Annotated in this window: 103 protein-coding genes and 1 tRNA gene (1 of these 104 running past the window's edge); 61 read left to right on the top strand and 43 right to left on the bottom strand. The window is 55.2% G+C overall.

Going from position 1 to position 115343, the window contains the following annotated elements; genetic code table 11:
* The 6 genes in view from nudF to CUN67_RS17255 are tightly spaced (at most 55 nt apart) and all read left to right on the top strand, a layout consistent with a single transcriptional unit that may run on beyond the window.
* Nucleotides 1–631, top strand: partial view of an ADP-ribose diphosphatase gene (gene nudF, locus CUN67_RS17280; protein WP_084876856.1) — the 3' portion only. 5 nt of this gene lie to the left of the window's left edge; the window shows 631 of its 636 coding nt (coding positions 6–636); the start codon falls outside the window, past its left edge; the stop codon is at nucleotides 629–631.
* The gene (locus CUN67_RS17275; protein ID WP_208716517.1) at nucleotides 628–1053 is read left to right on the top strand and encodes a DUF1249 family protein; all 426 of its coding nucleotides are present in this window, start codon (nucleotides 628–630) and stop codon (nucleotides 1051–1053) included. Before nudF ends, CUN67_RS17275 begins: the two co-directional genes overlap by 4 nt.
* A gap of 43 nt (nucleotides 1054–1096) precedes the next feature.
* Nucleotides 1097–1924, top strand: a complete 828-nt coding sequence (gene cpdA / locus CUN67_RS17270; RefSeq protein ID WP_208716516.1) for a 3',5'-cyclic-AMP phosphodiesterase — start codon at nucleotides 1097–1099, stop codon at nucleotides 1922–1924.
* A gap of 3 nt (nucleotides 1925–1927) precedes the next feature.
* On the top strand, nucleotides 1928–2509 hold the full coding sequence (gene yqiA, locus CUN67_RS17265) for an esterase YqiA (protein WP_208716515.1): 582 nt from the start codon (nucleotides 1928–1930) through the stop codon (nucleotides 2507–2509).
* Between the two features lie 47 nt (nucleotides 2510–2556).
* Nucleotides 2557–4452: a DNA topoisomerase IV subunit B gene (gene parE, locus CUN67_RS17260; RefSeq protein ID WP_084876852.1), complete on the top strand. Its 1896-nt coding sequence runs from the start codon at nucleotides 2557–2559 to the stop codon at nucleotides 4450–4452.
* 55 nt (nucleotides 4453–4507) lie between these two features.
* Nucleotides 4508–5407: a LysR substrate-binding domain-containing protein gene (locus CUN67_RS17255; RefSeq protein WP_208716514.1), complete on the top strand. Its 900-nt coding sequence runs from the start codon at nucleotides 4508–4510 to the stop codon at nucleotides 5405–5407.
* A gap of 102 nt (nucleotides 5408–5509) precedes the next feature.
* Here CUN67_RS17255 and CUN67_RS17250 read toward each other — a convergent pair whose 3' ends face one another.
* Nucleotides 5510–5818, bottom strand: coding sequence for a putative quinol monooxygenase (locus tag CUN67_RS17250; protein ID WP_208716513.1), 309 nt, complete (start codon nucleotides 5816–5818; stop codon nucleotides 5510–5512).
* 31 nt (nucleotides 5819–5849) lie between these two features.
* A complete protein-coding gene (locus CUN67_RS17245; RefSeq protein ID WP_208716512.1) occupies nucleotides 5850–6431 on the bottom strand; it encodes an NAD(P)H-dependent oxidoreductase in 582 nt (193 codons plus the stop codon).
* A 152-nt stretch (nucleotides 6432–6583) separates the two neighbouring features.
* Here CUN67_RS17245 and CUN67_RS17240 point away from each other — a divergent pair, with 152 nt between their 5' ends.
* Complete coding sequence (locus CUN67_RS17240; RefSeq protein WP_208716511.1) at nucleotides 6584–7351, top strand: transporter substrate-binding domain-containing protein; 768 nt, start codon at nucleotides 6584–6586, stop codon at nucleotides 7349–7351.
* A 94-nt stretch (nucleotides 7352–7445) separates the two neighbouring features.
* Here the strand turns inward: CUN67_RS17240 and CUN67_RS17235 are convergent, their stop codons facing one another.
* The 6 genes from CUN67_RS17235 to CUN67_RS17210 form a co-directional block, all read right to left on the bottom strand.
* Nucleotides 7446–8309 (bottom strand): ketose-bisphosphate aldolase, encoded by an 864-nt coding sequence (locus CUN67_RS17235; protein WP_208716510.1) that lies wholly within the window; start codon nucleotides 8307–8309, stop codon nucleotides 7446–7448.
* Between the two features lie 109 nt (nucleotides 8310–8418).
* Nucleotides 8419–9270: a class II fructose-bisphosphate aldolase gene (locus CUN67_RS17230; RefSeq protein ID WP_208716509.1), complete on the bottom strand. Its 852-nt coding sequence runs from the start codon at nucleotides 9268–9270 to the stop codon at nucleotides 8419–8421.
* A gap of 9 nt (nucleotides 9271–9279) precedes the next feature.
* The gene (locus CUN67_RS17225; RefSeq protein ID WP_208716508.1) at nucleotides 9280–10371 is read right to left on the bottom strand and encodes a PTS fructose transporter subunit IIC; all 1092 of its coding nucleotides are present in this window, start codon (nucleotides 10369–10371) and stop codon (nucleotides 9280–9282) included.
* Between the two features lie 11 nt (nucleotides 10372–10382).
* Nucleotides 10383–10697 carry a PTS fructose transporter subunit IIB gene (locus tag CUN67_RS17220; protein WP_013510517.1) on the bottom strand — a complete coding sequence of 105 codons (315 nt, stop codon included), beginning with the start codon at nucleotides 10695–10697 and terminating at the stop codon, nucleotides 10383–10385.
* Between the two features lie 22 nt (nucleotides 10698–10719).
* On the bottom strand, nucleotides 10720–11190 hold the full coding sequence (locus tag CUN67_RS17215) for a PTS sugar transporter subunit IIA (protein WP_208716507.1): 471 nt from the start codon (nucleotides 11188–11190) through the stop codon (nucleotides 10720–10722).
* Nucleotides 11191–11208: 18 nt separating this feature from the next.
* Nucleotides 11209–12768: a BglG family transcription antiterminator gene (locus tag CUN67_RS17210; RefSeq protein WP_208716506.1), complete on the bottom strand. Its 1560-nt coding sequence runs from the start codon at nucleotides 12766–12768 to the stop codon at nucleotides 11209–11211.
* 416 nt (nucleotides 12769–13184) lie between these two features.
* Here CUN67_RS17210 and parC point away from each other — a divergent pair, with 416 nt between their 5' ends.
* The 3 genes from parC to ftsP all read left to right on the top strand — a co-directional run bounded on the left by parC (nucleotide 13185) and on the right by ftsP (nucleotide 17798).
* A complete protein-coding gene (gene parC, locus CUN67_RS17205; protein ID WP_208716505.1) occupies nucleotides 13185–15455 on the top strand; it encodes a DNA topoisomerase IV subunit A in 2271 nt (756 codons plus the stop codon).
* A gap of 48 nt (nucleotides 15456–15503) precedes the next feature.
* Nucleotides 15504–16241 (top strand): 1-acylglycerol-3-phosphate O-acyltransferase, encoded by a 738-nt coding sequence (locus CUN67_RS17200; protein WP_208716504.1) that lies wholly within the window; start codon nucleotides 15504–15506, stop codon nucleotides 16239–16241.
* A gap of 129 nt (nucleotides 16242–16370) precedes the next feature.
* Nucleotides 16371–17798 (top strand): cell division protein FtsP, encoded by a 1428-nt coding sequence (ftsP, locus tag CUN67_RS17195; RefSeq protein ID WP_208716503.1) that lies wholly within the window; start codon nucleotides 16371–16373, stop codon nucleotides 17796–17798.
* 83 nt (nucleotides 17799–17881) lie between these two features.
* Here ftsP and dkgA read toward each other — a convergent pair whose 3' ends face one another.
* Nucleotides 17882–18706, bottom strand: coding sequence for a 2,5-didehydrogluconate reductase DkgA (gene dkgA / locus CUN67_RS17190; RefSeq protein ID WP_208716502.1), 825 nt, complete (start codon nucleotides 18704–18706; stop codon nucleotides 17882–17884).
* Nucleotides 18707–18910: 204 nt separating this feature from the next.
* Here dkgA and CUN67_RS17185 point away from each other — a divergent pair, with 204 nt between their 5' ends.
* Complete coding sequence (locus tag CUN67_RS17185; RefSeq protein WP_208716501.1) at nucleotides 18911–19837, top strand: AraC family transcriptional regulator; 927 nt, start codon at nucleotides 18911–18913, stop codon at nucleotides 19835–19837.
* Here the strand turns inward: CUN67_RS17185 and CUN67_RS17180 are convergent.
* The 5 genes from CUN67_RS17180 to CUN67_RS17160 form a co-directional block, all read right to left on the bottom strand.
* Entirely contained in the window at nucleotides 19832–20494 is a 663-nt protein-coding gene (locus tag CUN67_RS17180; RefSeq protein WP_208716500.1) for a DedA family protein, read from the bottom strand. The genes CUN67_RS17185 and CUN67_RS17180 overlap by 6 nt on opposite strands.
* A 105-nt stretch (nucleotides 20495–20599) precedes the next feature.
* Nucleotides 20600–21790: a cystathionine beta-lyase gene (gene metC / locus CUN67_RS17175; protein WP_208716499.1), complete on the bottom strand. Its 1191-nt coding sequence runs from the start codon at nucleotides 21788–21790 to the stop codon at nucleotides 20600–20602.
* A 135-nt stretch (nucleotides 21791–21925) separates the two neighbouring features.
* Entirely contained in the window at nucleotides 21926–23212 is a 1287-nt protein-coding gene (locus CUN67_RS17170; protein WP_208716498.1) for a TRAP transporter large permease, read from the bottom strand.
* A 15-nt stretch (nucleotides 23213–23227) separates the two neighbouring features.
* Entirely contained in the window at nucleotides 23228–23734 is a 507-nt protein-coding gene (locus tag CUN67_RS17165; protein ID WP_208716497.1) for a TRAP transporter small permease, read from the bottom strand.
* A gap of 48 nt (nucleotides 23735–23782) precedes the next feature.
* Entirely contained in the window at nucleotides 23783–24760 is a 978-nt protein-coding gene (locus CUN67_RS17160) for a TRAP transporter substrate-binding protein (protein ID WP_208716496.1), read from the bottom strand.
* A gap of 355 nt (nucleotides 24761–25115) precedes the next feature.
* Between CUN67_RS17160 and exbB the strand changes: the two genes are divergently transcribed.
* The 3 genes from exbB to CUN67_RS17145 all read left to right on the top strand — a co-directional run bounded on the left by exbB (nucleotide 25116) and on the right by CUN67_RS17145 (nucleotide 27825).
* The gene (gene exbB, locus CUN67_RS17155; RefSeq protein ID WP_208717249.1) at nucleotides 25116–25838 is read left to right on the top strand and encodes a tol-pal system-associated acyl-CoA thioesterase; all 723 of its coding nucleotides are present in this window, start codon (nucleotides 25116–25118) and stop codon (nucleotides 25836–25838) included.
* A 5-nt stretch (nucleotides 25839–25843) separates the two neighbouring features.
* Entirely contained in the window at nucleotides 25844–26266 is a 423-nt protein-coding gene (gene exbD / locus CUN67_RS17150; protein WP_084876831.1) for a TonB system transport protein ExbD, read from the top strand.
* Nucleotides 26267–26508: 242 nt separating this feature from the next.
* The gene (locus CUN67_RS17145; protein WP_208716495.1) at nucleotides 26509–27825 is read left to right on the top strand and encodes an MFS transporter; all 1317 of its coding nucleotides are present in this window, start codon (nucleotides 26509–26511) and stop codon (nucleotides 27823–27825) included.
* A gap of 33 nt (nucleotides 27826–27858) precedes the next feature.
* Here CUN67_RS17145 and CUN67_RS17140 read toward each other — a convergent pair whose 3' ends face one another.
* The 5 genes from CUN67_RS17140 to CUN67_RS17120 are packed head-to-tail and all read right to left on the bottom strand — an operon-like array spanning nucleotide 27859 to nucleotide 33091.
* Nucleotides 27859–28836 (bottom strand): Csu type fimbrial protein, encoded by a 978-nt coding sequence (locus CUN67_RS17140; protein ID WP_208716494.1) that lies wholly within the window; start codon nucleotides 28834–28836, stop codon nucleotides 27859–27861.
* Nucleotides 28833–31268 (bottom strand): fimbria/pilus outer membrane usher protein, encoded by a 2436-nt coding sequence (locus CUN67_RS17135; protein WP_254711362.1) that lies wholly within the window; start codon nucleotides 31266–31268, stop codon nucleotides 28833–28835. Before CUN67_RS17135 ends, CUN67_RS17140 begins: the two co-directional genes overlap by 4 nt.
* On the bottom strand, nucleotides 31268–31957 hold the full coding sequence (locus CUN67_RS17130) for a fimbrial biogenesis chaperone (RefSeq protein WP_208716492.1): 690 nt from the start codon (nucleotides 31955–31957) through the stop codon (nucleotides 31268–31270). Before CUN67_RS17130 ends, CUN67_RS17135 begins: the two co-directional genes overlap by 1 nt.
* A gap of 25 nt (nucleotides 31958–31982) precedes the next feature.
* Nucleotides 31983–32492, bottom strand: a complete 510-nt coding sequence (locus tag CUN67_RS17125) for a Csu type fimbrial protein (RefSeq protein ID WP_208716491.1) — start codon at nucleotides 32490–32492, stop codon at nucleotides 31983–31985.
* Nucleotides 32493–32521: 29 nt separating this feature from the next.
* Nucleotides 32522–33091, bottom strand: a complete 570-nt coding sequence (locus tag CUN67_RS17120) for a spore coat protein U domain-containing protein (protein ID WP_084876825.1) — start codon at nucleotides 33089–33091, stop codon at nucleotides 32522–32524.
* Between the two features lie 531 nt (nucleotides 33092–33622).
* Between CUN67_RS17120 and CUN67_RS17115 the strand changes: the two genes are divergently transcribed.
* From CUN67_RS17115 to CUN67_RS17105, 3 genes are all read left to right on the top strand, one after another.
* Nucleotides 33623–35722 (top strand): putative bifunctional diguanylate cyclase/phosphodiesterase, encoded by a 2100-nt coding sequence (locus tag CUN67_RS17115; RefSeq protein ID WP_208716490.1) that lies wholly within the window; start codon nucleotides 33623–33625, stop codon nucleotides 35720–35722.
* Between the two features lie 157 nt (nucleotides 35723–35879).
* Nucleotides 35880–37970 (top strand): putative bifunctional diguanylate cyclase/phosphodiesterase, encoded by a 2091-nt coding sequence (locus tag CUN67_RS17110; protein ID WP_208716489.1) that lies wholly within the window; start codon nucleotides 35880–35882, stop codon nucleotides 37968–37970.
* Nucleotides 37971–38002: 32 nt separating this feature from the next.
* On the top strand, nucleotides 38003–39415 hold the full coding sequence (locus CUN67_RS17105; RefSeq protein WP_208716488.1) for a PLP-dependent aminotransferase family protein: 1413 nt from the start codon (nucleotides 38003–38005) through the stop codon (nucleotides 39413–39415).
* Between the two features lie 81 nt (nucleotides 39416–39496).
* Here the strand turns inward: CUN67_RS17105 and CUN67_RS17100 are convergent, their stop codons facing one another.
* Nucleotides 39497–39979: a YlaC family protein gene (locus CUN67_RS17100; protein WP_208716487.1), complete on the bottom strand. Its 483-nt coding sequence runs from the start codon at nucleotides 39977–39979 to the stop codon at nucleotides 39497–39499.
* 262 nt (nucleotides 39980–40241) lie between these two features.
* On the opposite strand from CUN67_RS17100, the gene CUN67_RS17095 reads away from it, so the two are divergent.
* From CUN67_RS17095 to CUN67_RS17040, 12 genes are all read left to right on the top strand, one after another.
* Nucleotides 40242–40856: a cupin domain-containing protein gene (locus CUN67_RS17095; RefSeq protein ID WP_208716486.1), complete on the top strand. Its 615-nt coding sequence runs from the start codon at nucleotides 40242–40244 to the stop codon at nucleotides 40854–40856.
* A gap of 124 nt (nucleotides 40857–40980) precedes the next feature.
* A complete protein-coding gene (locus CUN67_RS17090; protein ID WP_208716485.1) occupies nucleotides 40981–42420 on the top strand; it encodes a circularly permuted type 2 ATP-grasp protein in 1440 nt (479 codons plus the stop codon).
* Nucleotides 42414–43343: an alpha-E domain-containing protein gene (locus CUN67_RS17085; protein WP_208716484.1), complete on the top strand. Its 930-nt coding sequence runs from the start codon at nucleotides 42414–42416 to the stop codon at nucleotides 43341–43343. The genes CUN67_RS17090 and CUN67_RS17085 overlap by 7 nt, the downstream gene beginning before the upstream one ends.
* The gene (locus CUN67_RS17080; protein ID WP_208716483.1) at nucleotides 43340–44140 is read left to right on the top strand and encodes a transglutaminase family protein; all 801 of its coding nucleotides are present in this window, start codon (nucleotides 43340–43342) and stop codon (nucleotides 44138–44140) included. Before CUN67_RS17085 ends, CUN67_RS17080 begins: the two co-directional genes overlap by 4 nt.
* Before the next feature lie 20 nt (nucleotides 44141–44160).
* On the top strand, nucleotides 44161–44865 hold the full coding sequence (locus CUN67_RS17075) for a proteasome-type protease (protein ID WP_208716482.1): 705 nt from the start codon (nucleotides 44161–44163) through the stop codon (nucleotides 44863–44865).
* A gap of 175 nt (nucleotides 44866–45040) precedes the next feature.
* On the top strand, nucleotides 45041–46762 hold the full coding sequence (locus tag CUN67_RS17070; RefSeq protein ID WP_208716481.1) for a lysophospholipid acyltransferase family protein: 1722 nt from the start codon (nucleotides 45041–45043) through the stop codon (nucleotides 46760–46762).
* Between the two features lie 133 nt (nucleotides 46763–46895).
* Nucleotides 46896–47597 carry a hypothetical protein gene (locus CUN67_RS17065; RefSeq protein ID WP_208716480.1) on the top strand — a complete coding sequence of 234 codons (702 nt, stop codon included), beginning with the start codon at nucleotides 46896–46898 and terminating at the stop codon, nucleotides 47595–47597.
* A complete protein-coding gene (locus CUN67_RS17060; RefSeq protein ID WP_208716479.1) occupies nucleotides 47594–48016 on the top strand; it encodes a hypothetical protein in 423 nt (140 codons plus the stop codon). Before CUN67_RS17065 ends, CUN67_RS17060 begins: the two co-directional genes overlap by 4 nt.
* Before the next feature lie 80 nt (nucleotides 48017–48096).
* Nucleotides 48097–49164, top strand: a complete 1068-nt coding sequence (locus tag CUN67_RS17055) for an ABC transporter ATP-binding protein (RefSeq protein WP_208716478.1) — start codon at nucleotides 48097–48099, stop codon at nucleotides 49162–49164.
* A 6-nt stretch (nucleotides 49165–49170) separates the two neighbouring features.
* Complete coding sequence (locus CUN67_RS17050) at nucleotides 49171–50172, top strand: ABC transporter substrate-binding protein (protein WP_208716477.1); 1002 nt, start codon at nucleotides 49171–49173, stop codon at nucleotides 50170–50172.
* A 2-nt stretch (nucleotides 50173–50174) separates the two neighbouring features.
* Nucleotides 50175–51917 carry an ABC transporter permease gene (locus CUN67_RS17045; protein ID WP_208717248.1) on the top strand — a complete coding sequence of 581 codons (1743 nt, stop codon included), beginning with the start codon at nucleotides 50175–50177 and terminating at the stop codon, nucleotides 51915–51917.
* Between the two features lie 237 nt (nucleotides 51918–52154).
* Nucleotides 52155–55004, top strand: coding sequence for a bifunctional diguanylate cyclase/phosphodiesterase (locus CUN67_RS17040; RefSeq protein ID WP_208716476.1), 2850 nt, complete (start codon nucleotides 52155–52157; stop codon nucleotides 55002–55004).
* Nucleotides 55005–55062: 58 nt separating this feature from the next.
* Here the strand turns inward: CUN67_RS17040 and ftnA are convergent, their stop codons facing one another.
* On the bottom strand, nucleotides 55063–55569 hold the full coding sequence (gene ftnA / locus CUN67_RS17035; RefSeq protein WP_208716475.1) for a non-heme ferritin: 507 nt from the start codon (nucleotides 55567–55569) through the stop codon (nucleotides 55063–55065).
* Nucleotides 55570–56036: 467 nt separating this feature from the next.
* On the opposite strand from ftnA, the gene CUN67_RS17030 reads away from it, so the two are divergent.
* The 3 genes from CUN67_RS17030 to CUN67_RS17020 are packed head-to-tail and all read left to right on the top strand — an operon-like array spanning nucleotide 56037 to nucleotide 58282.
* Nucleotides 56037–56705: a nucleoside recognition domain-containing protein gene (locus CUN67_RS17030; RefSeq protein ID WP_084876807.1), complete on the top strand. Its 669-nt coding sequence runs from the start codon at nucleotides 56037–56039 to the stop codon at nucleotides 56703–56705.
* Nucleotides 56695–57168 carry a YjiG family protein gene (locus tag CUN67_RS17025; RefSeq protein WP_084876806.1) on the top strand — a complete coding sequence of 158 codons (474 nt, stop codon included), beginning with the start codon at nucleotides 56695–56697 and terminating at the stop codon, nucleotides 57166–57168. The genes CUN67_RS17030 and CUN67_RS17025 overlap by 11 nt, the downstream gene beginning before the upstream one ends.
* Before the next feature lie 10 nt (nucleotides 57169–57178).
* The gene (locus CUN67_RS17020; protein ID WP_208716474.1) at nucleotides 57179–58282 is read left to right on the top strand and encodes a M20 peptidase aminoacylase family protein; all 1104 of its coding nucleotides are present in this window, start codon (nucleotides 57179–57181) and stop codon (nucleotides 58280–58282) included.
* Between the two features lie 21 nt (nucleotides 58283–58303).
* Here the strand turns inward: CUN67_RS17020 and CUN67_RS17015 are convergent, their stop codons facing one another.
* From CUN67_RS17015 to CUN67_RS17005, 3 genes are read right to left on the bottom strand one after another with little or no spacing between them, the layout of a single operon-like run.
* Nucleotides 58304–59809 (bottom strand): hypothetical protein, encoded by a 1506-nt coding sequence (locus tag CUN67_RS17015; RefSeq protein WP_208716473.1) that lies wholly within the window; start codon nucleotides 59807–59809, stop codon nucleotides 58304–58306.
* Nucleotides 59809–61392 carry a hypothetical protein gene (locus tag CUN67_RS17010; protein ID WP_208716472.1) on the bottom strand — a complete coding sequence of 528 codons (1584 nt, stop codon included), beginning with the start codon at nucleotides 61390–61392 and terminating at the stop codon, nucleotides 59809–59811. The genes CUN67_RS17015 and CUN67_RS17010 overlap by 1 nt, the downstream gene beginning before the upstream one ends.
* A 34-nt stretch (nucleotides 61393–61426) precedes the next feature.
* Nucleotides 61427–63004, bottom strand: coding sequence for a hypothetical protein (locus CUN67_RS17005; protein ID WP_208716471.1), 1578 nt, complete (start codon nucleotides 63002–63004; stop codon nucleotides 61427–61429).
* A 282-nt stretch (nucleotides 63005–63286) separates the two neighbouring features.
* On the opposite strand from CUN67_RS17005, the gene prfC reads away from it, so the two are divergent.
* The 10 genes from prfC to mrdA all read left to right on the top strand — a co-directional run bounded on the left by prfC (nucleotide 63287) and on the right by mrdA (nucleotide 74501).
* Nucleotides 63287–64876, top strand: coding sequence for a peptide chain release factor 3 (gene prfC, locus CUN67_RS17000; RefSeq protein ID WP_208716470.1), 1590 nt, complete (start codon nucleotides 63287–63289; stop codon nucleotides 64874–64876).
* A 259-nt stretch (nucleotides 64877–65135) separates the two neighbouring features.
* A complete protein-coding gene (gene osmY / locus CUN67_RS16995) occupies nucleotides 65136–65750 on the top strand; it encodes a molecular chaperone OsmY (RefSeq protein ID WP_208716469.1) in 615 nt (204 codons plus the stop codon).
* Nucleotides 65751–65815: 65 nt separating this feature from the next.
* Complete coding sequence (locus CUN67_RS16990) at nucleotides 65816–65977, top strand: DUF1328 domain-containing protein (RefSeq protein ID WP_013510475.1); 162 nt, start codon at nucleotides 65816–65818, stop codon at nucleotides 65975–65977.
* Nucleotides 65978–66122: 145 nt separating this feature from the next.
* A complete protein-coding gene (locus CUN67_RS16985; protein WP_208716468.1) occupies nucleotides 66123–67175 on the top strand; it encodes a patatin-like phospholipase family protein in 1053 nt (350 codons plus the stop codon).
* A complete protein-coding gene (locus CUN67_RS16980; RefSeq protein WP_208716467.1) occupies nucleotides 67172–67948 on the top strand; it encodes a TatD family hydrolase in 777 nt (258 codons plus the stop codon). Before CUN67_RS16985 ends, CUN67_RS16980 begins: the two co-directional genes overlap by 4 nt.
* Nucleotides 67949–68218: 270 nt before the next feature.
* A complete protein-coding gene (gene deoC, locus CUN67_RS16975) occupies nucleotides 68219–68998 on the top strand; it encodes a deoxyribose-phosphate aldolase (protein ID WP_208716466.1) in 780 nt (259 codons plus the stop codon).
* A 64-nt stretch (nucleotides 68999–69062) separates the two neighbouring features.
* Nucleotides 69063–70385, top strand: coding sequence for a thymidine phosphorylase (deoA, locus tag CUN67_RS16970; RefSeq protein ID WP_208716465.1), 1323 nt, complete (start codon nucleotides 69063–69065; stop codon nucleotides 70383–70385).
* A gap of 95 nt (nucleotides 70386–70480) precedes the next feature.
* A complete protein-coding gene (gene deoB, locus CUN67_RS16965) occupies nucleotides 70481–71704 on the top strand; it encodes a phosphopentomutase (protein ID WP_208716464.1) in 1224 nt (407 codons plus the stop codon).
* Between the two features lie 32 nt (nucleotides 71705–71736).
* Nucleotides 71737–72450, top strand: a complete 714-nt coding sequence (gene deoD, locus CUN67_RS16960; protein WP_139810955.1) for a purine-nucleoside phosphorylase — start codon at nucleotides 71737–71739, stop codon at nucleotides 72448–72450.
* Between the two features lie 158 nt (nucleotides 72451–72608).
* Nucleotides 72609–74501, top strand: coding sequence for a penicillin-binding protein 2 (mrdA, locus tag CUN67_RS16955; RefSeq protein WP_208716463.1), 1893 nt, complete (start codon nucleotides 72609–72611; stop codon nucleotides 74499–74501).
* Here the strand turns inward: mrdA and CUN67_RS16950 are convergent.
* From CUN67_RS16950 to CUN67_RS16935, 4 genes are read right to left on the bottom strand one after another with little or no spacing between them, the layout of a single operon-like run.
* Nucleotides 74498–75208, bottom strand: coding sequence for a GGDEF domain-containing protein (locus CUN67_RS16950; protein WP_254711361.1), 711 nt, complete (start codon nucleotides 75206–75208; stop codon nucleotides 74498–74500). The genes mrdA and CUN67_RS16950 overlap by 4 nt on opposite strands.
* Nucleotides 75205–75591, bottom strand: coding sequence for a DUF1987 domain-containing protein (locus tag CUN67_RS16945; RefSeq protein ID WP_208716462.1), 387 nt, complete (start codon nucleotides 75589–75591; stop codon nucleotides 75205–75207). Before CUN67_RS16945 ends, CUN67_RS16950 begins: the two co-directional genes overlap by 4 nt.
* Nucleotides 75592–75598: 7 nt before the next feature.
* Nucleotides 75599–76150, bottom strand: coding sequence for a SiaB family protein kinase (locus CUN67_RS16940; protein WP_208716461.1), 552 nt, complete (start codon nucleotides 76148–76150; stop codon nucleotides 75599–75601).
* 16 nt (nucleotides 76151–76166) lie between these two features.
* Nucleotides 76167–77390, bottom strand: a complete 1224-nt coding sequence (locus CUN67_RS16935) for a SpoIIE family protein phosphatase (RefSeq protein ID WP_208716460.1) — start codon at nucleotides 77388–77390, stop codon at nucleotides 76167–76169.
* A gap of 223 nt (nucleotides 77391–77613) precedes the next feature.
* Here CUN67_RS16935 and CUN67_RS16930 point away from each other — a divergent pair.
* A tRNA-Phe gene (locus CUN67_RS16930) sits at nucleotides 77614–77689 on the top strand.
* A 57-nt stretch (nucleotides 77690–77746) separates the two neighbouring features.
* Here CUN67_RS16930 and CUN67_RS16925 read toward each other — a convergent pair.
* On the bottom strand, nucleotides 77747–78622 hold the full coding sequence (locus CUN67_RS16925) for an MBL fold metallo-hydrolase (protein WP_208716459.1): 876 nt from the start codon (nucleotides 78620–78622) through the stop codon (nucleotides 77747–77749).
* 24 nt (nucleotides 78623–78646) lie between these two features.
* Entirely contained in the window at nucleotides 78647–79936 is a 1290-nt protein-coding gene (locus tag CUN67_RS16920; RefSeq protein WP_254711360.1) for a glycoside hydrolase family 28 protein, read from the bottom strand.
* Between the two features lie 271 nt (nucleotides 79937–80207).
* Between CUN67_RS16920 and CUN67_RS16915 the strand changes: the two genes are divergently transcribed.
* On the top strand, nucleotides 80208–81551 hold the full coding sequence (locus tag CUN67_RS16915; protein WP_208716457.1) for an NTP/NDP exchange transporter: 1344 nt from the start codon (nucleotides 80208–80210) through the stop codon (nucleotides 81549–81551).
* A 70-nt stretch (nucleotides 81552–81621) separates the two neighbouring features.
* On the opposite strand, the gene CUN67_RS16910 is transcribed toward CUN67_RS16915, so the two are convergent.
* Nucleotides 81622–81834 (bottom strand): hypothetical protein, encoded by a 213-nt coding sequence (locus CUN67_RS16910; protein ID WP_208716456.1) that lies wholly within the window; start codon nucleotides 81832–81834, stop codon nucleotides 81622–81624.
* A 255-nt stretch (nucleotides 81835–82089) separates the two neighbouring features.
* Nucleotides 82090–85602, bottom strand: a complete 3513-nt coding sequence (locus CUN67_RS16905) for a hypothetical protein (protein ID WP_208716455.1) — start codon at nucleotides 85600–85602, stop codon at nucleotides 82090–82092.
* A gap of 430 nt (nucleotides 85603–86032) precedes the next feature.
* Here CUN67_RS16905 and CUN67_RS16900 point away from each other — a divergent pair, with 430 nt between their 5' ends.
* The 11 genes from CUN67_RS16900 to CUN67_RS16850 all read left to right on the top strand — a co-directional run bounded on the left by CUN67_RS16900 (nucleotide 86033) and on the right by CUN67_RS16850 (nucleotide 95237).
* Complete coding sequence (locus tag CUN67_RS16900) at nucleotides 86033–86608, top strand: YfiR family protein (protein WP_208716454.1); 576 nt, start codon at nucleotides 86033–86035, stop codon at nucleotides 86606–86608.
* 1 nt (nucleotide 86609) lies between these two features.
* Nucleotides 86610–87824, top strand: coding sequence for a diguanylate cyclase domain-containing protein (locus tag CUN67_RS16895; protein WP_208716453.1), 1215 nt, complete (start codon nucleotides 86610–86612; stop codon nucleotides 87822–87824).
* Nucleotides 87821–88294: an OmpA family protein gene (locus CUN67_RS16890; RefSeq protein WP_208716452.1), complete on the top strand. Its 474-nt coding sequence runs from the start codon at nucleotides 87821–87823 to the stop codon at nucleotides 88292–88294. The genes CUN67_RS16895 and CUN67_RS16890 overlap by 4 nt, the downstream gene beginning before the upstream one ends.
* 81 nt (nucleotides 88295–88375) lie before the next feature.
* Nucleotides 88376–89329, top strand: coding sequence for a LysR family transcriptional regulator (locus CUN67_RS16885; protein WP_208716451.1), 954 nt, complete (start codon nucleotides 88376–88378; stop codon nucleotides 89327–89329).
* 232 nt (nucleotides 89330–89561) lie between these two features.
* Nucleotides 89562–91022: an NAD(P)-binding domain-containing protein gene (locus CUN67_RS16880; RefSeq protein ID WP_208716450.1), complete on the top strand. Its 1461-nt coding sequence runs from the start codon at nucleotides 89562–89564 to the stop codon at nucleotides 91020–91022.
* A complete protein-coding gene (locus tag CUN67_RS16875; RefSeq protein ID WP_208716449.1) occupies nucleotides 91019–91501 on the top strand; it encodes a CMD domain-containing protein in 483 nt (160 codons plus the stop codon). Before CUN67_RS16880 ends, CUN67_RS16875 begins: the two co-directional genes overlap by 4 nt.
* Nucleotides 91498–92064 carry a peroxidase-related enzyme gene (locus tag CUN67_RS16870; protein WP_208716448.1) on the top strand — a complete coding sequence of 189 codons (567 nt, stop codon included), beginning with the start codon at nucleotides 91498–91500 and terminating at the stop codon, nucleotides 92062–92064. Before CUN67_RS16875 ends, CUN67_RS16870 begins: the two co-directional genes overlap by 4 nt.
* Before the next feature lie 31 nt (nucleotides 92065–92095).
* Nucleotides 92096–92833 carry an amino acid ABC transporter ATP-binding protein gene (locus CUN67_RS16865; protein ID WP_208716447.1) on the top strand — a complete coding sequence of 246 codons (738 nt, stop codon included), beginning with the start codon at nucleotides 92096–92098 and terminating at the stop codon, nucleotides 92831–92833.
* Between the two features lie 20 nt (nucleotides 92834–92853).
* Nucleotides 92854–93672, top strand: a complete 819-nt coding sequence (locus CUN67_RS16860; RefSeq protein ID WP_208716446.1) for a transporter substrate-binding domain-containing protein — start codon at nucleotides 92854–92856, stop codon at nucleotides 93670–93672.
* Between the two features lie 160 nt (nucleotides 93673–93832).
* Complete coding sequence (locus CUN67_RS16855) at nucleotides 93833–94525, top strand: amino acid ABC transporter permease (RefSeq protein ID WP_217621308.1); 693 nt, start codon at nucleotides 93833–93835, stop codon at nucleotides 94523–94525.
* A gap of 19 nt (nucleotides 94526–94544) precedes the next feature.
* The gene (locus CUN67_RS16850; RefSeq protein ID WP_208716444.1) at nucleotides 94545–95237 is read left to right on the top strand and encodes an amino acid ABC transporter permease; all 693 of its coding nucleotides are present in this window, start codon (nucleotides 94545–94547) and stop codon (nucleotides 95235–95237) included.
* 72 nt (nucleotides 95238–95309) lie between these two features.
* On the opposite strand, the gene CUN67_RS16845 is transcribed toward CUN67_RS16850, so the two are convergent.
* The 3 genes from CUN67_RS16845 to uxuA all read right to left on the bottom strand — a co-directional run bounded on the left by CUN67_RS16845 (nucleotide 95310) and on the right by uxuA (nucleotide 98915).
* Entirely contained in the window at nucleotides 95310–96554 is a 1245-nt protein-coding gene (locus CUN67_RS16845) for an LVIVD repeat-containing protein (protein ID WP_208716443.1), read from the bottom strand.
* Between the two features lie 8 nt (nucleotides 96555–96562).
* Nucleotides 96563–97621: a sugar ABC transporter substrate-binding protein gene (locus CUN67_RS16840; RefSeq protein ID WP_208716442.1), complete on the bottom strand. Its 1059-nt coding sequence runs from the start codon at nucleotides 97619–97621 to the stop codon at nucleotides 96563–96565.
* A gap of 229 nt (nucleotides 97622–97850) precedes the next feature.
* On the bottom strand, nucleotides 97851–98915 hold the full coding sequence (uxuA, locus tag CUN67_RS16835) for a mannonate dehydratase (RefSeq protein ID WP_208716441.1): 1065 nt from the start codon (nucleotides 98913–98915) through the stop codon (nucleotides 97851–97853).
* 367 nt (nucleotides 98916–99282) lie between these two features.
* Between uxuA and CUN67_RS16830 the strand changes: the two genes are divergently transcribed.
* Together CUN67_RS16830 and CUN67_RS16825 are read left to right on the top strand one after the other, a co-directional pair.
* Nucleotides 99283–100230, top strand: a complete 948-nt coding sequence (locus CUN67_RS16830) for a GGDEF domain-containing protein (RefSeq protein ID WP_208716440.1) — start codon at nucleotides 99283–99285, stop codon at nucleotides 100228–100230.
* A gap of 235 nt (nucleotides 100231–100465) precedes the next feature.
* Complete coding sequence (locus CUN67_RS16825) at nucleotides 100466–102199, top strand: hypothetical protein (protein ID WP_208716439.1); 1734 nt, start codon at nucleotides 100466–100468, stop codon at nucleotides 102197–102199.
* A gap of 59 nt (nucleotides 102200–102258) precedes the next feature.
* On the opposite strand, the gene CUN67_RS16820 is transcribed toward CUN67_RS16825, so the two are convergent.
* Together CUN67_RS16820 and CUN67_RS16815 are read right to left on the bottom strand one after the other, a co-directional pair.
* Nucleotides 102259–104127 (bottom strand): amidohydrolase, encoded by a 1869-nt coding sequence (locus tag CUN67_RS16820; protein ID WP_208716438.1) that lies wholly within the window; start codon nucleotides 104125–104127, stop codon nucleotides 102259–102261.
* Nucleotides 104128–104145: 18 nt separating this feature from the next.
* Nucleotides 104146–104706: an antibiotic biosynthesis monooxygenase gene (locus tag CUN67_RS16815; protein ID WP_208716437.1), complete on the bottom strand. Its 561-nt coding sequence runs from the start codon at nucleotides 104704–104706 to the stop codon at nucleotides 104146–104148.
* A gap of 133 nt (nucleotides 104707–104839) precedes the next feature.
* Between CUN67_RS16815 and CUN67_RS16810 the strand changes: the two genes are divergently transcribed.
* A complete protein-coding gene (locus CUN67_RS16810) occupies nucleotides 104840–105748 on the top strand; it encodes a LysR family transcriptional regulator (RefSeq protein WP_208716436.1) in 909 nt (302 codons plus the stop codon).
* Nucleotides 105749–105750: 2 nt separating this feature from the next.
* Here CUN67_RS16810 and CUN67_RS16805 read toward each other — a convergent pair whose 3' ends face one another.
* Entirely contained in the window at nucleotides 105751–107337 is a 1587-nt protein-coding gene (locus CUN67_RS16805; protein WP_208716435.1) for an MFS transporter, read from the bottom strand.
* 217 nt (nucleotides 107338–107554) lie between these two features.
* On the opposite strand from CUN67_RS16805, the gene CUN67_RS16800 reads away from it, so the two are divergent.
* Entirely contained in the window at nucleotides 107555–108376 is an 822-nt protein-coding gene (locus tag CUN67_RS16800; protein ID WP_208716434.1) for an alpha/beta fold hydrolase, read from the top strand.
* Nucleotides 108377–108429: 53 nt separating this feature from the next.
* On the opposite strand, the gene treF is transcribed toward CUN67_RS16800, so the two are convergent.
* The 4 genes from treF to CUN67_RS16780 form a co-directional block, all read right to left on the bottom strand.
* Entirely contained in the window at nucleotides 108430–110088 is a 1659-nt protein-coding gene (treF, locus tag CUN67_RS16795; protein ID WP_208717246.1) for an alpha,alpha-trehalase TreF, read from the bottom strand.
* A 311-nt stretch (nucleotides 110089–110399) separates the two neighbouring features.
* Nucleotides 110400–111503, bottom strand: coding sequence for an NADH:flavin oxidoreductase/NADH oxidase (locus tag CUN67_RS16790; RefSeq protein ID WP_084876644.1), 1104 nt, complete (start codon nucleotides 111501–111503; stop codon nucleotides 110400–110402).
* Nucleotides 111504–111520: 17 nt separating this feature from the next.
* Nucleotides 111521–112471 carry a zinc-binding dehydrogenase gene (locus CUN67_RS16785; protein WP_208716433.1) on the bottom strand — a complete coding sequence of 317 codons (951 nt, stop codon included), beginning with the start codon at nucleotides 112469–112471 and terminating at the stop codon, nucleotides 111521–111523.
* Entirely contained in the window at nucleotides 112464–112964 is a 501-nt protein-coding gene (locus CUN67_RS16780) for a lactoylglutathione lyase family protein (RefSeq protein WP_208716432.1), read from the bottom strand. The genes CUN67_RS16785 and CUN67_RS16780 overlap by 8 nt, the downstream gene beginning before the upstream one ends.
* 94 nt (nucleotides 112965–113058) lie before the next feature.
* Between CUN67_RS16780 and CUN67_RS16775 the strand changes: the two genes are divergently transcribed.
* On the top strand, nucleotides 113059–113925 hold the full coding sequence (locus tag CUN67_RS16775; RefSeq protein WP_208716431.1) for a LysR family transcriptional regulator: 867 nt from the start codon (nucleotides 113059–113061) through the stop codon (nucleotides 113923–113925).
* 79 nt (nucleotides 113926–114004) lie between these two features.
* On the opposite strand, the gene CUN67_RS16770 is transcribed toward CUN67_RS16775, so the two are convergent.
* A complete protein-coding gene (locus CUN67_RS16770) occupies nucleotides 114005–114859 on the bottom strand; it encodes an SDR family oxidoreductase (RefSeq protein ID WP_208716430.1) in 855 nt (284 codons plus the stop codon).
* 101 nt (nucleotides 114860–114960) lie between these two features.
* Here CUN67_RS16770 and CUN67_RS16765 point away from each other — a divergent pair, with 101 nt between their 5' ends.
* The gene (locus CUN67_RS16765) at nucleotides 114961–115332 is read left to right on the top strand and encodes a winged helix-turn-helix transcriptional regulator (protein WP_208716429.1); all 372 of its coding nucleotides are present in this window, start codon (nucleotides 114961–114963) and stop codon (nucleotides 115330–115332) included.
* Nucleotides 115333–115343: the final 11 nt, after the last annotated feature.

Here is a 115343-nt window from a genome sequence, read left to right as displayed (position 1 = left end):
CGATGAAAAAAAATCCCCTGTGACTTTCACAAAAAACGATGTAGAAATTATTGCACGCGAAACACTTTACGACGGTTTTTTTTCTATTGTTCGTTATCGTTTTCGCCATCGTCTATTTAATGGTGAAATGAGCGGTGAAGTGCAGCGCGAAGTTTTTGAGCGCGGCCACGCTGCTGTCCTGCTACCCTATGATCCCCTGCGTGATGAAGTTGTGCTGATCGAACAGATCCGCATCCCGGCACTCGACTCCAGTGCAACGCCCTGGCTGCTGGAAATGGTGGCCGGGATCATTGAGCCGGGTGAGACAATCGAACAGGTGGCGCGTCGTGAAGCGGTGGAAGAAGCGGGCCTCAAGGTTGGACGCACCAAACCGATAGTGAGTTACCTTGCCAGTCCAGGCGGCACCTCAGAGCGCCTGTCAATTCTGGTGGGGGAAGTGGATGCCAGCCAGGCAGAGGGAAATCACGGGCTGGAGGAAGAGAATGAGGATATTCTTGTCCATGTGGTGAGCCGCGAACAGGCTTATCGCTGGGTGGAAGAGGGGATAATCGATAACGCCGCGTCTGTCATCGCCTTGCAATGGCTGGCGTTGCACCATGAGAAACTAAGAGAAGAGTGGAAGCCAACATGAGACAGCGCTATACCCCTGACTTTCCCGAAATGATGCGCCTGTGCGAGACCAATTTCGCCCAGTTACGCCGCCTGCTGCCCAAGGGCGACGAAGCAGGTGCTTCGGTGACCTATCAGGTGAACGGCGCCAGTTATCAGCTGACCATTCAGGAATCAACGCGTTACACTACGCTGGTGGAAATCCGCCAGGTAGCCCCCGCGGTGAGCTACTGGAGCCTGCCGTCGATGTCGGTACGGCTCTACCATGATGCGATGGTCGCTGAAGTGTGTTCCACACAGCAGATCTATCGTTTTAAAGCGCGCTATGATTATCCTAATAAAAAATTGCATCAGCGCGATGAAAAACATCAGATAAACCAGTTCCTTGCGGATTGGTTACGCTATTGCCTGGCACACGGTGCCGTGGCATTGCCAGTCTGCTGATAGCGTATAATGCGCGCAATAGCGTGGAGATTAAGGAAACGCTTTGGATAGCCTGCTAACTCTTCCTGCGGCGAGTGGGGCCGATATCAGGATTTTACAAATCACGGATACCCATCTTTTCGCAGGAAAACACCAATCGCTGCTTGGGGTGAATACCTGGTCAAGTTTTGATGCAGTGCTGGACGCCATTGAGGCGCAGCAGCGCGATTACGACCTGATTATCGCCACGGGTGATCTTGCACAGGATCATTCTGTCGAAGCGTATCAGCATTTCGTGACCGGTATTGCACGCCTGCCTAAATCCTGCGTCTGGTTGCCCGGCAACCACGATTTTCAGCCCGCTATGGTCAATACGCTGGCCGAAGCGGGTATCGCGGCAGATAAGCATGTACTGCTGGGAGAGCACTGGCAGCTGGTGCTGCTGGATAGCCAGGTCTTTGGCGTTCCGCACGGGATGCTGAGCGAATATCAGCTGGAATGGCTGGAAAAGACACTGGCTAAATTTCCGGAGCGCCACACGCTGGTGTTACTGCATCACCACCCGCTGGCGTCCGGTTGTACCTGGCTGGATCAGCACAGTCTGCGCAATCCGCATCAGCTGGAAGCGGTGCTGCAAAACTTCCCGCGGGCGCGCAATCTGGTGTGTGGTCATATCCATCAGGAACTGGATCTCGACTGGCATGGCCGTCGCGTGCTGGCGACGCCATCAACCTGTGTGCAGTTCAAACCGCACTGCACCAACTTCACCATTGATACGGTGGCGCCAGGCTGGCGCTGGTTTACGCTTAAGCCAGACGGCATGCTGCAAACTGAAGTGAATCGTCTGCAAACTGACGCATTCCGACCTGATCTTGACTCCGAGGGTTACTAAACGATGGCGGCGCTGATTTATCTGCACGGATTCAACAGCTCACCGCAATCGGCGAAAGCCATGCAGCTACAACAGTGGATGCAGCAACAGCATCCTGCAGTCCAGGTGATTGTGCCGCAACTGCCGCCGTTTCCTGCCGAAGCGGCCATGGTACTGGAGGATCTGGTGCTACAGCATGCGGGTGAAACCCTGGGGTTAGTGGGATCGTCGCTTGGCGGCTATCTCGCGACCTGGCTGTCACAATGCTTTATGCTGCCTGCGGTGGTGGTCAATCCCGCCGTACGGCCCTTTGAACTGCTGGTGGATTATCTCGGTGAGAACCAGAATCCCTACACCGGTCAGCAATATGTGTTAGAGTCACGCCACATTTACGATCTGAAAGTAATGCAGATTGACCCCCTGGAAGCACCCGATCTAATCTGGCTGTTGCAACAGACTGGCGATGAAGTTCTCGACTACCGTCAGGCGCTGGATTATTACAGCGCATGTCGTCAGACGGTCGAAGAGGGCGGCAATCATGCTTTTATCGGATTCGAACGCCATTTTACGCAGATTGTTGATTTTCTCGGGTTGAACCACCCCTGACAACTGTGTAGTGTGCCAATTTTCATATTGCTAATCAGACAGTTACGATGAGCCAATCAAGTTATAATGCCGATGCCATTGAGGTCCTGACCGGCCTTGAACCTGTACGTCGTCGTCCTGGCATGTACACCGACACCACACGTCCTAACCATTTGGGTCAGGAAGTGATCGATAACAGCGTCGATGAAGCGCTGGCCGGTCACGCCAAACGGGTTGAAGTGATTCTGCACGCCGACCAGTCACTGGAAGTCATTGATGACGGCCGTGGCATGCCGGTTGATATCCACCCTGAAGAGGGGGTGCCGGCGGTTGAGCTGATCCTTTGCCGTCTTCACGCGGGCGGTAAATTCTCGAACAAAAACTACCAGTTCTCCGGCGGCCTGCACGGCGTGGGCATCTCGGTGGTCAACGCCCTGTCGAAACGTGTTGAAGTCACGGTGCGCCGTAATGGCGAGGTTTACAACATCGCGTTTGAGAACGGCGACAAGGTGCAGGATCTGCACGTTACCGGTACGGTAGCGAAGCGCAACACCGGTACCAGCGTCCACTTCTGGCCGGATGAGAGTTTCTTCGACAGTCCACGTTTCTCCGTTTCCCGCCTGAGCCACCTGCTGAAAGCCAAAGCGGTGCTGTGTCCGGGGGTGGAAATTGTTTTTAAAGACCAGGTCAACAATACCGAGCAGAGCTGGTGTTACCTGGACGGTCTGACTGACTATCTGTGCGAAGCGGTTAACGGGCTGCCGACGCTGCCGGAAAAACCCTTTGTTGGCAGCTTTGCCGGTGAAGTGGAAGCGGTTGACTGGGCGCTGCTGTGGCTGCCGGAAGGCGGCGAACTGCTGACGGAAAGCTACGTCAACCTGATCCCTACGATGCAGGGCGGTACGCACGTTAACGGCTTACGTCAGGGGCTGCTGGATGCGATGCGCGAATTCTGCGAATTCCGCAATATCCTGCCGCGTGGAGTGAAACTCTCGGCGGAAGATATCTGGGATCGTTGCGCGTATGTGCTGTCGGTGAAAATGCAGGATCCACAATTCGCCGGGCAGACCAAAGAGCGTCTGTCATCACGTCAGTGCGCTGCCTTTGTTTCGGCGGTGGTGAAAGATGCCTTCAGCCTGTGGCTGAACCAGAACGTGCAGGCCGCAGAACAACTGGCGGAGCTGGCGATCTCCAGCGCACAGCGTCGTATGCGCGCCGCGAAAAAAGTGGTGCGTAAAAAACTCACCAGCGGACCGGCATTGCCGGGCAAACTGGCCGATTGCACCGCGCAGGATCTGAATAAAACTGAGTTGTTCCTCGTGGAGGGTGACTCCGCAGGCGGATCGGCCAAACAGGCGCGCGATCGTGAATATCAGGCGATCATGCCGCTGAAGGGCAAGATCCTGAATACCTGGGAAGTCTCCTCAGATGAAGTGCTGGCCTCGCAGGAAGTGCATGATATCTCGGTCGCGATCGGTATCGATCCTGACAGCGACGATCTCAGCCAGCTGCGTTACGGCAAGATCTGTATCCTGGCGGATGCGGACTCCGATGGTCTGCACATTGCCACACTGCTGTGCGCGTTGTTTGTGAAGCATTTCCGTTCGCTGGTGAAAAATGGCCATGTTTATGTGGCGATGCCGCCGCTTTATCGTATCGATCTCGGCAAAGAAGTATACTACGCACTGGATGAAGACGAGAAAGAGGGCGTGCTGGAGCAGCTGAAGCGTAAGAAAGGCAAGCCGAACGTGCAGCGCTTTAAAGGTCTGGGTGAAATGAACCCGTTACAGCTGCGCGAAACCACACTCGATCCCAACACCCGCCGCCTGGTGCAGCTCACCGTCAGTGATGACGATGTGGAGCAGACGCTGCGCGTGATGGATATGTTGCTGGCGAAGAAACGATCCGAAGACCGCCGTAACTGGTTGCAGGAAAAAGGCGATTTAGCCGACATCGAAGTTTAAGAAATCAGGGCGCTGCGGCGCCCTTTTTTATCGGCACCGCTATAGGAAGCAAACAGTGAAGATCACGCTGGAAGAGTTACGCGCCTGGGTGACGGTGGTGGATACCGGTTCGATCACCAGCGCCGCCGAGCAGCTGGAACAAACCAGTTCTGGCATCAGCAGGGCGCTCACCCGTCTTGAGAGCAAACTCGCTACCACGCTGCTGCATCGCACCACACGTCGCCTGGCGCTGACAGAGGAAGGGCAGATCTTCCTCGAACACGCCCGCCAGATTCTGGCATCAGTGGAACTGGCTGAAGAACAGATTGCCCAGCGGCGTGACATTCCTGCCGGGCGTTTACGCGTCAACGCCGCGACTCCCTTTATGTTGCATGTGATTGTGCCGCTGGTGGACGAGTTCCGGCAGCGTTTCCCGCAAATCCAGCTGGAGCTGAACACCGACGATATCGTGATTGATCTGCTGGAGCAGCAAACCGACATTGCGATCCGCGTGGGTGAGCTGCGTGATTCCTCGCTGCGTGCCAGGGGGCTGGGCAGCAGCGTCATCCGGCTGCTGGCCAGCCCGGCTTATCTGGCGAAGCATGGCGAGCCGGAGACGGTAGCCAATTTGCAGGATCATCAACTGCTGGGGTTTAGTCAGCTGGATGCCCATAACGTCTGGCCGGTCTGGCAGCAAGAGGGGGTATTTTTGCGGGTCAGGCCAACGCTGGCGGCATCGAGTGGCGAAACCCTGCGTCAGCTGGCGCTGGCGGGTCAGGGCATTGTGCGTCTGTCCGATTTTGTCAGCCGCGAGGATCGCGCCAATGGCAGGCTGGTACAGGTACTGGAAGCAGAAACCCGCGAGCTACGTTTGCCGATTCACGCGGTGTATTACCGCAATCAATCGCTGGCGTCACGCATTCGCTGTTTTCTGGATTTTTTGCGGGAAAAAATCGAGGTAAATGGTCTGCTCTGAACACCCGCAGCGGCGCGATGTCCGGCTCAAAGGGCGCGCAATAAATTGCGCCGCTACGTTCTGGTGCGTTGTGGTCCGGTAGCGGCGCGATTTATCGCGCAATTATTTAGCCGCTTCCAGCACCAGAATCTTCACATCCACCACATCATCTTTAATGATGGCGCGGTGCGCATCCATATGCGGCATCTGCTGATGCTGCTCCAGATGGCGCAGCGATTCCCATTGCTCCAGCATAAAAATCGAGTCCGGGGAGTTATGTTTCCACGGCACCTGCGCCTGGTGGTCCACCAGCGCATCGTATTGATGGCAACCTTCTTCCTGCAACACGGTGGGGATCAGGCGGTTAATCGCCTCCAGCACCACCGCACGGCGTCCCGGTTTGATACAGATTTCAGCAACCACAGTCAGCATGAGATGTCCTTTTTTACCGTTGTGCTTACAGTTAAGCAAAAATTTGGCTGAGATGAGTCCGATAACGTTCGATATCGCGGGGCACGTCCGGTTGTTTAATCACATCATTACAAATAAAGGTCGGCAACCCGCTCATACCGAGGAATTGGTTGGCTTTGTGGAAATGCAAATACAGGCCGTCCACACCCACACCTTCAAAGAATTGATCAGGATCGGTGAAGGCCTCCAGTGGTGCATTCCAGGTCAGTGACAGCATATATTTTTTGCCCTGAATCAGGCCACCGGAACCGTATTTTTTGCCGGCGTCAGAACGACTACGGCCATCGCTGGCATAGAGTGCGCCATGGCCTTCAGTAAATACGTCATCAATATATTTCTTCACCGTCCATGGCTCGCCCATCCACCAGCCAGGCATCTGATAAATCACCACGTCGCTGGCGAGATATTTTTGTACTTCGTCGGCCACCACATAGTCGCTATCCGCGACGGTGACGTTAACGTCATGGCCCAAATCGCGCAGCAGGCTGGCTGCCACCTCGGTTAGCGTATGGTTCAGCTCGCCTTTCGAATGGGCGAAGGTTTTACCACCATCAATAATTAAAATTTTGCTCATGCCAGATGCGCTCCATGTGAGAAATTGATGCTCACTCTACGCGCGCGCCCAACGGGAAAAAATGTGTTTTGGATCACAAGACTTTTGCTTTTAACGCAATAATGCGTCAGCGTGTGGAACAATCTGAAAGCAAACACCAACAGAGAAGAAAAATGAAAACCATGTTATTCAGTGCGTTACTTCTGGTCAGCGGCGTCGTTCAGGCGCAATCCCACCTTGATCAGGTGCGCGTTAGCAAAACCCTGAAAGTCTGCACCACCGGGGATTACAAGCCTTACAGTTATCTGCGCAGCGACGGGCAGTATGAAGGGCTGGACATCAGCATGGCAGAATCACTGGCCGAGAGCCTCGGTGCCAAAGTGCAGTGGGTGCCAACCACCTGGAAAACCCTGAGCGATGATTTTGTCGCCCAACATTGCGACATCGCACTGGGTGGTGTGTCGGTCACGCTGAAACGTCAGCAAATTGCCTGGTTCGCGCAGCCGCTGGGTGTGGATGGCAAAATCCCGCTGGTACGCTGTGCCGACAAAGCGAAGTATCAAACCATCGAACAAATTAACCAGCCGCAGGTGCGAGTGATTGAACCGGCGGGGGGCACCAATGAAGCCTTTGTTCACAGCCATCTGCCCAATGCTTCGCTGACGTTGTTCCACGATAACGTCACCATTTTCCAGCAGCTGGTGGATAAAAAAGCGGATGTGATGATTACTGATGCATCGGAAGCGCTGTTCCAGCAGAAGCACTATCCACAGCTGTGTGCGCTGAACCCGGAGCAACCGATGCAGTACGGTGAGAAGGCGTATATGATCCCGCGCGATGATATGAGCTGGAAACAATATGTCGACCAGTGGCTGCATCTCAGTACCGCCACCGGAGATTATGCCCGCATCGCCGAGCAGTGGCTGGGTGTGATCAAATAACCCAATTGCACGGGTCGTAGCGGCGCAATGCATTGCGCGTCTTTTCAAAAACCGCGCGATAAATCGCGCCGCTACGCCGAACGGCATCCCGCAATTAACGATACAAACTGGCTTTGCCCAGCCCGCCAAACAGGTTCATTTTGTAGCGAATTACCCCTTTCGCCGCAGCGATGGCTTCCGGGTAGATGACGTTCGGATCCCACCAGGTTTCCCGCGCCAGAATCTCGCGCACTTTCTGGAAATAGGCGAACTTCATATCGCTGGAGATATTAATTTTCCCGACTCCCAGCGTCACCGCCTCGGCAATCTCGGCATCCGGGTTAGCGGAGCCGCCATGTAACACCAAAGGAATGGTCACACGCTGTGAAATGTCCTTAAGAATATGCATCTGTAATTCCGGCTTCATATTTTTCGGATAGATGCCGTGTGCCGTGCCAATCGCCACCGCCAGAGTATCCACGCCGGTACGCTGGATAAAATCCTCCGCCTGCGCCGGTTCGGTGTAAATCACTTTACTGACGCCGCCTTCCACCGTGTTGCCGGTATCGCCGATGGTGCCCAATTCACCTTCAACCGACACGCCCACCGCATGTGCCAGCTTCACCACTTCTTTGGTCAGTGCGACGTTCTCTTCATAGGGCAGCAGCGAGCCGTCAATCATCACTGAGGTAAAGCCGCACTGGATGGCGCGCAGCACCTGAGCGATGGAGGCACCGTGGTCAAGGTGGATGGTGAAAGGGACTTTGCTTTTCAGCGTCCGCTCCCGCACGTAGCCAAAGAACTCATCAGTAACAAACTCCAGTTCACTGGGGTGGATCGAGATGATGGCTGGCGTGTTTGTCGCCTCAGCTTCCTCCACCACGGCGCGAATAAAACAACTATCCGCGACGTTAAAAGCGCCGATGGCAAAACGGTGTTCACGGGTAGGTTCCAACATCTCTTTCATAGAAATCAACATGTTATGTTTTCCTTCAGGTGATGTTTAGTCAGGGCCGACGGCAACGCCGACCCGTGATTAATAAAACGGGAGAAAATCTGTCGTAGCGGCGCGATTTATCGCGCGGGTATCAGGCCTGGCCCGCCGAACCCGACCAGCTCAGATACTCGGCCACCACTTCGCGGCAGGCGGATTCCATCAGCCCGAGTAAATCCGCCAGCTCGGCGTGTGGATGCTGCTTCATCGCCTGTTGCAACGCGTTCTTACCGGCATCAAACACCGCGGCACCGACATTAATCTTGGCGACGCCAAACTGGCTGACGCGGCGCAGATCCTCGGCGGGTGTCCCCGAGCCGCCATGCAGCGCCAGCGGGAGGGGGGAGACGGCGTGCAGTTCCTGCAAGCGCTGGAAATCAATTTTCGGCTGCACGCCAGCCGGATACAGCCCATGTGCGGTACCCACTGACACCGCCAGCAGATCGATGTGCGTTTGTTCAACGAACGGCAGCACATCCGCCACCTGGGTCATCTTCACGGCGGCATCGGCCAGTTGGTAGGTCGGGGCATCGGCGATATGGCCCAGCTCGCCCTCGACGCATACGCCAGCGGTATGCGCCATTTTCACCACCTGCGCGGTTTGACGAATGTTCTCCGCCAGCGGCTCGGATGAAGAATCGATCATCAGGCCGGTGAAACCGGCGCGAAATGCCTGACCAATCAGCGGAAAGGCTTTGCCGTGGTCGAGGGCCAGCGCCACCGGCACCGTGGCATCTGCTGCCAGCGCCTGCACCAGCGGCACCGCCACGGGTGGCGGGAAATGTGCGCTATGCCCCTGATAAACATTGAGGATCAGCGGGGCGCGTTGTTGTTCGGCGGCCTGAATGGCGGCGCGCGTAGTCTCAAGGTTAAAGCAGTTGATCGCCAGCACCGCGTACTGCTGCTGTGCCGCTGCCTGAATCAGGTCATTCATCATGGCAAACATGGTGGCTCCTTATTCCAGAGTGAATTTGATCTCTTCATCGCGGACGCCTGGGGCCTCCACATCGTCGAACTCTTCATCCGCCTGGGTAACGGTTTTCTTCATCAGCGACAGCATCACGCCACACACCACGGTGCCGATGCCAAGCGCCAGGCAGAACAGCCAGGGTTTGGTGAACAACGGCACCACAAACATGCCGCCATGTGGTACGGGGGCTTCCACGCCCCACACCATGATCAGTCCACCGGCAATCGCCGAGGCCACCACGCAGCTGGCGACTACGCGCAGCAGGTCACGCGCGGCTATCGGAATCACGCCTTCGGTGATCATGCAGATCCCCATTGGGAAGGCGGCTTTCAGCGCCTCTTTTTCTGCTTTGGTGTACTTGTGACGCGTCAGCAGGAAGGAGAGGGTGATGCCGAAAGGCGGAATCATCGAACCGACAAACTTCACCGCCTCCGGCCCGTAGATGCCATCGACCAGCATGCCATCGGCAAACAGCGACATGGTTTTATTGATTGGCCCGCCAAAGTCGAAGGTGGCCATGGCGCCGAGAATTGCCCCCATCACAAACTTCGAGCCGCCCTGCATCGATTCCAGCAGATGAATCAGCGTCTTCTGCAACCAGACAATCGGCTGGCCGATAAAGGTCATCATCAGTAGCCCGGCGATGATGGTGCTGAGCAGCGGCAGCACCATGATCGGCATCAGGCCCTGCATCGACTGCGGCAATTTGATGGTGCGGCGCAGCAGCAGCACGGTGTAGCCGACGAGGAAACCGCCAAGAATACCGCCGATAAAGCCGGTGCCAATCTGGCCGCAGATAAAGCCAACGATCAAGCCCGGGGCAAAGCCGGGGCGATCGGCGATCGAGTAAGCGATCGCCGCGCTGATCAGCGGCACGATCAACCCCATGCCCCAGCCGCCGATCTGATTGAGCATCCAGGCGATCGTGCCGGTGTGTTTACCGACATCCGGCCCGCCAATCACCTGGCCGAGGGCGATGCAGATCCCGGCGGCGACGATCAGCGGGATCATCCAGGAGATGCCGGTAAGCAGATGCCCTTTGATCTCCTGGCCATACTGGCGTTTGTTGTCATTCATGATGGATCTCCTCAGGCGCGCGCCAGTGAATCCGCCACTTTTTCGAGGAATTTCACCGGTGACTTGATCACCACTTCGGTTTTCACCCTCACGATAGGTTTGCCCTGGAAGCGCTCTTCGCCTTTGATCTTCACGTCAACCGCGAGGATCACCACATCCGCAGCGGCGATCGCCTCGCGGGTGAGTTCCGTCTCGGTGCCGATAGTGCCCTGCGTTTCGACATGGATGGTGTGGCCCAGTGCATGGGCGCCCTTGATCAGTTTTTCCCGCGCGATGTAGGTATGCGCGATGCCTGCCGTGCAGGCCGCTACACAGACAATGTTCATGTGTCACCTCAGAAGAGTAGGGTTAACAGAGGTCGGTTTCGGCGTACTGACTAAACAGCCGGATGATATTGCCGGGGTCGTTCTCCGCCAGCAGTTGGGCAATCACCTCATCATCGGCCAGCGCGCTGGCCACCTGCGACAACAGGCGAATGTGGGTGGTGTTCTGATCTTCCAGTCGTACTGCGAACAGGATGATGCAGCGCACCTGGCTGCCATCAAGCGTTTCCCAGGGGATATCCTGCTGGGTACGTCCAATGGCTAAGGTGGTTTGCCGCACGGCCGCCGACTTGCCGTGTGGAATGGCGATATGGTTTTCAAAGCCAGTGGAGCCTTCCGCTTCACGCAGCCAGACGTCGGCGATAAAGGCGTCGCGATCGCTGATGGCACCGTCCTGATAAAGCAACTCGGTGAGTTCGTTAATCACTTCTTCTTTGCTGGTGGCAGTCAGGGCCAGATTGACGCGGCGCGGCGTCAGAATGCGGGAAATATCCATCAGTCAGTCCTCATTCAATTAATGTTCAGCCAGAGCGTCATTCGCCCGGTGCGGCAGCTGGCTGCCAATCATGGCGTCGGTCACCCGCCGGATGTCGTCATCGTTAAAAAATGCGCTGACATACACGCTGGGAATGGCGCCGTTGGCGAGATGAATGGTGGTAATCACCAAATCCACCGCTTCACGCTGGCAAAAGGCGGCGTGATTACTGGCCGACACCACTCCGGCGATTTCCCAATCCGGGAAGGCGCGCAGAATGCGGCTTTTCAGCAGATGTGAAGTGCCGACTCCGCTGGAGCACACCACCAGAATGCGTTTGTGGGCAATCTGCCGTTCGAGCGCCGCCTGAAAATGGACGCAAAGGTAACCAATTTCATCATCTGCAACCGGTGAAAGATCGTAAGCGCTCGCCGTAAGTTGCATCGCCTGTTGCGTCAGGAAAAATATTTCTTTCATTTCCTGCTGAATATCGTCCAGCAGCGGATTACGAATATGGATGTGATATTTAAGACGATTTAATAACGGCTTAATATGCACCAGTAGTCCGTCGAATAATAAACGGTCCTGAGATAAATCCTGCTGAATTAATGCCGAAAATCGATCGATTAATTCACAGGTTATTTTGACCGATTCCGCCGTGGAAAATTGATTATGCAGCGGCGCATGATCGCCACGTTCTTCCACCACAATTCCGGACGAGACAATATATTGATAAATAAATCCTACCTCATCCGCCGGGAGTGCACAGCCGATGCGTGCTTCAATCTGGTTCACCATCTGCTGCGCAATGGTCAGGATGCGTTTATCCAGGTCCTGCGCGGCAAGCGTGGTCTGCAAGGCCAGCACGTTACCCTGCGCCATGCGATGCATCATGATCAAAACGTGGGTGCAGAGATTGAGATACCAGGCATCACCCAGCGGATAACTCAGTTGCTGCTCCATCTGTAACAGCAGCGCCTGCACAAAAGCCACGTCCTCATCACCGAAGTAATGCACCAGCGCCTGCTGGCTACCAGGGTCGAGCCGTGGCAGCAGCGGCGTACCCGCCACATTTTGCTGCATCACATCATTAATCAGCGACACCATCGCCTGGCGCAGCGACTGTTCATTACCTTCAATGTGCGTGCCGCCTGGGCCGCGTGCCAGCATCAATCCCAGCGGTTGCAGCCACTCTTCAATCACTTTCAGGTCATTCACGATCGAGGCATGGCTGATAAAGTAACGTTCCGACAGCTTGCTAATGGACGTTTCGCGTGGCGCGTCGCTCAGCAGCTGGGAAGCAATTTTTACCCGGCGGCTGTTGTGGCTCAGGGCATCGCTGTTGTCATCCCCGTTCAGTTGCTGCTCCAGCTGCAGACGCTGCTGGATATCATCAACACGCAGTCGCACGCCGCGTCCTGGGGTTTTCTCCAGCACCATCGCCCAGTTGCCGAGCCAGGCTTCCAGCCATTGCAGGTCACGGTAGATGGTTTTTTCTGAGACGCCGAGCTGTTGTGCCAGCTGTTTTAACGGCTGGGGTGCGGCCTGTTGCAGCAGCAGTTTTACTAATCGGTGTTGTCGCGAAGTCAGTATTTGCATTCGGTCACCCTTTATTTTGGCAAAACAGTGTCCTGCTATGGTGTTTTTTATATTTTCCAGATGCCAGAAATCAGGAGCGCAAAAAATATCTGTCTTATGGAGTATGAATTTAGAAAAGGAAGAGAAAAGCAACAATACTAAATGTTGTCCTCTTGCGCGGACAGGATTAATACGAAAAGGTGTGGGTGAAAATTAATTGAGATCAGGCTCACAGAATGTCGGGAATATTCATTGTGATCATGATCTCATTCTATTTTATTTTTTTAACCGACCTCACATTAATTTTCTGATAAAGATTCCTGTTGCCAGAGATGTCTTCCCCCCTGTGACTAAGGCACGCGAATAAGGTACTATCCTCGCCAAATGACCGCCGGATGTCCCGCCACTGTGGGCCACGAAGTGAGGATACGAGCTTAATGAGCGAATTGACGCAGGATGGTGCAGAGCGTCTTGCCCTGCACAAATTTACAGAAAACGCGTACCTGAATTACTCCATGTACGTGATTATGGACCGCGCGCTGCCGTATATCGGTGACGGCCTCAAGCCAGTACAGCGCCGCATCGTCTATGCGATGTCCGAGCTGGGCCTCAATGCCAGCGCCAAATTTAAGAAATCGGCGCGTACCGTGGGTGACGTGCTGGGTAAATACCATCCGCATGGCGACAGCGCCTGTTATGAAGCGATGGTGCTGATGGCGCAGCCGTTCTCGTACCGCTACCCGCTGGTGGATGGTCAGGGCAACTGGGGGGCACCGGATGATCCGAAATCCTTTGCCGCGATGCGTTATACCGAATCGCGCCTGTCGAAATATGCCGAAATTCTGCTGAGCGAGCTGGGTCAGGGGACGGTGGATTACACCCCCAACTTTGACGGCACGTTGCAGGAACCGAAAATGTTACCGGCGCGTCTGCCGAATATCCTGCTGAACGGCACCACCGGCATCGCCGTCGGTATGGCGACCGATATTCCTCCGCACAACGTGCGTGAAGTGGCGCAGGCGGCGATCACCTTGATCGAAAAGCCGAACACCACGCTGGATGAGTTGCTGGATATTGTCCACGGGCCAGATTTCCCCACCGAAGCGGAGATCATCACCCCGCGTGATGAGATCCGTAAGATTTACCAGAACGGTCGCGGTTCCATCCGCCAGCGCGCGATATGGAAAAAAGAAGACGGTGAAGCGGTGATCACCGCGCTGCCGCATCAGGTATCCGGTGCGCGTGTGCTGGAACAGATCGCCACGCAGATGCGCAATAAAAAGCTGCCGATGGTGGAGGACTTACGTGATGAATCCGATCACGAAAACCCCACCCGTCTGGTGATTGTGCCGCGTTCTAATCGTGTCGATCTGGATCAGGTGATGAATCATCTGTTTGCCACCACCGACCTGGAAAAAAGTTATCGCGTTAACCTCAACATGATCGGTCTGGATAACCGTCCGGCGGTGAAAAACCTGCTGGAAATTATCTCGGAATGGCTGATCTATCGCCGCGATACCGTGACGCGTCGTCTCAATTACCGTCTGGATCGCGTGCTGCGTCGCCTGCATATCCTTGAAGGTTTGCTGGTGGCGTTCCTCAATATTGATGAAGTGATTCACATCATCCGCACCGAGGATGAGCCGAAAGCGGTACTGATGTCGCGTTTTGACATCAGTGAAACCCAGGCTGAAGCGATTCTGGAATTAAAACTGCGTCACCTCGCTAAACTCGAAGAGATGAAAATTCGCGGTGAGCAGGCAGAGCTGGAAAAAGAGCGCGACCAGTTGCAGGCGATTCTTGCCTCCGAGCGCAAAATGAGCAACCTGCTGAAGAAAGAATTGCAGGCGGATAGCCAGACCTACGGTGATGACCGCCGTTCGCCGTTGCGTGAGCGCGAAGAAGCCAAAGCGCTGAGCGAGAATGACCTGGTGAGCGCTGAGCCGGTCACTATCGTTCTGTCGCAGATGGGTTGGGTACGTAGCGCCAAAGGGCACGATATCGATCCATCAGGACTCAGCTACAAGGCGGGGGACAGTTATCTGGCCGCCGCACGCGGTAAGAGCAACCAGCCGGTGGCCTTTATCGACTCCACCGGACGCAGCTATACCCTCGATCCTACCTCACTGCCATCGGCGCGTGGTCAGGGCGAGCCGCTTACCGGTAAGCTGACGCCACCGCCTGGTGCGGTGATGGAACAGGTGCTGATGGAGCCGGATGAGCAGAAACTGCTGATGGCGTCTGATGCGGGTTATGGCTTTATCTGTACCTTTGCTGACCTGGTATCGCGTAACCGCTCTGGTAAGGCGCTGCTGACGTTGCCGGAAAACGCCAAAGTGATGACGCCAATGGCGGTCAATCATGAAGATGACATGCTGCTGGCGATTACCCAGGCGGGTCGTATGCTGATGTTCCCGGTTGGCGAACTGCCGCAAATGTCGAAAGGCAAGGGTAACAAGATCATCTCGATTCCTTCCGCAGAAGCCGCAGCAGGTGCGGATAAACTGGTATGGCTGCTGATCCTGCCGTCGGGCAGTGCCATCACCCTGCATGTCGGCAAACGTAAGATGGTGCTGCGTAGCGAAGAATTGCAGAAGTTCCGCGCTGACCGTGGTCGTCGCGGTACCTTGCTGCCGCGTGGCCTGCAACGTATCGACCGTGTCGAGCTGGATGCCCCAACGCGTCAAAGCGGTGAGAGTGAAGAGTAACCCTGCAAAAAATAACGCAGGCAAGGGTATGCCACTATTGAGGAAGCTATGTTACTAATTTTACGGGCTATTTTTGTTGTCATTTACTCGATTCTGGTCTGTGTGTTTGGTTGCATCTGGTGCCTGTTTTCACCACGTAATCCACGCCATGTGGCCACGTTTGGCCATATGTTTGGTCGCTTATCGACGGTGTTTGGCGTCAAGGTGGAACTGCGTAAACCGGCGGATGCGGAGAGTTATGGCAATGCCATCTATATCGCTAACCACCAGAACAACTACGATATGATCACCGCCGCCAATATTGTGCAGCCCACCACGGTAACCGTTGGCAAAAAAAGCCTGCTGTGGGTACCGTTTTTTGGTGTGCTGTACTGGCTGGCAGGGAATCTGTTGATTGACCGGGACAACCGTGCCAAAGCGCATGGCACCATTGGTGAGCTGGTCGATCAGTTTAAAAAGAAGCGTATCTCGTTCTGGATGTTTCCGGAAGGAACGCGCAGTCGTGGACGTGGCCTGCTGCCGTTTAAAACCGGTGCCTTCCATGCCGCAATGGCCGCAGGTGTGCCGATTATCCCGGTGGTGGTGTCCAACACCCATGACAAAATCAAACTCAACCGTCTCAAAAACGGTCTGGTGATTGTCGAGATGCTGCCGCCAGTGGATACCAGCGAGTTCGCCAACAGTTCGGTGCGTAAGCTGGCGACCCATTGCCGTGAATTAATGTCGGCTAAGCTGGAAGAATTAAACGCTGAAGTCGCCGAGCGCGAAAAAAACGGTAAAATCTGACCGGCACCACGGGGCAGGCAATCTGCCCCGTAAGCAATCGACCCTCTCCGGGTGCAGCACAGCAATAAAATAGCAATTAGAAAAAAATGGACGGCGTCCTCACGCCACGCTCAAAAGGTCTGAAGTTTTATGTCTTGCAGCAGACGTCAGTTTATTCAGCTTTCTGCCGGTGTCGCACTTGCCACCAGCGTAACCAGCACTGCGCGTGCCGCTTCCGCGCCTGTCGGCGATACGCCGCTTCCCGTTCCGCCGTTGATTGAATCACGTCGCGGCCAGCCGCTATTTCTTACGCTCCAGCGCAGCCACTGGTCATTCAGCGGCAACAGCAACAAAGTGCCGGTGTGGGGCATTAACGGCTTGTATCTCGGCCCGACAGTGCGGGTCTACAGCGGCGACGACGTGAAGCTGATTTACAGCAATCGTCTGAATGAACCCGTCGCCATGACCGTCAGCGGTCTGCAGGTGCCGGGTGCTCTGATGGGTGGCGCACCGCGATTGATGTCGGCAGGCGTTGACTGGGCGCCGGTATTGCCGATTCGTCAGGGGGCGGCAACCTTGTGGTATCACGCCAATACGCCCAATCGTATGGCACCCCATGTCTATAACGGCCTGGCGGGAATGTGGTTGATTGAGGATGACGTCAGCAAAGCGCTACCGCTGCCGAAACATTACGGCGTGGATGATTTCCCGCTGGTGATTCAGGACAAGCGCCTCGATAACTTTGCCACCCCGGTCTACGACCCGCCGCAGGATGGCGGCTTCCTCGGTGATACGTTGCTGGTCAACGGCGTGCAGAACCCGTATGTGGATGTTTCGCGTGGCTGGGTCCGCCTGCGCCTGCTGAACGCCTCTAACTCACGCCGTTACGATCTCTCCTTCTCCGATAATCGGCCCTTTACGGTGATTGCCAGCGATCAGGGCTTCTTACCGTCTCCGGTGGCAGTTCAGCGTTTGTCGCTGGCCCCAGGCGAACGGCGTGAAGTGCTGGTGGATATGTCGCAGGGTGATGAGGTGTCGATCACGGCAGGTACCGCAGCGGGATTGATGGATCGACTACGCGGCCTGTTTGAACCGTCATCGATCCTTGCCAACACGCTGGTGCTGTCGCTGCGTCCGACGGGCCTGCTGCCGCTGGTCACCGACAATCTGCCGATGCGGCTGCTGGCGGATCAGATCCTGGATGGCGTGGCGGTGCGCACTCGCGAATTCCGCATCGGCGACAGTATGCCGGGCATCAATGGTGCAATGTGGAATATGGGACGTATCGACACCACGGTACAGCAGGGCACTTTTGAACGCTGGATCCTGCACGCCGACCGCCCACAGGCGCTGCATATTCAGGGGGTGATGTTCCTGATTAAAAGTGTCAACGGGGCACAGCCGATGGGCGAAGATCGCGGCTGGAAAGACACGGTGTGGGTTGATGGGGATGTCGAATTGCTGGTGAGTTTCCCGCAGAATTCGTCGGAACATTTCCCGTTTGTGTATTACAGCCAGACGCTGGAACTGGCCGATCGCGGTACCGCAGGACAGCTGCTGGTGAATCCCACCACCTGATAGTTCTGCAATCCGTAGCGGCACGATTTATCGTGCTGTTTTTAACAGACGCGCGATAAATCGCGCCGCTACGTATACGGTGATTAATTAAAGCTCTCTGGATCTGGTCCCAGACGATTGCCAATATCCAGCGCGGTAATATCGCTGATCTCGGTTTTTTCCAGCCGGAAATCAAACACCTTGATGTTTTCTTCAATGCGCGACGGGGTGACTGATTTCGGAATCACTACCAGGCCGCTATCCAGATGCCAGCGAATCACGATCTGCGCCGGGGTTTTGCCGTATTTCTTCGCCAGTTCTTTGATCACTTCCTGATCGAATACTCCTTTACCGCCCTGGGCCAGCGGACTCCAGGATTCAGTCTGGATCTGGTGCAGCGCGTTCCAGGCATGGAGGGTGCGCTGCTGTAGCATCGGATGCAGCTCAATCTGGTTCACCACCGGTGATACACCCGTTTCATCCATCAGGCGTTTCAGGTGCGCTTCATTGAAATTACACACGCCAATGCTTTTGGTCAGACCCTGTTGCTGCAATTCAATCATCTGCTGCCAGGCACCGACATACAGATCTTTCGCCGGGCAGGGCCAGTGCATCAGATAAAGATCGACCTGATCCAGCTTGAGTTTTTCCAGGCTGGTTTCCAGCGCCTGCTGGGCATTTTTCTGATCGTCATTCCACAGCTTGGTGGTGACAAAAATGCTGTCGCGCGCTACGTCGGTTTCCTGTAGCGCCTGACCAATCGCTTCCTCATTCTTATAAGCGGCAGCCGTATCGATGGAGCGATAGCCGACCTCCAGCGCTTTTAATACCGCTTTGCGTGCATCTTCAATACTCGCCTGCCAGACACCCAGTCCGAGCTGCGGCATCATATTGCCGTCGTGCAGTTTAATTAGTGGTTGGTCTGCCATAGTTGCTCCTTATTTGTCGCAGTGACTCACCGAAAACACTGAGGTTAATTCTAGTCAACAAACCTTAGCGCCGGGATCATTGTGGCAATTCTGCGGCGCTTTTGTGCTGTCTGTTTCTGCTGGATTCTTGCCTGATTCTCCAGCTGACTGGAGCTTTCGCCTGTGGTGCGGCAAACTTACTTTTTTGCTGCGAGAGAATTTGCCATGCCCCATGACACCCTTTGCCGCCAGCTGGCCCAGCAGGTCATTGCGTTAATGAAGCCTGGCAGCCAACCCTTTTGTCAGCTGGAAAACGTGCGCTTAATCTATGCCGATGAACCGCTGCCGCGCACACCGATGATGTATCAACCCGGCATCGTCATCCTGTTCCAGGGGCGTAAAACCGGTTATCTCGGCAGCACGGTGTTTCATTACGATGCCACCAAGTACCTGATGCTCACCGTGCCGCTGCCGGTGGAGTGTGAAACGGAGGCTACGCCAGAGGAGCCTCTGGCGGGGATTTGCCTGACTGTGGACAATGCCAGCCTGCAGGATCTGCTGATGGAGATTGGTGACGATGAGGATTTCCAGCCGCAGCCGCAAACCTCGGGGATCCATTCTGCCTTTCTCAGTGAAGAGATGTTATGTGCCGCCGAACGTCTGCTGGATGTGCTGCGCAAGCCGCGTGATGCGCGGGTACTGGGGCCGCAAATCGTGCGCGAAATTATCTACTATGTGCTGATCGGGCCGTGCGGTGGGGCGCTGCTGTCGATGATCAGTCGTCAGACGCAGTTCAGCCAGATCGCCCGTGCCCTGCGTCGTATCGAAAGCCATTTCAGTGAAAACCTCAGCGTGGAAACGCTGGCGGCGGAAGTGAATATGAGCGTGTCGGCCTTTCATCACAACTTTAAAGCGGTAACGCAAACCTCGCCGTTACAGTATCTGAAGCGTTTTCGTCTGCATCAGGCGCGTCTGATGATGCTACAGGATGGCATGCGAGCCAGCGTTGCGGCGGTGCGCGTCGGTTATGAAAGCCCCTCACAGTTCTCCCGCGAGTTTAAACGCTATTTTGGCGTGACGCCGGGAGAAGAGGTCAGCCGCGTGCGTCAGACGATATTTGAATCACCCGCTGACGCCGTGCCGCTGCTATGACGCCTTAGGGCGTCTTTTTTTCCAGATCACCAGGATACTGCCTGCCAGGCCGACAAACAGCAGCACGACAGGCAGCAACATCAGTATCGCCATCACCTGATCTTCATGGCGTTTAATGAAGGGCACCTGGCTGATGCCGTAGCCAAATGTCACCACGATGCACACCCACAGCAGCCCGCTCAGCCAGTTAAACAGCTGAAAGCGACCATTCTGCAAACCAGAAATGCCCGCCATGGTTGGCAGCAGCGTGCGCACAAATGCGAGGAAACGACCGACCAGCAGCGCCATCAGCCCGTGGCGATTAAACAGCTGCCAGGCACGCTGATGATATTGCGCCGGCAGGTGCATCAGCCAGCTTTTCACCATTTTGGTGTTGCCCAGCCAGCGCCCCTGCAAATAACTCAGCCAGCAGCCGAGGCTGGCAGCAGTGGTTAGAATCACCATGGTCGGGACAAAGTCCATCACCCCTTTGGCAACCATCGCGCCAGCCAGCAGCAGCAGGCTATCACCCGGCAGAAAGGAGGCCGGTAACAAACCGTTTTCCAGAAACAGCGTCACAAACATCACGCCATAGACAATCCACACCACATCCGGATTGGCCAGCGCGGCAAAATCCTGATGCCAGAGTGCGTGGACAATCTCATGTAAAACACCCATCTGCTATTCCATCAAGTCACAAGGAAATTATTTTAACGGCCCGCGTAGCAGCAAACGTTGATCTTTGCCACGCGAATCCGGCCTGTTGAGCTTCTGTTGAAGATTTTAGCGTTTCAGGCGGTCAAATCCGGCCTGCAGGTCTTCAATCAGGTCGGCAACGTGTTCCAGACCAATGTGCACCCGCACCAGCGTCCCGGTAAAATCGACACCCCCTGCCGGGCGAATCGCCGCCAGTTCTTCTGGCTGATTTGCCAGAATCAGCGACTCATAACCCCCCCAGGAGTACGCCATGCTGAAGTGGTGAAAACCGTCGAGGTACGTCGCCAGCTGCTCGCTGCTCAGTTTCTCGTGCAGAATGAACGAGAACAGGCCACTGCTGCCGGTAAAATCGCGTTGCCAGAATTGATGGCCTTTGCACTGCGCCAGTGCCGGATGATTGACGCGCGCCACTTCCGGCCGTGCGGCCAGCCATCCCGCCACCTCTAATCCGCTCTCTTCATGCTGACGCAGGCGGGTGCCCAGCGTGCGCAGGCCACGGCTCGCCATATAAGCGGTATCGGCATCTACCATCTGACCCATCAGGTAGGAATTTTCACGCAGCTGATCCCAGCAGCGTGCGTTCGCCACGGCGGTGCCAATCATCGCATCGCTGTGGCCAATCAGATATTTGGTGCCCGCCTGAATAGAAATATCGACGCCATGCTCCAGAGCGTTAAACAACACCCCCGCCGCCCAGGTATTATCAAGCATAATGATGGCGTCAGGTGCTTTCGCGCGTACCGCAGCGACAATGGCTGGAATGTCCTGCACTTCCATGGTGATCGACGCGGGCGACTCAAGAAACACCACGCGGGTATTTGGCTGCACCAGCGTGATGATTTCGCTGCCGATGCAGTGATCGAAGAAGGTGGTGGTGACCTGGAGTTTGCTGAGGATTTTGGTACAAAAATCCTGGGTTGGTTCGTAAACCGCACCGCTCATCAGCAGATGATCACCCGCTTCGACGAAAGACAGGATGGCGTTGGCAACCGCAGCGGCACCACAGGGATAAAGCACGCAACCGGCACCGCCTTCCAGTTCCGTCATCGCGTCCTGAAGCGAGAAGTGCGTCAGCGTGCCGCGACGTCCGTAAAACAACTCGCCTTTCGCTCGTCCGGCGGTGGCGCGTTTTTTATCGGCCACGGTATCGAAAACCAGCGATGAGGCGCGCTGAATAACACTGTTCACTGAACCCTGAGTGTAACGTTTGCTGCGTCCCGCGCTTACCAGCGTGGTGTCTATTTTTTTCGTTGCCATCACTGCCTTTCCTGCCGCATTCCACAAAGCAACCACGTTACCACGAATCACACCTGCGCGTTGACCCTGATTGCGGAATATCAGACAGCCACCCTGGAATAAGGGGATCGCTGTGCCGCGTCCCTGCGGCCCGCGTTACATCACCCCCATAATATGCGGCAGCCACAGTGACAACGCCGGGATATAGGTGATAAGCATCAGTACCAGGAACAACATGCAGTAGAACGGCAGCATCGCGCCCACCACCTGTTCAATTTTCTGTTTACTGACCGCACTGGCGACAAACAACACCGTCCCGACCGGCGGGGTGATCAGACCGATACCGAGGTTGGTCATCATGATCATGCCGAAATGCACCGGATCGACGCCCAGCGAAGTCGCCACCGGCAGCAGTACCGGCGTCAGAATCAGGATGATCGGGGCCATATCCATCAGCGTACCGATCACCAGCAGCAGCACGTTGATGCACATCAGTATCACGTACTTATTATCCGACAGGCTGGTAAAGGCCGCGGTAATGGCAGTGGGCAGCTGCATAAAGGTCATCACCGCACCAAAACCGGCGGCGAAGGCGATCAGCACCATCACAATGGTGACGGTTTTGATGGTGCGAAACAGCAGAATGTGTAGCTGGTTCCACTTAAAGTCACGATAGATAAACATGGTGACGAAGAACGCCCACAGGCAGGCAATGGCGGCGGATTCTGAGGCGGTAAAAATCCCGGACAGGATGCCGCCCAGAATGATGACGATGGTAAACAGCCCCCAGAAGGCATCAAAGAAGATCTTCAGCGCCTGACGAAACGGGATAGCTTCCCCTTTGGGATAACCACGTTTGCGTGCGAAGCCGAGACACATCACCATCAGGCATGCGCCCAGCAGCAGGCCGGGGAAAATACCGGCGACAAACAATGATGAGATGGTCACCACACCGCCGGTTGCCAGCGAGTAGATCACCGAGTTATGGCTGGGGGGCGTGAGCACCGCCTGCACCGAACCACTGGCGGTCACGGCGGCAGCAAAATCGCGTGGATAACCTTTCTCCTCCATCTGCGGGATCATCACCGAACCAATCGAGGCGGTATCCGCCACCGATGAACCGGAAATGGCACCGAAAAAGGTGGAGGCGACAATATTCACCAGCGATAACCCGCCACGAATAAAGCCGACAAAGATGTAGGCAAAGTTCACCAGTCGCCGCGCAATGCCGCCCTCAGCCATAATCGCCCCGGCCAGAATAAAAAACGGGATGGTGAGTAATGAAAATTTGTTGATACCGTTGGTGACCTGTATCACCACCGCTTCCAGCGGCAGGTCGATCCACCAGGCACCGATAAAGGCGCTAAACCCGACGGCGAAGGCCACGGGAAAGCCGACCAACAGCAACAGGATCAGACTGCCAATCAGGATGAATGCGTCCATCACGATGCTCCGAAGTTAGTGTGTGCCGCCAAGGGTGACGATTGAGCGCTGGCTCTGGTCACCGTTCAGCAGGCGCTCCAGGGCAAACAGCAGGGTAAAAAAGGTGCCAATGGGGATCGGTAAATACATCTCGCCATAGGTAACATTGGGCAGCGAGGCCAGTGGCTGAATCCACATCGCTGCGCACAGGCTGTAGCTGGCGCGAAACAGAATCAGACACAGGGCGATCAACAGCAGATTGCACAGCAGCAGCGCCCATTTTTGCCCGGCTGGCGACAGACGATCGGTGACCATCGACACGCAGATATGGGTGCCTGCGCGTAGCCCTACCGGTGCGCCAATAAAGGTAAAGATGATCATGCAGATAATCGCCACCGGCTCCGGCCACGAGAGCGCGCTGTTCATTACGTAACGCGCAAAGATGCCAATCGGAATCACCGTGACCATGATCATCAGCGCCGCCGCGGCAACCCACATGCACAGCAGGTACAACCCATCCATCCAGCGGGAATATGCGTTCATTGTTCGCATCCTGAGTGAGACGCCACGCGGCTGCATGGCGCAAAAGGGTTATTTCACCTCGGCGATCTGCGTCATCAGATCCTGATATTTACCGCCAAACTGATCGCGCACCGGCTGGGTGGCTTTGACAAAGTAGTCACGATCGGTCTGCTGGAAGGTGACGCCGCTGGCTTTCATCTTCTCCACCGACTGCTGGGTGTAGCTGGCCCACAGCTGACGTTCTTCATCCTGAGCTTCTTTACCCAGCTTTTTCAGCAGCGCCTGATCCTCTGCGGAGAGTCGATTCCACGAGGTTTTGGAAAACAGGATCATCTCCGGCTGAATAAAGTGGCCGGTCAGGGTGTAGTACTTCGCCACCGGCAAATAGTTGTGGGCAACAAAGGTCGGCGGATTGTTTTCCGTGCCGTCAACCACGCCAGTTTGCATGGCACTAAATACCTCGCTGACCCCCATCGCCACCGGGTTGGCACCCATTGCTTTCAGCGTGGCAAGGGAAATGGCGCTGTTTTGCACGCGAATCTTCATGCCCTGCAAATCTTCAGGTTTGGTCAGCGGTTGTTTGGTGATCATGTTGCGCGTACCGGCATCGGTCCAGCCGAGGAACACCATGCGGGTGTTGGGGTCCTGATCGAATTTAGTGACGATCTGCTCGCCTACGCTACCATCCAGCACTTTGTGCATATGATCTTCATCGCGGAAGATAAACGGCAGGGTGAGCACGCTGGTTTCCGGGGCGATGGTGGTGACCGGTGCCAGCGACACGCGGATCATATCGATCGCGCCCAGCTGTACCTGTTGCAGGGTCTGATCTTCATCGCCCAGCACGCCACCGGCATAGACTTTCATCTCCAGACGGCCATTGGTAGCCTGTTTGAGTTTGTCACCCATATGCTCCAGCGCCACCACCGTGGGATAACCGGCGGGCTGCACTTCCGCCACCTTGAGCACTTTGGCCTCGGTGTTAAAGGCCAGCAGGGCGAATATGGAGGACAACGAAACTGCGAGTAGTCGTTTTTTCAGCGTCATTTTTTACTCCAGCATTGAGATATCGAAATCGCGCGGTGCAAAAACACCACGAATGGGCAGGGCTGGCTCAGAATAGTGAAAAACAGGTGGCGAAAAACCGGGCAGATGTTGATTGAATGAATTGCATCACATTTTGAAACGTTGTTTTAATAATTTTACATGCTGCATCACATTTATAAAACTGGCGCGCATCCGGAGACACATTCAACAGAAACTGTGGAGAAAAAGCGCACCTTTCGTTTGTAAATAGTAATGAGAACTACTATCAATTCGACCCGGTAATTTGTTATGATCCGCGCTCGATCGTGAACTGTGCAATTGAAGTTGGAGACGCAGCGTGGTAGCCAGTGATTTGATGCAGACGGATCTCTCCGTCTGGGGCATGTATCATCATGCCGATATCGTGGTAAAGGTGGTAATGATTGGCCTGTTACTGGCCTCCGTGGTGACCTGGGCACTCTTCTTCGGCAAGTTTGCCGAGCTGAGTTCAGCGAAACGTCGCCTGAAACGTGAACATATCGCATTGAGTGAAGCGCGCTCGTTAGATGAAGCTTCACGTACCGCTGCCAGCTTCAAAGGCCATAGCCACAGTGCCGTGCTGCTGAATGATGCGCAGAACGAGCTGGAACTCTCCGCAGGCACGGAAGACACCGACGGCATTAAAGAACGTACCAGTTTCCGCCTTGAGCGTCGTGTCGGGGCCTTTAGCCGTCACGCGGGTCGTGGCAATGGCTTCCTCGCCACTATCGGTTCGGTTGCCCCCTTTATCGGCCTGTTCGGCACCGTCTGGGGCATTATGAACAGCTTTATCGGTATCGCCCAAACCCAAACCACTAACCTCGCCGTTGTCGCGCCGGGTATCGCCGAAGCGCTGCTGGCGACCGCGATTGGTCTGGTGGCGGCTATCCCGGCTGTGGTCATCTACAACGTGTTTGCCCGTATGATTGCCGGTTACAAAGCCTCGCTGGGCGACGTCGCGGCGCAGGTGCTGCTGTTGCAGAGCCGCGATTTGGACCTGGGAAAAGTGAATAACGAAGTGGCTCGTCCGTCTGCCGCACAGAAACTGCGCTTAGGGTAATTACGATGGCGATGCGTTTAAACGACGATCTGGAAAGCGATGGCGAAATGCATGAAATCAACGTGACGCCGTTTATCGACGTGATGTTGGTTCTGCTGATCATCTTCATGGTGGCCGCACCGCTGGCAACGGTGGATGTGCGCGTTAACCTGCCTGCTTCCACCAGTGCGCCGCAACCGCGTCCGGAAAAACCGGTCTATCTGTCGATTAAAGAAGATAATCAGGTCTATATCGGCAATGATCAGGTAACGAAAGAGACGCTGGTCAATGCGTTAACCGCACAGACCGAAGGAAATAAAGACACCACGATCTTCTTCCAGGCAGATAAGTCGGTGAGTTATGAAACCCTGATGTCAGTAATGGATCAGCTGCGTGAGGCCGGATATTTGAAAATTGGCCTGATGGGTATGGAAACGGTGAAAAAGTAGTTTCACCCAGGGTTATGAGGGCGTCCAGATGGACGCCCTTTTTGTTATGAGTCCTGGCTGAGTAAAACAGGAAATCACGAATCGATGCCATAAATGGGCAATTATTCTGTGGATCGTTTTTGTTAATACTTCGTTACTTATAACCCTGCTTTTGTAAAGTGCAATGGTGAAGGTGATCACATTCATCCGCTAACGGCCACGCTAAAAGAAAGCCTTATGCATGGAAGAAACCTGGAAAACCTATGAGCTCACCTTCGTCTTTACAAAAATCATCGCAGGGCGGTGCCAAAACCATCTTTAGCGTAACCAGCGGCAATTTCCTTGAAATGTATGATTTCATGGTCTTTGGTTACTACGCGACCGCCATTGCCAAAACCTTTTTCCCCGGAGATGACCCGTTTGCGTCGCTGATGCTGACGCTGATGACCTTTGGCGCGGGTTTTCTGATGCGTCCGCTCGGCGCGATTATTCTCGGTGCCTATATTGACCATCATGGTCGTCGTAAAGGGCTGCTGGTGACGCTTGGCATTATGGCGCTCGGTACCCTGACCATCGCCGTGGTGCCGGGTTATGCCACGCTGGGAGCGGCTGCGCCGATATTGATTCTGATTGGTCGCCTGTTGCAGGGTTTTTCAGCCGGTGTCGAACTGGGTGGGGTGTCGGTTTATCTGGCCGAGGTTGCGCCGAAGGGACGTAAGGGCTTTTACGTCAGCTGGCAATCCGGTAGCCAGCAGGTGGCGGTGATCTTTGCCGCGCTGCTGGGCCTGGGGCTGAACCATCTGCTGGAAAAAGACGCGGTTACCGACTGGGGCTGGCGTATTCCGTTTGTTATCGGCTGTATGATTGTGCCGTTCCTGTTCTGGATTCGTCGCATGCTGGAGGAAACTGAAGCCTTCAGCCAGCGCAAACATCATCCGACCATGCGCCAGATTATGCGTTCGGTGGGGCAGAACTGGGCGCTGGTATTGGCCGGTATGCTGATGGTGGTGACCACCACGGTGATGTTCTACATGATCACCGCCTTTACCCCCACCTTCGGCAAAACGGTGCTGATGATGAGCGAGAAAGAGAGCTTTCTGGTGACGCTGTTTGTCGGTCTCTCCAACCTGTTCTGGCTGCCTGTGATGGGAGCGCTGTCAGACCGTGTCGGGCGTCGTCCGTTGCTGATTTTCTTCACCATCCTGATGATCCTCACCGCCTGGCCGGTGCTGAAATGGCTGGTGGGTGCGCCAACCTTCTCTCATCTGGTGATCGCCGAGCTGTGGCTGTCGTTCCTTTACGCCAGCTACAACGGCGCGATGGTGGTGTATCTGGCCGAGATTATGCCTGCGGAAGTGCGGGCCTCAGGCTTCTCACTGGCTTACAGCCTGGCGACGGCGCTGTTTGGCGGCTTCACTCCGGCGGTATCCAGTTATCTGATCCACGCGACCGGCGATAAAGCGATGCCCGGCGTTTGGTTGTCATTCGCGGCGGTGTGCGGCTTGATTGGTACGCTGCTGATTGGCCGCATGGTGAAGCAATATCGAACGCGGCACAGCGCGACAACCGTGAATGCCTGATCTGTAGCGGCGCGATTTATCGCGCAATAAATTTCAAAACGACAAATCCACCACCACGTTATCGGTGTAATTCCCCGCCGCCGGGGTGTTCTGCGTCGTCAGAATCTGTGCGGTGTAGGTATAGCCGCGCGTCAGGCCATCGGCGCTGACGGTGGTTGAGGCACTGCTGCTCCAGCGGTCCGTGCCGGTCGGTCCCCAACGCGTGGTGGTGGTGGTTCCCTGGTAGATGTCATAACTTAACCGGTTGGTGCCACTCGCCATATTGCGCACGCCATTCGCTGCATAGCTGCCGTTACTCAATCCCACCGTATATGTGCTGCCTTTGCTGCACACCACGCTAATGGACTGCTGCACCGTGGAAAAACTGCTGACCAGCGGCGCGCTGCCAAAGCTGACGTTGGGCGCGGTGATGGTGGTGCAATCATTTGAGATCACCACCGTCACCGTAATCGGAATGGTGCCGGTGCCGGTCTGCGGTGTCAGGCAAAGATTACCAACGCCGAGGCTGGTACAGATATTGTAGGTGACATACAAATTGAACGTCCCGGTATAGGTTCCCGCCGCCACCGTTTGTCCGGTGACGGATTTCAGGTACACCGGCAAGGCAAAGTTCAGGCTGCCAAACAGGCCAGCAAGATTCGCCAGCACCGCCTGAGAAAAGGTATAAGTCGATCCCCCCACAGTCAGCTCGGTGGCGCAGGCACTGTCCATGCACAGGCGCACCGGAATATTATCGCTGCCGGTATCACCGCTGCGCTTCAGGGTACCGCGCGTACCATTAACGTTTGAGGCGCTGGCCAGCTGAAAGGTGATGGTATTATTGCCTAATAATGTTAACGCCGATCCCGCGCCACAGTTGACGTTAGCGGTGGTTGAGGTGGAGCTGATGGTTGAATTGACCACAAAGGTGGTGACCGAGCCAAAGCTGGCGGTTGACGCGGGCAGGCTACAGGCGGCCCGTGCCAGACCCGGCAGCAGCAACAATGTCAGCACTAGCAGAATTCTTTTCATGGAGTGATGCCTGAAGTTGAGTTTTCCGTATTCGGCTGCGCGGCACCGGGTGGCGGCGGGGGTAACGCGCAGGTGAGCGGGCCATAGGTCTTCAGCGCCTGTGGCTGGCCGTTGGCAATATTGAGTTCGGTGCGACAGGTGCGGCCATCTGGCGTGGTGACCTGAATCGGGTTACTGGCGTCGAGGTTTTCCATCCAGGTGATGCCGTCCCAGCCGACATACTCGGTTGCCTGCCCGGCGCGCAGGACCTGGCTGGAGACGGGCAGCGGCTGACCGTTGCTGTCATGCAGAATCACGCTGGCTGAGCGCAGTTTTTCCACCGGGAAATTCAACAGATAGCCGCTCTGGCGTTTCACCGCAAAACGCTGCTCAACACGCGGTGAGGTCATATCGGCGGGCAGGTCCAGCGTGTCGATATCGTATTTCGCTGCGTAATAGCTACTGATTGAGGGCACCAGCAGATAGCCCTCGTCATCGGTACGCCCCATCGACTGGTTTTCATAGCGGATGTTGACGTCGGGATAATTGGTTTTCACCAGCACAAAGGCGTCGTTGATCTGGTTGGCAACGAACAGACGGTTATCCATCAACACCAGCGCACCACTGAAATCGGCCCACTGGGTGGTGTTATCGTCGTCGCCATAAAAGCCCGCCGAGGTATCCACTTTATTGTTGCGGTAGCGCAGGCTGCCCTGACGATAATCGCCGCTGTTGCCGCCCTGATTGGCCCAGGAGGCATCCCACGAGTAGCCGCCGTCACTGGGCATGGCGCGCGACAGATACACCCGCTGGTTGTTTTCTCCCTGCTGATCGCGTTCCATGCTGACCGAGGCGCTGCCCTGTTCGCCGAACGGGATCACCAGCGAAATCGCGCCGCTCCATTCCCCCTGCTGCTGGTCACGGCTGGCGGAGATATACAGGCTGCTGTTGCCCCAAATGTTTTTACTCCACGACAGGTTCCACAGCCTGGTGCGTTCGCCATCGCCGCTGTTGATATCGAGATACGCCAGTCCGAGGCTGCCGTATTGATTCATCGAGACACTGGCGGTGTACTGCGCACTGCGGCGTGCCAGCGAGTATGAGGTATCGTCCGAGTCGCTGCGATTGCCCACCAGTGCCAGATTGCCAAAATCCGCCGTGCGTAACGTATGCTGCGTGCCGAGGCTCAGCCAGCTGTTGTTGTACTGATAACCCCAGCTGTATTGCGTGCCCGGTTTTCCGCTCATCTGGCTCTGCGCCAGCGCACCGTTGAGCACGCCCCAGCTGCCGAGTTTGAGCATGCCACCCGCACCGCCCATCGCCACGTCATCGCTGCCTTCGGCGTGGGTTTCCAGCGTCAGCCAGTTGGTCACCCCGTAGCGATACGAGCCGCTGGCGGCGGCTGCGCCATAGTCGAAGTTCCTGATGCCGTAGTTTTCACGCATGGCCCCAGCCGAGAAGGAGTAGTCAGACAAACCTTGCTTCAGCAGGCTGCTGGAAACGTAAAAGGGCAGGGTGGTGGTGATCTGGCGACCGACCGCATCGGTGGTGGTGATAACCGCATCACCCGCACCATTGACGAAAGGGACGTTAGTCAGTGACCACGGACCGGGCTGCACATTGGCCTGGCTGGAACGATAGCCGTTAATAAACAAATCCACCGTGGAAGGCACGGCCGCCTGGCCGGAAAACTGCGGCAGCGGATAGGTGATCAGGTCAGGACGAATGCTGAAATCACGGCCAATCTGCAACCCGCCAAGGCGCACGCTGTTGGTCCAGGAAAGCGCATCGGTGACCAGATCCCCGGCGCGCCAGCTTAGTACCGCGTTCTCGTCCTCATTGCTCCACCAGGTATCGTAACGGATATAGCCATTCTGCTGCTGGGGAGCATCGCCCTCCAGTTGCTGCTGCCATACGCCGTTGCTGGAGAACTGTCCGGCGGCACCGAACACGCGCAGCTCATTCCAGGTGGCGAGGCGCGAGCCGGTATGATCGGTGCGGGTGGCGTAGAAGTCATAGTTCAGCAGCGCACCGGTGCTGGCGCGGCCGGGGTAGCGTGGGCCATTGTGCGCCTGGCCAATCACCTGGCCCGGCAACCAGTCGGGGGGAACGGTCAGCAGCAGGCGCTGACGTTGATTGTCATAGTTCACCTTGACGCCGCTTAACTGATTCACGTTAATCTGCTGCCCCTGCAACTTATCTGCGGGGATACCGGCACGTTCCAGATCGCCGCGTCGCAGCCAGAAATCGCCGTTCTTCTGTTCGACCGGCACGATATTGCCCTGCTCACCCTGATTGATGACCAGTTCCAGCATGTATTGCTGCCCTGCGGCATTGTTTTGCAACGCAGGGGGAGGCGGTAGCTCGGAGAAAGTCTCGGCGCTACTGATCAGCGGTAAACAACATATGACGCTGGTTACGGCCAGCGCGCAGGGATGGGGCGAAAGGCGCATCAACGCACAGCTGCGCTCTGCCAGTGGCCTTTATTCATTTCGGCCTTCAGGTCTCCACTGACGTCGCGACTTAGCAGCCAGCGGTTGCTGCTGTTTGCCAGCACGTAACCAAACAGACCATTGCCGATGGGGCGTCCGCCGATGGTAACATTACTCAGGCGCGCATGACCGTCGCCATTATTGGTCAGCATCAGCCAGCGTCTGCCCTCGCTGTTTTCAACCTGCCAGCTGAGATGGGGTTTGGCGCTGTCGGCCGTTAAGCCACTGCCATAGACAAACAGCGGCACGGAGTAGCGCATCTGAAAGGTCAATCCGGCCTGATTGGCACCTGGGGTGCGTGGGGTGGGGATCTCATCCAGCACCACGCGGTAGGCCATCTCCTTGCCCGCATCCGGCGGGACTTGCTTAATTAAGCGCACCAGCTGCTTCTGCCCTGGTTCAATGCGCACCAGCGGCGGGCTGGCGAGAATCTGCTGCTGCGTCTGATATTGCTCCCGCTGGTTGACCTGCTGCCAGGCGAAAATCCTCACCTGCATCAGCGTGGTGGCGTTGCCGCGGTTTTCCAGCCACAGCTCGCTGGCTTTATCGTCGGGATTGATGGTGGGATCAATCGGCCAGATCATCAGCGAGTTGGCGGCATGGCCGACGGCACTGAACGTGAACAGCGAGACCAGCAGCAGGTTTTTCATCTGTCATTCCTTCTTCGTTATTCCCTCACCAACTCAGGGTGACGGTTAAGGTATCGGTATAAACTCCGGCGCGTGTTGGGCCGGGCAGCTGCAACAAGCCATAAATCGGCAGCGTGATGTTGTTGGCGTTGCTGTAGCTGAGCGTGATGGGCGAATTCACCCCAATCGCGGCGGTGTGGCTGGCGTTGCTGTACAGGCTGTAGGCTACGGTATTGGTGAAGCTGGCCAGTTTCAGGTTGCGGGTGGTGGTGTAGTTGCTGCCGCCGTTGATCGACATGCTGACGGTGGTGCCTGGCGTGCAGGCGAGGCTAATGGAGGAACTCTGGACAAAACTGGCGCTGACACTGCTGCTGGCGACACCGGACTGGGTGCCAAAATCAAGCGTGCCAAACACACCGGGATTGGAACCGGAGACCACGCAGCCAGCCACTACTGAGGCAGAGACCTGGAAGGTTGCGGTGGGCAACCCCCAGACATTGACACTCCCTATCAGCAGGGTCAGGCCGCCAGAAATACGCGCCCACCCATTTGTCACTCTCACCCGATTTAACCGAAACGCGCGCCTTAGTAATTAACCGCAACGTTAATGGTATCGGTGTAAGTACCCGCCGGAATCAATGGGTTGAAGCCGCCACCGACCACACGACCATAAATGGCGTAGTTGGTACCCAGGGTCGGGTCAGTGGTGCCGCTGGGCGCGATATTGGTGTTATTGGCGATGGCCGTGGTGAAGGCGGCATCGCTGTAAAGGGTGTAAGCGATGCCCTGCGTGTTGTTGGAGCCGAGAATCAGGTAACGCGGTTGCCCGCTGACGGTGCCGTAAATGGTTGCTGGCGCGGCGTTACTGCTGGTGACCTGCACGTTGAAAGTCTGGCCGGTGGTGCAGCGGACGTAGATCCCGTTACCGGAAGCCCCCACCAGAGTGGCATTCAGCGTATCAAAGGTCGCAGCACTGCTACCGAAGTTTAACGTACCAAAATTAACCCCGGTAGTGGCCGACTGACCGTTCACCAGACAGCCGGTGGTCAGGGTTAATGTGGCATTGATGGTTCCCGTTGTGGTCGCAGCGAAAACAACAGAGTACGGAAGTGAGACGCTCAGGCTGGCAGCCAAAAGAAAAAGCTTGAGTTTCATAATCATTCCTTACTGATTATCCAGGGTCAGTGCTTTTTCACCTGATGATGCATTTATGAAATCAACCGAAAAATAACAAGGAGCCAGATTTGGCTGCACAGTAAAAACCCCTGTCGGCTAAGAAAGTTCTTATAAGACAGGGAAATGATTTATATCAGTTTTCTTTACTATAGTTCAGCAAAGCGAAGCCTGTCAGGTCCACCAATAATTTTTCCCTAATCAATTTGCCCTGATAGCCGATAATTCAGTGATAGCAAGGGATGTAGGCAGGTTAAAAAAACTAAACGCGGAGTTATTCCAGCTACTACCGCGGCGCAGGGTTCAGTGTTATGTTCATACATTAATCAGACATAATAACGATTCTCCACTTAGCGAATAAAAATCCTGGTGTGTTAGTCGCCAGTCTGGCTGGCACGAGTCACGGCTGAATCGCTTTTGAAGAGATAACAGACCTTTTATGCATGCTTTTTAATCCTTGTTCCGATTCGACGATTCAGCACCTGCTCGCTAGCGGGTTAGTGGGGAGCGCTCATGTTGCTGGTTACCTGGGATAGCGTTCTGGTGACGGTTTCCTTAATCGTCGCTTTTATCGCCTCATTTACGGCGCTGGATACCGCCGGACGTGTCGCCGTATCGCGCGGCTGGCTGGCCCGTGTGTGGCTGGTCGCGGGTGGAACCGCGATGGGCATTGGCGTTTGGGCCATGCACTTTATTGGCATGCTGGCGATGATGCTGCCGATGACGATGCGCTACGATGTGACGCTCACCGCGCTGTCACTGGCAGTGGCCATATTGACCTCCATTCTCTCTTTCGTGCAGGTGGTGCGTGGCAGCCATCTGACGTTTCGTCGTCTGGTGCGCGGCACCCTGATTCTCGGCTTTGGGGTGGTGGCGATGCACTATCTCGGTATGTACTCGCTGATGATTGAACCCGCCATTCAATGGAATATGGAACTGGTCACCCTGTCGGTGCTGATTGCCTTCAGCGCGGCGGGTGTCGCGCTGTGGCTGGCGTTTCACTTGCGTCAGGGGGATGGCCTGCTTGTCATGCGCGCGTATTCTGCCCTGGTGATGGGCATCGCCATTGCCGGCATGCACTATGTCGGTATGGCCGCCGCCCGGTTCAACAATACCAGCAGCATGATGGAACATGGCGTAAGCGATCAGGGGCTGGCGGTGTGGGTCACCATCATTACGCTCAGTATTCTTGGCGTCACTTTGTTGATTTCGATGCTGGATGCCCAGCTGCGTGCCGCGCGTCTGGCGGCCAAATTAAAAAGCGCCAACAACGAGCTGCATCAGTTAGCGATGCACGATACGCTCACCACCTTACCGAACCGGGTGCTGCTGGAGCAGCAACTCGATGCCGCCGTGAAGCACGCGACCCTCAACGATGAAACTTTCGCGTTGATGTTTATGGATCTCGACGGCTTTAAGGCGGTCAACGATACCTGGGGACATCACGTTGGTGACCGCTTACTTATCGCTGTTGCCACGCGCCTGCGCAACCAACTGCGCAAAGATGCCATGCTGGCGCGTCTGGGCGGCGATGAATTCGTGCTGTTAAGCCCGGGCTGCGATGGCCTGCAGGCTGCCGCGCAGGCACAGCGGCTGGTAAACACCGTTGACGCCCCGTTCGAACTGGAACGTTACTCGCTGCGCGTCTCGCTCAGCGTGGGCATCGTCATCTTCCCTCTGCATGGCCGCAGTAAGCAGGAGATGATGTTCAACGCCGATTCGGCGATGTATCACACCAAACATAGCGGACGTAACGGCTGGTGCCTGTACGAACCGGCCATGAGTGCGGTGGCGCAATATCAGCTGGCACTGGCCAATGATTTGTGGAGTGCGCTGGAGCATCAGGAAATGCGCCTGTTCTATCAACCGAAGTTCCGCGCGGGCGGCACCTTGTTGATGGGCTTTGAAGCGTTGTTGCGCTGGCAACATCCGCGCCGTGGATTGCTGATGCCAGATATGTTTCTGCCGCGTGCCGAGAAAACCGGGCAGATTATCGCGCTGGGTAATTGGGTGATTAACGAAGCCTGTCGCCAGTTGCGGCAGTGGCATGATGAAGGGAACAGCAGCTGGAGCGTCTCGGTTAACCTCTCGGCGTTGCAATTTCATCAGCGCGATCTGATCGACAGCCTGAGGGAGATTCTGCAACGGCATGGCTTGCCGGAAGGCATGCTGATGCTGGAAATCACGGAAACCATTGCCATGCGCGATCCACAGTTTAGCCAGCAACGCATCGCGGAGCTGCATCAGTTGGGTGTCCGGGTCGCGATTGATAATTTTGGTATCGGTTATGCTAACTTGCTGCATCTGAAACATCTGGAGGCGACTGAGCTGAAGATTGATCGTAGTTTCATCAACAGCCTGCGCGCCGACAGTGAAGATGCCACGGTGGTCAGCGCGATGATCACCCTGGCGCAGAGCCTGAATCTGCGTATGGTGGCTGAAGGTGTGGAAACGGAAGAACAGCAACGCTTATTGACCGGGCTGGGTTTTGATATGTTGCAAGGTTATTTACTGGGTAAACCCACACCGGCAGAACGCATCAGTGAATTCACCGTGGCGGCAGCTGCGCCACTGGCCATCCCCGAAAACATCGCACCGCTGGCGGGTGCCTGACGAGTATTTTTAATTTTCTGAATCGCAATCTTTCATCGTTCAAAGACTCCTTACACGGCAGCTCGACTGCCGATAAACTATACAATAATATTTATGTATTTTACTTTTTGTTAACAACACCACAGCTGCTAACCCGGCTTTGCATTGGGAACTCACTATGTTAGTGACTTCGTATGATTGGTTTACCGTGATCGTCTCCGTTCTGGTGGCGATGCTGGCCTCATTTACTGCGCTGGATATGGCGGGACGGGTGGCCACCTCCACCGGCAAGGCGGCGCTGGTGTGGCTGCTTGGCGGTGGCTTCGCTATGGGCATTGGCATCTGGGCGATGCACTTCATCGGCATGCTGTCGATGAGCCTTGATATGGTGATGAGCTATAACCCTCTGCTGACGGCCACGTCGATGGTGATTGCCGTACTGGCGTCGATCTTTGCCCTGTGGCTGGTTTGTTCGGGGGACCTGCCCTGGCCGCGCCTGTGCGGCGGAGCGGTGGTGCTCGGCAGTGGCGTGGTGGCGATGCACTACACCGGCATGGCCGCGTTAATGTTTGCGCCAGGCATTGTCTGGAACTGGTATTGGGTTGCCGCGTCAGTGGTCATCGCGCTGGTCGCCTCTGGCGCAGCGTTGTGGCTGGCGTTCAACCTGCGTGAAGGGACTGGCCGCGTCACTCTGCTGCGTCTTGGGGCCTCGGTAGTGATGGGCTGCGCCATCGCGGGCATGCACTACACCGGTATGGTGGCGGCAGATTTTCCCATGCAAAGCCACGCGACGCATATGGGCGTCAACAGCAACTGGCTGGCGATGCTGGTGACCGTGGTGACGCTATCAATCCTCGGCATTACCTTGCTGGTATCCATGCTGGATGCGCGTATGCAGGCGCGTACCTCCATCCTCGCGCGTTCACTGGCTGAGGCCAACCGCGAACTGGCTCAGCTGGCATTGCACGATAATCTGACACGTTTGCCGAACCGTATTTTGCTGGAAGATCGCCTCGACCAGGCCATTAACAAAGCGGACCGCGAACACTCGCATTTCGCGCTGATGTTTATGGATCTCGATGGTTTCAAAGCGGTTAACGATGCCTTTGGCCACCATGTCGGGGACAATCTGCTGATTGCCGTGACCGAACGCATGACCGGGCAGATGAAGGGACATTACACGCTGGCGCGTATGGGCGGTGATGAGTTCGTGTTGCTGATTGAAATCGATGATCCTAACGATGCAGCCGCGGCGGCGGATGCGCTGGTGAAGGCGATTGAGAAGCCGTTCAGCATCTCACGTTATGAGTTAATGGTGTCGCTGAGCATCGGCATTGCCGTGTATCCCGGTGATGGTGTTGACGAGCGCGAGCTGATGTTTAACGCGGATGCCGCGATGTATCACACCAAAAACAACGGGCGCAACGGCTACAACTTCTTCCAGCCCTCGATGAATACCCTGGCGCAGAGCCAGCTGCAGCTGAACAACGACCTGTGGCAGGCGATGGATAACAACGAGCTGCGGCTGTTCTATCAACCTAAATATTGCGCACCGAGCGGGCCAATCATTGGTTTTGAGGCATTGCTGCGCTGGCAGCACCCAACGCGCGGATTACTGTCACCGGACAAATTCCTGCCGATGGCGGAGAAGACCGGGATGATCATCAATATCGGTAACTGGGTGATCAATGAAGCCTGCCGCCAGCTGCACACCTGGCATTTGCAGGGCCATCCGCACTGGTCAGTGGCGGTAAACCTGTCGGCGTTGCAGTTTGAACAAAGCAATCTGGTCGAAACCGTCACGCTGGCGTTGTCGCAGCATCAGATTCCGGCCGAGTTACTCACGCTGGAGGTGACCGAAACCACCGCGATGCGCGACCCCGAGGAGAGCGTCCGTATCCTGACTGAGCTGACCAACATGGGGGTGAAAGCCTCGATTGATGATTTCGGCACCGGTTACTCCAGCCTGTTATATCTCAAGCGGTTACCGGCCAGTGAACTGAAAATCGACCGCGCCTTCGTTAATGAGCTACAGGCAAAATCAGAAGATGCTACCATCGTCTCGGCGATCGTGGCGCTGGCGCAATCGCTGGATTTGAAAGTGGTGGCCGAAGGGGTAGAAACCGAGGGACAACAGGCGTTTCTGACCGGATTGGGTTGTAATACGCTGCAGGGATATCTGTTGGGCAAGCCGGTACCACCAGAACGCATTGGCGAACTACCCGAGTTTGTTACCCCGGCAGCGGAACTGGAAGCAACCGCGAAGTAAGTTTTTATGAATATGTAGCGACGGAGATTCGGGTGGCGAAATATCAGCAGCTGGTTGATCAACTGCGGGAACAAATTGAAGCCAACATCTGGCAGCCGGGGGAAAAACTACCGTCGTTGCGTCAGCAGGCCGATCAATCCGGCCTCAGCCTGATGACGGTGATGCACGCTTACGAAGTGCTGGAAAGCCAGGGCTGGATTCTGTCGAAACCGCAGTCCGGCTACTATATCGCGCCACGTGCGGCGGCTCCGCGCCCGCGTCTGCCCACGCAAACCGTGGCCCGTCCGGAGCAGACCGACACCAACAGTTTCGTGTTTGATGTGCTACAAGCCACGCGCGATCCGGCCATTATGCCGTTTGGCTCTGCCTTTCCCGATCCTGAGCTGTTTCCGCAACGTCAGCTGATGCGTTCGCTGGTTAAAGTCTCGCATAACCTGAAACCGACCGATGCCCTCAACAACCTGCCGCCGGGTAACGCTGATTTGCGCAAAATCCTTGCCCAGCGCTATGCGCAGCAGGGCATAACCATCTCGCCGGATGATATCGTGATCACCAACGGCGCGATGGAGGCGCTCAACCTGAGCTTACAGGCGGTGACCGAGCCTGGCGACTGGGTGGTGATTGAGAACCCCTCGTTCTATGGCGCGTTGCAGGCGATTGAGCGCCTGAAACTGAATGCGATTGCCGTCGCCAGCGACGTAGAGCAGGGGATTGATTTTGGTGAGCTGGAACAGGCGCTACAGCGCTGGCCGGTAAAAGCCTGCTGGCTGATGACCAACCGGCAAAATCCACTCGGGTTTACCTTAAGTCATGCGCGCAAGGAGCAGCTGGTCACGCTGCTGGAGCGCTATGGCGTGGCGCTGATTGAAGATGATGTGTACAGCGAACTGTGGATTGGTGACGAAAAGCCGCTACCGGCGAAAGCCTTTGATCGTAACGGCGACGTGCTGCATTGCGGCAGCTTTTCCAAAAATCTGGTGGCGGGTTTTCGCATTGGCTGGGTGGCGGCGGGAAGACATGCCCAGCGTGTCCAGCGTATCCAGCTGATGAGTACGCTTTCCACCAGCGCACCGATGCAGCTGGCACTGGCGGATTTCCTCTCCACCCGCAGCTACGACAGCCATCTGAAGCGACTGCGGCAGACGCTGGCGAAACGCAAACAGCTGGCGCGCGCGGCGCTACAGCAGGTGCTGCCTGCCGAGGCCAGCATCAGCGATACCCCAGGAGGTTACTTTTTATGGGTCGCCTTACCTGCCGGGATCAATACCACGCAGCTGTATCATCTGGCGTTAAAAGAAGGGATCAGCATCGCGCCGGGGCAGTTGTTTTCCAGCAGTGAAGATTTTCGCCACTGCTTCCGCTTCAATACCGCCTGGCCGTGGGATGCGCGCGCAGAAGCGGCGGTGGAGAAATTAGGACAATTAATCAAAATGTTACACCCGTAGCGGCGCGATTTATCGCGCAATTATGTGCCCGGTGCAGGAAAAACCCGCGCGATAAATCGCGCCGCTACATGGGTGTGGGATTTACACCTGGGCGGCTTGCTGGTGTCCCCAGGTCAGGTAATACACGTCGTAAAAATCGACCTCACCTTTTTGCTGCATCAGGCGATGAATGCCGCTGCGCACCCGATCCGGTGTGCCGGGGTTATCCAGAATCTTCGAGATACCCTGCTGCGAGACCGGCTGAATGTAATACCACTCACCGTTGTAACAAACGCGCAGATCCAGCGCATCAATATCCTCGAAACGATACTTTGGATTGATATCCAGCAGCATCAGAAAGCTCATCACCAGCACAAACGCGGTGGCGAACCAGAAGGCCGGCCAGCCGAGCATCTCGGTGGAAAAAATCAATGCGACGCACAGCGCGTAGCACAGGTACATCACTCCCCATAGCCCCGGATGGGTTTTCAGAAACGAAAAGCTAAAACGCGGCCGATTATCGCGGCGTTCTTCACGGTTCAGGGTAGCGATTTCATCAATCAGGATTTGTTTTATGGCGTCCATTGTTCACCTCTCTTTCACTGCCTGCCAGTAAAGCATGTAACAGTGAAGAGTTGCAGACACAGATCAGTGCAGTTTTTTTATAACAGTTGCGTGGAAAATCGCCCTTCACCCGCGGTTGCACTCAAAATGTTAAAGAGGTTAATCATTAATTTGGCTTTAGTTAGCAAAATCATGCTTTTATGTGAATTTTGCGGGCCTGAGCACATTGTATTGTCATGCGATTTTGCCACACTTATAGCATGTGGCTAACCGGAGAAAGAGTATGACTGTCTACCCATCCAGCCTGCTGTTACTGATGTCTTTCGCCGCTGGCACCTTTTCCGCAGGGGCTTCCAGTAACCCGCAGCATCTGATGTTATCGATCCCGTCCGGCGGTGTGCCGAACAACCCACTGCCGCTGATCATCTGGCCGGGCATCGCACCCGATGATGACGACGATGAAAATCAGGATACCGCCGCCTGGTTTGAAAAAACCTTTACCGATAACGGCTGGCCCGCCGCCTGGCGTTATCCGATCTTCCCTTATACCCATTACCACCCGAACACCCATGAAGTGCTGGGTATCGCGGCGGGTTGGGCGGAAGTGTTATTTGGCGGTGACAGTGGCCGTATGGTGACGCTACGCGAAGGCGATGCGGTGCTGGTTCCGGCGGGTGTCGGCCATAAACAGGTCCACGCCAGTGAGGATTTTATGGTGGTTGGCGCCTATCCTGAAGGTATGTCGCCGGAAACGCTGCGCGATGAACCGCGCTTTTTGCGGACTTCTCAGGCGCAGATTCAGCGCGTACCGATGCCACAGCGCGATCCTTTCACCGGCAGAGAGGGGGCAATGACAGATATCTGGTTACCGGTCGCGCAACAGTTTTTGCACCAATAAGGTGCGTTGCACCGCTATCCGGCGTTAACTCACTGATAAGGTGCGCATGCGGCAAAGGGCGCGTGCGCCTGGCACAGTTTGTGCAGCAGTGGAATCAGGTCCTCTGATAAGCGCCGGGTAAATCATGAAAGAAAGCTACCAGATAGCATCACACTTCTATGATGAGATGTTGCTGAGCGACGGCCAACACCGCGCTCACTATCAGCACTACTGGGAATGGTTGCAAGCGGCGGACAAAGAGGCAGTGGCGCGTAAACGCGAGGAAGCGGAACTTTTGTTTCATCGCGTTGGCATCACTTTCAATGTCTATGGCGAAGACGGCGGCGCAGAGCGCCTGATTCCGTTCGATAGCGTGCCGCGTATTATTCCTGCCAGCGAATGGGCGATGCTCGATCGCGGTATCCGACAACGTGTACAAGCCCTCAATGCCTTCCTGCATGATATCTACCACCAACAGCACATCCTGAAAGCGGGCATCATTCCGGCCGAGCAGGTACTGGTCAACGATCAATACCAACCCTGCATGCAGGGCGTTGATCTGCATCGCAATATCTATGCGCATATCGTCGGCGTGGATATGGTACGTAACAATGATGGCGAGTATTACGTGCTGGAGGATAACCTGCGCACCCCGTCTGGCGTTTCCTATATGCTGGAGAACCGTAAGATGATGATGCGTCTCTACCCGGAGTTGTTTGCTGAGCAGCATGTGGCACCGGTGGAGCGTTATCCGTCGCACCTGTTGCAGACGCTGCGCGAAAGCTCGCCGGTGAACGATCCGGTGGTGGTGGTGCTGACGCCAGGCCGCTTTAACAGCGCCTATTTTGAACACAGTTTCCTCGCGCAGCAGATGGGTGTGGAGCTGGTGGAAAGCGCGGACCTGTTCGTTAAAGATGGCGCAGTGATGATGCGCACCACCGCCGGACCCTGCAAGGTGGATGTGATCTATCGCCGCGTTGATGATGCCTTCCTCGATCCGCTGGCGTTCCGCCCGGATTCGATGCTCGGCGTACCCGGCCTGCTGTCGGTGTATCGTGCCGGGAATGTGGTGCTGGCGAATGCCATCGGCACCGGGGTAGCCGATGACAAATCGATCTACCCTTATGTGCCGGATATGATCCGCTTTTACCTCGATGAAGATCCGATCCTCAACAACGTTCCTACCTGGCAGTGTCGCAACCCGAAAGATCTCACCTACGTGCTGGCGAACCTCGACAAGATGGTGGTGAAGGAAGTGCACGGTGCGGGGGGCTACGGCATGTTGATTGGCCCGGTTGCCAGCCAGCAGGAACTGAACGATTTCCGCGATCGTTTACAGGCACGGCCAGATAACTACATCGCGCAAAACACCCTGTCGCTCTCCACCTGTCCGACTTTTATCGATAACGGTCTCGCGCCGCGTCATATCGACCTGCGTCCGTTTGCTCTGTGCGGGGCGGACATTCGTCTGGTGCCGGGTGGCCTGACCCGCGTGGCGCTGACGGAAGGCTCACTGGTGGTGAACTCGTCGCAGGGCGGCGGTACTAAGGACACCTGGGTTCTGGAGGATGATGAATCATGCTAAGCCGCACGGCCAGTGGCCTCTATTGGATGGCGCGCTATCTGGAGCGCGCGGAACAACTTGCCCGGGTGCTGGATGTGACCAACCGGCTGTCGCTGATGCCGGTGCGCAACAGCCACGGTGATGAGCTGCTGTTACCGCTCAACCTCACCGGCACGCGTCAGCTGTTTGAAACCCTGAACGGGCGTTTCACCATGCCCCAGCTGTTCAACTTCTTTGCCCTCGACGATCGCAATCCCAGCAGCATTTTCAGCTGCTGGCAGTCGGCGTGGAACAATGCCCACGCGGTGCGCGGCAGCCTCTCTTCGGAAGTGTGGGAGAGCATCAACTCCACCTGGATTGAGATGCGCAAAATGCGCCGTCGCGGCATTACCAGCGCCAATGCCGACAGCTTTTTCGACTGGGTCAAGGAGCGCTGCCACCTGTTTCGCGGCGCGATGTTTGGCACCCTGCTGCGCGGCGACGCCATGAGTTTTATCCGCCTCGGCACCCTGATGGAACGTGCCGACGGCAGTGCTCGTCTGCTGAGTGTCAATCAGCAATTGCTGGAGCAGCACCCCGATTCGGTGCGTGAATATTACTGTCTCGACACCCTGCTGCGTGCGGTGTCCGCGCGCGAGGCCTACAACGCGATCTTCAAACAACAGCTGATGCCGGATCTGGTCAACGAGATGCTGATCCTGCGCAGTGAAAGCCCGCGATCGTTGCATTCCTGCATCGAAGAGATCGCCAACCAACTGGAGCAGATCGGCAGCAGCGGTGAGGATCGTCCGCGCTACCTCGCCACCGTGCTGCTGGCTGAGATGCGCTTCAGTACCTGGGAGAGCCTGACGCGCTGCGGCCTTAACACCTGGCTGAATCATTTCCTGGAAGACATTAATCAATTGGCTGACAGCATCAATCAAACCTATCTGGAGGCGAAATGAGACTGAACATCGAGCATAAAACCTGGTATGCCTGGGAGCATCAGGTCAAACTCAGCACCGAGTATCTGCGCCTGACACCGCAAAACTCGGTGCATCAGCAAATTCTGTCGTGGGAACTGGCGCTGCCATGCGAAGCCACGCGCACCGTTGATGCTTACGGCAACGTGATGCACGTCCTGACGCTGGATACCCCGCATCAGATGCTGGAGATCACCGCGCGCGGGGTGGTGGATATCCTCGATGATGGGGAGATGGCTGCCGATCCTGAATCCAGCCTGTCGCCGCTGATTTTCCTGCGCGGCACGCCGCTGACCCAGCCCGACAGCGCGATTCGCGATTTTGCCCTGCGTTACTGGCGACCGGAAGCGCCACTTGCCAGCCTGGAAAAACTGATGGGCGAACTGCTGCTGAAAATGCCTTACCGCCCCGGCAGCACCCAGGTGAGTGATACCGCCGCGAAAGTATTTGCCGCCGGCTCCGGCGTTTGCCAGGATCACAGCCATGTGTTTCTTGCCTGCTGTCGCAGTCTGGGGATTCCGGCGCGTTATGTCAGCGGTTATCTCTATACTGACAATGTCGAACACGTTGCCACTCATGCCTGGGTTGAAGCCTGGCTGGATGGCAGTTGGCACAGCTTTGATATCACCAACAATACCCGCAGTACGCGGCAGCATTTGCGGCTGGCGGTGGGCGTGGATTATCTCGATGCCTGTCCGGTACGCGGTATGCGGCTGGGTGGTGGGGGTGAAGATATGCTGGCGGTGGCCGCGGTGCAACAGGTGCACTCGCAGCAGTAATTTTCTTTGCAGGCGTGACTATGACTTATTGTGTGGCAATGCGTTTATCATCAGGGATGATTTTTGTTTCCGACTCCCGCACCAATGCGGGTGTTGACCATATTTCGTCGTTTCGTAAGTTGCATGTGTTTCAGGTGGATGATGAACGCACGCTGGTGCTGCAAAGCGCTGGCAACCTCGCCACCACGCAAAGCGTGATGAGCCTGCTACGACGCGGTTGTGATGACAACGACCAGCCCAATTTGCTGAACGGGAAATCGCTGTATGACATTGCGCTGCTGGTGGGGGAAATGCTGCGCGACGTGATCAAGCGCGATGGTGAAGAGTTTGGCGGCACGTTGCTGCTCGGCGGCCAGATCCGCGGTGAGGAGCCGCGGTTGTTCCAGATCTATCCGCAGGGCAATTTTATTGAGGCCAGCGTCGATACGCCGTATTTCCAGATTGGCGAAAGCAAATATGGCAAACCGATTATTGACCGCGTGCTGCGTTATGAAACCCCGCTCAGCCAGGCGATGCAGTGCGCGCTGATTTCGATGGATTCTACGCTGGCGAGTAATATCTCGGTGGGGCTGCCGCTGGACGTGATGATTTATCACAGCGACAGTTTTAGCGATAACGAGCAATACCATATCACCGATCAGCACCCGTATTTTTCCCAGATCCGTCAGCTGTGGAGTAAAGGGCTGCTGAGCGTCTTCTCCCAGTTACCGCCCCTGAAATTGTAATTCCTCCCTGGTGCGCATGAATGCGCACCCTACGTCATTGATAAATTGCAATATTTGTAGGGTCGGCATTTATGCCGACCTGGCCTGAATCCGCACCGCTCCCTCTTGGTCATAAATCTGAAAACAACCCGTTTTACCTTCGGGGCGATAACCGCCCCCGATAAGAAGGTGAACGATGTTTTCTGTTGATCAGGTTCTCAATACTTACTGGCCGGCATACCAGGCAGCAGGCTGGCAAAAACGCCTGCTGAAATGGGCGCTGCGTGAAAACGAATTTCAGCAATTCGCTGCCCGCTATCGCCACCTGCAAGGGGTGGATATGGTGGAGCAGGTGCTGGAGCACCTGGATGTACGTTGTGACCTCAGCGAGCGCGATCTGGAGCAGATCCCCACCCACGGACCGGTGGTGATCATGGCCAACCATCCGCTCGGCGCGCTGGATGGCCTGGCGCTGCTGGCAGCGGTTTCACAGGTGCGGCGCGACGTGAAAATCGTCGCCAACCGTATGCTGATGATGCTGGAGCCGCTGAATAATCTGATGTTGCCGGTGGATAACATGGGCAACCGCACCAACCGTGAGCAGCTGACACGCATGCAGCAGCATCTCGACAACCAGGGGGCGTTGATTATCTTCCCGGCAGGCGAAGTATCACGCATGACCAGTGGTGGCGTGCGCGATCGTCGCTGGCATCATAGCTTCCTGCGTCTCGCTGCGCGTGCACGTGCGCCACTGGTGCCGGTGCACGTAGTGGGGCGCAACAGCATGGCATTTTATGCGGCCACCCATATTGCCCCGCCGCTGGCGTTGCTGATGCTGGTGCGTGAAATGTTCCGCCAGCGCGGATCGCGCATCAAGCTGCATATTGGCGAACAAATCCCCTTTGCTCACTGGCACGATGGCCATACGCCAGGCAAAGAGCTGGCGAAGCGGCTGCGCAAGCATCTGTATCGTATTGGTCAGGGCCGACGTGGTTTATTCCAGACTGAAGCGGCGATTGCGCGCCCGGAAGATCGCGCCGAGTTGAAAAAAGCGTTGCTGGAGAGTGAACAGCTGGGCACTTTACCGGATGGCAAGCAGATCTACCTGTGGCGGCGTAATGGTGCCAGCTGGGTGCCGTTGCTGCGCGAGTTGGGGCGTCTGCGTGAAATTGCTTTCCGCGCCGTAGGTGAGGGCAGTGGCAGACGTCGCGATCTGGATAAGTACGATGATGATTATTACCACCTGATTCTGTGGGATGACGCACAGCTGGAGATTGTTGGCGCGTACCGTTTTATCCCGGGTGCGGAGCAACTGGAACGACGCGGTCTGGAAGGGATCTACAGCGATAGCCTGTTCCATTATGACGAACGGATGCTGCCGATTATCCGCCAGGGGCTGGAGTTGGGACGCAGCTTTATCCAACCGGCTTACTGGGGCAAACGCGGACTGGATTACCTGTGGATGGGCATTGGTGCCTATATCGCCCGTTACCCGGAAACCCGTTATCTGTTTGGCCCGGTGTCGATCTCCGGCGGTATGCCGCTGGCCGCTCGCGATCTGCTGGTGGCGTTTTATCGCCTCTATTTCCCCACCGAGCTACCGCTGGCAACGTCACGTCGCCCTTATCCGGCTTCGCTACCGGAAGTGCTGGCGCAGTTCACCGGCGACAATTATCAGGAAGATTTACGCCGTCTGAAGCATTTGCTCGCCAACCTCGGTTCAGCCATCCCGACCCTGTACAAACAATATTCCGAGCTGTGTGAACCGGGTGGAGTGCAGTTTATTGATTTTGGTAGCGATCCCGATTTCAACAACTGTATCGATGGGCTGGTGCTGGTGGACCTGACGCGCGTCAAAGCTGCCCGTTACGAGCGATATATCGCGATGCATCTGGCAGAGGCCGGCACAGAAACGTAAGGCGGGTGTGACGTCGTTATCAGGTTGATGCGATTGGGCTGGCACTTGTCTTGTGGCAGCCCTAATATGCATCTGAGTTGGTTGTTATTTGACCGAAAGTGGATGTGTTTATCGTATCAAAGGAGATTCATGGATGAGTAAACGGAGCGATATTGTCGATGGTCGTCAAGCCTCAGGATTGAAGTACGGACTTATTTACACGGATGTTCTTGGTTGGGTTGATCTCGGCCATGCGCAGGGTACTGATATCAAGATTTTGATGAATGAAATAAACTATGGAGAATCCTGTAGTCAGGATTATTACAACATCACCTATTCGCAATCGATGGTAGACCCGTTAAAAAAAATTAAAACTGGTCAGTACATCAAGTGGCGTATCAAGCGCGGCCGACCATATCATGAACGTCAGAGTATCGCTCTTGCAATGATGATGACCGTAGCGCAGAAATTTGAAGCCTTTCAACAGGCATTTCCTTTTAACTTACTGACGGATAGCGGATTTAGTGGTGAGGATTTGGTATCTGATTTATTAGGTTTTTATCGGGCAATATCTGTATCAAATCCTTACCCGTTGTTGCATCCAGTGAGTAAAGAAGAAGCGCTCAGACGATGGGATTTCTATGGTCCCATTGGTAAGTATAAGAATGAGACGTTTTTGCCAATTCTTTTCCCTGACCCTCTCATGTTTCCCAATGCCAAGCCGTATAAAAGCCAATTGCCGAGTTTTATGAAGACTGTCACGCCTTATAATGATTTCCAATCTGGAAACGTTGCTATTTTCTGTCGGGATGGTTCCTTCATTGATGCAGCAAAAAGTGGAAACTCAGGATTATGAAAAAAAAAGTGCAGCTCCTTTGTGGAAGCGTAGCTGTTTTGACGTTGGTCCTTGTTATCTGCTGGCCAATAATAAAGTTAGAGTTTGCCGGTAGCGCACAATATACCCAACAGGACGAGAGAGCTTATGAATTTTATACCCCCGATATACTGAAAAAAATGCCACGCATTACCAACCGCTATGATTTTAATTTCGCGAATATTACTGGTCAGGCATCGCATGTGTATGCAGTGCACTTTTATGATATTCAGGATACCAGCAAAATTGATGCGTATTTGATAGAGAATCAATATCAGCGGCAGGAGAGTTGTGACATTGATGCCGTTTGCTGGCGCGGGAAGAACCCGAATGAAGTTATTACGGTTGGACTGCTCTCACACCCAGAAAGCGTAACCGTACAACTTGTTAAAACTTTCTAAAGATCACGTCGTGATGTCACGGGGCTGTCATCTGATTGTCGTAGGGTCTACGGCGTATTGTCAGAGAAAGGCCAGAATTGATGGCGGCGATAACCCTTCGCGGGCTGTGCAAATCCTTTGCTGCACAGCCTGTCCTGCAAGATATCTCCATGCATATTGCGCAGGGAGAATTTATTGCCGTGCTTGGCCCTTCCGGCTGCGGCAAAACCACCTTATTACGTTTGCTCGCGGGTTTTGAAACCGCTGATGCGGGTGAGATCCATGTGGGCGATCGCTGCTTTGCGGCTCCCGGCCTGCATCTGCCGCCCGAAGATCGTCAGCTGGGCGTGGTGTTCCAGAGCTATGCGCTGTGGCCGCATATGACAGTGGCGGAAAACGTGGCCTACAGCCTGAAAGTCAACGGTGTGGCGCGGGCGGAACGCGAACAGCGCACCGGCCAGGCACTGGCGCTGGTTGGCTTGCAACCCTTCGCTGATCGTCGTCCGGCTGACCTCTCCGGTGGTCAGCGGCAGCGCGTGGCGCTGGCACGCTGTCTGGTGGCGCAGCCCACCCTGGTGCTGCTGGATGAACCGCTCGCCAACCTTGATGTTCATCTGCGCGCCACCATGGAAGACGAGTTTCGCCGCTTCCATCATCACAGCCATGCCACCCTGCTGTATATCACCCACGATCAACATGAAGCGATGGCGCTGGCCGATCGTATCGTGGTGATGGATGGCGGTCGGGTGATGCAGTTCGCCACGCCACAAACCCTGTGGCGTGAACCGGCCAATGCGATGGTCGCCACCTTTATCGACGATGGCAAAGTGCTGGCGGTGAGCGACATCGAGCCGCTCGGTGACGGGCGGGCGTTCGCCACGCTCTGCGGCCAGCGCGTGTCGCTGCGCTGTGCACCCCAGCAGCAACCGTGCCCGCAGGGCAAAGCCAGTTTTCATGCTGCGGATTTTCGCCTTGCCCAGCCGGGCGAGCCCCAGTTTGCCGCACGCGTACAGCGTGTGATTTATCGTGGCGGCCACCACCAGCTCAACCTGATGCCTCTGGATATGCCCGAGAGCAGCCTGACGCTGATGCTGGCGGATGGCCCGGTACCCGTTGCTGATGCCACGATCGGCGTGGCATTGCGTGACGGCTGGATTCTTCCTTCATAACAACTCATGGAAAAGGCTATGCGCACTTCGTTGAATGTTTTGCTGTTATCCAGTGGATTACTGCTTTCCGCCGTCAGCCATGCCGATGCAACGCCGTCGGGCAAGCTGGTGGTGTATACCTCACAAGCGCCGGAAATTGCGCAACAAACCATTGATGCCTTCAAAGCGGCTTATCCCAACATTGAGGTGGAGTGGACACGTAACGGCACCACGCAACTGATGAATGTGCTGCGCACGGAAATGATGAGCGGCGAGGCGAAGCCGGATGTCCTGCTGATCGCCGATGCCATCAACCTCGGGGCGCTGAAAAAAGAGAACCAGCTTTACAGCTACCAGGATGCGCCGGTCAGCCATATCAATCCTTCGTTCTACGACAAAGACAAAACCTTCTTTGGCACCAAAATTATCTCCACGGTGATCGCCTATAACACCCAGCATGCCAAACCGATCGACAGCTGGAATGCGCTGGCCGTGGAAGCCAATAAAGGCCAGATCGCCATGCCCAGCCCGCTCTATTCCGGCGCGGCGTTATATAAGCTGCATACCGACATCAACACGCCGGATATCGGCTGGAACTTCTACAAAAAACTGGCAGCGATAGGCGTTGCACCGCAAGGTGGTAATGGTCCGGCACTGAAAGCCGTTGCCAGTGGTCTGGATAAATACGGGGTGATCACCGATGCCGACGTGATCCTGGCGAAGAAGAAAGGATCACCGGTTGATCTGGTCTATCCGAAAGAGGGCGTTTCTTACGTCACCGAGCCAGTGGCGATCATGAAGACGGTACACAACCTGCCCGCGGCTAAGGCTTTTGTGAACTTTATCCTGTCGGAGCAGGGGCAGAAGTTAGTGGTGGAGCAGGGGAACCGCCCGGTTGACGATCGCGTGTCGGCCCCGGCAGGCTTTACGCCGATCAGCCAGATCAAGCTACTGACACCCGACGTGGCGAAAGCCATTAACGACGATGCTGAGGTGCGCGACCAGTTCACCCAGCTGTTCGGCGGCTGATGATGAGCGTGCTGAGCAACGAATGGCTCAGCCGCGCACGCAGCAGCCAGCGCTGGCGGCTGCGTAGCGAAGGGGTGATTCTGGCGCTGATGGTGCTGCTGATTGCGTCATTGTCGGTGGCTCCGTTGCTGCGCCTGGTGTGGACCGCCATCGCGCCGCAGGGGGTGCCGGATATGGCGCGACTGCTGCGTTTGCTCGCCAGCGAACGCGTGCTGATCGCCACCGGCAACACCCTGCTGATTGCCCTCAGCTCAACCGCCATTTCCCTGTTGCTCGGCACTTTTGCCGCCTGGCTGGTGGCACTGACCGATTTGCGGGCGAAAACCGCCTGGGTCTTTGCCTTTATCCTGCCGCTGATGATCCCGCCGCAGGTCACGGCGCTGGCGTGGTTGCAGGCGTTAGCGCCCTCCAGCCCGCTGGCGCTATTGTTTGCCCGGCTGGGATTACCGTGGTTTGCGCCTGGCGAGCAGCCGCTCTATTCCATGACGGGTATTGTGTTGCTGCTCGGTATGCACAATGCGCCGCTGGTGTTTCTGACCGTGCGCGCCGGGTTGCGTCGGTTGCCAGCCGATTTGGTTGAAGCGGCACAGGTCAGCGGAGCATCGCGCTGGCGGGTGCTTTTCACCATTATTCTGCCGTTAGCGCGCCCGGCAATTTTTGCCGGTGCGGCGCTCACCTTTGTGGCGGCGGCCGGTAATTTCGGTATCCAGGCGATGTTGGGTATACCGGCCCGCGTGCCCACCCTGATTACTCTGGTGTACCAGCAGTTGAACGGCATCGGCCCGACTGCACTGCCCAATACCGCCGTGTATGCGCTGCTGATCGCCCTGATCACCCTGGCAGGAATGGGGGTCAGCGCCTGGCTTGGTGGTCGTCATGATGTGCGTGTCAGCGGTGCGCCGCGCCTGTGGCAGCAATCCCTGGGCCGCGCGCGCGCGCTGGCGGCGGCGCTGGCCTGGCTGTGGATGGCGCTGACATTATTACTTCCGGTTAGTGCGTTGCTGATAACCGCGCTGACCCACGGTTATGGCCAGGCATTGACCTGGCAAACCCTGACGCTGGAAAACTTCCGCGCTGCCTTGTGGGGCTATCCGGCGGTGCGTCAGGCATTTCTGACCAGCCTCGGCCTCACCACCTTGTCCGCCATCATCCTGACGCTGACCGCGCTGTTTCTGGCTTATTTCCTTAGCTGGCGGCGCACGCGACTGGTGCGGGGGTTGTGGCTGGCGAGTGAACTGACCTATGCATTGCCGGGCATTGTCACGGGGGTGGCGGCGTTGTTGTTTTTCCTGCGTCCGCTGCCACTGGTCAATGTGTCGCTGTATGGCACGGTGTGGATCATCCTCGCCGCTTATCTGGCCAATTTTCTCGCCCTGGTGCTACGCCCGACGCTGGCTGGTTTCGCCCAGCTGGAACCGGCGCTGGATGAAGCGGCGCGGCTGTGCGGTGCCGGTTTTCTGCGCCGCATGCGCGACATTTTATTGCCGCTGGCGGCTCCGTCGGCGCTGGCGGGGACGGTGCTGGTGTTCCTCACCGCGCTGAATGAAATCCAGGTATCGGTGCTGCTGGTGACGTCCCAGACGCAAACCATCGGCCCCACCATCGTCTTTCTCGATGAAGGGGGATCGGCCTCGCTGGCAGCGGCAGTCGGCTGTCTGATGATTGTGGTGGTTTGTCTGCTGATGGCGCTGGCCACCCGGCTGACGCGGCGTCTGCCGCAGGGGGTATTACCGTGGCAAACGTGACGGCAACAGACTTCACTGCCGTCACCCCGCGCTTTTTATTGATCATCGTCAACGAAGCATAATTCATTAAGTATCCCACTGAACGTTTTCTCGCCACAGCCGATAACCAAAGCACCAACTTTTGCCTGTTAGCTGATAGCGCTTGTCAACGCTGCGTATTTGCTATTAAGTCTTCAGAGCAATTAAGAATTTTCCTGGGATGCCAGGTGACACCAGGCCAGCAATAGGCAAATAACAATGGATAATAATTCTGACGGCATGTATCGGCTGCTTGTGCAGAGCGTGCTTGATTACGCAATTTTAATGCTCAAACCCGATGGTACGGTGGCGAGCTGGAACGCCGGTGCGCAACGCGCCAAAAACTACACCGCTGAAGAAATCATCGGCAAGAATTTCGCGCTATTTTACAGCGAGGATGACCGCAAAAACGGCGCACCGCATCGTGCTTTAGCCACCGCCACGGCCACCGGGCGTTTCGAGACTGAAGGCTGGCGCTACCGCAAAGATGGCAGCGCTTTCTGGGCGCATGTGATTATTGATGCCGTGCGCGATGAATATGGTGAGCTGCTCGGTTTTGCCAAAATTACCCGGGATTGCACCCGGCAGCAGACATTACAGCGTAAACAGCGTGAGCAGGAAGAACGTTTCCGCCTGCTGGTTGAAGGCGTTACTGATTACGCCATCTATATGCTCGATCTGGACGGTAACGTCGAAAACTGGAATGCCGGGGCGCAACGTGCCAAGGGGTATGTCGCTGAAGAGATCGTCGGCCAGAATTTTTCCCGTTTCTACAGCGCCCAGGATCGCCTCAACCACATCCCGGAAAAGAACCTGGGTATTGCCTTTAAAACCGGTCGTTTTGAGGACGAAGGCTGGCGTTATCGCAAAGACGGCAGTGCGTTTTGGGCGCATGTCATTATTGATGCGATACGTGATGATGCCGGGAAGCTGATTGGCTACGCCAAAATTACCCGTGACTGTACCGAGCAGCAGGCACTGCTGCGCGCGCAGCGTGAGCAGGAAAAAACCTTCCGTCTGCTGGTGGAAGGGGTGCGGGATTACGCCATTTATATGCTTGATGTGCATGGGATGGTGGTGAACTGGAATGCCGGTGCGCAACGGGCCAAAGGCTATCGTTCTGAAGAGATTGTCGGCCAGCATTTTTCCGTGTTCTACGGCGCTCAGGAGCGCCAGGCGAAAGCGCCTGATGCCAATCTGGGCATCGCACTGAAAACCGGTCGCTTTGAAGACGAAGGCTGGCGCTACCGTAAAGACGGCTCGGCATTCTGGGCGCATGTGATCATCGATGCCATCCACAATGAAGAAGGGCGTCTGATTGGTTTCGCTAAAATTACCCGCGATATCACCGAACGCCGCGAACACGAGCAGCAACTGCTGCGCGCCCGGGATCTGGCAGAAGCGCAAAGTACCAAAGCCTCTGAGATATCAAAATTCCTCGATAACATCATTAGCAATATTCCGTCCTGCGTGATTGTCGAAGATGCCATCAGCCGCGAGATTCTGATGGTGAATGATAAAGCCGAGCAGCTGTTTGGTATCAATAAGATGCTGATCATGCATAAGCGGCCACATGAATGTATGTCGGCAGAACTGAGCGACTACTTCAACAGCCTGGCGGATATTGCGTTACGCAGCGAAGGCATGCATACCCGGGAACAGCTGCTGCTGACCGCAAGTGGCGAGCGCATTCTGCATACCCGCGCCGCCACCATCGCTGGCAAAGATTTACGTCAGAATTTTGTCATGCTGATTGTGGAGGATGTGACCGATCAGCGTGAAGCCGATGCCCGTATCCACCATATGGCGCATCACGATAACCTGACCAGCCTGCCGAACCGTATTCTGTTCCGCCAGAAACTCAGCGAGGCGTTACGCGCTGAACAGCCTGGCGGCCAGGTCATCGCCACGCTGTGCCTCGATCTGGATAACTTCAAAAACGTCAATGATGCGCTGGGACACCAGATTGGTGACGACCTGTTGCGTACCGTGGCGAAGCGCCTGCGTAATGTCCTGCGCGACCGCGATACCCTGGCCCGTATCGGTGGTGATGAGTTTGCCATCGTGCTACCCAGCGTGCGTAATGCTGACGAAGCCGCGGTGGTGGCGCAGCGTTTGATTGAAGCCATCCGCCCTCCGGTGAATCTGGAAGGACATAATTTGTCGGTGGGTCTGAGCGTGGGTATCGCGCTGAGTTCACCGGCCATCAACACGCCGGAACAGTTGTTGCGTTGTGCCGATATGGCGCTGTACGAAGCCAAGCGCAATGGCCGCAATCGCTGTGAACACTTTACGCTGGAGATGGACGATCTGGCGCGCAGCCGTCGGGTGATCGAAAACGATCTGCGTGAAGCAATCAGTGGCCGTCAGATGAGGCTGTACTATCAACCGATCACCGATGGTGATGAGAAAGGGATCATTGGCTATGAAGCGCTGATGCGCTGGCATCACCCGATCAAAGGATTGATCATGCCGAATGATTTTATTCCGATCGCCGAAGAAACCGGGTTGATTCATCTGCTGGGAGCCTATGCGCTGTATGAAGCCTGCCGCGAAGCGACGAGCTGGGAAGGTGAGCAGTCGGTGTCGGTTAACCTGTCGCCGTTGCAGTTTAAGAACAGCTCGCTGGTGTCAGTGGTGGAAGGGGCGTTACGTGAGTCAGGACTGGCACCGCATCGCCTCGAAGTTGAGATTACCGAATCGGTATTGCTGGATGACACGCTCGGCAATATCCGCATCCTGCAAAGCCTGAAGGCACTGGGGGTGCAGATTGCGCTGGATGACTTCGGGACTGGCTATTCGTCGCTAAGTTATCTGCGATCCTTCCCGTTCGATAAGATCAAAATCGACAAATCGTTTATCAACGATATGGGGGATAGCCGTGAAGCGTTGGCGATTATCCGCGCCATCACCGGCATGAGCCGTAGTCTGGATATTCAGATCACCGCCGAAGGGGTGGAGAGCAGCGAGCAGTTTGCTAAATTGCGCGAGGAAGGTTGTACGCTGTTCCAGGGGTATCTGTTTGGTCGCCCGCAACCTTCGGAACTGCGTCTGAAAACGCTGGATTGATGTGTGCCGTTGTCGGCCCATATAAAAATACGGCCCGCTAATGCGGGCCGCTGCAAACTTATGCACCGTGGCTTTCGGTGTTCATCCGTCCCAGATCTTTGTCGATCAGGAACAGGCCTTCGCCTTTGTTGCCTACCAGCGCCAGTTTATCCAGCACGGTTTTGAACAGTTTCTCTTCTTCATGCTGCTCGGCTACGTACCACTGCAGGAAGTTGAAAGTGGAGTAGTCCTGGGTCGTCATTGCAGCATGCGCCAGCTCATTAATTTTGCTGGTGATCAGTTTTTCATGCTTCAGAGTTTCTTCGAACAGCTCAGCCAGTGAGTTCCAGCTGATCGGCGGTGCCGCGATGCTGCCCAGTACCGGCAGGGCACCGGTGTCGCTCAGGTAATCGAACAGGCGCTGCATATGTTCCATTTCTTCGCGTGAGTGCATCTTCAGGAAGGACGCTGCGCCCTCGTAGCCTTTGTCGCTGCACCAGGCGCTCATTTGCAGATACAGGTTGGCAGAGAAGAATTCCAGATTCAGTTGGTCGTTCAGACGTGCGGTCATTTCAGCGGTTAACATGGCTGATTCCTTTTTAAATTTTTCAGGTGAGTGCGGTGAATTATGCATCAATGTTCACTTTTTTGTGAAGTGATTTTGACAAAAAAAGTGAATTTATCTTATTGATTATAAATGGAATTATTCAGGTTTTTGAATGCGACCGATTATCATTTTTGTCTTCCTTCCAGTGAAGTGTAATGCACTGAATTGGTGCAATAACCTTGCCTTATGGTTGTGCATCCGGGCGGTGATTGATTTTATTTTCAGCAATCTGCTTTCCGCCTGAAAATATTCATTGGCGTAAATAAACAACACGCCGTTTATTTTATGGCGGCGGAAGGATTGATATTCCGTCAGTTTCATTGTTACTGAACATAATTGGCGCTTTCGCAATTAAAGAAAATGCCAGCTGGCATAAATCCTGCTTAGAACTCAGTTCCATATATTGCAACTTGCCGGGTCGAAAATAACGCCAGCAGGAGGGTTTTATGTCAGAAGAAAAAATCATCGCCGCACCTGACCGCGTGACGGCAGGTATTGGCAGTTATATTGCACTGGTGCTGGCCATTCTGTTCTTTTCCGGCCTGTTTTATAAGGTGGACGGCTTCAGCTGGCTGGGCGCGTTTGATTTCACCACCCTGGGCGGCAGCTTCGGCACCATGAAGGAGTCCAGCAATACTTTCCTCGGTTCAGGTGGGCTGAGCGCCAAAGCGGGCTTCCTGTTCGCGCTGTCGCTGGCTCCGACGGTGATGCTGGCGTTGGGTGTGCTGGAAATCTTCACCCATTACGGCGCGATTCGTGCCGCGCATAAGCTGCTGACGCCACTGCTCAAGCCGTTAATGGGGCTGCCGGGACGTTGTGGTCTGGCGTTAATTACCGACCTGCAAAGTACCGATGCCGGCGCGGCGTTAACCAAAGAAATGTATGACCAGCAACAGGTCAGCAAAAAAGATGTGGTGGTGATGAGTGCCTGGCAATATTCCGGGGCCGGTTTGATCAATAACTATTTCGCTATCGGCTCTGCCTTGTTTGCTTCCATGACGGTGCCGATCATTATTCCGCTGGTGTTAATGTTTGTTCTCAAATTCGTCGGTGCGGCCTTTGTCCGTTTCATGTTAAATAGTATTTACAAAAAGGATTTTGCTGATGTCAAATAACGTACAGGCGAAGGTCAATAATAATCCGTTCGATGTTTTTATTGTTGGCGCACGCAAAGGTTTTCATATTGCCATCCACAACCTGATGCCCAATGTGGTGATGGCTTATGTGCTGGCGGAAGTGCTGAATCTGCTCGGCATCATGCAATTTCTTGGGCATGTTTTCGCCCCGGTGATGGGGCTGTTTGGCCTGCCGGGCGAAGCGATTACCGTGTTGCTGACGGCCTGGCTCTCCTCCTCGGCGGGAGTGGGGGTGGCCGTGAGCCTGCTGACCAAAGGCCTGTTAAGCGGCACCGATATCTCTATCCTCGCCCCGGCCATATTCCTGATGGGGGCGCAGTTGCAGTACATGGGGCGTTTGCTGGGTGTGGCCGACGTACCGAAAAAATACTGGCCGCTGCTGATGCTGACCAGCATTATCAATGCAGTGATCGCCATGATTGTAATGCGTTTTTTTGTTTAGGAGCTAACAAGTGTCCAGGGTCTTAGAGCATTACCATTTTTTGCATGAAATCCCGGAACTGGGTTTTCAGGAATTCAAAACCTCGGCCTACATTGCTGATCAGCTGGAACAGGCGGGTATCAACGTCACGCGGGGCATCAACAATACCACCGGTATCGTGGCGGAAATCGATAGCGGTGTACCAGGGCCGGTGCTGGCCTTGCGTGCCGATATGGATGCGCTGGGACATGTGATCGATGGCGTGGCTTGTGCACGTCATACCTGCGGCCACGACGGTCACTCTTCAGTGGTACTGACGGCGGTGCAGGAGCTGTTGCAGGAAGGGGCGATTAAGAAAGGGCGTCTGAAAATCCTGTTCCAGCCAGCCGAAGAACTGGGGGCGGGCGCGCTATCGATGATTGAAGGCGGAGCTATGGATGATGTGGAGATGATCCTCGGCTTCCACGTCCGCCCGCTGGAGGAGTGCCAGGTCGGCCAGGCGACACCTGCGGTGATCTATTCCGCCTGTAGCACGCTGGAAGCGACCATCAAAGGTGTGCCCGCTCACGCGGCGCGCCCACATCTCGGGGTGAATGCGCTGGATGCTGCGGTACAGGCCGTGCAGGCGGTGAACAGCATCCACCTGTCGCCGGGACTGAACTGGAGCGTAAAAGCGACGCGTTTCCTGTGCGATGCCGGTGTCACCAACTCGGTACCGGATGAAGCGCGCGTCGTCTGGGATTTGCGTTCGCAGGAGAACGCACCGATGGATATTCTGAAAGAGAAGGTCACGCAGGCGGTGCTCAACAGCGTGGCGGCACTTGGCGCGACTGCCAGCGTGGTGGTGCTGAAAGAGATGCCTGCGGCGGAGATTCACGAGGAAGCCACTGACATCATCCGCGCGGCGATTGTTGATGTGCTGGGCGAAGAGGGCCTGCTGGGCGCGAAAACCACGCCGGGCAGTGAAGATTTCTTCTATTACCCGGTGAAGTGCCCAACGGTGAAAGCCGGTTTCTGGGGGCTGGGCACTAACCTGGTTCCGGGACTGCACCACCCGGAGATGCGGTTTGAACTTAGCTCGCTGGAAATCGGCGTGAAGATTTTCAAAGCGGCGGTCACGCGCGTACTGGGCTAACGAATGCGTACCCGTCTCTCTTTAAAGAGGGGCGGGTCGTTGCTCCTCCATATCCAGTACCATCTCAACCAGACTGTCGTCGTTATCAATGATAACGACAGGAGCGGGTTGCTGCCTGACAATACGTAAGGCGGTGAGGATGGTGCCGACCGAGACATCTCTGCCGACTTCCCACAGCAGGCGCAGCAGCTTTGAAGCCGTTATCGGCTTCGGGCATCCTTCATGGCGCAGCAGGGCAATGATTTTATTGCGTTCTGTTTCTCTCTGGGGGATCCGATGATGGACCGTTCTGATCCATGCCAGTTCGTCCGGTTTGATCCGCGTTCTGAAGGCCGCCAGCGCGTGATCCATGGTCGCGTCACTGACCTCTTCGCCCACATCTTTTAAGGCCAGATGAATTTGCTCCCAGGTGATGCCGCTATTTTCCAGCTGGCACAGCAGCACCCACAGACGTTTCACCAGCGTTATCTTTCCCCCAGCACCAATCTGGTGCCAGCGCTCGGCTACCCGCGCCCTGTGAGCCGTTGGCTGGGCCAGCGTCAGCGTCAGAGCTTTACGCACCATTGATACACCGATATTGATGTCGGCACCATGCAGCAGCCGCCACAACTCGGGAGTGGTCATTGCCGGTCGTCCGGGACGCTCCAGCAACATCTCCAGCCACTGGCTTCTGGTGTTCATCTGCATATGCACCTCGGGCCAGTTGACGGCAAACCAATCCTTCTGCGCCTGCGAAGGCTGCGTTTTGAACAAGGCCCGTGACTGCCGTACCGTCTGGATACTGACCTTAATGCCTGCATTCTTCAGGGCATTGCGCAGGATGAGTGGGGTCTTCTGCTGATAGCCAGGGAGATCCTGAAGCCTGACCAGCATTGCTGTGATGCTGTCATGATCGCTGATGTGGTGCAGGTTAGCAGCAATCCACGCTGTCTCCTGCGCCACGACCCGCTCCCTGAAAGCGCTCCGGGCCTGGTTGATCAGCGCGATGTCGACGTCTTCGCCGATATTCCACAGGGCGCGTCGGAGCTGAGAAAGCGATAAATCCAGCGGCAGCATGCGTTGCAACCGTTTACAGACATCAGGTTGCCACGGGGGTTGCTGCCACAGCGTTTTGACCAACGCCTGTTTTGTTGCTGGCACCGGTGTTCTGGCGATGGTTAAGGCATTCTCAACCGTCGACATGCCGACCTGCACCTGATTACTGCGCAGGATGGTATGTAGCAATTTGACGGTGAAGCCTTCAATATCCGGCGGGGGAAACAGCAACAGCAATATCTCCACCCGGGAGACCATGCAGCCGATCTTTGGCACTTTGTTCCACCAGACGGCAAAGTCTGCTTGCAAGGCAGCTATGCAGCGATTCACGGGTCGTGGTGGTTTTTTCTTTCTGCTGCGATGCAGGGTGGGGCGTTGCTGGCTTTGTTTGACCGAGGAAATCTTTGCGGCCAGCGGCTTTTGCGGATCAGTGCGCAACACCACCAACGGAGGAACCCCGGAGAGGGTCACGCGGTTCGGAGCAAGGGGCATCAGCATCCCTCCTGCTGGCGTTCAGAACCGGGGTGATAGTCCTGGGCCATATCCAGCGCCATCTCCAGTACCGCTTCTAACTGTGTATCCTTTTCCTGATCATGGGATGCAGACAGCGTAGTGCCTGCGGGATGTCTTCCGGCGGCGCGCAGGATGTGGCTCAGGGTGGAAATACAGACGTCAACGTCCACCTCCCACAGTAAACGTTGCAGCTTTGATTGCGTGAGGTCGGACGGGCATTCCGGCTGGCTGAGTAGCATGATCAGACGCCCCTGAACGCTAATCTGAGGGGGGTGGGAAAGCCCTGCCCAGCGGGTTTTAAACCAGGTCACTTCAGCCTGAGTTAACGTCGTATTGACTGCCGCCATAGCCAGCCCCATCGCTACGTGGCTTGCCGATATCCCTGCACTGCGCAGGGCAAGTTTTAGCTCCCCCGGTGCAATACCTTCAAGTAATAGCGTTCCCAGCCTTCTGACCTGGGTCATGCTACCTGTAGCAGCAAGCGCCTGCCAGCGCTCAACGATCGACTGTATTTGTTGCCGGTTGAGTGTCGCATTGTGGACCGTCCGGTCAGCTGACATTGCATGGCGCACAGCCGAAAAACTCACTTTAACGTTGGCATTTACCAGCAACAGCCACAGCTGTGGTGGCGTTATGATCGGTCGGCCTGCTTTATGCAACAGATTTTCCAGTATATCTCCCCAGGTATCGCCAAAAGTTGTTGACCAGTGAGCATCAAACCATGCCTGTTGTTGTGATGTGACCTGCGTCCTGGCGATGGCCTGGGCGCTTCGAATCATATCGTCACTGATGGCAATCTCGGCCAGCGCCAGCGCCATCTTCAGTTCGACTGATGTCATCGGCAGGCGCTGAAAATCGAGCAGCAGGATCAGCGTGATCAGCTGGTCCATTTTGTGGCGATTACCATCAGCAACCTGTTGCCAGAGCGTTTTGACTCTGTCCACCTGTTCTGTTGTCACCGAAGTGTGCAACAGTGCAAGGGCATGGCATAGCGTGGCAATACAAATATCCTCACCGATATTCAGCAAGGCGCGCCGCATTTCTGACGGTGTCATTTCCGGGCAGCCTTCCTCGCGCAACACCTCCACCAACTGCGCCAGCGCCAGTTTGGTCTCACCGATTTTATGCGAGACTTTTAGCCAGTGGTCATTGAACCATTGCTGATTTTGCGGTGAAACCTCTGCCCGCAGGGTAGCAAGGGCGGTGATGACGGTGGTGATTTTTATATTTATTTTGCATTGATGCAGGGCGGACAGCAGTTGTTTGGCGGTGATGTTTTTAATATCCAATACCTGCAAATCGACCAGCCGAAACAGCAACTTCTCGATCTGGCTCACCTTGCTGCCTTTGCGCGGGAGCGAAGGCCAGTAAGCCAGAATTTGCGCCTGGAGCGCTTGCAGGTCAGCATTACCGCTGTGTGGATAGCGTTTTCTCACCCGGGCCAGGGAAGGACGCAGGGCGCTTTGCTGTACCTGGGCAGTGCTTGCTGTCAGCAGGCTCGATCTGTTCGCGACAGGATTTGATACTGATACGTTCGCAGTGGTCGTTGATGTGATCTGCATAGGCGCTCCGCTGGAGGGGATAGGGGTAAGCGAATTATAGAACCCCGATCCAGCGGTTATCGTCGGGGGTGACATGCTGGTGTCCGGTAAGGGTGTCGTTCATTTCTAACGCCATATCAAGGATGTCATCTAACTCCTTATCTTCCGCGACAAGGAGGGGCTGCCGGGGGGAAGCATCGGGTCGGCTAAAGCCGATGCCATTGAGGGCGTTGATACAGGTTTTGATACAGATATCTTCACCTGCTTCCCACATGATGCGTTGGACTTTTGCCGGGGTTATCTCTTGTAGCACCCGGTTTAGAGCCAGCAAATCACGGATGCGAAACTCCATCATTTTTTCATGATTGATACTGGCCCAGGCTGGCTTGATCCAGCTGAGTTCTTCCGTTGAGGGGGAGGCTTTGACGGCGGCCAGCGCCAGCCCGAGTGCGACATTGCTGACGGAGATATCGGCTCTGTTTAGCGCCTGTTTCACATGTACTGAAGTAATCCCCAGATGTCCATGCTCCAGCAGGATCGTTCCCAGCAGCTTCACCAGGCTCATATTACTTTGGCATAGCCGATTCCAGGCAGCGATAATCACCCGTTCCTGATCCGCCGTCACAATCACATTGGTAGCAGCCCTGGCCCCCCTCATTGCCTGGCGCACCATGGCAAAACTGACCTGTACACCGGCATTACGCAGCATGTTCCATAGCTGTGCTGGCATCATTGGAGGATGCTTACTGTGGCGCAGCAGGTTTTCTATTTTATCCCCGAGGGTGTAACCGGTGAACATTGCGCGGTGGGTATCAAACCACGCCTGTTGTGGTACGGTGATTTTGCTTCTGAAGGCGGCTCTGGCGCTGATCATCATTTCGCGACTCACTTTTACCCCGGCTTTTCCCAGCACGATTTGTAGCTGCCTCACCGTCACGGCCATCTGCTGATATTCGGGCAGGCGCAATAGCATCACCAGCTTGCTCATCAGACAATCTTCTTCAGCGAAGCCATCCCACCAGGTCCTAATCAGCGTCTCGTGCCGGGCGGAGACTTTCACTTTGGCAGCCACTGCCATATCACTCAGCATGCTGGTCGAGACGTTTACGCCAATGTTCAGCAGTGCGCGCCGCATCACGGAAGGTTTCAGATCAGGGCACCCTTCGATGTCCAGCAGGCTTTTAAGCCAGGCCTGCGAACCGGGCTTGTGGCAGGTGTTGTTCCAGTGAGCGTTGATCCACTGCTGTTCCTGCGCTGGCACTTCCACTCTGGCTGTGGCCAGTGCGCTGCTGGCGGTGGTGGTGTTTACCCTGACATTATTTTCCTGCAACACCTCCCGCAGCTCGCGCGCAGTGATCCCCATCAGATCCTGCTGTTCAAACTGAAACAGCAATGCCTCCACCCGGCTGACGATGCTGCCTTGCGCCGGTACTTTTGCCCAGTAAAGCGCAAACCGGGTTTTTAACGCATCCAGACAGGCGTTGCCGTGAATCCTTGTCCGGGTTCTTAACTGAGACATAAACAGACGCTGATGGCTTTGTTTCACCTCGGCCAGGGTTGAGGTCAGCGATGTTTGAGCGGCAGTTCCGGAAATACCGAAGCTGAATGGGGATGTCGTGTCGGTGATAAGCATGGCGATTCCGTTGCAGGGGGATAAAGGATAATTATAGAACCCCGCTTCGTTTCGCTGTGGATAGCGCTCAGTTTCCCCACTCCGCCGAAATATTGTATGCTATGCGGCCTTAATGCTGACTGGATAACCGGAACTGTCGCCAATGTAAAACGTGCGTATCCTGCCGCGATTTGATGCCTTTGCGTCACCGTGGGTTCCGTTTATCCGCCGGAGTTGCTACCGGCCACCCTGATTTATTCGCAGCGCGCGTTTCGTGCGTTGCCCTTTGAGAAGATTTCACTCATGTCTAATGCTCCCTTTTTACAAGAGGTGGCGCGCCGCCGTACCTTCGCGATCATTTCGCACCCGGACGCCGGTAAAACCACTATTACCGAGAAAGTTCTGTTATTCGGACAGGCGATCCAGACTGCGGGTACGGTAAAAGGCCGTGGCTCCAATCAACACGCCAAATCCGACTGGATGGAGATGGAAAAGCAGCGTGGTATCTCCATCACCACCTCGGTGATGCAGTTCCCTTATCGTGACAGCCTGGTTAACCTGCTGGACACCCCCGGCCACGAAGACTTCTCGGAAGATACCTACCGTACCCTGACGGCGGTGGACTGCTGTCTGATGGTGATCGATGCCGCCAAAGGTGTTGAAGATCGTACCCGCAAGTTGATGGAAGTGACCCGTCTGCGCGATACGCCGATCATCACCTTTATGAACAAACTTGACCGTGATATCCGCGATCCGATGGAGCTGCTGGATGAAGTCGAGAACGAGCTGAAGATCGCCTGTGCACCGATCACCTGGCCTATCGGCTGCGGCAAGCTGTTTAAAGGCGTTTATCATCTGTACAACGATGAAACCTACCTGTATCAAACCGGTCAGGGGCACACCATTCAGGAAGTGCGCATCGTCAAAGGGCTGAATAACCCGGATCTCGACAAAGCCGTCGGTGAAGACCTGGCGCAGCAGCTGCGTGATGAGCTGGAGCTGGTGCAGGGCGCATCCAACGAATTTGACCAGGAGCTGTTCCTGGGCGGCGAAATTACCCCGGTATTCTTCGGTACCGCACTGGGTAACTTTGGCGTGGATCATATGCTTGATGGCCTGGTCTCCTGGGCACCGGCACCGATGCCGCGTCAGACCGATACCCGTATCGTCGAAGCCAAAGAAGAGAAGTTCAGCGGCTTTGTATTTAAAATTCAGGCCAATATGGACCCGAAACACCGCGACCGCGTGGCCTTTTTGCGTGTGGTGTCCGGCAAGTATGAAAAGGGCATGAAGCTGCGTCAGGTACGCATCGGTAAAGATGTGGTGATTTCCGACGCGCTGACCTTTATGGCAGGCGACCGTTCGCACGTGGAAGAAGCCTACCCTGGCGATATCATCGGCCTGCATAACCATGGCACCATCCAGATCGGCGACACCTTTACCCAGGGTGAGAACATGAAGTTCACCGGTATCCCGAACTTCGCCCCGGAACTGTTCCGTCGCATTCGCCTGCGCGATCCCCTGAAGCAGAAACAGCTGCTGAAAGGGCTGGTGCAGCTATCGGAAGAAGGTGCAGTGCAGGTATTCCGACCGGTACATAACAACGATCTGATCGTGGGTGCGGTGGGTGTGCTGCAGTTTGATGTGGTGGTGGCACGCCTGAAAAGCGAATACAACGTTGAGGCGATTTACGAATCGGTCAACGTGTCGACCGCGCGTTGGGTTGAGTGCAACGATGTGAAGAAATTCGATGAATTTCAACGCAAAAACGAGATCAACCTTGCGCTGGATGGCGGTGACAACCTCACCTATATCGCCCCGACCATGGTTAACCTCAATATCACTCAGGAACGCTATCCTGACGTGACTTTCCGTAAAACGCGCGAGCATTAATCGTCGTTTTTCCCCAGGGTCTGTGGTTTGCACTGGCCCTGTTTTTCCCTTCCAGACTCCTCTTAAAAACGCTGCTTTTATCGCTTTTTGGCGAGATATCAACCACAAAAACCGGCAAACCCCCTAATCCCGTCTATCATTATCCTGTCGGACGAGAAAAGAGACCCCAGGTTTCATTACGTCCATTAACGCAGCAACGCCGTTTGTTGCTGGCGCATTCGCGGTTGCGAATGGGTTAACTGATAGAAGGATGATATCGATGATTAAGACTAAGATGACCAAAACCCTGGTTGCTGCGCTGGTGGGTTCCGCCCTGATGAGTGGCGCAGCGCTGGCCGATGAATCCCTGGCGCAGAAAGCGCAGGCAACGGCCGACAGCACAGGTGCGAAAATCGATAGTTCTATGAAAAAAGTCGGTGGGTATATGGACGACAGCGGCATCACCGCCAAAGCGAAAGCCGCACTGGTGGATGATGAAGCAATAAAAAGCACGGATATCTCAGTCAAAACGCATCAGGGCGTGGTGACGCTTAGCGGTTTTGTTACCTCGCAGGACCAGGCGGAAAAAGCCGTGGCCGTGGTGCAGAAAATAGAAGGGGTTAAATCCGTCAGTGACAAGCTGCACGTTAAAGACAGCAAAACCGCTTCGCTGAAAGGTTATGCCGGTGATGCGGCAACCACCAGTGAAATCAAAGCTAAACTTTTAGCGGATGACATCGTGCCATCACGTAACGTGAAAGTGGAAACCACTGATGGGGTGGTGCAGTTGTCCGGTACTGTCGCGAATCAGGCACAGTCAGATCGTGCCGAGCAAATCGCGAAAGCCATTGAAGGCGTGAAAAGTGTGAAGAATGACCTGACAGTCAAATCTTAACGCGCCTGCAGCGGGAAGTATGAAGGTATAAGCAGTTCGATTTTCACTATGGTAAGGAGAGGCTTATGTTTCGTTGGGGTATTATCTTTCTGGTGATCGCTTTGATTGCTGCGGCATTAGGATTCGGCGGTCTGGCGGGTACGGCAGCATGGGCAGCTAAAATTGTCTTTATTGTCGGTATTATTCTGTTCCTCATCAGCCTGTTTACCGGGCGTAAACGACCCTGACACTTCGTGTCAACTTTCGCTCTCCCGGCAATATTCTGAAGCGGAGGCCAGTCAGGGCAAAATAATGACTGGTTCTCCGGGTTGCTGGCGGTGGCGATTCTGCGCTTAAGCACCCCTCAGAGAAAGAACCGCTGAGGGACACATCTTGGGTATACGCATCCCCGTCACGTTGGGAACCATCGAGCCGTTAGCGCTCACGCCTTTCAAAGCGAACAAAATTGCCCTGGTCTGCGAAGGTGGCGGACAGCGCGGTATCTTTACCGCCGGTGTGCTGGATGAATTTCAGCGCGCGAACTTCAATCCTTTTCATCTGATGCTGGGCACCTCGGCGGGTGCGCAAAATTTGTCGGCGTTTGTCTGCGCGCAGCCGGGTTATGCACGGCGGGTGATTACCCGTTATACCACCAGCAAACTGTTCTTCGATCCGGTGCGTTTTGTGCGCGGCGGACATTTGATCGACCTCGACTGGCTGGTGGATATCACCAGTCAGGAGTTTCCGCTGGCGATGCATACGGCCGAGGGATTGTTCGCCCAGGGGAACGAGTTTTATATGTGTGCCTGTCGCAGCGACGATTACAGCGCACATTATTTTAATCCCACCCGTTCCAACTGGCTCGATATCATCAAAGCTTCCAGCGCCATTCCGGGTTTTTATCGTAGCGGCGTGGAGATGGAAGGGATCAGTTATCTTGATGGCGGGATCAGTGATGCGATCCCGGTGCGTGAAGCGGCCAGAAGAGGGGCGGATACCGTGGTGGTGATCCGCACGGTGCCGTCACAGATGTCGTACACACCAAAGTGGATCAAGCGTATGGAACGCTGGCTCAGCGACAGCGCCTTGCAACCGATGATCAATATTCTTCATCAGCATGAAGAGAGCTATCGCGACATCCAGCAGTTTATCGAACAGCCGCCCGGCGATTTGCGCATTATTGAAATCTTCCCGCCGAAACCGCTGGCGAGTAATGCGCTGGGTAGCCGGATTGCCTCACTGAATCAGGACTATCATCTGGGGCGGCGATGTGGCCGTTATTTCCTCGCCACACTCGGCCAGTGGCTGAGTGATGCCGAGCCATTTGTGCGGCATACTACCGTGACGCCCCCTGCTGCGGTGGCGAATGCGCCGGATAACCGCGAGGTCAGTACGCCTCCGCTGGCCGGTAATGATGCGGATTATGATGCAGGCTCTCTGGCATGAGATTTATCGATACCCACTGTCATTTCGACTTCCCGCCATTCGTGGATGATGCGCACGCCAGTATCCAGCGCGCTGCGCAGGCAGGGGTAGAACGGATTATTGTGCCGAGCGTGGATGCCAGCCGATTCGCACTTGTCAGCCAGCTGGCGCAGCAGCATGCGGCGCTGTATGCCGCGCTGGGACTGCATCCGATCCAGATCGCCGTGCATCAGGAGGCGCATGTTGATCAACTGGCTGAATGCTTGCGCCAGCCGGATGCAAAACGCGTTGCGCTGGGGGAGATCGGCCTCGATCTGTATATGGCCGATCCGCAGTTCGACAAACAAACCCGTTTGCTGGATGGGCAACTGAAGCTGGCAAAGCAGTATGATCTGCCGGTGATCCTGCATTCGCGTCGTACCCACGATCAGCTGGCGCTGCATCTGCGTCGCCACGATCTGCCGCGGCGTGGCGTGGTGCATGGTTTTGCCGGTAGCCTGCAACAGGCGCAGCGTTTTATTCAACTGGGGTATGCCATTGGCGTTGGCGGCACCATAACTTACGAGCGCGCCAGCAAAACCCGCAACACCATCGCCCAATTGCCTCTCGATTCCCTGCTGCTGGAAACCGATGCGCCCGATATGCCGCTCAGCGGTTATCAGGGGGAACCCAATCGCCCTGAACGTGCGCGTCTGGTCTTTGATGTGCTGTGCCAGTTACGTCACGAACCTGCCGATGTTATCGCCAGCGCGTTGTGGCAGAACAGCCTGCGCGTCTTCCGACTTCCTGACTGAGAGCCTGCGTGTTGGTCTGAATTGACTACATTAATAGGGCGACACTGACACATTTTTCCGGATAAATGTGATAATAGTCACAACGCCTTCTCTGCGCAGTTTTGCGCTGAGGCTGGGTTATTTTGTGATTTTTGTCACTAAATAAATGTATTATCTGCGCAGTTTTCTTTTTTCATGTGACCTGTGATCGAATCTGTTGTCACATGAGTTGTTAGAATTATCACATTCTCTGGCGGGCGTAATCCGTCAGGCTGTTCATTGGAGAGTACCATGACTGATATCACCGCTGCGGCGCAGCGCGCGCTGCAACTGATGGATTTGACCACGCTGAATGATGACGACACCGACGAGAAAGTTATTGCCCTGTGTCATCAGGCGAAATCGCCCGCAGGTAACACCGCCGCGATCTGTATCTATCCCCGTTTTATCCCGGTGGCGCGTAAAGCGTTGCGTGAGCAGGGCACGCCGGAAATCCGTATCGCCACGGTGACCAACTTCCCGCATGGCAACGACGATGTGGATATCGCAGTGGCGGAAACCTGTGCTGCGATAGCTTACGGTGCTGATGAGGTGGACGTGGTGTTCCCGTATCGCGCGCTGATGGCGGGTAACCGTCAGATCGGTTTCGATCTGGTGAAAGCCTGTAAAGAGGTTTGCAAGGTATCCGGTGCGCTGCTGAAAGTGATCATTGAGAGTGGCGAGCTGAAGGATCCTGCGTTGATCCGTACCGCGTCTGAAATTGCTATCGATGCCGGTGCCGACTTTATCAAAACGTCCACCGGTAAGGTGCCGGTTAATGCGACGCCAGAAACCGCAGCGATCATGCTAAGCGTGATCCGCGATAAAGGTATGCAGCAACAGGTGGGCTTTAAACCGGCGGGTGGCGTGCGTAGCGCCGAAGACGCAGCACATTATCTGCAACTGGCCGACGATATTCTTGGGCCGGGCTGGGCTGATGCGCGCCATTTCCGCTTTGGTGCCTCCAGCCTGCTGGCGAGCCTGCTCAACACGCTGGGCCATGCCACTACGGCGAGTAAAGCCGGGTACTGATTATTCATTTCTGCGATTCGTAGCGGCGCGATTTATCGCGCGCTTTTCTGCCGGGGAGGCGACCTTGTTCCTGCCACAAGAAATTATCCGCAAAAAACGCGACGGCCACGAGTTGAGTGAGGCGGAGATTCGCTTCTTTATCAACGGGGTGCGCGATAACAGCGTTTCAGAAGGGCAAATCGCCGCGCTGGCGATGACCATCTGGTTCCACGACATGACGCTGACCGAACGCGTCGCGCTGACCATGGCGATGCGTGATTCCGGTACGGTGCTGAACTGGCAGGCGCTTAACCTGAACGGGCCAATTGTTGATAAACACTCCACCGGCGGCGTGGGTGACGTTACCTCGCTGATGCTGGGTCCGATGATCGCGGCCTGTGGCGGTTACGTGCCGATGATCTCCGGGCGTGGCCTCGGCCACACTGGCGGCACGCTGGATAAACTGGAGGCGATCCCCGGTTTTGACATCTTCCCGAGCGACGATCGTTTTCGCGAGATCATCAAACAAAACGGGGTGGCGATCATCGGCCAGACCAACTCACTGGCACCGGCGGACAAACGTTTTTACGCCACGCGCGATATCACCGCCACTGTTGATTCGATCCCGCTGATCACCGCCTCGATCCTGGCGAAAAAGCTGGCGGAAGGGCTGGATGCGCTGGTGATGGACGTCAAAGTCGGCAGCGGGGCCTTTATGCCTACCTTCGAGGCCTCAGAACAACTGGCGCAGGCGATTGTCGGCGTTGCCAATGGCGCGGGCTGCAAAACCACCGCGCTACTCACCGATATGAATCAGGTGCTGGCTTCCACTGCCGGCAATGCGCTGGAAGTGCGTGAGGCGGTGCAGTTCCTCACTGGCGAAGCCCGCAATCCACGCCTGCTGGAAGTGACGCTGGCGCTATGCAGTGACATGTTGCTCTCCGGTGGACTGGCGGCGAACGATGCCGAAGCCCGGCAACAGCTGCTGCGGGTGCTGGATAACGGCCAGGCGGCAGAGGTCTTTGGTCGCATGGTGGCGGCACAGAAAGGCCCGACCGATTTTATCGCGCGCATCGATAGCTATCTGCCTGCGGCGATGCTGAGCAAAGCGGTGTATGCCGATCATCCGGGGATTGTCAGCGCCATAGATACCCGCGCCCTCGGTATGGCGGTGGTGACGCTCGGCGGCGGTCGTCAGCGCGCCAGTGACAGCATTGATTACAGCGTCGGTCTGAGCGAGATGGCTACCCTCGGTGCGCATGTCGATGTCCAGCGTCCGCTGGCGGTGATCCATGCAGCCTCGGAAGCACAATGGCAGCAGGCGGCGCAGGCGGTGAAAGCGGCCATCACCCTGGGCGATAGCGTCCCGCCGGAAACGCCGGTGGTATATCGCCGCATCAGCGAATAGTTACGCCCGGTGCGTGCCACGCCAGAGCCATTCGGGTATACTGATCTGATCGCTTTTTTTTGACTTGTCATCGCGCAGTTGCGCAGGAGACTTGCATGAAACGTGCTTTTATTATGGTTCTCGACTCCTTCGGGATCGGTTCCAGCAAAGACGCCGCTAAGTTCGGCGATGAAGGATCGGATACGCTCGGCCATATCGCCGAAGCGTGCTTCGAAGGCCGGGCCAATGAAGGCCGCACAGGGCCACTGCACTTACCAAACCTCACCGCGCTGGGGCTGGGCAAAGCCGCTGAACTCTCAACCGGGCGTTTCCCGCCGGGGCTGGATGCCAGCGCGGAAATCATCGGTGCTTATGCCTACGCCAGTGAACTCTCATCAGGTAAAGATACGCCGTCGGGCCACTGGGAAATTGCCGGTGTGCCAGTGTTGTTTGACTGGGGTTACTTCACCGATAAAGAGAACAGCTTTCCGCAGGAACTGCTGGATAAACTGGTACAGCGTGCGGATCTGCCGGGTTATCTCGGCAACTGTCACTCGTCCGGTACGGTGATTCTTGACAAGCTCGGTGAGGAGCATATGAAAACCGGCAAGCCGATTTTCTATACCTCGGCGGATTCGGTGTTCCAGATTGCCTGTCATGAAGAGACTTTCGGTCTCGACCGGCTGTACGCGTTGTGTGAAATCGCCCGGGAAGAACTGACCGAAGGCGGCTACAACATTGGCCGCGTGATTGCGCGTCCGTTTGTGGGTGACAAAGCCGGTCATTTTGAACGTACCGGGAACCGTCACGATCTCGCCGTGGAGCCACCGTCAGCGACCATGCTGAAAAAGCTGGTGGACGAGAAGGGCGGTGAAGTGATTTCCGTCGGTAAAATCGCGGATATCTACGCACAGCAGGGCATTACGCAAAAAGTGAAAGCCACCGGGCTGGATGCGCTATTTGATGCCACCATCGAGCAGATGAAAAAAGCGCCGGACCAGTCGATTGTGTTCACCAACTTCGTCGATTTTGACTCCACCTGGGGCCATCGTCGTGATATCGCCGGTTACGCTGGTGGGCTGGAGCTGTTCGATCGTCGTTTGCCGGAGCTGATGGCGCAGGTGAAAGAGGGTGATATTCTGATCCTCACCGCCGACCACGGCTGTGACCCAAGCTGGCAGGGCACCGAACATACGCGTGAGCACATTCCGGTGCTGATTTATGGACCGAAGGTCAAACCTGGCTCCCTCGGCTATCGCGACACTTTTGCCGATATCGGCCAGACAATCGCGCATTATTTCGGCCTGTCCAGCATGGACTACGGCAAAAGCATGCTGTAAAACAGCGACCAATTTTAATAAGGAAAATAACGATGGCAACGCCTCATATTAATGCAGAAATGGGTGATTTCGCGGACGTGGTTCTGATGCCGGGCGATCCGTTGCGTGCGAAGCACATTGCAGAAACCTTCCTCGAAAATGCGGTTGAAGTGAATAACGTGCGCGGCATGCTGGGCTACACCGGAACCTACAAGGGTCGCAAAATTTCGGTGATGGGCCACGGTATGGGTATCCCATCCTGTTCGATCTACACCAAAGAACTGATCACCGATTTTGGCGTGAAGAAAATCATCCGTGTTGGCTCCTGCGGCGCGGTGCGTGCTGACGTGAAACTGCGTGATGTGGTGATTGGTATGGGTGCCTGCACCGATTCCAAAGTGAACCGTATGCGTTTCAAAGATCACGATTTCGCGGCGATTGCCGATTTCGATATGGTACGTAACGCGGTTGATGCGGCCAAAGCGCTGGGTGTGGACGCACGCGTGGGTAACATCTTCTCTGCTGACCTGTTCTACACGCCGGACCCGCAAATGTTCGACGTGATGGAAAAGTACGGCATCCTCGGTGTTGAGATGGAAGCTGCCGGTATCTACGGCGTGGCCGCGGAGTTTGGTGCTAAAGCGCTGGCGATCTGTACCGTGTCGGATCATATCCGTACTCATGAGCAGACCACCGCGGCTGAGCGCCAGACCACCTTCAACGATATGATCAAGATCGCGCTGGAATCGGTGCTGCTGGGAGATTAATTTCCCGCACGACATCGCTTATACCGTAACGGCGTGATTTTTCGCGCCGTTACGGAAAACATCTGACACACTTTTACCCAGGCTTGTGCATCTTCCTGCTGGCTCTGACGCTATCTCTCCCTATCATTAGCGGGATAACGAAGAGACTAAGCCCCCTGATGAATTTCCGTAATTTCGAAGCCGAAGAGAAACTGTTTATTCGCCGCGCGATCGTGGCTTTTACCCTGGTGGTGATTTGTTTCACTATTCTTGGCGTCAACCTCTACCGTATCCAGGTTGAGCAGCATAGCTATTACCAGACGCGATCCAACGAAAACGATATCAAAATGATCCCCATCGCGCCGACGCGTGGCCTGATCTACGATCGTAACGGTATTCCGCTGGTGCGTAATGTCACCTGGTACGACATCCTGTTAACACCTTACAAAATCGACGACATGAAGGCGACCATCGCCGAACTGACGCCGATCGTTGATTTAACACCGGAAGAGATCGATGCCTTCTGGAAAAACCTCAAACAAAACAGCCGTTACAAACCGGTGGTGCTGAAGGAAGAACTCACCGATGAGCAGGTCGCCCGCTTCTCGGTCAATCAGTTCAAATTCACCGGCGTCAGCATTGATACCTACCAGGATCGCGAGTACCCCTATGGGGCCGATCTGGCGCACGTGGTGGGCTACGTGTCGAAAATCAACGACAGCGACTACAAACGCCTGAACGAAGAGGGTGTGGGCGAGAACTACGCGGCAGACCACAATATCGGTAAGCAAGGCATCGAGGGTTATTACGAATCGGTGCTGCATGGCAAAACCGGTTATCAGGAAGTGGAAGTCGATAACCACGGCCGCATCGTGCGGGTACTGAAAGAAGTGCCACCGGTGGCCGGAAAAAATATCTATCTCACCCTCGATTTGCATCTGCAACAGTACGTTGAAAGCCAGCTGGTAGGGCAACGTGCGGCGGTGCTGATTGAAGATCCGCACGATGGTAGCGTGCTGGCGATGGTTTCCAGCCCCAGCTATGATCCCAACCCGTTTGTGAAAGGCATCAGCTATCAGGCGTATAAAACCTTGTTGCAGGATAAAAACCTGCCGCTGATCAACCGCGTGACCCAGGGACTGTATCCGCCAGCCTCGACGGTAAAACCCTATATGGCGATGTCGGCGCTGCTGACCGGGGTGATCACGCCGCAAACCACCTTCTTTGGGGCACCGACCTGGACGCTGCCCGGCACCGATCGCAAATACCGTGACTGGAAAAAAAGTGGTCACGGCATGCTGGATGTGACGCGCGCGATTGAGGAATCAGCCGACACCTTCTTCTATCAGGTGGCGTTTATGATGGGCATTGACCGTATCCATCATATGCTCAGCCAGTTTGGCTACGGCAAGCCGACCGGCATCGATTTGAATGAAGAGTACGCCGGGTTGCTACCCAGCCGCGAATGGAAACAAAAGGTGCACAAAAAGGGCTGGTATCAGGGTGATACGGTCTCGGTGGGGATTGGTCAGGGCTACTGGATTGCCACGCCGATTCAGATGGTGAAAGCGCTGGTGGCGTTGATCAACAACGGACGGGTGATCAATCCACATCTGCTGGAGAAAGTGCAGCTCGGCACTATGCAACAACCGTATCAGCCAAAAGAACCGCAGCCGCAAATTGGCGACCCTAAATCACCGTACTGGTCGCTGGTGCGTCATGCGATGTTTGGCATGGCGAATGCGCCAAACGGCACCGGCTACAAATACTTCCACACCGCACCGTACGGCATTGCGGCGAAAAGTGGGACTTCACAGGTGTTTAGCCTCAAGCAGAACCAGACTTACAACGCGAAAATGATTCCAATCCGTCTGCGCGACCATATCTTCTATACCGCCTTTGCGCCGTTTAATGACCCTAAAGTGGCGGTGGCGTTGATTCTGGAAAACGGGGGTAATGAAGGGATTACCGCCGCACCTGTGATGCGCAACATTCTCGACCATATCTTCCTGCCGCCGCCAGCCGTGCCACTGGAGACGGCCAGTAACGCCAACGCGTCAGCGGCGCACTAACGAAAAAACACCCGGTTACGACCGTGGTGTTTGGCGTCATACAGAGCGGCGTCGGCGTTGTTGTAGAGGGTTTCGAAATCAGAACCCGGCATGCCATAACTGACGCCGAGGCTGGCGGTCACCAGCTGGCCAGGCAGCACCGCCAGCGGCGAGGCATTGAGAGAAGCGTGAATCGCGCCTGCGACAATGACGGCATCGGACAGGCGGAAATGTGGCAGCAGCACGGTGAACTCTTCGCCACCGATACGGCCAATGCTGGCTTCTGCCGGGCAGTGGGCCTGCACACGCGAGACCAGCTCGCAAATCACTTTGTCACCCATCGGGTGACCGAACTCATCGTTGATCTTCTTGAAGTGATCGATATCGAGGATGATCAGGGCTGCCGGGCCAGTGGTCAGCGTATGGGTAATGCGTTGAATAATGGCGCTGCGATTCCACACCGCGGTCAATGGGTCATGGCTGGCTTTATATTCCAGCTCCTGCGCCAGCCGGTTAAGCTGTTCGTTGACGCGGTTCAGCTCACGTTCAGCGCGGTCACTGCGCGAAATCAAGCGGTAGGTTTCGCGCATCAGACGTTGATAATGGCGATTAAGCCTCAGCAGCGCGTCGCGATAATCCTCGGCGCTGAGTGAGGTCTGAGCCGCCACATCCTGTGAGCGATTAAGCACCTCGCTCTCTTCGCGGAACAGCTCATTGAGGTCCATCATGAGGGCATTTCCGCCTGCAATTTCACTTGCAGATCGGTGAAGTCCAGCGCCAGTTCCTGACCAAACTCCTCAGAAACATCATCTTCCGCATCATAGAACCAGTTCAGTGCCACCGTCTGCCCATGCTGCGCCAGCTGGTTGAACAGATCGAACAGGCTGAACAGCATCTTGGTGCTGGAGCTATTGAAGTAGCGCAGGGCGATATTGACGGTAAGCAGGCGCTGATCCTCCGGGGCCCAGCCCTCCAGCGCATCCAGCAGCGGGCGATAAAAGGCGGCGGCATTCTCCGGCCAGGATTCACCGCGCAGGGAAAACAGGCGATCGGCAAAATTAAAGTCAACGTCGGGGGTGCTGTCTGTCGCTGCGATAACAAGGTTTTGCATAACAAAATCAATCCTGGTGAATGGTGGCTTTCAGCCAAAACGTCGCGAAATCGCTGGTTTCCAGCGGACGCAATTCATACTCCAGCGGTTCGCTGACATCGCGTGCCAGCGTCAATAAACCAATATTTGCCCCTTTGCTGGTGGCAGGGCTTTCACTGCGCAGACCAACCCGATACGCCTGTTTGATCTCTTCGTTACTCATGGCACGCAGCATGTCGAGCCAGTAACGCAACTGGTCGCAGGCGGCCTGATCGACCAGGTTGCTGCTCTCCAGCACGTAGTTGTCTCCATCTACGCGCAGACAAACGGTGCCAAAGCGAAAATCCTGCTCTTCGTGGCTGAGGGCGCGGCTGTCCTGCGAGTAACGCAAAATGTTCTGCACAATCTCGACAAAGCTGGAAAACAGGCGGCGACGTACCTTCACTGGGGCCTGCTGGTTTTCGAGAAAGACTTTAATTACCTCGCCCATCGCCGTGATGTTCTGTGGCGAAAAAAAACCGGTGTAATGCAGTGCCACCTGGTCCGGTGATGCGACGCTGGCGTGCGACTCGTGATTCATGATGTTTACGGCTCGGTTAATAACGGAAGCCAAACCAGGTGACGTCATCGCGTCGTGGCTGGTTGCCTTGCCAGTGGAGAAAATCCTGCTGAAATGCCAAAGAAAATTCGCTCATCGGCAGAGCCTGATAGCGGCTCACCAGGGCCTGAATACGTTTTTTGCCAAACATAATCTGTCGTTCACCGCCGGGCTGATCGGTGACGCCATCGGTCATCACCAGCAGCATGTCGCCCTGCATCAGCGGGCGCTGATGTTCTGTCCAGACGTAATCCAGCGGGGTATCGGTATAGCCCACGCCAGTGCGGTCAGCAGCCAGCGTTTCGGCAGCCTCGGTAGCGGGTTGTAATAAGGCGTGCATACGTGCACTGGCCCAGCTGAGCTGATGCTGCTGCGTATCCAGCCGCAGCGCGATGGCATCGCAACCATCATTCGAATGGGAAGTTTGCTGCGAGGCGTTGAGTTGACCCAGGGTCTGCTTGATATGCCGGTTTAGCGCCTGCAATAGCTCCGACGGGGAACGACGGTTTTGTTGCAGGGCATTTTCCAGCGCCGATTGCACAATGACCGTCATAAAGGCACCGGGAATGCCGTGGCCGGTGCAATCAGCAATCAATGCCAGCCAGCCCTGCTCATCCTGATGAAAAGCATAATAGTCGCCACCGACGCCATCACGCGGCTGCCAGTGCAGACACCAGTCATGCAGCTGCGAGGCCATTTGCTGGGTGGAGTGTTCGAGCATGGCATCCTGAATCACGCGGGCGTAATCGATGCTTTGCAAAATCTGCTGATGCTGCTGTGCCTGTAAATCCGATACGGTGCGAATCAAATCAATACCGAGACCAATGCCGATATAGTTGCCTGCTTCGGTCAGGATAAAACCATCGGTCACCGACTTATCACCACTTGCCACCACCTGTTGTGCCACCTGATCGAGTGGGGTATCAGCATCGATCACCAGCGGATTTTTATCCATAAAGGCGATACAGCTTTTACGGTCATACAGCTCGCGGAAGAAAGGGCGCGTCATTTGCGACAGGAAGATGTGACGGTTGATCATGCCGAAGGGCCGACCCTCTTCGACTACCGGCAGGCCAATCAGATCTTTGTGTTCGGTGAACAGCGTCATCACGGCGAGGTTATCGCTGGCAGGGGTGACGAATGGCACCGCAATGCAAAGCGAACGTGCACGGTAACGGCTCGACAGTGCGGCAAGGCCTGCGCGTAAATCGGGCAGCTGCATAGCGGGAGTCTGACATGAATTAAGATTAATCTTAGGGTACGCGAGCGCTGTGACACTTTTATGTCAGCCCGGTGACGGGGTAGGTTTGGCGTAGTAAATGCACGGCAGTAAATGAACGAAATGCACGATTTTTTACCCGATTGCTGTAAAAGACGGCAGTCAGTCGCATTTCACCGAAAAGCGTTTGACGGTGCGGGCTGGTTAGGGTTTAATGCGCCCCGTTGCCCGAATAGCTCAGTCGGTAGAGCAGGGGATTGAAAATCCCCGTGTCCCTGGTTCGATTCCGGGTTCGGGCACCAAAATTCAGAAAACCCAGCCTTATGGCTGGGTTTTTGCGTTTGGGGCGGCTAGTGTTTTCACAGCACCGGTGACCACAAATCGTAATTCAGCGCAAAACCATTCCCTTCCCGGATCACCTTACCGGTGGTGGGCAGGTTGAAGTGCATGCCGCTGACGGCGAGATTATCGCTGGCTACACGATCCAGCAGTCTGGCGCGGATTTGCGCCGCTGCCACCGGGTCGCTGTCGAAGGCGATGGTCACTTCCGGCTGTGTGACCTGGATATGTGGGAAATGCACGATGTCACCCCAGATCAGCAGCGAGTCATGTTCGTCTCCCAGCAGATAGCCGGTATGACCGGGGGTATGACCGAATAACGGCACCGCCTGGATACCCGGCAGAATGGCTTCTTCCCGGAACGGCACCAGCTGCTGGCCGTAGGCGTTAAAGGCGTTTTTAGCCAGCTCAAAGTAGGGACGGAAGCTATCGGGTGCGCTGGTCGCAATAGTTTCATCGCGCCAGAATGCCAGTTCCTTCTCATGAATAAAAAGCTGCTGCACGTTGCGGAACAATGGCGTCTGCAACGGACCGGCCAGCCCGCCGATATGATCGGGGTGGCAGTGGGTCAGCAAAATGGTGTCGATTTGCAACGGGTCAATGCCTGCTGCCGCCAGTGCCACCGGTAACCGTCCACCCCAGCCCTTAATTCCCCCGGCACCGCTGTCGATCAGAATGGTGCGATGCGGCGTCTGAATCACGTAGACGTTGATGTTTATGCGCGGTGCCACCGGTGCGCCGCGGCGCTGCAACAAGGCTTCGGCGCGCGAACCGTCGATGCCTGACAGCAGCTCAAACGAAACATCCAGAAAGCCATCGCTCAGCATTGTGACGGTCATGTCACCGATTTTTTTACGATTGATGGCGGGTGCCTGCCAACGGGGTTGAAAAGTCATATCCTGCTCCCTTTACGATAATATTCACCGGGTTACCCACTGAGTATCCGGTCCGGATAACTGAGATTGACCGCGCGTGGTATGAATGTCCACCTGCTTTTGCGTGCCTGACAGGTAACGGCTTTGCAGACCAGTCACCGCAGCGATATGGATTGAGGCCAGGTGGATATTTTTCAGCGGCGCTTCCGGTAATCCACTGATTATCCCGGCATTGTGTGCGCCGCTGGCTTGCAGATTGTCAATCGTCACATCGTGAATTCTGGGCGTGGTTGCGGTCAGCGGTTGTGCGGCAATCGGGCTGGTGCTGTCAGCCGGGTAACCGCCGTTGCCACCATAACTGTCGGTAATCACCAGCGGTGTTTTGACATTTTGCATGGTGACATCGCGCATCGTAATCGGGCCGATATTCGCGCCGCGATCGCGTCCGGATTTAATTCTCACGCCATTTTCGGTGCCGTTGAAATTCAGATCATGCAGGGTGACCTTACCAATACCGTTGATAGTTTCACTGCCAATTGAGATGCCGTGTCCATCTTCAGACTGAATATGGTCAATGGTGATATCGCTGCTGGCTGCATTATCGGTGCGTTTTGCCAGCCCGGATTTAATCGATATATCGTCGTCACCGGTGGAGATATTCAGCTGACGCAGCCTGACCGCGTGCGAGGAAATAACATCGACGCCGTCAGTATTGGGGGAGTCGGGCGGATTGGTGATGGTGCTATTGGCGACATCAATATTTTTACTGTCACGTATCACCAGATTCCACATCGGTGAATTTTCAATGCCAAGGTTGGCGATGCGGCCCTGTGTCACATGGGAGAATTCAATCAGCCACGGGCGGGGCATACCATTGGCTGGGGGGATGCCCGGATAATGCCGGGTAAACCACGCCGTATCCCCTTGTTTTAGATGGTTGCGCGCGGTGGTAGCCAGTGACCATTGTTGCTCTCCCTGGCCGTCAACCACGCCAGGCCCGCTAATGGCCACGTTGTGGGCATCCTTCGCCAGAATAAAGGCTTCACCATAGCGTGCGGGTTGCGAAATAAAACCCGGTCTGAACAAATTGCCCTGATAACTGGCAGCTAACCGGCTGCCTGCTGCCAGAGATAGCTCCACATTATCCTTCAATAATAACGGACCGCTGTGCCATACCCCGGCTGAAAGCACCACTTTGCCGCCACCCGCCTGCGAACAATGATCAATTGCCTGCTGAATGGCCTGGGTGGCGTTGTCAGCATGCTGAGGCTGGCAGAGTCGCACCGAAGCCTCAGTACCAAATGAGAACAGAAGGGTGCTTAAACATACTGGCATAACGGATAATTTTATTTTCATGGCTACGCTGTTGAGTGAGTCAGGGAAATATCAGGAAGGAAATAACATAGAACGTTGAATATTTTCAAAAAGTTATTCTTCGCAAATAAATGTTCAGATCATCTTTTTATCCCGCCTTCCTTTGTCTACCTTCGAATGTGAAGTCGATCACATTATCTTGACAGTGCAATCTCACTTACCCAGGTTATCTATGTAAGTTGCCAGCATTCGCATTTGCCGCCACGGAACGATTAAAACGTCGGGAGCATTTATGGGCAGTCAACAGACGGACCATCAGCATCAGCCAGCGGTGCCTTTCTGGCTCCGTCTGACACCTGTCAGGCCGGAAGAGGTGCAGGCGTTAATCTGGTGCATGATCTACATTTTTTGTGTTCTTTCAGCCTATTACGTCCTGCGACCAATTCGCGATACCTTCGGTATCGATGGGGGGCTGCATAATTTGCAGTGGCTGTTTAGTGCCACACTTATTGCCATCCTGGCCCTCAATCTGCCCTTTGCGGCGCTGTCGCGTGCGTTGCCACGCAAGCGCTTTATCCCGCTGGTGTATCGGTTTTTTATCAGCCAGCTCATCATCTTTGCCGTGCTGAAGTTTGCCCTGCCATCGTCGATGCAGGTCTGGTTAGGGCGGGTATTTTTTGTCTGGCTCTCGGTGTTCAACCTCTACGTTGTCTCAGTGTTCTGGTCGCTGGTGGCCGATATCTTCTCGCGCGAACGCGCCAGCCGCCTATTTGCCATGATGGCCGCCGGGGCCACGCTGGGCGCTATCCTCGGATCGGCGATAACTGCACTGCTGGTGCACCGTCTCAATACCGTCGGGTTATTCGTACTGGCCGCGCTGCTGCTGGAGTGCGCGGTCGCCTGCGTGAAGCGCCTGAGTACCTTTACCCATCTGGCGGAAGGAGAAGCGGCCGCGCAGCAGACGCAGCCCCTCGGCGGTGGCGTCTTTTCTGGCATTGCGCGCATTTTCCAGTCCCCCTATTTGCTGAATATCTGCCTGTATATGTTGCTGTATTCAGTCACCTCAACCCTGATCTATTTCCGCCAGGCTGAGCTGGTCCACCATCTGTTCCAGCATGACAGCGATCGCACGGCTTTCTTTGCCACCCTCGATTTGGTGGTCAATGTACTGACCCTGGTCACCCAGCTATTCGTCACCAGCCGCCTGATGTCCCGCTATGGCACGACGCTGGTGTTAGGGTTGCTGCCGCTGATCACTTTGCTGGGTTTTGCCAGCATGGCTCTGTGGCCGGTGGCCGCGTCGATTGTGGCCTTCTCGGTATTAAGACGCGGGGCCAATTTCGCCTTTGCCCGGCCCGCGCGTGAGGTGCTGTTCACGGTGCTGAAGCGGGAGGATAAATACAAAGCCAAGAACGTCATCGATACCGCCGTCTATCGTGCGGGTGACCAGGTCGGTGCCTGGAGCTGGGCGGCGATGGGTGCAGCCGGGCTGAGTGGCGGCATGCTGATCTGGCTGGCGCTGCCGTTGTCATTAATCTGGCTGGTCAACAGCCAGTGGCTGGGCCGCAGACAGGTACGGCTGGAAGCGAAACCCTTTCCTCCTCTCAACGAGAAATTGCATGAAAACAGCCCCTGATGGCCTGCTCCCCATTAGGCAGCGAAGCGCTTCGCTGCTCTGTAAATAGCGCCGGGCGGGTTCTGGGAGTTCAGTCAGCGGGTCTATTTACCCCCCTCTGTAATAAAGAGGAGACCGCGATGGAGTAGCTATCCCAGGCTTCACGTTTTTTGATTAATTCCTGCTGACCTTCACTGGTCAGATTGTAGACGCGACGTTTGCGTTTCGACGGGGCGATTTCCAGTGCAGCCAGGATGACCATTTCGATATGGCTCTTAAGATTATCGTCAGCACGGCTTCTCATCGTCATCACCCGCTTACCAGGAAAGATACAAACGTCGCCGCTATCTTAGCCTGGCTTCGCTATACGTGATACATGGCTAATCCAGGTTTGATGGTGAAGTCAGATCGGCGTTTTTGCATCCGGCTTCGACAGGTCACTGAAGTTTCAGGATTGGATATGGCCCAATTTATTTAGCCAAAGAAATAAACGCTGCGGCATCTCTGCACTGAGTTGTAGCGGCGCGATTTATCGCGCCACAATGTATAGAAACGCGTATTAAAACAATCGCATCATCTCCCACAGGGTATTATCGATAGCACCACAACTTGCTACTCTTATCTTTATTTCATCGGTTAAGATCGCCGTGCAACCGGCATTACCAGCGTGCACTCCGACTGGTGGATATAACGTATCCTGCCAGTGGGTCAGCGTGGGGACTGTCTGTTGAAACTTTTCATAAACCAGTTTATTTTTTTGCTCGTCGTAGTGAGCGGTGCTGTATGTGTGATAAGCATCGCCAAATGATGCCGCCAGTTGCGGCCAAAGCCGTTCAACATCAAGCACAAAGCACCTGGCTAATTTACGAATGGCTGGCGGAGAGTTATCTTCACTACCGCTCAGATTAACGGAAGACAAACGGGTAAATAATTCCGCCAGGCTCAGCGCGGCAACCGCCAGTTGCTGGCTGGGGGTTAAATGTGAAAATGTCAGATAAACCTGTTTCGCCTCTTCCAGGCTGCCCCAGCCATTCGTGTCCATTATGCGCGCACGCAGGTTGAGCAGCAGAGTCGCAGATAAACTATCTCGTTGATGGACGGCGGAACTCTCCTGTGAATAATACCGGTCCAGTACCTTCATCAGTAATAAATAATCATCCATACCATCCAGTTTTAATGCCCAACGCGCGCGTTGTTCTGCACAACACTGGAAATGCGCGTCGATTTGCGCCAGCCGTGCTGCCTCACGCGGAGAGAGGGGCGTGGTGGCATGAAACAGTTTAAATTCGGGTGGAACGACCGATTGCTGTCCGCTCAGTAACCAGGGATTGAGGAAAAAGGCTTCATTCATTCGCCTGGCATTTTGTCCGATAAAATTCACCGTGAAATCAGCGCCCTGTGACGCGATATCAAAGGGTTCCGGGATCACCAATATATCGCTGCGTTTTTGCAGGATTGCATCCAGCTGCTCATTACTCAGATAGAATCCCTGCCCGGGGGCACCTGGATGAGGCATAAAATAAATCGGTGCACGGCTGCCATCATCACTTTCTGCGCCCAACAGACCACAAAGTAATGCCTCGCGTGCTGCTTTAACTTCCGGGATGGCGAGGTAAGCTGCCTTCACAGCAGGGAGCAACGCATTATATTTTTGGTTAATCCAGACCTGATAAGACAGCAGATTCTGGTCTTTGAGTAGCGGTAAATAACGGGTCAGAATAAGGTTTTGCTCGTCCTGACTTATCTGCTGGTCCAGCGGTTTTGTGCGCAGGGCGCTGTAGAGCTTACTCATTGCCCATGCGCAGCAGCGTTCGATATCAGCGGAAATCTCATAGCCCTGTTGCGCGATATGGTTGAGCAAGACATAAAGTGCAGACTGACTGAGTTGTTCACCGCCGCCCGCGAGGATGTGCCGGGACATCTGCTCCGCGAAGTCCTGTTTAACTCGTTTATCGGCAATACTGGCGAGAAAAACCAGGAAATCAGCATTTCCCCCTTCACCGGTGCCGGGTTCCAGCCGGGAACGTATCTGGGCGTCATTAAACATCTCTGCTGCCAGGGTGATTTGCACTTTTTGGACATCGCCAAAAATGGCGTCATTCAGCGTGGTGTTTTGGACGAACAACTCTTTTATTTTTATTCCGGAAAAATTACATCCCTGGCGAAACGCCAGACCCGTCCACGTCAGTTTTTCTGCTGCAACACCCGAAAAATCACTCTGGAGAATGTCCCGGCGTGGGTAAGAATGATGCTGTTCGTGACGGCTATTAGCCGGAAGTCCCGATATGACGACATTTTTAAATTCAGACTGGCTGAAATCAATGCCGATGATGGGTTCTTTACCGCATTGACTGAGATAAAGAGCAACATTTTCCCAGTGATTGCCAGTCGCAGTGGTCTGCCCTAAAGATTGCGCTAACCAGTGAACCGGCGTTTTTTCCGTACCGGTTAAGGTCAATCCGGCCATATTAAAATCTTTCAGCCAGACGCGGGTCGGTTTGTTATGTGCCGAGTCTGGTGAATGTTTAATATGGCTGCCTTTCAGCGTGGATACGATTTCCGTTGTACCAATGAGATTATCCAGATAACAGTCGGAAAACGTACATTTTTCAAGATGGTTTGTTTCAACAACTGGCGGGAGAAATAGCAGAGCGCAGGCGTCAAAAAATTTATTTTGCAGCATCTCCTGCACGCGATTTAGCAGCGTGGAATCTTCACCGGTAAACTTCAGATTTGAAATTTCCTGTGAATGATTAAAATAACGCTGCATATCCGATAAGGAAACGTTTTTGGTTAGCATAAAGCTAATCAACGCATCAACCAAAAATCGATGAGCCTCGTCTCCGCTGGCAGCGAGGTGGCGATAAAGTGCAGAAATATAATTGATCTGAGACTGGACCATCGCCGCCAGTTTTTCTGGAGGGATTTTTTTATCGTTATGACCGATGGCGCTGATTTTAATATATTGTTCTTCAAGGTGGGCTAAAGTATAACGAGGTTGGAGCAGGTTAAGTATCTCTTCAACTCCGAGGCGATACTTTGGATTGCCATCTAACAGACCATCCATCAAGCGAAAAATAGCAGTTCCCTCATGTTGTTCAATGTTAAGTTCGGTATGGAATAACTCGATAAAAATAACACCGAAACTATAGCTGTCAGTGTTGCTGGTATAGATTCTCCCTAGCCGGATCTCGGGTGACATATATTGCGTGCAATTTATGCCACTTGATTTTGTCATGGATTTAATTTCGGCCTGTTGCAGAAAACGATAGAAAAACGTGGAGGGTTCAAATTCTACCTCAGGATGGCCATTTTCAGACCCCGGTTTATCTGAAAGGAAAATAGCAGTCGGACTCAGATACCCATGTGCTTTTATGCCAGCCTGGTTGCCAAATGCTGCTATTTTGTTATGAAAATCCTCATATTTTTCCAGCATCGCGCGAGCGGTATTCAGCCGGGACATATAGTTGCTGACAATATCTTCTACCGAAATACACTGTTTCTGTTGATGATTAAGTTGCGAGATAAACTCCTGACACGAAATTAGCCCCTGGCGGTTAAACGACACTGTGACATAATTTTCCTCGCCATCACCGCTCTCGCTGGGTAGCGTAACCATCCCGACACGGGATCGCTCGTTATTCACGCAGCGGGCAATTGCCGGCAAGCGATCTTCATGTCCACTGGCGATAATGGCGCTGGCAGGATAAGTGGAAATTTCAAACAGCTGGCCGGTAGCGATGATTTTTACGTCATAACATTGCAGTTTTCCGTGGCCGATCTTTGCGCTGCGGGTAAGGTTTTCCTCAATCATCAGATCCTTAGCATCGAGAGCAAAGCCCGTCTGTTGGCCCAGCAGACAGGCAAACGCTGTTTGCCGTGACCAGTCGATGGCGGGCTGTGCGGGTTGAGGAGAGGCAGGTGCGGCAACAGCGGTTGTGGCATGGAAATTTGATTGCGGGCTAGCGGTGGCATTACCGATATTATTTACCCTGATGGCGGGTTCAATAGGGTCAGCATTTATATTAACGCCATTTGCAGCCTGTGGTGCAGACGATGATGATATGTGCATACAATAATTCTCTGTAAAAAGGAGTTGATAACGTGAAGGACAAAAATGATAAAAATTAAGATGTTAATTCAATATAAAATTGAAGAAACAGAATAATCCCTTTGTAATCTCTGATTTCATAACTCGCTCATAAACGTGCGATGTTCTGATTTTTTGGTGTTTTGTCATCTCTTTATCAATACGGGGTACGGGGCGGTATATCAGCTCCCGGGGGCTGGAAGGCAGGCAACTTCCTTTCTGGTGATGATTGAAACTTTTCATTGGTACTAATTGATTTACTTAATCCATTGATAGAAAATAATTATCAATTGTTTTTTAGATCCATTTGTTTTTATGAAAAATATTTTTTAGCGAAGCGATTTATCACGCCGCTACAGATTTTTCCAAAGCAATGATAATATTTTGGTCTTAATGTTCAGGGATGGAATCTATGTCTCGCAAAGAAGAAAAATGCTGTTTCGTCAGAGGCATAATCGCTTTTTTCTCCCTTATCGCCATTGCCCGATTGTTTGCTGGCGTTGTTCCTCTCGTCTTGCTGCTTATTGCTGGCCCCGTTAATGCTGCCGATAACACACGATTAAACGATGGTGCGGCCAATCGTATTGTCAGTGGCATCATCAGTTTTACCCATTGGCCGGATTTAAAACATCCACCGCAACTTTGCGTACTGCCACCGGTTAGCCATCTTTCTTTACCGCAAGGCACTGAACAGGGTTTTAGCGTGGTATGGCTTGCCAGTGAGGAGGCTTTACCCGGCCAGCAATGTGATGCGGTTTATTTTGGCGCACAGTCGCCGCAGCAACAGGTGGCGCTGCTGGAAAAACTCAGCAACCGGCCGGTGCTGTCCATCGCTGAAAACAATCCGGAATGTACCATCGGTGCATCCTTTTGCCTCATTTCTCATCAGGATAAGACGGTGTTCTCTGTGAATCTTGACTCGCTGGCAAGAAGCGGCGTGAAAGTCAGTCCAGACGTGTTATTACTGTCCCGCAAAGGAAGCCAGTAAGATGAAATTCGAAAAAATAAAAACCGAAAAATCATCTATACGAAATCAGTTACGTAAAATCAGTACCATCAATGCCGCGGTTATTTTGCTGCTGTGTTGGTTATTACTGTTTTCCACGTCGATGCTGTTTATTAAAAGCTATGAAAAAAGAAACCTTGAACTGATTGCCAATACGCTCAGTACCAGCCTGACGGCGGCCACCGTATTTGAAGATAGCTATGATGCGAAGAAAAAAGTCATGCTGCTGGCTGAGCAGGGCATGTTTTCTGCGGCAAAACTGGAGACTTCCGAACAGACGGTGTTAGTTGACTGGCAGGATAATGTGGAAAACGAAAGCCGTTTTCAGCATCTGCTACGTAACTGGATTTACGCCAAACCGCTTACCGTTAATGTCACCCACGAAGATGCCAAAGTGGGGGCGCTGACGCTGTCGGGTACGGTCACCAATGTGGCGGACTTTATTGAATACTCGATCATTATTTTATCCTGTAGCATGATTTTCGTGTTTATTATCTCGTTTCTGGTCAGCGAGTTATTGCACCGTGGCATTCTGGCCTCCTTCAGAAATATCACCGGCACCATTCATAATGTGATTCGCTCCGGTGATTTTTCGCCGCGTATCTCCGGTAGCTCCACCAAAGAATTCCAGGTGTTCTCCGAGGATTTGAATTCACTGCTGGCGGAAATGCAGACCTTAAAAGCGTCACTGCTGCGCGACAATAAATCTCTCGCCGCCAAAGCGCTCAAAGATCCGCTGACCGGGCTGGCAAACCGTGCCGCCTTTATCAACAGACTTAACCAGTTACTCGATCAACAGCTGGCGCACGAGCGTTTTGTGCTGCTGTTTCTGGATGGCGACCGTTTTAAAAGCATCAACGATACCTGGGGACATGCGGCGGGCGATGAAGTGCTGCAAAGCATCGCGGCCAGGTTGTCCGGCCTGGTGACGAAAAACGATCTGGTGGCAAGGCTGGGCGGGGATGAGTTCGCCATGCTGATCACCAGCCACAGCACTGAAGACGCGCTGCAACAGCTTACCAGTGAGATTGAAAGCACCATCGCGCAAAAGATTGCCATCTCTGCTGGCGTGAATATCTCCACCTCAGTGACCATCGGTTATGCCTGGTCGCAGCACGGTGATTCTGTCACCTCAATTCTTGAGCGTGCAGATATGAATATGTACAAAAATAAGGGCATTACAAAGGTATCAGGATGAAACTCAAAGCATTGCTACTCCTCTGCATCGTTGCTTGTGCCGGGTGTCAGTCAAAAAGGACTTTCACCGACGAGCAGATTGCCGCCATGCGTAAAGAGGGATTCAGTCCGAATGCGGAAGGCTGGGGGCTGGGGATGTCGGACAAAATTCTGTTCGGTATCAATGAGTCAGAACTGACCCCGGAAAGTAAAACCACGATCAACCGTATGGCGACCAACCTTGCTGTTACCGGTATTGAACATCTGCGCATTGATGGTCATACCGATAATTACGGCACCGCCAGTTATAACGAACAGCTGTCGCTGAAGCGCGCCGACGCAGTCGCGGCGCAGTGGGCGACAGGGGCATCGCTACCGCGCACTAATATCGAGACGCGCGGGCTGGGAATGAAATATCCTGTGACCAGCAACAACACCGCTCAGGGTCGTGCGCAGAACCGGCGTGTGGCGGTGGTGATTACCGCGCCATAGCGTATTGCGCCGACTCTCTCTATGATGTGATGTTTGCCCCTGCGATTGTCGCGGGTGATCAATGTCTTAGGGAATGTCCGCATGTTACACGATCTGGATTTACGTCAGCTGGAAGCCTTTGCGGCAGTGATTTCCGCTGGCAGCGTCACGGCAGCGGCAAAAGCGCTGAATCGCTCGCAGCCCGCCGTGTCACGTCTGATTCAGGAACTGGAGCAGGCGCTGGGTTATCCGCTGTTTATCCGCAACGGACCCCGCATCCATCCCTCGGAAGAAGCGCTACAGCTGCACCAGTATGTGCAAAAAGCGCTGCTGTCATTGCAGCAAATCCGCCTGCGCGCTCAGGAAATTGCCCAGCAACAACATCGTCCGCTCAGTATCGCCGCCACGCCTGCGCTGGCTGCTGGCCTGTTGCCACAGGCGCTCGCCAGCCTGAATTTGCAGAACAAGGTGCAGATTATCAGTGAATCTGCTGAACAGACGGCGCACGCGGTGATCACTGCTGAGGCGGACCTCGGTCTGAGTAGCCTGCCACTGGAGCATCACGCCGTGGACCTGCACTGGATCGGGCAGTCGCGTTGTGTGGTGGCGTTACCGCAGGACGATCCTCTGGCAGCACAGCCGCAGTTGACGCTGGCCTGCCTCGCCGGACGCCGACTGATTGCCCCCTGGAGCCCGCAACGGTTACGGGGTCGCTATGATAAAGCATTGAAAAAACTCAAAGTGCCGCCACACGAAACCATCGAGACCAATTCCTCAGCCAATATTCTGGCCTGCGTGCGCGCCGGGTTAGGGGTGGCGATTCTCGAACCGGTGACCGCCTGGGGCATGCCGCTGGAAGGCGTGGTGATTCGCCCGCTGGAAGAAGAGATCCCCTATTTCTTTGGCGTGATTACCCCGCAAGGACGACAGATTACTGCCGCCGCGCAGGCACTGGTGGAGGCGCTGGAACAGGCGGCGCAGACCTTGCTGCCAGGTTTTCAGCGGTTACCCGCCAGCGAACATCCGCGCATTATGCGGCTGATTAATCAGGATTAAATCCATAAAGTTCCCTTCTTAGAACATTTTCTGCTTTAGATATAAGAAATCCATTGGTTACGAAGTGAGCATCCTGCTTGACTCCTTTCGGGGCCAGAGGGATTATGCGAAACCTTAGTTCTTACTATGCGTATTATTGATTATTAATCATTAACTATGCGTTTTGTGGATGATTGATTGCGCCTTCTAAACCTGCGTTTGCAGGTTTATACCCGCAGCAGGGAACAACACCATGACGACAGCAGCACAGCCCAGCGGTCTTACCGCGCTTGAAGCGCAGCTTCAGCAGGATCTCGAATTCCTCGAATTACCGGCCAAAGCCTGGGTGCCAGCGCGCACCCACCATGGTGCGCCAGTACGCGATGTCGTGGTGATTGGTGGTGGGATGTGCGGATTGGCCGCCACGGCGAAATTGCTGCTGACCGGTATCACCAACGTGGTGGCTTATGATGCTGCTCCGGCCGGATTGGAAGGGCCGTGGGTCACCTTTGCCCGCATGGAGACCCTGCGATCGCCCAAAAGCCTGCATGGTCCCTCTCTCGGCTTGCCGCAGCTGACCTTCCGCGCCTGGTTTACCGCGCAGTGGGGAGCTGAGGCCTGGCAGGCGCTGGACAAAATTCCTAAAGACCAGTGGATGGATTACCTGGTCTGGTATCGCAAGGTGCTCAATCTGCCGGTGCGTAACAACGTGCGCATGACCGCTATCGCCGCTGAAGGTGACCTGATTGCGTTGGATCTCGCGGGTGCTGAGACGGGGCGCGTTTATACACGCCGTCTGGTGCTGGCGACCGGACGCTCGGGGCTGGGCGGTTTTGCCGTACCGGATTTTTTGCAGGGCATCGACCGCAAATTCTGGGCGCATTCGGCGGATGACATCGATTTTTCCGCGTTGCAGGGCAAGCGGGTGGCGGTCATTGGTGCCGGAGCCTCCTCCATGGACAACGCGGCGACGGCACTGGAAAACGGTGCGGGCGCGGTGGATCTGTTGATTCGCCGCAAGCAGATGCCGCGCATCAACAAGATGACCGGCATCGGCAGCCAGGGCGTGGTGCACGGCATGCATCAGTTGCCGGACGCGTGGAAGTGGAAATTTGTCGATTACACCGCGTCAACGCAAACGCCGCCGCCACGCTCCTCCACGCTGCGCGTTTCACGCCACGCCAATGCGCGTTTCTTCCTCGATTGCGGCATCAACGCGGTTAAGCAGCAAGCCGATGGCCTGGTGATTGAAACCACCCAGGGCGCGCTGCGCTACGACTATCTGATCGCCGCGACCGGTTTCACCAACGATTTTAACGGCCGCCCGGAGTTTGCTGCCATCGCCCCTTATATCCGCAGCTGGGCCGATGGCCGCTACCAGGCAGAAATGGGCACCGCGCGCAGCAGCATGCTGGAAGCGCCGGATCTGGGGCCAGCCTTTGAGTTTCGCGAGCGTGAGCCGGGTAGTTGTCCGCTGCTGGCGCATATCCATTGTTTCAACGATGCGGCGATGCTGACGCACGGCAAGGTGTCTGGCGATATTCCGGCGGTCAGCGCCGGTGCCGACCGCCTGGTTCGCGGCATTGCGGCTTCGCTCTTTGCCGAGGATGTTGAGCAGCATTTCGACAGCCTGATGGCTTTTGACACCCCTGAATTGCAGGGCGATGAATGGGTGGATTCCACACCCTTACTCAAACAGGAGAATGCGTTGTGATCGACGCCATTGATCAGTCCGCCGGACTGACACCAGAGGATGAGCTGTATCGTGCCCGCCGTTTTCGCCCGGAGTTTGTTGAGGGTGCCGAGCAGTGCCGTCAGTCGGTATTGGCTCCGCAGCAGGATCAGGGACTGGCTGCCGATCTGCGTGTGGCGCTGGCACATCGCATGGCCGCACTGAACGGTGATGCGCATCTGCTGGCTGACTACGCTGCCCAGCTGGCACAGCTGTCTCCTTCGGCTGCGCTGCTGGCGCTGGCAAACGGTGAGACAGCGTTAGCGGAGCCGCTGGCGACCATCGCCCGCCACGCTGATCGGGTAACCAAAACCCCGTTTGCCGCCGAGGCCAGTCATATCCGTCTGCTGGAGCAGGCCGGGCTGAACAATCCGCAAATTGTGGCGTTGTCCGAGCTGATCGCCTTCGTTAATTTCCAGACGCGTGTGGTGTCCGGCTTACGTTTGATGAGGTCCGTATGATTCCGCTAGTCAGCCTCAAACCGTTGCACTGGCATCCGTATATCACGCCGGTTGACGTTGCGGAGGCCACGCCCGAGCAGCTCGACGCGATGAAGGTCACGCCATCGAATAAGAAGATCTCCGATTATGTGCGCACCCTGGCGCACGACCCGGAGAGTTACACCGCGCGTACCGTACTGTTCAACGCCATTATGTATGTTGAGGGTGGGCTGGATCGGGCCGATCGTGAACTGGGCGCGTTAGGTGCTTCCATCGTTAACGGCTGCAAATATTGCGCCGTGGTCCATGCCCGTCGCCATGCACAGCTGACCAAAAGCGATGCGCTGGTCAGCGCGTTGTATTTCGACAAAGCTGACACGCTCGGTCCGCGTGATGCAGCTATCTATCGTTTTGCCCGTCGTCTGTCGGTCACGCCAGCAGAAGCAACAGCGGAAGATGTGGCCGCGCTGCGTGAACAGGGCATGGACGACAACGAAATTATCGACCTGATCCATGCCATCGCCATCTTTGGCTGGGCCAACCGTTTGATGCATGTGCTCGGCCACGCCAGCATTGAGAAATAACCGTCTTTCACCCGCAAGGACATGAACACAAATGCTTGAACTCAAAGATATTAAATTGTCTTACGGGAGCGCGCCGATCCTGAAAGGGGTCGATCTCTCGGTAAAGCGTGGTGACGTGGTATCGATTATCGGCCCGAGCGGCACCGGTAAAACCACGCTGCTGCGCTGCATTAACTATCTGGCAAAACCGACGTCAGGCAGCATCACGTTTGACCAGATTGCGATGGATTATCAGTCGCCGGACAAAGCCGCGATTCAGGCCATCCGCCTGCGTACCGCCATGGTTTTCCAGCAGTTCAACGTGTTCAAAAACATGACGGTGATTGAAAACGTGATGGATCCGCTGATCGCGGTGCAGCGTAAATCGAAGCAGGAAGCGCGCGCCATCGCCGTTGAGGAGCTGGATCGCGTTGGTCTGGGTGGCAAACAGGATCATTACCCGTCACAGCTCTCCGGTGGTCAGCTGCAACGTACCGGCATTGCGCGCGCGCTGGCGCTGCGCCCGGATGTGATGTTGTTCGATGAGCCGACTTCCTCACTCGACCCTGAGCTGGTGGGAGAAGTGCTGAAGGTGATTAAAGACGTGACGTCTTCCGGCATTACATCGCTGCTGGTGACGCATGAAATGCAGTTTGCCAAAAGTATCTCCAACCGCATTGTGTTTATGGATCAGGGTGTTGTCGCGGCGCAGGGTAGCCCGACAGAGATTTTCGATAACCCGAGCCTGCCACGCCTTGCACAGTTCCTCAATTCAGAACACGTACTCTAATAATTACAGGAATCAAAGACATGCCTGCAATCAAAACAACATTACGTCGCCTGGCAATGCCGGGTATCGTAACCATCGCGTTACTCAGTGCAGCCACCAGTTATGCGGAATCGGTGCGCACCATCAAAATCGCCACTGCGGCAGAATCCAAGCCGCTGTCGTGGGGCGCTATCGGCGTTGAACCGCAGGGTTATGAGCCGGATGTGCTGAAAGCCATCAACGCCAAACTGCCGCAGTACAAGTTTGTTATGGAAGGTGCCGCGGATATCGCCCAGGAAACCGGCCTGGCAACCGGCAAATATGATATGGCGACCGGCGGCTACTATAAGGCTCCGGCGCGCAGCAAACAGTTCCTGATCCCCGATAATCCGATCGGTGCCAGCCTGATGAAGATTTACAGCCGTAAAGACAGCAATATCAACGGCATGAAAGATCTGGTTGGCAAGAATATCGTTCCGGTCACTGCGGGTGGCGGCGTCTACAAGTTTGTTATGCAGTGGCAACAAGAAAACCCGAGCGACAAGATCGACATCAAAGCCTCCAGCGCCGGTGTCCCTTATCCGGACCGCCTGAAAGAAGTGCAGAACGGCAAATATGATGCGCTGATCCTGCCTTCCAACCTCGGTGAGCAGACCGTTATCGACAACCAGCAGCTGGCGATCAAAGCCAGTGAGCCGGTGGCGATTAACAACACCTACATCCTGATCCACCGCTCTGACGAGAACAAAAAGCTGAATGACGATGTGAACGAGGCGCTGAAAGAGCTGAAAGCGGACGGCACGCTCGATAAGTTGTCACATAAGTGGTTTGGCGAAGATATCGTCAAGTACATGAAATAATCAGGTTCACCTGAAACCACGGCGATCCGTGCAATTATCGGCCCGGTCGGCATAAATGCCGACCCTACAATTGTAGGGTGCGAATTTATTCGCACCTGGGCTTGATGTGCTGCATAGCTGACATTTTTTTCAGGAGTGTTTCACAGTGAATCTTTCGACCATGATTCCCGAGCTACTGTCGGCTTTGCCGTTAACGCTCGCCATTATGTTGGTCGCGATGATTGTTGGCTTTGTGCTGGCACTGATCGCGACAACCTTCCGCGTGCGTCGCATCCCGGTGATTAGCCAGCTGACTGATCTCTACGTTTCCTACGCACGCAGTGTTCCGGTGGTGCTGCAATTGTTTGTGGCATTTTATGGCCTGCCGCTGGTGCTGGAGTCGTTCGGCGTGGGCGATGTGATGTCAGCCACGGTGGCGTCGATGGTGGGCTTAAGTCTGTACCACGGCGGCTATCTCTCCGAAGTGATGCGTCCGGCATTTCTCGCCGTGGAGCGCGGCCAGCATGATGCCGCCGACAGCATGGGTTACAGCTTCCGGCAGAAGATGTGGCGCATCATCGGACCTCAGGCGTTGCATATCGGGCTGCCCGGCTACGGCAATGCCATCATCTACCTGATCCACAACGTGGCGCTGGTGATGTATATCGGCGCAGCCGATGTGATGGCAACCGCGCATCTGATCATGGAGCGTGATTACAACCAGTATCAGTTCGGTACCTATCTGGTGCTGGCGGTGCTTTATTCACTGCTTTGCCTGGGGGCCTGGCTGATCGTCCGTTTCTTCGAACAGCGCCACGCGAAATACAACTCGAAAACGGCAACCAGCCAGGTGAAATTCACCGCCAGCGTGTGACAGAGAGAGAACAGCGATTATGTTTGATATTGAGGTTTTGCTGCCGGACTTCTGGAGCATTCTGGATGCGGTGCCGGTTACGCTGGCGATGGCGATAACCGTTTTTATCTGTTCCACGCTGATTGGCGGCTTGTTTGCCTATGTGGAGCATCAGCGCCTGCCGGTGCTGCGTCAGCTGGTGCTGGCGTACAAAATTGCCTTCAAAGGTGTGCCGATGGTGGTGGTGATTTTCCTGGCTTATTACGGCCTGCCACCGGCGCTGCATTTCGTTGCCACGCTGTTTGGCGTTGAAGTGAATGCCCACTCGCTCCCGAACTGGGTGATCATCATCGTGGCGCTCAGTGCCTGTGTGGCTGCTTTCCAGGCCGAGGTGTGGAAAGGGGCGCTGAACTCGTTTGATAGCGGGCAGTCGGATGCGGCGAAGTCACTGGGGTATACCGATGGCCAGCTATTCCGTCGGGTGATGTTCCCACAAATTATCGTGGCGGCAATCCCGGACCTGGCGAACGCCTTCATGGTGATCATGAAAGCACTGTCGCTGGCCTTTGCTATCGAAGTGGTGGATATCTTCGCTCAGGCACAGCTTACCGCCGCGCTGAACTTCTACTATCTGGAAGCTTTCCTGATTGCGGTGGTGTTCTACATGGTGATTGCGTATCTGGTGACCAGGATGGCCGATTTTATTGAGGCGAAGCTGCGGATACGTAGTTAAAAACGCGCAATAAATTGCGCCGCTACGGCCAGGCAGGCTTTTGTAGCGGCGCGATTTATCGCGCAAGATTTTTTACCCCAGGTACTCAATAATCGACAGCCCACCGTTGTAATCGGTGCTGTAGATCATCCCCCCGGCATCCACAAACACATCACAACTCTGAATCACCTGCGGGCGATCCGGCCGGGTATCCATCATGCGCGCGGGTGCGGCGGGCACCAGCGCACCGGTTTCCTTCGGCTGGTACGGATTGGAAATGTCATAGGCGCGCACCCCGGCATTTTGATAAGTGGCGAAAATCAGCGTGTCGCTGACAAAACTACCGGGGCGGTTTTCATGCAGATTATGCGGGCCAAAATGGGCACCCTTTGCCACGTAATCGCGCTCATCCGGCTGGGGAAAGGTAGCGATGCTCACCGGGTTGGCGGGTTCGCGAATATCAAACAACCAAATCAGCTTCTCGCCATCCTGCTGGTTATCCAGCACCGCTTCGTCCAGCACCACCAGCAGATTGCGTGCCGGTAACGGCAGCGCGGTATGGGTGCCGCCGCCAAACGGCGGGCTCCAGTTGCGATGGCTGATTAACTGGGGTGCCGTGCGATCGCTGACATCAAGCAGCGTCAATCCGCCGTCGCGCCAGCAGCCATAGGCGGTATCGCCGCTGATAATCGCGTGATGCAATGCATAACGTTTGCCTTCCGGCCAGTCTGCGGTTTCGCCTGCGGCGGTGTGCATTCCCGGCAGCCACCAGCGCCCGGCCACGGCAGGGCGTTGTGGATCGGCTAAATCGATGGTCAGTAAAATATAATCGCTGAATCCCTCAATCAGCGCAGAGACGTAGGCCCAGCGCCCGCCGACATACCAGATACGGTGAATACCGATACCATCGAGCGCGAGAAAGGCGATTTCACGCGGTTGCGCCGGGGACGAAATATCAAAAATCCGCAGCCCGGATTGCCAGCTTTTTTCCTGAATATCTGCGGTGGTCTGGCCCACCGCACGGGTGTAATAGATTTTCTCATCGGCGAAGCGTGTATCGGCAAACAGATCGCGCGCGTTGATCACCAGCAGCAAATCATCGTGCGCCTGCAAATGTACGTTCCAGGTACCGGGTGGTGCGGCAACAAAATTTACGGTTTTGGGCTGACGTGCATCGCGCACGTCAATCACGCTAAAGCCTTGTGAGACCATATGGCCGACATAGGCAAAGCCGCGATGTACCATCACCTGAACGCCATCCGGGCGACCGCCCTGATCGCTGTGGCCAATCAGCCGCATATTGCGACTGTATTCCGGAGTGGGGAGCGAGGACGTCATGTTCGACCTCACTGTGCTTTGGCGGCAAGGGTGGCGAACCAGGGCGCGACAAAATCACTGCTCTGGCCCCAGCCAGGAATCACCTTTTGCAGTGCGGCAACGTTGGCGGCTCCGGGTTGACCGGTCACCAGCGCCTGCGGAATGGCGGCGGCTTTAAAGTCATAACTGGCCGGGGTGGTTTCTCCCGCCAGCTTGAGGGCAATCAGGCGCATATTAACGGCACCAATCAGTTTCGGATCAACCGCCACGCTAACCTTCCACGGACTGTTTTTTTCGCGCATCAGCTGTAAATCTCCGTTGGAAATATCGATGCTGTAGAGTTTGATTTCGGTGCGCCCATTCTCCTGTAGCGCCTTGTACGCGCCCTGGCTAAAGGCATCCCAGGTGCCCCAGATGGCGTCGATTTTCCCCTTTGGATATTTCGCCAGCAGCGCGCCGACTTTGTTGGCGGTATCGCCCTGCACATCGGCAGAAACGGCTCCCACCGATTCCAGTTCATGAATCCCCGGATTGGCCTGCTGAATCTTTTCCCAGGCAGCCTGACGACGTTCCATCGGCGGGAAACCCGCGACCCACAATTTGATGATATTGGCTTTGCCGTTGAAATCTTTGATCAGCGGTTGCAGTGATTGCTCAGTCAGTGAAGCATCATCCTGCTGCGTTACCGTGACGCCAGCGGGCACGTTATCCACCGCGGTATCGAACACCGACAGCGCGATACCGCTGTCGTGAATACGTTTAACCAGCTCGGTGGAGTAGGGTGCGCGGCCCTGCGACAGGACAATACCGTCATATTTCTGGCTGATGGCCTGGTTCACGAAATCCTGGAAACGCGCATCATCACCCTGGCTCAAAAAGGTGCTGACTTTAAAGCCCAGCTGTTTGCCCTGCTGAATGGCTCCGGCAACAAACTGGGTGGTGTTATCGTCCGAACCCAGGTTGCGAATCACCGCCACCCGAATCGGTCCCTGATGATTTGCCAGTGGCGCAGGAAGTGGTGCCTGTACGGCGCTGACGGCAGAGCTGAGCAGGCCCAGCATAAAAAAAGGTACGGCCAAAGATTTCATGTCATTTCCCCGAATAAGATGGATGAAGTGCTGGTAGCGCGCCGCCGATTTTTATTGTGGTTGGCGGGCGATCTGAGCGAATTTTTCATCCTCTGCGCGAGGTTGGCAATCAAGGAAAAGGCATAAGTAATGCCAGATAAATCATTAGGTTTGCGGGGAAGGGGCATGGGACAGGTCGGGATGAATCCCGACCCTGGATTGTAGGGTGCGCATTTATGCGCACCTGGACTTAACGCTTACTCAGTGCTTCCCACAGACCCAGCAGGTAGGTGGTGCCGAGCGCGCGGTCATATAATCCATAGCCCGGACGACCGGTTTCGCCCCAGATAAAGCGGCCATGATCGGAGCGGATATAGCCGTCAAAACCGTTGTCATACATCGACTTCAGCACCTGGTACATATCCAGCGAGCCATACTCGGTGGGATGGGCGCATTCGTAGAAATCTTTGTCCTGAATGATTTTGATGTTGCGGACATGGGCGAACGGGATGCGGTTACGGCGTGAGAACTCGGCCAGAATCGCGTACACATCATTTTGCGGATCTTCGGCAATCGACCCGGTGCACAGGGTAATGCAGTTGGCTGGCGAATCGACCACGTTACAGATCCAGTCGAGATCGTCACGATTCTTCACCACACGCGGCAGGCCGAAAATGGAGTACGGTGGATCATCCGGGTGAATCGCCATCTTCACACCCACCTCTTCGCATACCGGGATCACTGCTTTGAGGAAATACGCCAGGTTTTCGCGCAGCTTCGCATCATCCACCCCCTGGTACTGGGCAAACAGATCCTGCACTTTCGCCAGACGCTCTGGCTCCCAGCCCGGCAGGGCAAAACCGTTAGAGCTGCCCAGCACCTCCTGCACCACGTCATCCAGGCTTTTATCGATGCCTTTCTTCTCGAACGCCATGGTGATGGATCCGTCTGGCAGCACGTAGTTCATCTCGGTCTTCATCCAGTCGAAAACCGGCATGAAGTTATAGCAAATCACCTTCACGCCGACTTCGGCCAGGTTGCGGATGCTCTGCTTGTAATTCTCGATATAGCCATCGCGGCTCGGCAGGCCGATCTTGATGTCGTCATGAATATTGACGCTTTCGATCACTTCCACGGTCAGACCGGCAGCCTGAGCCTGATCCACCAGCGCTTTAATCTTATCCTTCGGCCAGGTTTCACCCACTGGCACATCGTATAGCGCGCCGACGATGCCCCGGACACCCGGAACCTGGCGAATATATTCCAGTGAAACCTTATCTTCTTTCGGACCAAACCAACGCATTGTCAGCTGCATAATGTCATCCACCATCATCGTATCTGTGATAACTGATAAACTACCATTCTAGTATTCACGATGACAGCGCCCTGCAGTGATCAACCCATGATCGTCGTCACAGAACCGCATTTATCCTGCGCACGGGAAAGTGTGGGCACAACTAAACCCATGTTGGCGGGAATTCAATCCTAATCAGGACTTAGATATGTCTGATCTACTACCATAAATGATTAAAAACAGCGTGGTTCGCTACGATTAGCCATAAATTTCGCTATAACCTCTGATTTTCAGGCGATTTACCGCTGCTCATCGGCTTTTAACTGGGATCATTTACAGAATATTCCTGGCAGGCACAATAAACCTTATTTCTTTCCCTCCGTGAATCATGTCCGAAGAAGCGCTGCAGCAGCAGATTCAAAACCTGAAAAAGCATAATTCGCGACTAAAACGTATCGCGCATGATGCCCGTAATAAGCTCAGCGCTGCGCTTGATGGCACTGGGCTATGTTTGTGGCAGCTGGATATTCCCAGCGGCAAGCTGGTTATTTTTAACCGGCGCTGGGGGGCGATGCTGGGTTTCCAGCCCAAAGAGCTGAGCGCGAAGTTTGAAGTCTGGCGTGAGCACCTGCACCCCGAGGATGCGGATGAGGTGCTGAAAGCGTTTTACGATCATATCGAAGGCCGCGCCCCTTATTATGAAGCGCTGCACCGCATGATCGCCAAAAACGGCAAAATTACCTGGGTACTGGATCGCGGGCGTGTCACCGAATGGGATGAACAGGGCAATCCGATGAAGGTGACGGGCACCCATATCGATATGACCAAAGAGAAGAATTACGAGGCGCAGCTGTCGACGCTGGCCAATCACGATCCACTTACCGGCCTTACCAACCGCCACGCGTTATTAAACCACTTTAGCAAGATAAAAAAGCAGGGGCCGCTGTGCGTGGCCTACATCGATCTTGATAACTTCAAACACGTCAATGACACCCTGGGGCACCGCAGCGGTGATGAAGTGCTGATGCAACTCAGCCAGCGTATGCGCGACGCTGTGCCGCCGAACGTGGTCATTGGCCGTATCGGTGGCGATGAGTTTGTGCTGCTGATGCCGTTTCTGCTCGACTACCCCAAAGTGCGCATCATGGCACAGGCGGTGCTGGATGCGGCACTTACGCCATTTGAGCTGGATAATGGTACGGCGCAGATTGGTGCGTCTATCGGCATTGCCCAGGTGCAGGAAAATGATGATTTCACCGCAGCGCTGACGCGTGCTGATGAAGCCATGTACAGCATCAAGAAAAATGGCAAGCAGGGGTTTGGTTTAGTGTCGTAACTGCCCGATAGAAAAAGTAAGAATGACTGATTTCTCTGATTTCATATTTCACTCAGAAAACAGGAGCCGGGAAGGCGCATTATCATCTTTCTTATATATCACTCACCACATCATTATGATTTAGTGTCACGTGATTTTTATTTTTCCTCCTGCTACTGGTGATTATCTTCTTTGTAGATAGGGTGTTATATCGGCACCACAGGAGGTAAAACCTGAATATTAATGGAGATAGAATATGTCGGAGATGACTATCGGCACGGTTGCTGCCAATACAACGTGCGGGCAAACAGATAATACACCCCCCTCGACGTCAGTGAATGTCACTAATAGCAGCGAAACATTACTTTCAAATGCAACCCCAAAAAAGGACGTGTTTGCCAGCGAGAATTTTTACGGCCAAAAGTTTCCCGGTGTTAAAAATAAAGCCATGATTGATGCTGACTTCAGTGGCAACCGTTTTACGGATGTGGCCTTTCTGGGAGAACGAGGTAAGCCTTTAGAAATCAGACGATGTAATTTCAATGGGATCGAGGCGAGCAACATTGAAATGGCATATGTTAAATTTACCGAGGGTACCAGTTTTATTAATGTGAAGAAAATTGACGGTCTGTATTTTTCCGGCCCGGCGAATTTACGCGAGGCAAGGTTTGGTTGTCCTGAACGAAGAGGTATTGTGTTAAGCAGGAAGCATTTTGCCGACCTGCAAAAAACTTTCGATAATTTTTGTGATGATAATTATTCTGGCCAGCCCGCGATGCTGTTTAGAACGATAGAAACCATAATTAATTCAAGCTTGCAGCGTGACTTTAAAGAGCAGTTAGTGGAGTTTTTTTGTGATATTCCGGAACTTGATTATGCCCTGGCGCATTCTGATGCACTGCGCCAATCGATGTTGTCCCATATGCTCAAAACGCCAGAGAAGTCAGAGCAGATTACTCGCTTTCTGGAAGATAAACTTATCCGCTACCACGCTAATTCATTGATAAAAAATGATGAAAAGGCCAGTCTGGCATCTGTCCTCAGTAAAATGACACCAGAAAAACAGCTCGAATATCAGTTCCTGGTTAACCAGCTACCGGATGTGCGTCAGACGATGAATACACATCCCACGTTACAAGCATTTATGGACTGTGCCCGGCAGTTTGATAAGTCACCAAAAGAGGGCGTGATTTTTTATTTCCCGCCGTCCGAACAGGCTATCTATATTCCCGCCGCAGAGTTTGACAATCTGATGTCTGGTGAAACCGCACCGGAAAATGCGCGCCTGTTAACCTGTGATGATGGAAGAATCATGATAACGCCATTGACCGATAAGAAACGGCAAACGCTGCTACACAACTTCCCGGTACTTGAATCATTGTGGCATGGTCGTGGCAGTAAACTCGCTGAAGTCCTTGCTCCATTGTTTAATGTCCCTGCACATATGGAAGCACGCCGAGATGATATCATCCGCCTGGAAAGTCTGGTGTTGGCTCAACTCACCAAGGACGCACACGGAAAACTCAATCTGGATGATATTGGTGATGTTTATCTGCTAAAACAATTATTCACACCCTTTATGAACTATATAACCGATGAATCTGATGATGCCGGTAATAAAAGGACCGTGCTGATTGAGCAGGTTTGTCATCATCTGAACCTGGCAAGCAGTGGGCTTACTCCGCAACAGCAAAAATTTGTCGCCGCTATTCTGCTGACGCGTGTCTTTGCCAACCTGTTTTCTCCCACACTTTGCAGCACAGACAGTGCCAGTCACAGCTGGTTTCTTGATTTCGCCAAACAATTTCTAATTGATGCTTATGATTACGCCCCAAATGCGTCGCTTGCTGATGGGGTAGATACCCTGCTGTCACATATTAATGAAAACCGCACGGTTTCAGCGTTATTACTGATTAACTCGCTGCAGTTTATCAGTGATAACGATGCCGCGATCGCCGGGGAAATTCACAGACATAGCCCTGTATTCTGAGCCAGAGTGGCAACAGAAGGCATCAATGCCTCCTGTCTCATTCCAGCGGGCAAAAACCCTCAAAACGCGAAGCAGGAACAGCCCAGCGCCCCCCAGAAGGCATTGTTATCGGAGACCGGCACCGACGACTGACGTGCAACATCGTGGGCATGGCTGTGCACGCCACACGGGCCGCTGCACTGATGCACCTTCGGCATCATTGCAGCACGTCCCGCTGCCTGCGGCGGTGCGCTGCGATAATGACCCGGCACGGTCACCACCGGTGACCACTCCGGCAACACCGGCACCGGTGGGGGTGCCAGCGGGGTAAAGCTGCCCGCTGCGTAAACCACATCACCATCAACCAGAGTCAGCACCGATTCAATCCCTTTAATCTCCTCTTCCGGCACGCTAAAGAAATCTTTCGACAACAGCACCAGATCCGCCAGTTGCCCAACCTTGATCTCACCTTTGGCGCTCTGCTCGCTGGAGAACCAGGCGCTGCCTTTGGTCCACAGCATCAGCGCGGTTTCGCGGTCGATGCGGGCGTTATCATCATAGAGTTGCATACCGCCGACGGTGCGGCCAGAGACCAGCCAGTACAGCGCCGTCCACGGGTTATAGCTGGCGACGCGGGTGGCATCGGTGCCCAGACCCACCGGTACTTCAGCATCCAGCATGCGCGCCACCGGCGGCGTCTGTTTCGCCGCCTGTTTGCCGTAGCGGTCAACAAAATATTCGCCCTGGAACGCCATGCGGTGCTGCACCGCGATACCGCCGCCCAGTGCCTTAACCCGTTCGATATTGGCTTCGGTGATGGTTTCCGCGTGATCGAAGAACCAGTGCAGGCCGTTAAACGGAATGTCGCGGTTTACTTTCTCGAACACATCCAGCATACGGCTGATGGATTCGTTATAGGTGGCATGCAGGCGGAATGGCCAGCGGTGCTCCACCAGATGACGCACCACGCGTTCCAGCTCATCTTCCATGCCCGGGGCCAGATCCGGGCGTGGTTCGAGGAAGTCCTCAAAATCGGCCGCTGAGAACACCAGCATTTCTCCCGCACCGTTGTGCCGCAGGAAATTGGTGCCCTGGCCTGGTTTCAGCATATCGGTCCACTTTTCGAAATCTTCCAGCTCATGACCAGGGCGCTGAGTAAACAGGTTATAGGCGATGCGCACCGTCAGCTGCTTTTTGGCATGCAACTCAGAAATCACATCGTAATCATCGGGATAGTTCTGGAAACCGCCGCCAGCATCGATAGCGCTGGTCAGTCCCAAGCGATTCAGCTCACGCATAAACTGACGGGTAGAGTTGACCTGTTGCTCCAGCGGCAGTTTCGGACCTTTTGCCAGCGTGGCGTACAGCAGCATGGCGTTGGGACGGGCGATCAGCATCCCGGTCGGGTTGCCGTTGCTGTCGCGCTGGATCTCGCCGCCCGGCGGATTCGGCGTGTCTTTGGTGTAACCCACCACTTTCAGCGCGGCGCGGTTGAGCAGGGCGCGGTCATACAGATGCAGGATAAACACCGGCGTATCCGGCGCGGCAGCGTTGATTTCGTCCAGCGTTGGCATGCGACGTTCGGCAAACTGGAACTCGGTCCAGCCGCCGACCACGCGCACCCACTGCGGTGATGGGGTTCGCAGGGCCTGTTCGCGCAGCATGCGCAACGCATCCGCCAGCGACGGCACGCCTTCCCAGCGCAGTTCCAGATTGTAGTTCAGGCCACCACGAATCAGGTGCAGGTGTGAGTCGTTAAGGCCGGGAATGCCTGTGTGGCCTTTGGCATCGATAATTTGCGTGCTGCTTCCGGCAAAGCGCATCACTTCTGCTTCGCTCCCTACAGCGAGAAACTTGCCATCTTTAATCGCCACGGCGGTTGCCAGCGGATTGGCGCGGTCAACGGTGTGGAATTTGCCGTTAGTCAAAATCAGTGAAGCGGTGGTCATGTGTCTTCTCCTGTCAGATTATGCTTTGCTGCCAATCAGCCATTGTTTCAACACGCGGGTCAGCAGTGGCATCCACAGGAAAACCACTAACGCCACCACGCTGGCATTGTCGAGAAAATTCCCCCACAGCGTGCCGTGGCTGACAGGCAACACCGTATTCCAGAACCAGGGGACCAGGTTGGCTGAGGGGAAAATCACCCCCAGCGTCAGTAAGTATTGTTTCCATTTGGCGGGTTTGACCTGGCCTTTTTGCGTCGGGGTGAACCAGAACGCCGCGCCGGGACGCACTTCGATATGTTCCGGCTGGGCGAGGATGGCAGGCAGCTCTTTAACCAGCTCCTGGCGAGCCGGGGATTTCAGCCAGGCATACAACTCATCCATGCCGATAAAGCGGATTAGCACGGTGTAGGCGTTGTCGCCATGTACCGGGCGCAGCACGTTCACCCCAAGGTGTCCTGGAAAGCTGGCGGCCTGCGGCATGATGGTTTCCAGCCACTTTTCGTAATCGGCCTGCTTTTCTGGCTGGATGCTGTGCGTGATCACCAGCGTGACATGATGAGCCTGTTGTGAGTATTTCATGGTCTGTTCCTCGGTGCGTCTCGCGGGTGAAAGTGCTTGCTTCGTTGAGGAAAAAAATACGAAATGAGAGCGTTTATTGATAACGGATTGTTTTTGGGTTGTTGTTCAACAAATTTTGGGGAGGGGATGAGGAATGCGTTTAAACCTTGAAGCGCTGCTGATTCTGGATGCGCTCGATCGTCACGGCACCTTTGCCGCAGCGGCGGCAAGGCTGTTCAAAACTGCGTCCGCACTGAGTTATACCGTGCAGAAAATGGAAAGCGATCTGAAAATCACGCTGTTGGATCGCTCCGGCCATCGCGCGACTTTTACGCCGACCGGCCGTCTGATGCTGGAAAAAGGCCGCACATTATTACGTGCGGTGAACGAGCTGGAGCAGCAGGCGCGTTACGTGGAAAGCGGCTGGGAGAGCCAGCTGGTGATCAGCGTCGATGCCTCCGTGCCCTTTAGCCTGCTGACCCCGCTGATTGATGAATTTTACCAGCAGCATTCGCATACTCAGCTCCAGTTCCGCCACGATGTGCTGGCCGGCTGCTGGGAGGCGCTGCATTACGGCGAGGCGGATATGGTATTTGGTGCGGTGCAGGAACCGGCGACGCGGAAAGAGATTGGCTGTCAGCCGCTCGGCTGGCTGGAGTATGTGTTTGCGGTCGCGCCTGAGCATCCGCTGGCTGTGGCACCGGAGCCACTGCTGCGCGAACAGATTCGTCAGTATCGGGCGGTGACGGTGCGTGATTCTTCGCGTCACGGCGCGGGTATCGATTTACGCGTGCTGGATGAGCAGAAGACGCTGAGCGTGCATGATTTCCCGTCCAAATTACAGGCGCAGCTTGCCGGGTTGGGCTGCGGTTATCTGCCGCGCTATCTGGCGGAGCCGCATTTGCGCAGTGGCGCGCTGGTCGAACGTCAGCTGGATAGCGAATGTCGCCGCGACATGGCGTATCTGGCATGGAATGAAAGCGCGAATGGCAATGCGGCCACCTGGTGGCGTGAGCGCTTGCCCACGCTGCCAGATCTGCACGATATCTATCTGCCTGCCTGAACTTAAATCGAAATGTGGTGGCTGACCTGCGGCGGTTCGTCACCCTGATGATATTGCAGCACCGCCTGTTGCAGCTCCACATCGGCGTGAGATACGCGCTGATGCTGACGCAGGTGTTCCTGCCACGATTCCACCAGGAACCATTCCAGCAGGGCGGTGGGATCGTCGCTCTGCTCCATCAATCCCCAGGCATAGGCTCCGTCACGGCGGCGCGCGGCGGCCAGTTTGCGCATCGCCTGTTTGAAGTCAGCACGATCGGACTGCGGCACCTGATAGCGCACCTGAATCATCACCGGACCACGACGCACATCCACGTCATCGCTTACCACCGGTTCCGCCCAGCGCTGTGCCGGTTGCAGATCGGCTTCCCCGGCAGGCAACACCAGGCGTTTCAGCAGCAGGGCGCTTCCCAGCAAGGTCACGCCTGCCAGCAGCAGGGTATTCGCCAGCCCGATATATTGGGCAATCAAACCCCAGACCAGGCTTCCCCCGGCCAGCGTGCCGTTAAACACCATCAGATACACCGCCAGGCCACGTCCACGTACCCAATCCGGCAGCACCGCCTGCGCCACACCGTTCAGGGTGGTCAGGGCGATAATCCAGCCAACGCCCAGTATCACCATCAGCAGCAACGCCAGCCACTGCGGCGGACTCAACGCCAGCGCCAGCATCACCACTGCGCTAAGCAGCGCCGAGAGCAGCAGCAGGCCATCGTTGCCCATACGCAGACGAAAACGGGGCAACAATAGCGCACCGGCAATGGCACCGGCACCCACCGCACCCAGCAGCAGGCCGTAAAATCCGGCGGTGCCGTGCAGCATATTGCGAGCGACCAGCGGCAGCAGTGCCCAGATGGCACTGGCGAAGGCGAAGTAAAACATGGCTCGTAGCAACACGCGGTGCAAATCGCGGCTGGCGCGGACATAGCGCAGCCCGGCGCGGAAGGCACCAAAGAAGTGTTCGTTCAGCTCAGTTTTGGCTTTGGCCGGACGTTTCCAGTACAGCAGTGCGGCAACCACAAAGAAGTAACTGGCGACATCCGCGCCGTAGGCCACCATCGCACCGAAACTGGCCAGCAACAGGCCACCGGTGGCGGGGCCAATAGCCCGCGCGATATTGATGCCGAGTGAATTCAGCGCGACAGCGTTTTTCAGTTCATGACGCGGCACCAGCTCCGGCACAATCGCCTGCCAGGCGGGGCCAAACAGCGCGGCACCGATGCCGCCGACAAAGGTCAGGCCGATCAGCCATTCGGTGGTCAGCCAGTTGTTATGCGACAGTACCAGCAGGGTGCCGCTGACGCTGGCCATCAAGATCTGCACAGCAATCAGCAACCGGCGGCGGTCAACGATATCGGACAGTACGCCCGCAGGCAGCGCCAGCAGAAACACCGGCAGGGTGGCGGCCGTTTGCATCAATGCCACGGCGGCCGGGTTATCAGACAATCCGGTGACCAGCCAGGCGCTGGCGACATCGCGGATAAAGCTGCCGGTGTTGCCTAATACTGAAGCGGTCCAGATCAGGGCAAATAACCCGTAGGCGAAAGGGGAAAAGGCACTGCTGCGTGCTGTTACAGGCGGTTGGCTCATGGTCAATCTCCGATAAGGTTGCGATGACTGCACATTACGAAGCCTGGCTGATGGTTGATAGCGGAAAAAATCGGGCAACTTGTTCAGGCTTTTTTGACAGGTTCCGGGCACAAAAAAGTTTGAACAAGTCGTCAAAAACTCTGCTTTAGGTTTTTCTGCCGACCGGGGGTAATTTGATTAGCGAGACACAACATCACTCACCTGACGGAGAAAAATTATGAGCACTTTCAAAACTAAAGACGGCGTAAACCTGTATTACAAAGACTGGGGCAAAGGCCAGGCGGTACTGTTCAGCCACGGCTGGCCGCTGGATGCTGACATGTGGGATAGCCAGATGAATTTCCTTGCGGAACGAGGCTACCGGGTTATTGCGTTTGACCGCCGTGGTTTTGGTCGCTCAGAACAACCGTGGGAAGGTTATGACTACGACACCTTCGCGGATGATATTCATGGCCTGATTGAACACCTGCAACTGGACGATGTCACCCTGGTGGGCTTCTCCATGGGTGGCGGCGATGTGTCACGCTACATTGGCCGTTACGGCACTGCGAAGGTGAAAGGGCTGGTGCTGCTGGGGGCGGTGACGCCGATTTTTGGTAAAACCAGCGATCATCCTGAAGGGGTGGAGACCGCGGTATTTGACGGCATCAAAGCGGGATTACGCCAGGATCGTGCGCAGTTTATCAAAGACTTCGCAGTGCCTTTCTATGGTACCAATGCCGGACAGACGGTATCGGACGGCGTGATGACTCAGACGCTGAATATTGCGCTGCTGGCCTCACTGAAAGGCACGCTGGATTGTGTTACGGCGTTTTCCGAGACCGATTTCCGGGCGGATATCGCCAAAGTGGATGTACCGACGCTGGTGATTCATGGCAGCAACGACCAGATCGTACCGTTCGAAGCCACCGGTAAACTGGTGCACGAGATGATTCCGGGATCGGAGCTGAAAGTGTATGAGAATGGTCCGCACGGTTTCGCGGTGACGCACCAGGATCAGCTGAACGCCGACCTGTTGGCGTTTTTGCAAGGTAATTAATTCCCGCACATTGCCGTAGCGGCGCGATAAATCGCGCCGCTACGGCAAGGATATCAATCCGCCAGCAAATGCCCGTACATTGCCATTAACCGACGTGTCACACCGTTGGTCCAGCCAAAACCATCCTGCAACGGATACTCACCACCACCACCCGGACGGGCGCGCTCGCCGCTGATGTCATACTTCTCCACCAGTTTGTGGTGCAGCGAATAGAAGTTTTTCACCGTGGTCAGCCAGTTAACCGCAATCTCTGTTGCCAGCGTCTCTTCGCCGTAATGATTCAGCCCGACAATCGCCATCCATTGCAGCGGTGCCCAGCCGTTAGGCTTGTCCCACTGCTCGCCGCTTTCTACCATCGAGGTGACCAGCCCTCCCTGCGTCAGCAGCAGCTGGCGTAGGGCCACCGCCTGCAAATGCGCCTGCTCCGGCGTGGCTAAGCCCAGGAACAGCGGCACCACGGCGGCGGCGGTAAAGGCACCAAAACGCTGACGTCGCCAGTCATAATCGCGATACACTCCGGCGGTTTTATCCCAAAGATAGCGATGAATGGCGCGTTTGCGCACATCGGCTTTTTTCTGCCATGCCAGCGCCGTCAGCTCCTCACCTTTGGCGTGCGACAGGGTGGAAATCATCAGCTCCAGCTTGTAGAGAAACGCGTTCAGGTCGACCGGAATGAACTGCGTGGTACGGATACTCGCCAGCCGGTGCGGATCGCGCAGCCAGCGTGAGGAGTAATCCCAGCCGGAAGCCGCTCCGGCACGCAGATCGCGATACACCTCGTTTGCCGGGCGGCGTGATTTGCTGGCGGTTTCCACGTCTTCGATCCAGGATTCATCACGCGGTGTGTCGCGGTCATCCCAGTAGCGATTCAGCAGCGAACCATCCGGCATCCGCACCACATGGCGGTAAGCCTGGTCAGGCATCAGCGAACCGGCACCGTCCATCCAGAACTGGTACTCCTTCATCAGATGGTCGAGATAGCGTTTCGCCCCGCGAATGCCATCCTCTTCAAACAGCTCCACCATCAGCGCAAACACCGGCGGCTGCGAACGGCTGAGATAATAGGTCCGGTTGCCATTGGGCACATGACCGTAGTTATCAATCAGCCAGGCAAAGTTGTCGGCCATATCGCGCAGCAGATCGTCACGACCACTCTCTGCAAGGCCCAGCATGGAGAAATAGGAGTCCCAGTAGTAGGTCTCACCAAAACGTCCACCGGGCACCACATAAGGTTTCGGAAGCGGCAGCAGCGATGAATGCGGCATATGTTGCTGCGGCATTTTAGTCAGCACCGGCCACAGCTCATCAATATGTTCTGTCAGGGTTTTATCCGGATTAGAAACATAAAAACTTTCATTGCTCTGCGGCAGATAAAAATGGTCATGCACGAATTTGCCGAGATCAAAATCAGCCGAACGTTTGCGGCGACGATAGCGGATTAAAATATCCAGCGGATCATATTTTGGCGCACAATCCGGGAAGGTTTTGCTGTCGGCAAATATCCGCGACATCTGTACATGCTCAAAAAGCTCCATGTATCGATCGGCAGGGGTGAGCGCATCCGGGGCTGGTAAGCCTTCAATCAGCTCTGGCTCTGGCTCCGAATCCTGCATGCCTTCAAGGATTAACTCATGGGGGTCCTGTTGATACTCCAGTTCCGCATCGCCACGACGCTCTTCGAAAACATTATTTTGCTGGTGGATAGTATTAATAGCAGCCTCCTGAAAAGTCCCGGTTGCTTAAAGTGCAAATTATAGAACTCTCAATCCTCAGAGCAACAATGCGAAATATCTATGAACGTAATAAATCATGTCTATTGATCGGTTATTTTGGTGATTTTTGAGTGATTACAAGGCGCTATATTTCAGGAAATGAAAACGGTATCTGAAATGAAGCTATAAATAATCGGACAGAATTATCTGTAAATAAGAAAATCGCCATCTGATGGCGAAAAAATGCGGAAAATATTGATCAATTAATGGCAAGCGCAACGTGAAAAATGCGCCCCAGGGGGCGCACGCGCTTAGTCTTCGCTGACCCGATAGCGTTCCAGCCAGTGGGCGTAGGGGGCGGGCAGCACCCATGAAGGTTCGCTTTTACCCAGCGCCAGCGCAGCATGATAAGGCCAGTGCGGATTTTTCAGGTGCGCACGACCGATCATCACCAGATCCAGCTGACCTTGTTCAATGGTGGCGTTCGCCACCTGCGGTGTATCGATGCCCCAGGCCGAGGCCACCGGGATATCGGCTTCGCGACGCACGCGTTCAGCGATAGGGGCCATAAACGGGCTACCCCACGGAATATTGGCGTCCGGGGTGGAAAAGCCCATGCTGACGCTCAGCAGATCCATACCGTTGGCGCGCCAGTATTTAGTCAGGGTGATAGCTTCCTGCATCGTCTCTTCATCGCGACCATCAAATTCCAGCACGCCAAAGCGCGCGGTGAGCGGCAGGTTTTCCGGCCACACGGCACGCACCGCATCAAAGGTTTCGCGCAGGAAACGGCTGCGGCCAAAGGCATCGCCGCCGTATTCATCGGTACGCTGGTTGGCGTGGACCGAGAAGAAGCTCTGCGCCAGGTAGCCGTGCGCAAAGTGCAGTTCCAGCCACTCGAAACCGGCGTCACGGGCGCGTTTCGCGGCGCTGACAAAGTCATCACGCACGCGTTTGATATCGTCCAGCGTCATGGCTTTGGGCACGCGCGGCAGGTTATTGCCGAAGGCGATGGCCGAAGGGGAAAGGGTATCCCAGCCGCGTGCATCGTTCTCGCTGATATGATCGTCGCCTTCCCACGGCTTATTGGCGCTGGCTTTACGTCCGGCATGACCAATCTGGATGCCCGGTACGGCACCGGCCGCTTTGATTTCCCGCGCGATACGGGCCAGTTTTTCGGCCTGTGCATCGTTCCACAAACCCAGACAACCCGGGGTGATACGACCTTCCGGTGACACCCCGGTGGCTTCCACAATGACCAGACCCGCACCGCCGCGTGCCTGGCTGCTGTAATGCACGTAGTGCCATTCGTTGCTCAGGCCATCGACCGCGCTGTACTGGCACATTGGCGGAATGGCGATACGGTTACGCAGCGTCACATCTTTCAGTGTGAACGGCGAAAATAACCCTGACATAACAACCCCTTAATAAGCTAAAGCACGATAATTTGTTTGCCGCTGAAGTTGCGATGCTGCAACGCCTGTAACTGCGTGGGCAGCTGATCGTAAGGAAAATGCAGCAGCAGTTCGCTGTGTAAGGTGCCCTGCGCGATTTGCGCCAGCATACGTTCACCTTGCTGGGTCAGCGCGTGCCATTGCTGCGCGTCACCATGAAGATGCAGTGCGCCGAGCGCTACTTCATGCAGCGAGAGCGCACGGCCAAACGGCGTGCATGGCCACTGTTCTACCCGCCCCTGGATGCACACCAGATGGCCATTCGCCAGCAAGTTACCGGTCAGACTGGCCGCGTGTTCCGGGCTAACGGCATCAATCACTGCATAGAAGCGCGAGGCATTGTGCAGTGGATCGCTTAAGGTGTACTTCGCACCGAGTGCTTGCAGGCGGGAAAAATGGCGCTCGCTGCTGAGTGTCGTCACCGTAAAACCCCGTGCCTGCGCCAGCTGCACCAGGAAGTGACCGACCGATCCCCCGGCACCGGCAATCAGCAACGGCGCGCCCGGCTGGGTGGGCACTTTTTCGATGGCCTGCCAGGCAGTTAATGCCGGGCAGGGGAAGGCCGCTGCCGTCGCAAAATCGATAGCATCCGGCAGGCGCATCAATACCTGGGCGGCAATGGGGGTAAATTCGGCAAAGCTGCCGGGACGTTGCAGGCTCTGGTGATAAGCCACACGGGTGCCGAGCCAGCGTTGATCAACATCTGCTCCAATGGCGACCACGGTGCCTGCGCCATCCACACCCGGTACTTTGCCGATTTGGCTGTCGAGCACTTTCCAGTCCACCGGATTCAGCCCGATCGCCGCGTTCTGCACCAGCACTTCGCCGGGTGGCAAAGCCTCTGCCGTCAGATAACGATCCTGAAGATCGTGCGGCGCGTTGCCGCCCTGCCAGACCCAGCCGCGCCAGTCATTCGGCACGTTAAACATAGGCACCCGCCGAGTAGGTCAGCTCATAGCTGTGGCTATAGATCTCAATGATATTGCCGAACGGATCTTCCATATACACCATGCGATAGGGCTTCTCGCCGGGGAAATATTCGCGCACCGGCATACGTTGTTTGCCGCCAGCCGCCACGATCTTTTCTGCCAGACCTTCGACATCCGGATCCTGCACGCAGAAGTGAAACACGCCGGTTTTCCAGTATTCAAAGTTGTTTTCTGGTTTTTCTGCCGCTTCGAATTCAAAAATTTCCACGCCAACCCGGTCTCCGGTGGAGAGATGGGCAATGCGGAATTTCTCCCAGCCGCCGCCAAATACGTCGCTGCACATGACGCCGATGGCGGAGTTATCTTCTTGGATTTCGGTTGGTGGCATAATCAGATACCAGCCCATCACTTCGGTGTAAAACTTCACGGCCGCATCGAGATCGGTCACTGACAGGCCAATATGAGAAAAGGTACGAGGATAAGGAGCAGTCATCTGCGTTCTCCATGTGTCGAAAAGATCTACAGGCTACTGCGCAACGGGTATAATGAAAACAGTGATTCAGTTATGGGTTTTATAAAATTTCATTATGTTCAATCCACAATGGTTAAAATCGTTCGCCATGCTGGCGGAGCTGGGCAGCTTCACGGAAAGCGCCGATCGTCTGGGGATCACCCAGGCAGCAGTCAGCCAGCATATCCGCCATCTGGAGCAGCAGCTGGGGCCGTTGATCCTGCGCAGCAAGCGTCCGCTGGAGCTGACCCCCGCCGGGCTGGCGCTGCTGGATTATTGCCAGGAGGTGGATCGCGCCCAGCGCCATCTGACGATACGGCTGAGCGAGGAGGACGTGACCTGTGGCGAGGTCAGCCTGATTTCACCGGGCAGCATCGGCCTGCGCCTCTATCCACTGCTGCTGGCGTTACAACAGCAGTACCCGGATCTGAGCATCCGACATCGCTTTGCCCCGGATAGCGAGGTGATGGATGCCGTGCTGCATAACCGTTACGAGATGGGATTGGTCACGCAGAAGCCGGACGATAAACGGCTGGTGGCGGAGAAGTTTGCCGAAGAACCGCTGGAGCTGGTGGTACCGGCGGGCGTAAAGGTACACGATTGGGCGGATCTGGAGACGCTGGGTTATATCGATCATCCGGATGGTCAGGCGATGGCGACGCGTTTGCTCAGCCGTCGTTTTCCGGGGAATCCGGGCGTGCGTAATTTGCCGCAACGCGGATTCAGCAATCAGATCAGTTTGATCCTTGAACCGGTGGCGCGTGGGCTGGGGTTTGCGGTGATCCCGCAGTCGGCACGGCTGGCGTTTGCGCGGCCAGAAGCGATCCAGGTGGAAAGCTGCGGTGTGTCACTGGTGGATACCATCTGGCTCATCCATCGTGCCGAGTGGCCATTGTCAGGCCGTGCTCAACAGGCACTTCGCTGGCTGGAGGGTAAGCTGTAGCGGCGCGATTTATCGCGCGGGTTTTCCGGCACATCGCATAGAATTGCGCAATAAATTGCGCCGCTACGAGGGGATGAGATTATTTCGCCAGCGCCGCTTTAATCACATCGGCGTAAGGTGTGGTCGCGCGGCCAATCAGCTTGCTCAGCGTTTTGCTGTTATCAAACAGCCCGCCCTGCTCAGCACCGGCATCGGAATCCGCCAGCATCTCCGCCAGACCATCCGGCAAGCCCGCACCTTTCAGCGCCGCCGCGAATTCCGCCTGCGGCAGATTGATATAATCCACTTTCTCACCAGACTGCTGCGCAATCTCAGCGGCGAATTCTGCCAGTGAATAACTCTCGTCACCGGCCAGTTCATAGATTTTGCCCGCCTGATCGTCACGACTGATCACTTCGGCGGCCGCTGCCGCATAATCGGCACGCGCTGCAGAGGAGATACGACCTTCACCTACCGCGCCGATAAACACATGATGTGCCAGGGCCGGTGGGATGCTCGCCGCATAGTTTTCGGTGTACCAGCCATTGCGCAGCAGCGCGAACGGAATGCCGGAAGCCTTCAGCTGTGCTTCGGTGGCGCGATGTTCCACACCGAGGTCGAGCGGTGAGGTGTCGGCATGCAGCAGGCTGGTATAAGCGATAAAACCAACGCCCGCCGCTTTGGCTGCGTCAATCACCGCTTTATGCTGTGCTTCACGCTGTCCGACTTCACTGGAAGAAATCAGCAGCAGTTTATCCACGCCAGCAAAGGCGCTTTTCAGCGTTTCTGGCTGGCTGTAATCAGCAGCACGCAGTGTCACACCGAGCGCGGCCAGGTCTGTCGCTTTTTCCGGTGAACGCACCGCCGCAATCACTTCGCTTGCCGGGACTTTCTTCAGTAATTCGTTGATGACCAGACGGCCCAATTGGCCGGTTGCACCTGTAATCGCAATCATGATGTTCTCCTTCAGTTTGAACTGGTATGTCATCATCCTGGCGTATAAACTAACTTTTAGTAAGTACTTACAGAATTGTTAGTTTGGCGGAAAAAACCTAAATGTCTGAAAACCTGAGTGATAAATTTAGCCGCGGTGAGTTGCTGAACGTCAATTGCCCCTCGCGCGAGGTGCTGAAGCGTATTACCAGCCGCTGGAGTGTGCTGGTATTGCTGGCTTTACGCGAGGAAACGCTGCGCTTCAGCGAGCTGCGTCGCAGAATCGGTGGCGTCAGCGAACGCATGCTGGCGCAGACGCTGCGTTATATGGAAGAAGATGGCTTTGTCGCGCGCATCGCTTATGACGTGGTGCCGCCGCATGTGGAATACCATCTCACCTCGCTGGGACGTGAAGTCGAAGGGCAGGTCATCGGCCTGGCGGACTGGCTTGAGAGCAACCTGCATCGCATTCTGGAAGTGCGCGAATCTGCGTGACCCGGTCGTAC

Source organism: Pantoea cypripedii (assembly GCF_011395035.1).
Lineage (GTDB): Bacteria > Pseudomonadota > Gammaproteobacteria > Enterobacterales > Enterobacteriaceae > Pantoea > Pantoea cypripedii_A.
The sequence above is the reverse complement of the archived record's forward strand: the minus strand, read 5'-3'. Positions and strand labels throughout refer to the sequence as shown.

Coding starts and splice junctions, on each gene's coding strand:
- CUN67_RS16840 (WP_208716442.1), bottom strand. CDS start 97,621: ATGAAATCTTTGGCCGTACCTTTTTTTATGCTGGGCCTGCTCAGCTCT.
- CUN67_RS16940 (WP_208716461.1), bottom strand. CDS start 76,150: ATGAATCACGAGTCGCACGCCAGCGTCGCATCACCGGACCAGGTGGCA.
- exbD (WP_084876831.1), top strand. CDS start 25,844: ATGGCGATGCGTTTAAACGACGATCTGGAAAGCGATGGCGAAATGCAT.
- CUN67_RS17250 (WP_208716513.1), bottom strand. CDS start 5,818: ATGCTGACTGTGGTTGCTGAAATCTGTATCAAACCGGGACGCCGTGCG.
- CUN67_RS17140 (WP_208716494.1), bottom strand. CDS start 28,836: ATGAAAAGAATTCTGCTAGTGCTGACATTGTTGCTGCTGCCGGGTCTG.
- CUN67_RS17145 (WP_208716495.1), top strand. CDS start 26,509: ATGAGCTCACCTTCGTCTTTACAAAAATCATCGCAGGGCGGTGCCAAA.
- CUN67_RS17015 (WP_208716473.1), bottom strand. CDS start 59,809: ATGCCCCTTGCTCCGAACCGCGTGACCCTCTCCGGGGTTCCTCCGTTG.
- metC (WP_208716499.1), bottom strand. CDS start 21,790: ATGGCAACGAAAAAAATAGACACCACGCTGGTAAGCGCGGGACGCAGC.
- ftsP (WP_208716503.1), top strand. CDS start 16,371: ATGTCTTGCAGCAGACGTCAGTTTATTCAGCTTTCTGCCGGTGTCGCA.
- CUN67_RS17225 (WP_208716508.1), bottom strand. CDS start 10,371: ATGAATGACAACAAACGCCAGTATGGCCAGGAGATCAAAGGGCATCTG.
- mrdA (WP_208716463.1), top strand. CDS start 72,609: ATGAATTTCCGTAATTTCGAAGCCGAAGAGAAACTGTTTATTCGCCGC.
- CUN67_RS16990 (WP_013510475.1), top strand. CDS start 65,816: ATGTTTCGTTGGGGTATTATCTTTCTGGTGATCGCTTTGATTGCTGCG.
- dkgA (WP_208716502.1), bottom strand. CDS start 18,706: ATGGCAGACCAACCACTAATTAAACTGCACGACGGCAATATGATGCCG.
- CUN67_RS17235 (WP_208716510.1), bottom strand. CDS start 8,309: ATGTTGATTTCTATGAAAGAGATGTTGGAACCTACCCGTGAACACCGT.
- CUN67_RS17240 (WP_208716511.1), top strand. CDS start 6,584: ATGAAAACCATGTTATTCAGTGCGTTACTTCTGGTCAGCGGCGTCGTT.
- CUN67_RS16790 (WP_084876644.1), bottom strand. CDS start 111,503: ATGTCAGGGTTATTTTCGCCGTTCACACTGAAAGATGTGACGCTGCGT.
- deoC (WP_208716466.1), top strand. CDS start 68,219: ATGACTGATATCACCGCTGCGGCGCAGCGCGCGCTGCAACTGATGGAT.
- CUN67_RS16925 (WP_208716459.1), bottom strand. CDS start 78,622: ATGACTTTTCAACCCCGTTGGCAGGCACCCGCCATCAATCGTAAAAAA.
- CUN67_RS16825 (WP_208716439.1), top strand. CDS start 100,466: ATGTCGGAGATGACTATCGGCACGGTTGCTGCCAATACAACGTGCGGG.
- CUN67_RS16920 (WP_254711360.1), bottom strand. CDS start 79,936: ATGCCAGTATGTTTAAGCACCCTTCTGTTCTCATTTGGTACTGAGGCT.
- CUN67_RS16915 (WP_208716457.1), top strand. CDS start 80,208: ATGGGCAGTCAACAGACGGACCATCAGCATCAGCCAGCGGTGCCTTTC.
- CUN67_RS17120 (WP_084876825.1), bottom strand. CDS start 33,091: ATGAAACTCAAGCTTTTTCTTTTGGCTGCCAGCCTGAGCGTCTCACTT.
- CUN67_RS17185 (WP_208716501.1), top strand. CDS start 18,911: ATGCCCCATGACACCCTTTGCCGCCAGCTGGCCCAGCAGGTCATTGCG.
- CUN67_RS17050 (WP_208716477.1), top strand. CDS start 49,171: ATGGAAAAGGCTATGCGCACTTCGTTGAATGTTTTGCTGTTATCCAGT.
- CUN67_RS17160 (WP_208716496.1), bottom strand. CDS start 24,760: ATGACGCTGAAAAAACGACTACTCGCAGTTTCGTTGTCCTCCATATTC.
- CUN67_RS16885 (WP_208716451.1), top strand. CDS start 88,376: ATGTTACACGATCTGGATTTACGTCAGCTGGAAGCCTTTGCGGCAGTG.
- CUN67_RS16895 (WP_208716453.1), top strand. CDS start 86,610: ATGAAATTCGAAAAAATAAAAACCGAAAAATCATCTATACGAAATCAG.
- CUN67_RS16855 (WP_217621308.1), top strand. CDS start 93,833: ATGATTCCCGAGCTACTGTCGGCTTTGCCGTTAACGCTCGCCATTATG.
- CUN67_RS16980 (WP_208716467.1), top strand. CDS start 67,172: ATGAGATTTATCGATACCCACTGTCATTTCGACTTCCCGCCATTCGTG.
- CUN67_RS17040 (WP_208716476.1), top strand. CDS start 52,155: ATGGATAATAATTCTGACGGCATGTATCGGCTGCTTGTGCAGAGCGTG.
- CUN67_RS17220 (WP_013510517.1), bottom strand. CDS start 10,697: ATGAACATTGTCTGTGTAGCGGCCTGCACGGCAGGCATCGCGCATACC.
- CUN67_RS17065 (WP_208716480.1), top strand. CDS start 46,896: ATGAGTAAACGGAGCGATATTGTCGATGGTCGTCAAGCCTCAGGATTG.
- CUN67_RS17170 (WP_208716498.1), bottom strand. CDS start 23,212: ATGGACGCATTCATCCTGATTGGCAGTCTGATCCTGTTGCTGTTGGTC.
- CUN67_RS17085 (WP_208716484.1), top strand. CDS start 42,414: ATGCTAAGCCGCACGGCCAGTGGCCTCTATTGGATGGCGCGCTATCTG.
- CUN67_RS17070 (WP_208716481.1), top strand. CDS start 45,041: ATGTTTTCTGTTGATCAGGTTCTCAATACTTACTGGCCGGCATACCAG.
- CUN67_RS17005 (WP_208716471.1), bottom strand. CDS start 63,004: ATGCTTATCACCGACACGACATCCCCATTCAGCTTCGGTATTTCCGGA.
- CUN67_RS17210 (WP_208716506.1), bottom strand. CDS start 12,768: ATGCAAATACTGACTTCGCGACAACACCGATTAGTAAAACTGCTGCTG.
- CUN67_RS17110 (WP_208716489.1), top strand. CDS start 35,880: ATGTTAGTGACTTCGTATGATTGGTTTACCGTGATCGTCTCCGTTCTG.
- CUN67_RS17215 (WP_208716507.1), bottom strand. CDS start 11,190: ATGGATATTTCCCGCATTCTGACGCCGCGCCGCGTCAATCTGGCCCTG.
- CUN67_RS16820 (WP_208716438.1), bottom strand. CDS start 104,127: ATGACCACCGCTTCACTGATTTTGACTAACGGCAAATTCCACACCGTT.
- CUN67_RS17165 (WP_208716497.1), bottom strand. CDS start 23,734: ATGAACGCATATTCCCGCTGGATGGATGGGTTGTACCTGCTGTGCATG.
- CUN67_RS16950 (WP_254711361.1), bottom strand. CDS start 75,208: ATGATGGACCTCAATGAGCTGTTCCGCGAAGAGAGCGAGGTGCTTAAT.
- deoB (WP_208716464.1), top strand. CDS start 70,481: ATGAAACGTGCTTTTATTATGGTTCTCGACTCCTTCGGGATCGGTTCC.
- CUN67_RS17055 (WP_208716478.1), top strand. CDS start 48,097: ATGGCGGCGATAACCCTTCGCGGGCTGTGCAAATCCTTTGCTGCACAG.
- CUN67_RS17080 (WP_208716483.1), top strand. CDS start 43,340: ATGAGACTGAACATCGAGCATAAAACCTGGTATGCCTGGGAGCATCAG.
- CUN67_RS16845 (WP_208716443.1), bottom strand. CDS start 96,554: ATGACGTCCTCGCTCCCCACTCCGGAATACAGTCGCAATATGCGGCTG.
- ftnA (WP_208716475.1), bottom strand. CDS start 55,569: ATGTTAACCGCTGAAATGACCGCACGTCTGAACGACCAACTGAATCTG.
- CUN67_RS17135 (WP_254711362.1), bottom strand. CDS start 31,268: ATGCGCCTTTCGCCCCATCCCTGCGCGCTGGCCGTAACCAGCGTCATA.
- CUN67_RS17245 (WP_208716512.1), bottom strand. CDS start 6,431: ATGAGCAAAATTTTAATTATTGATGGTGGTAAAACCTTCGCCCATTCG.
- CUN67_RS16905 (WP_208716455.1), bottom strand. CDS start 85,602: ATGCACATATCATCATCGTCTGCACCACAGGCTGCAAATGGCGTTAAT.
- CUN67_RS17075 (WP_208716482.1), top strand. CDS start 44,161: ATGACTTATTGTGTGGCAATGCGTTTATCATCAGGGATGATTTTTGTT.
- prfC (WP_208716470.1), top strand. CDS start 63,287: ATGTCTAATGCTCCCTTTTTACAAGAGGTGGCGCGCCGCCGTACCTTC.
- CUN67_RS17010 (WP_208716472.1), bottom strand. CDS start 61,392: ATGCAGATCACATCAACGACCACTGCGAACGTATCAGTATCAAATCCT.
- CUN67_RS16805 (WP_208716435.1), bottom strand. CDS start 107,337: ATGAGCCAACCGCCTGTAACAGCACGCAGCAGTGCCTTTTCCCCTTTC.
- CUN67_RS17200 (WP_208716504.1), top strand. CDS start 15,504: ATGTTACTAATTTTACGGGCTATTTTTGTTGTCATTTACTCGATTCTG.
- CUN67_RS16935 (WP_208716460.1), bottom strand. CDS start 77,390: ATGCAGCTGCCCGATTTACGCGCAGGCCTTGCCGCACTGTCGAGCCGT.
- CUN67_RS16870 (WP_208716448.1), top strand. CDS start 91,498: ATGATTCCGCTAGTCAGCCTCAAACCGTTGCACTGGCATCCGTATATC.
- CUN67_RS16775 (WP_208716431.1), top strand. CDS start 113,059: ATGTTCAATCCACAATGGTTAAAATCGTTCGCCATGCTGGCGGAGCTG.
- CUN67_RS17100 (WP_208716487.1), bottom strand. CDS start 39,979: ATGGACGCCATAAAACAAATCCTGATTGATGAAATCGCTACCCTGAAC.
- CUN67_RS16780 (WP_208716432.1), bottom strand. CDS start 112,964: ATGACTGCTCCTTATCCTCGTACCTTTTCTCATATTGGCCTGTCAGTG.
- CUN67_RS16815 (WP_208716437.1), bottom strand. CDS start 104,706: ATGAAATACTCACAACAGGCTCATCATGTCACGCTGGTGATCACGCAC.
- CUN67_RS16800 (WP_208716434.1), top strand. CDS start 107,555: ATGAGCACTTTCAAAACTAAAGACGGCGTAAACCTGTATTACAAAGAC.
- CUN67_RS17045 (WP_208717248.1), top strand. CDS start 50,175: ATGAGCGTGCTGAGCAACGAATGGCTCAGCCGCGCACGCAGCAGCCAG.
- parC (WP_208716505.1), top strand. CDS start 13,185: ATGAGCGAATTGACGCAGGATGGTGCAGAGCGTCTTGCCCTGCACAAA.
- CUN67_RS16910 (WP_208716456.1), bottom strand. CDS start 81,834: ATGAGAAGCCGTGCTGACGATAATCTTAAGAGCCATATCGAAATGGTC.
- yqiA (WP_208716515.1), top strand. CDS start 1,928: ATGGCGGCGCTGATTTATCTGCACGGATTCAACAGCTCACCGCAATCG.
- CUN67_RS16890 (WP_208716452.1), top strand. CDS start 87,821: ATGAAACTCAAAGCATTGCTACTCCTCTGCATCGTTGCTTGTGCCGGG.
- CUN67_RS17030 (WP_084876807.1), top strand. CDS start 56,037: ATGTCAGAAGAAAAAATCATCGCCGCACCTGACCGCGTGACGGCAGGT.
- deoD (WP_139810955.1), top strand. CDS start 71,737: ATGGCAACGCCTCATATTAATGCAGAAATGGGTGATTTCGCGGACGTG.
- CUN67_RS16865 (WP_208716447.1), top strand. CDS start 92,096: ATGCTTGAACTCAAAGATATTAAATTGTCTTACGGGAGCGCGCCGATC.
- CUN67_RS17025 (WP_084876806.1), top strand. CDS start 56,695: ATGTCAAATAACGTACAGGCGAAGGTCAATAATAATCCGTTCGATGTT.
- CUN67_RS17180 (WP_208716500.1), bottom strand. CDS start 20,494: ATGGGTGTTTTACATGAGATTGTCCACGCACTCTGGCATCAGGATTTT.
- CUN67_RS17095 (WP_208716486.1), top strand. CDS start 40,242: ATGACTGTCTACCCATCCAGCCTGCTGTTACTGATGTCTTTCGCCGCT.
- CUN67_RS16860 (WP_208716446.1), top strand. CDS start 92,854: ATGCCTGCAATCAAAACAACATTACGTCGCCTGGCAATGCCGGGTATC.
- CUN67_RS16880 (WP_208716450.1), top strand. CDS start 89,562: ATGACGACAGCAGCACAGCCCAGCGGTCTTACCGCGCTTGAAGCGCAG.
- CUN67_RS17230 (WP_208716509.1), bottom strand. CDS start 9,270: ATGTTTGCCATGATGAATGACCTGATTCAGGCAGCGGCACAGCAGCAG.
- CUN67_RS17115 (WP_208716490.1), top strand. CDS start 33,623: ATGTTGCTGGTTACCTGGGATAGCGTTCTGGTGACGGTTTCCTTAATC.
- CUN67_RS16770 (WP_208716430.1), bottom strand. CDS start 114,859: ATGATTGCGATTACAGGTGCAACCGGCCAATTGGGCCGTCTGGTCATC.
- CUN67_RS16785 (WP_208716433.1), bottom strand. CDS start 112,471: ATGTTTAACGTGCCGAATGACTGGCGCGGCTGGGTCTGGCAGGGCGGC.
- CUN67_RS16850 (WP_208716444.1), top strand. CDS start 94,545: ATGTTTGATATTGAGGTTTTGCTGCCGGACTTCTGGAGCATTCTGGAT.
- CUN67_RS16945 (WP_208716462.1), bottom strand. CDS start 75,591: ATGCAAAACCTTGTTATCGCAGCGACAGACAGCACCCCCGACGTTGAC.
- CUN67_RS16765 (WP_208716429.1), top strand. CDS start 114,961: ATGTCTGAAAACCTGAGTGATAAATTTAGCCGCGGTGAGTTGCTGAAC.
- uxuA (WP_208716441.1), bottom strand. CDS start 98,915: ATGCAGCTGACAATGCGTTGGTTTGGTCCGAAAGAAGATAAGGTTTCA.
- parE (WP_084876852.1), top strand. CDS start 2,557: ATGAGCCAATCAAGTTATAATGCCGATGCCATTGAGGTCCTGACCGGC.
- CUN67_RS16830 (WP_208716440.1), top strand. CDS start 99,283: ATGTCCGAAGAAGCGCTGCAGCAGCAGATTCAAAACCTGAAAAAGCAT.
- CUN67_RS17130 (WP_208716492.1), bottom strand. CDS start 31,957: ATGAAAAACCTGCTGCTGGTCTCGCTGTTCACGTTCAGTGCCGTCGGC.
- osmY (WP_208716469.1), top strand. CDS start 65,136: ATGATTAAGACTAAGATGACCAAAACCCTGGTTGCTGCGCTGGTGGGT.
- CUN67_RS17275 (WP_208716517.1), top strand. CDS start 628: ATGAGACAGCGCTATACCCCTGACTTTCCCGAAATGATGCGCCTGTGC.
- CUN67_RS16900 (WP_208716454.1), top strand. CDS start 86,033: ATGTCTCGCAAAGAAGAAAAATGCTGTTTCGTCAGAGGCATAATCGCT.
- CUN67_RS16810 (WP_208716436.1), top strand. CDS start 104,840: ATGCGTTTAAACCTTGAAGCGCTGCTGATTCTGGATGCGCTCGATCGT.
- CUN67_RS17060 (WP_208716479.1), top strand. CDS start 47,594: ATGAAAAAAAAAGTGCAGCTCCTTTGTGGAAGCGTAGCTGTTTTGACG.
- exbB (WP_208717249.1), top strand. CDS start 25,116: ATGCAGACGGATCTCTCCGTCTGGGGCATGTATCATCATGCCGATATC.
- CUN67_RS17090 (WP_208716485.1), top strand. CDS start 40,981: ATGAAAGAAAGCTACCAGATAGCATCACACTTCTATGATGAGATGTTG.